This window comes from Exiguobacterium sp. s26 (assembly GCF_018618235.1).
Lineage (GTDB): Bacteria > Bacillota > Bacilli > Exiguobacteriales > Exiguobacteriaceae > Exiguobacterium > Exiguobacterium chiriqhucha.
This window is the reverse complement of the sequence record NZ_JACSLS010000002.1, coordinates 288,358-403,700: the sequence shown is the minus strand read 5'-3', so window position 1 is coordinate 403,700 and position 115,343 is coordinate 288,358. Positions and strand designations below refer to the sequence as shown.

Sequence of the window (115,343 nt, the reverse complement as noted above, 5' to 3'; positions counted from 1 at the left end):
TCACACGGACGAAGATATCGACTTGACGCTCGCAGCGGTCGACGCGACGTTCAAAGAGCTGCAACAAGAGTTTTCATTGTAATCTTGACGGAACCATCTTCTGTCGCTACAATTATTTAACAGATACGATTAAAAGCTACGATGAGGAATAGTACGCCAATAACATCCTTTTTCAGAGACGCGGCCGCTTGGTGCGAGGCCGCGAAGGATGGTGCGGAAGTCGCCTCGGAGCTGACCTTTTGAACGAAGTAGGAAGGTCCGGTCCATCGACCGTTATTCGATTTTGAGGGCGCCACATGTTGGCGAACTAAGGTGGTACCGCGGAAGATACGGCTTCTTTCGTCCTTAGCGTTAAGGACGAGAGTAGCCGTTTTTTTGTCCACATTATTAGAGGAGGTTGGGCATATGGCCAACGAGACAAACGAAATCACCATGCCGACGAAGTACGATCCAAGTGCGACGGAAGCGAAATGGTATGACTACTGGTTAGAGAACGACGTATTCAAAGCAGACGAGGACGATTCAAAACAGCCGTACACGATTGTCATCCCGCCACCGAACGTAACAGGGAAACTTCACCTCGGACACGCGTGGGACACGACGCTCCAAGACTTATTGACGCGCCTCAAGCGCATGCAAGGCTATGACGTCCTCTGGCTCCCAGGGATGGACCACGCCGGGATCGCGACACAAGCGAAAGTCGAACAGAAGCTCCGTGAGGACGGCATTATGCGCTATGACCTCGGACGCGAGAAGTTCCTCGAGAAGACGTGGGAATGGAAAGACGAGTACGCCGATACGATCCGTGCCCAATGGTCAAAACTTGGCCTCGGTCTCGACTACTCACGTGAGCGCTTCACGCTCGACGAAGGACTCTCGAAAGCGGTCCAGGAAGTGTTCGTCCGCCTCTATGAGAAAGGCTTGATTTACCGCGGCGAATATATCGTCAACTGGGACCCGGCGCAAAAGACGGCCGTTTCGGATATCGAAGTAATCTATCAAGAAGTCGAAGGCGCGTTCTATCACATGAAATACCCGCTCGCTGATGGCTCAGGCCACATCGAGATCGCGACGACGCGTCCGGAGACGATGCTCGGCGATACGGCCGTTGCCGTTAACCCGAAAGATGAGCGTTACGCGCACCTCGTCGGCAAGACGATCATGCTTCCGGTCATGAACCGCGAGATTCCGATCGTCGCTGACGACTACGTCGACATGGAGTTCGGTACAGGTTGCGTCAAGATCACACCGGCGCACGACCCGAACGACTTCGAGATCGGGAACCGCCACGAGCTCCCGCGCATCCTCGTCATGGACGAAGGCGGCAAGATGAACGAGAATGCTGGCAAGTACGAAGGGCTCGACCGTTTCGAATGCCGCAAGCAACTCGTCAAAGACCTAGAAGCAGACGGCACGCTCGTCAAGATTGAGCCACACACGCACTCGGTCGGTCACTCGGAACGTTCAGGCGCAGTCATCGAGCCTTATCTTTCGAAACAGTGGTTCGTCGACATGGAGCCGCTCGCGAAAGCAGCGCTCGAAGCGCAAGGACATGACGATACGAAAGTCAACTTCGTCCCAGAGCGGTTCGAAGGCACATACCTCCGTTGGATGGAGAACATCCGTGATTGGTGTATCAGCCGCCAACTCTGGTGGGGTCACCGCATCCCGGCTTGGTACCACAATGAGACAGGTGAGATTTATGTAGGTAAAGAAGCACCGGCGGACAGTGAGAACTGGCATCAAGATGAAGACGTGCTCGACACATGGTTCTCGTCAGCGCTTTGGCCGTTCTCGACGATGGGCTGGCCGGATACGGACTCGGCAGACTTCAAACGTTACTTCCCGACGAGCGCGCTCGTCACGGGTTACGACATCATCTTCTTCTGGGTATCTCGCATGATTTTCCAATCGCTTGAGTTCACTGGGAAGCAGCCGTTCAACGACGTGCTCATCCACGGTCTCATCCGCGACTCGGAAGGCCGCAAGATGTCGAAGTCGCTCGGTAACGGCGTCGACCCGATGGAAGTCATCGACCAATACGGCGCGGACTCGCTCCGCTGGTTCCTCCTTACGGGATCGACACCAGGGAACGACCTTCGTTTCTATTGGGAGAAAATCGAATCGACATGGAACTTCGCGAACAAGATTTGGAACGCGAGCCGTTTCGCCCTTATGAACATGGACGGCATGAAGTATGAGGAGATCGATTTGTCAGGTGAGAAGACGCTCGCTGACAAGTGGATTCTCACTCGCTTGAACGACACAATCGACCAAGTGACACGTCTCGTCGACAAGTATGAGTTCGGCGAAGCCGGCCGTTACTTGTACAACTTCATCTGGGAAGAGTTCTGTAACTGGTACATCGAGATGGCGAAACTCACGCTCTACGGTGAGGACGAGGCTGCGAAAGCGACGACGCGTTCAGTGCTCGCGTACACGCTCGACTCAATCATGCGTCTCATGCATCCGTTCATGCCGTTCCTCACAGAGGAAATCTGGCAGCACTTGCCGCACGAAGGCGACTCGATTGTCCGTGCGAGCTACCCGACACGCCGCGACGAGCTCCACTTCGCGGACTCGGTACCAGCGTTCGAAGCGGTCATGAACGTCATCCGTTCGGTCCGTAACATCCGTTCGGAAGTGAACGCCCCAATGTCGAAACCGATTCAGCTCTTCATCTCGACGTCGGATGAGGCGACACAAGATTACTTGAGCGCGAACGAAACGACAATCGGCAAGTTCACGAACGCGACCGAGCTCGAAATCGGACGTGGCTTGACGGCTCCTGATAAGTCGATGTCAGCCATCATGACGGGTGCGGAACTGTTCATCCCACTCGCTGACCTCATCAACTTTGAGGAAGAAATCGCCCGTCTTGAAAAAGAAGTGGCGAAGTACGAGAAGGAAGTCGAGCGCGTTCAGAAGAAACTCGGCAACCCAGGCTTCACTGGCAAGGCACCGGCTCACGTCATCGACGAAGAGAAGGCGAAAGAGAAAGACTACCTCGACAAACGTGACGCAGTCCGCGCCCGTTTGGAAGAGTTGCGTAAATAATGAATCAACCTTCTTTGGAGACTTGTTCTCCGAAGAAGGTTTTTTTGTCGTTTGGTGGAATTTAGGAGAGGAGACGATATAAAGGTGGTGTGACATGAGACGAATCGGAATGATGTTAAGTTTGGCAGTTATGGGACTGAGTGGGTGTGTGGCGGAACGAGCTGAACCGATCGAACCGACGGAATCAGGAGTGACAATTAATGAAAGTGCAGAAGAGACGTCTTCCAAGGATATTCCCGTAACGACGGACAAAGAAGTGTTCGGCTCGATGATTGAGGACGTGCCAAAAGGGACCGTTCGACTAGTTGATGCGGTCACGGCCCAATACACACTTCAATATACAGATGGTACGTCCGAGCGACCAGCGAGAGACGGTGTAATCTATGAAACCGTCATCGATGATCTCGGGCTCATTGCCATTAAGTTACCAAACCGCGACGATTCGTTCGGCGTATTCAACTATTCACGGGACGAGGAGTGGGGGTTGCACGGGATTCAAAACTTTACGATTCCCGAGGCGGCCGAAAAAGTCCGACACGGGTTGGACTTGCCTGAAGAAGAGCTGTTTGTCGACAACTTCGAGATGAGTCAGCTCGAGCGGCCGGTGGAGATGTGGACGTTGTATGATGAGACGCAATGCATCACGATTTTAGTGACCGATGCTTTCAGTGTGGCTGACGGAGAATTGATTGAACGGCGTGACGTTTCGAATGAGCGGTATCGCTTGAATCAACCGGAAGGGAACGGCTTGTTTTACGTAGACCAGGGCAAGCTCATCGTCGTGACGGGCAATGTGTCGGAAGAGGTGTTGCTCGACCTTTCGGACTCGCTACCGGAGGCGTGGTCGGTGGATTTTCCAATTAAAGAATAAATTGAAGCAGGCGAAAGGATGAGTTCTAATTTGCCAGTGCACGAATTTGATTTATGGGAACGAACATTGAAAGCACCTACACGTAATCCAGATTATAATGGCTACACTGAGGTTGATGATGATTTTATCCAAGAGCTTATGGAAGCGTGCTCGATTATGCGGACCTATTTTCATTCGTATCATCGTCCTGATCTCGGGCTGGATTATTACGGAATTACCCTCATCCCAAACGAATCGTTATCGATGTTTTATGACATCGTCACGCAGTCACGTGTATTCCATCGTTCAGAAGAGTTGAGCGATTTGGCGAGTCTCATCATTCAAGCCGAACGCGAAGGCAAAGACTTGGTTCATTTTGGGATTTAACGGACTAAGAAAATAATTATACATTGCCATTCGTTACATAGACTCTCATTGAGAATGCGTGTTAGGAACGTAGGTCGAAACTTGGTTAAGTCGATGAAGGTATTTAAAGTGTACATATTTTTACAGGGAGGGATGGCCATGCCATACACGCACGAATTCGGTGTATTGGATTCAACAAATCGTCAATCATCATATGATACGTATACACCTGAACACTTCGATTGTGTCTCGGTGGATGGGGAGTGGGTGGATGAGTTTATCGAGGAGCTGAACGAGATGCGCACGTATTTCCACTCCTATGACCGTCCTGGATTCGGATTAGACGAATGCGGGATCACGCTCATTCCATATGAGTCACTGGCGCTGTTCTATCAAGTCGTCAAAGCGATGATGTACACGCATGAGTCGGAACAACTGAATCGACTTATTTCCAAAATCACACAAGCCCAAGTAGACAAGAAGGACATGATTCATTTCGGACTATGAGTCTATAGAAAAGAACAACCCCGAGCATCGTCATCGATGTTCGGGGTTTCGTTTGCGTTCGATGTAGATTATGCCAAATACAGTGGCGGCAAACAAAACATGCAAGAGGAGCGGTTGAGGATAACCAATGCGGAATAGGTGCATGGCATAGACGACATAAAGGATGCTTCCGAATCCTACCAAGACGGAATAAAGAACCTTCATACGTCTTCTTCCTCCGGTTCTGTCCAAAACGGAAGACGACCGGTTGTCACGAAATACGAGGACGTGAGCAGGACGCCGATTGCGAGTCCAGTTACTTGCGGCTGAATCGGCTGACCCGTAAATGACAGATAAAAACTGTAGACGAGATAGGACGTGGATAAGACGATGATTGCCATGAGCAAGATAGTCATCTTCATTTCGATTCATTCCATTCAAGGTTATTCAAATGTCTCATCAAGGTGGAAAAGGAAACAGCAAAGAAAAAGGCAGGCATTAGCCAGGCCCAGTCATCTATGAATGGTCCTTGCAATAGCTCGATTGACATCAAGCAGGCAAACCCTAACGCAATGAGTGAAGTGAGTAGAAGCATGTTGAACCTCCTAAAAGTGATGTTATCCACTTTACGCTCGAAAATGAAAAAGGTTCCAAAAAAACCATCCTGCCGAAGCAGAATGGTTCACGTGCCACAAAACGTCTGATACGGATACGTCCGTGGTGGTCCTGGTGAGACATAGCGTCCATAGTCGGCTTCATAATCGTAAGGCTTCCGCAATACGTCGAGCAGTACTTGCGTCGGACCGAAGTCGCCGCGCTCGGCTGCTGTGAGGGCGGCCTCGACGTGATGGTTGCGAGGAATGACGGCCGGGTTATGCTGACGCATGAGCCGGATGACGTCCTCATCCGGGAGACCTTGCTCTCCGAGGCGTTTTTGCCAAGCGGACAGCCACGCCTTTCCATCATCTTGCTTAGCAAAGGCAAGCGAATTTGTGTCGCCGAGTGTGAGCGCGCGGAACGTGTTCGTGAAGTCAGCCTCAGACTCCATCATGAGTCGGAGCAACTCGTCCGTCAGTTCATCGTCGCCATCTTTTCGGACGTAGAGCCCGATTTTATGGGCAAGTCCGGTGAAGTATGCCTCTTTGTACGTTTCCGTGTAGTCGTTCAACAATTTGTTTGCGATATCGACGGCGGCTTCTTGCGTGTCAGCGAGGAGCGGCAACAGCGTCTCGGCGAGGCGGGCCAAGTTCCACGACCCGATATACGGCTGATTCGCATAGGCGTAGCGTCCCTCGCGGTCGATGGAACTGAAGACGGTGTTCGGGTGATACGTATCCATGAATGCACACGGGCCATAATCGATCCCTTCACCGCTGATGAACGTGTTGTCCGTGTTCATGACGCCGTGGATGAATCCGACGAGTTGCCAATCCGCAATGAGCTTCGCTTGGCGGGTGATGACGCGGCCGAGGAACTGTTCATAGCGATTCGGCTGTCCTTCAAGATCAGGGTCGTGGCGCTGAATCGCATAGTCGGCGAGAGCGATGACGTCATCAATCGAGCCGGCCGCAGCGGCATATTGGAACGTACCGACGCGCAAATGGCTTGCCGCGACGCGCGTCAAGATGGCACCATGCTTCGGTCCTTGGCGCATGATCGGCTCACCGGTCGTGACGACGGCGAGCGCCCGGTTCGTCGGGATGCCGAGGGCGTGCATCGCCTCACTGATGAGGAACTCGCGCACCATCGGTCCAACGGCGGCCCGTCCATCGCCTCCACGCGAATACTCGGTCGGACCTGAGCCTTTCAATTGAACATCGACACGCTTTCCGTTCGGGGCGACATGTTCCCCGAGCACGAGTGCTCGTCCGTCACCGAGCATTGTGAAATGGCCGAACTGGTGGCCGGCATACGCTTGTGAGAACGACGTCTCCGTCTGGCGATTACCGGCAAAGAGTGCGACGTCTTGACGTGCTTCGGCGTCGAGTCCGAGTGTCTCGGCGAGCGCTTCGTTCCAAAGGACGAGCTCGGGCTTATCGACCGGATGGACCGGTCCCCGGTCGTAAAAGATGTCACGGAGATCGAGGTAGGTCGCCTCGAAGTTCCAATTAGTTGTCATGGTGATTCCCCCTTCTTCGACTCGAGTATAGCACAGCCGATTCCTTGCATAGCGCTTCGCGAATTTTGGTAAGATGAGAGGGAAGTGTGAAAACAGGAGTGATGGAAGATGGAGACGAGACTAGACGTATTGGAATGGCTGAACGGGCAGCTGCGGTTCGGGATTAAGCCGGGCCTGAAACGAATCGAGTGGATGCTGAACGCGCTACAAATCAAGGAATTGCCGTCGATTCACGTGGCGGGGACGAACGGGAAAGGGTCGACGGTCGCTTTCTTGCGGGCCATGGCGACGAAACAGGGCTTGAACGTCGGGACGTTCATCTCGCCATACATCATCCAGTTCGAGGAACGGATCATGTTGAACGGGGAACCGATTCGAGAAGAGGACCTCATCCGCATCGCCAATAGAGTCCGTGACTGTGCGAACTCGTCACCAGAGACGTTGACGGAGTTCGAACTGCTGACGGTCATGGCGTGGCTCTATTTCCATGAGCAACAGCCTGACCTCGTCATTTGGGAAGTCGGGCTCGGAGGACGTCTCGACTCGACGAACGTGTTACAGAAGCCGCTCGCGACAATCGTGACGTCGATCGGGCATGACCATCAAGGCATCCTCGGTGACACGCTTGAAGAAATCGCGCTCGAGAAGTTCGGTATCATGAAGTCGGGTGTCCCGATGTTCCATAGCTTGACGGAGAAGCGATTGATTGAGTTGCTCGAACAACAAGGTGAGACGATGGACGCGTCGATTCACGACGTCACGCCGCTCGTCTCATCCGTAGAGGATGGGGCCGACACGGTCGTCACGTATGATGGGATGCCTCCGGTGACACTCGGATTGACCGGACACCATCAAGCGTATAACGGAGCGTGTGCTGTCGCCGTCGCGCGCCATCTCGGCTGGAGAACAGAGACGATTCAAGCGGGACTCGAATCGGCGCAACATCCGGGACGCTATGAGCTCGTCTCAAGACAGCCTCGTATCGTACTCGATGGGGCGCATAATGCCGAAGGCGTCGCCGCACTCGTCGAACAGCTGAAACTTGAGCGTGACGTGACCGTCCTTGCCGCCATTCTTGCCGATAAGGACCGGGAAGCGATGGTCGCGTCGCTCCAGAAAGTGGCGGGCGTCTATGAGACGACGTTCGATTTTCCGCGTGCCCGGACGAAAGACAGTCTGATTGCGGATGGTGCTCGTTACGTGGACTGGCAGGATTGGTTGGCTGCGTGGTTCGAAGCACCGAAATCCGAGACGCTCGTCGTGACCGGGTCTCTCTACTTTATCAGTGAAGTCAGAACCTATTTCCAAAGTTTGAAAAAAACCGCTTGTGAACAGGAAGAAAAAGGGGTATGAATTAACTGAAGAAGTGTGATGACAAACCGACTGGAGGCACAACGATGAAGAGGCAGCTAAGATCCAAGTACGGGTTCCTCATAGTAATAGGGATGGTCTTATTGTTGTTCGCGTATACATCAACGTTTGCGAATAACGGGAACGGAAGAGGAAATGGGAACAATAACGGCAATAATGGTAACGGTAATGGAAACAAACAGGGCATTGTTTTTCAAACGGATATTAAAGATGAGACAATTCGAACAGTTACACCAGAAGCTGTGCTCATAGGAGACAGTTTTGATTTGACATATGACTTGTCATTGAATAACATTCTTGATTTTACAAACGGTCCGAACATCAATTCTTACAAGTATGTAGAATGGGCTGTGACAATTGAAGAGACAATTCCAGAAGGATTATCTGCAGTCGTAACTCCTTCAACAGCTCACAATTTAAATTTTGATCCTAAAACACGTCTCTTAACGGGAACAATCAATGTACTCTGTGGAAAGAAAAACTCCGGACTTGAATCTTGTAATGATTATAAGAATGCAGCATTCTCTGACCTCATCACCGTCAAATTGATTGCAGAAAAACCGGGTAGTTATACGTTCGAAAACGGACGGTATGCCTATTCGTTGGAAGCTGACCATTCTGGGAATGGGAGCGGTGCGCAAAAACATAATCGTTCGTTCACTGATGCTGGGAGTGGCTTCACAAAAACGACGGTGACGGTAGAAGAACTGAAAATCAACGTTCCAAGTGAAACGACGATTTATTTGGGGAATTCAAAAACGGTAGAAGCTAACTTATCGACTGTGAAAGCGGCGATTCCACCAAATGCGAAACTCACATGGGAAATTGATAAGTCCAGTTTCGTAAATCAAACGAATTCAACGAATCAAAGCGTTACGTTAAAAGCGTTGGATGCCGGTGAGGCGACTGTGAAAGCCGTTTATGAATACGCGAACGGTCAAAAAGTTAAATCAAATGATATGAAGGTTGTCGTAAAACTACCGGATTTATCATTAACTACAAATGATCAAGAACTTTGGGTGTACAAAAATGAAGCAGGAACATTGGTTAAGCAACAGACTTTATTGACATTGGAACAATTGGTGGAAGATAAACAAGCTCTTGCCAATCCGCTTGCTGTAAAATGGAACGCTGATTCGTCCGCCTTGAAAATTCTCTCAAGTCAAAACACGTCTGCTACCGTACAAGCCGAGCATGGGAGTACGAGCAACGTTTCGGTCGTTGCGAAATTAAAGGATTATATCGGACAGACGATGCCTGTCTTGATTAACGTGAAAGAGTATCCACAAAAAGTCTCGACACCGAACGTCATTCTCTACATGACAGACAGCCCATATAGCTATCCGGTCAAATTCTGGCCGGAGACGGCAAACGTGACGGGTTACGGTTTGACTGTCCTCGAAGGAACGGATGTCATGACCGCAAAAGATGGCGTATTGACACTCTTGAAGCCGGGTATCGCGAAAATCGGTCTGGTCACAGAGGACGTCAGTGCATCATTTAAAGCAGGAGAAGGTCCGAAAATCATCAGCCAAACGTTCTACGTCCGCGTCAAAGCAGGTACGGATCCGAACCCAGGAACCGAAGATCCGTCTGGCGATTTCTATTAATCTCAATCATAGAAAAGAGGCTACTCGTGAGAGCAGCCTCTTTTTCATTTCTTCAATTGTTGACCGACGAACAGTTGGAGCTGGTTTGTGACCGGGAGCGTGTCGATTTGGCGGAATACACCCTCATTATATTCCATGACGAGACGTGAATCGTCGACGTCTGGAGAGGCAATCACATTCCCAGGAGCGAAATAAGCTTGTTTATTCGCCTGTTGCGGTAATGATTTAAACGAACCGCGGAATGTGTTTACTTCGAGCGGCCCTTTACTATACAGACCGCCTTTCATGTTGACAATGGAGCCGACAGAATAGAGTCGAGTCGGTTCAGTCGAAGCGCTGTACATAAATGCTTGGAGCGTCGAAGAACTGTCCTGGAATTCATTGATTCGATTCAATAAAATTTTTCCTTCGGCGAGCAGGACGAGTGAACTGTCATTCGCACCAGAAGCGACCGGCAATAAATCCGCGCGATCAATGAACGCGTCTCCTAATGTATAAACGGTCGTATTGAACGCGACTTTCCCACGAATCGTCAAATCCCCATTAATGATTAGTGGGCGGCTAATGGTGATGGTGTCTAATGCGTCGATGGTGACATCTCCGTTTAAGAGAAGCGGGACGGTGCTGTTCGTAATCGACTTGGTGATGACCATCGGACCTGTCACACCTACTGGAAGATTGACGAGTTGTAACGTTTGGACCGAATTGAGCTGGCTGGAATCGATAAACTCGGTCGGCCGTTCACGTGGCGTTGTCTCTCCATCGACGACGTAAGTTTGCTTGAGAAAGGGTGAAATCGTCGATGTCGGGATTAACGTTGATTGAAACAGCGTTTGCTTCGGTGAATTGGTATAAGGCAATTTACCGGCAGTGGCACGGTGTCGGTTCGCGAACTGGATGACCGAGTAATTCAAGTTAAAGCGAGAAAAGGTACTCTCAACCGGACCAATCTCAGGTTCATAGTTCACACCAGGCGTGGTCGAATTCGTAAAGTAGTTCGGCGTCTCGCAGCCGTCGCACGTCGCCCCGTTTCCGAGGTCAATACGGCCATCGAGATAAAACCGACTCGAGGCGCTATTGTTCAGCGTGTTGATTTGGTCTTTCAGTTGGTACTTCGCGTCGCGTTCGAGTGCGAGCTTTGTCCCCGCAAACAAGTTCCCTTCAATCTTCGGTGGACCGTTGACCTTCAACGTGTCGTCCGACCCGAGCACGTAATAGAGGAATGACGGCAGCGCCGTCACATACACTTCTTGGCTATACGAGCTCGTTTGCATCGGCTGTTCCGGCTTCGCTTTCGTCGTCCCGGTCGCGGTCAACGTGAGCACCGTCGTGAACGGGGCGTTCGCCTGGTCCGCTGTCGAGCGGGTGATTGAGTAGCGGATATCGTTATCGCCCGATTGGCGCGTCCCTGCATACAACGTATCCTGTTTAAGTACAGTCTCGACTTTCGCCTGGAACAATTGCTCGTTCTCCATATACGGTTGAACGACATTCGCATCGTGAAGCGGGAACGTCGCTCGGAGGTCGGCGACAAGCACATCGAGCACGCCTTTGACGTCGGTATCGAGTTGCGTCTCATCGACACGGAGATTCGTCTGCTTGTTCGTGGCCAAGTTGACTTGAATCGCTGCGAGCGAGAGGACGGCTAGTGCCGCCATCGTCACGAGGACGAGGATGAGGACGTAGCCTCGTTCATCTTGTTTCATTTGACTCCCTCTTTTCATAACGGGATGGTGCTCGTGAACGTTTTGACGAGCGTCGTATCTTCACGAGAGGCGAGTGTCACTTGAATTTCAATCAATCCAGAAGTGATATATGCCTCACGTCCGCGCCTTAGATCGGTCACTTCGTCACGGAGGTCGATGTCGACGGACTGAACGATGACGTCAGGATTGTTCGTCACAAAGCTCGACGGGTCGAGCTCGAGCACGGCGTCCTCCATATAATCGCCTTGACGATACAGGATCCCTTCCGTCGAGATGCGCGGAGTATGGAGACGGTGGAACGAATATGTATCCCCGTTGACGGTCAAGGCGTCGAACTCGGTCCGGTTGATGTCTTGGAGGACACTCGTGATCAAATAGTCGGCCTCGCTTCGAAGCGAGCTCGTATCGTTCGTCAGACGGAAACCGAGCGAGCCGGACAAGAAGACGGTGATCACGATGCCAGCGAAGATGGCAGAGATGACGAGCGCGAGCAACAACTCGACGAGCGTGACGCCGTCCTCACGGTCACGGAAGCTCCGGAACGTCCGTCTCAGGGAATTTATCTTGAAGCGTCGCATTCGTCACCACTCCTTTCAACGTAATCGGTTGGAGCAACGTCTCCGAGGCGACGGTAATCTCGACGTTGACGAGGTCAGCGGCCGGCTCATTGCCCGGAGAGAGGATGGTCACATCGAAGGCGCGTCCGTTGATGGTGACGTCACACAAATCACAGACATTGGCCGGTGTTTGTTGGAGCGCCGCGATATCAATCGGGTCCCGGGTCTCGGCTGCACGGCGCTTCAATGTATTGAGCGTGTTTTGGGCGACTTGGTTCGCCACGGTCCGGTCAAGATCCGAGGAGGTGATTCGCAAGCTTTGGGAGAAGATATTCATGAGCGATAATGCCAGGATCGAGACGACGACGATCGAGACGAGTACTTCGACGAGCGTGAAACCTTGTTCGGAACGGTCCAACGCATTGACCTCCTTTTCAATATTCATTTAAAGATAGGAAAAAAGATACTTTTCACCTGAAATAATTGTTATTTTCTGTACAATGCATATTATACTAAAGTTACAGTGGGAACGGATAGTAATTCAAAAGTCTCATTTGACTTGAAATAGAGGGGGAAATGGAATGAAGCGATATGGGATGCATTTGTTCATCCTGGCGGGACTTGTCCTGCTCGTGTCATTGCCGACAATCGGGCTCGTGAACTATCTCGACGCCTCGGCGAAGACGAGTGCTACATATAAAGAGACGACCGTGGCCGGCATCGATGTGTCGGGGATGACGAAGGAAGAGGCGGTCGTCCGGCTCGATAACGCCATCAAAGACTTCAACAACACGCCGTTCACGGTGACGCTCGTCGATGGGACGGCACTCGAAGTCGGCAAGGACGTCGTCTCATTCAACGTCGATGCGACGCTCAAGACGGCTTCTGAACCGGGTACATATCCGCTCGTCACGACGGTCGACGAAGAGCGGTTGACGCCTTACTTAGAGAATCAACCGGTGACGCTATCGATGGTGACACCACCGCTCGTCGAAGCGGCATCGAACTTGAACTCAGATGTGGTCCTCGAGATGACGGCGACGGAGAGCGAAGTCGTCGCCTCAATCACCGTCAGTCCGACACCAGCGATGCGCTCGGCACTCGAACGGATGAACGGCTTCGAGATGGAAGCCGGGGACATCTTCAGCTTGAAAGCGTTCGGGGAAGATTTTGACGCGCTCAGCACGCTCGGGTCATCGATGTATCAGTTGTTTGCGGCGACACCGTTCCAAATCCTTGAACGCGTGCAACATGAGACGCTCCCGACCGGCATCGAGCTCGGCTATGATGTCAAAGTCGACGAGCGCTCGAACTTCGCTGTCCAGAACACGGAACAGACACCGTACGCACTCATCGTCTTAGAAGAAGGGAACGCGATGACGGTCCAATTGCTCGGTAAAGTATTCGTTGGAGCGTACGAGTCGCGCGTCGAAGACGTGACGAGCGTCCCTTACCAAAACATCGTTCGCTTCTCGCCATCGCTTACAGCTGGTAGTTCGTCTGTGACCCAGTCCGGACAGACCGGCGAGTCAGGCAAGCTGTACCGTGTCCGCATCACGGATACGGGTGAGTCGCTCGAACTGCTCGGGTTTGATTTTTATGAGCCGATCCCGGAGATCGTGACGAAAAGTTCCGTCCCGCTCCCACCTCCAGAGCCTGTCGAACCGGTCATCCCAACTTTCCCGGATGAAACACTGGAAGATGACCCGTTCGATGACGATGTAGAAGATGACGGATTGAATCAGTTTGAAGAACAGCCACCGGTTCATGACACGGATCCGGTACCAAGTGAGGGGGCAGTCGGATGATCGGATATTTAATTTTAATCGCCTTTTGGGTACTCGCCACATTGACCGTGTTCGCCTTGTCGATTCCGTACATTCGGAAACGCGAGACGAAAGGGGTCATCGTATTGCTCGTCGCCGTGCTATCGCTCGGCGTCTATAGCCTGTACGTCGAAGGGCTCGAGCGGACGTGGTGGGCGTGGGTCCTCCTCGCCCTCGGTTTGGCCGGCGGTGCGGCACTCAGTGCGTTCATCGAACAGCGAGACGTCGCACAGGAGGTACCTCAGAGGATGGTGAAGTAAGTTGAGAAGAATGAAAAAACGGCTCGGCGAGATGCTCGTCGAGGCGGGTATCATCACGCAAGGCCAGCTCGACGAAGCGCTCGCACAAAAGCGGACTGGGGAAAAGCTCGGGGACGCGCTCATGCGATTAAACTATTTGACCGAGACGCAATTGATTCAAGTGTTGCACGAACAGTTGAACGTGCCGGTCATTTCATTATATTCAGAAGATATCAACGTGACCGTGACGAAACTCGTCCCGAAAGTCATCGCCCAAAAACATGACATCATGCCGATTTCGTTACAAGGGAACACGTTGTTCATCGCGACGGCGGACCCGCTTGATTTGATCGCCATCGATGACGTCCGGCTTCAGACCGGGATGAACATCGAGGTCGGGATTGCTACGCGCGAACAGATTCGCAAGACGATTGGCCGCTATTACGAGATGGACGCGTCACTCATCGAGATTTTAAAAGAAGAAGCGCCGGAACTCGATCGCGAAGAGACGGCGTCGCGAGATGACGCACCGGTCATCCGTCTCGTCAATCAGCTCTTCTTGAGCGCCATCGACCAACGAGCCTCAGATATCCACTTCGACCCGCACGAGAAACAGTTGCACGTGCGCCTTCGGGTCGACGGTGATTTACGAACCGAAGCGACTTATCCGAAGAAGATTCAAAGTGTCATGCTGACGCGCCTCAAGGTCATGAGTAACCTAGACATCACCGAGAGCCGCTTGCCACAGGATGGGCGCATTAAATATACGCTTCGGGGCCGCCCGTACGACTTCCGCGTCTCGACGCTCCCGACGATGTATGGCGAGAAAATCGTCATCCGGGTGCTCGATTCCTCGGAAGGGTTGACCGATTTGACGAAACTCGACTTCGGCGACGAGAACGAGGCGGTGTACCGCGACATGTTGAAACGGCCGAACGGGATTATCCTCATCACCGGGCCGACCGGATCAGGGAAATCGTCGACGCTCTATGCGTCGCTGCGCGAATTGAACGATGAATCGAAGAACATCATCACGGTCGAGGACCCGGTCGAGTATCAGCTCGACGGCATCAACCAAGTCCAAGTCAACGCCAAGGTCGGCTTGACGTTCGCGTCGGGTCTGCGCTCGATTTTGCGACAAGATCCGAACATCGTCATGGTCGGGGAAATCCGGGACACCGAGACGGCCGAGATTGCCATCCGGGCATCATTGACCGGTCACTTGGTGTTATCGACACTACATACGAACTCGGCCATCAGCTCGATCACTCGCTTGATTGACATGGGGGTCGAACCGTTCCTTGTCGCCGCCTCGACATCAGGACTGGTCGCCCAGCGGCTCGTCCGTCGCGTCTGTCGGGACTGCGGGCACGAACAGCCGGTGTCGAAACGGGAACAGGAACTGTTTGCCGCTGAAGGTGTCCCGGTCGACCGAATCATGCGCGGCAACGGCTGTGCCTCGTGTAATTTCACGGGATACCGTGGACGGCTCGCCATCCATGAGGTTGTGCCGATTGATGAGGGATTGCGCCGGTTGATTATGAACCAAGCGACGGAGGCCGAGATGGTCGCCTATGCGAAAGCACAAGGCGTCCGCTTCCTCCTCGCCGATGGACTTGAGAAAGTCGCACTCGGACTGACGAACACCGAAGAGATATTGAGAACAGTGATAACGGAGTGAGCCTATGATCCATCAGTCGATTGAAGTGATTTTAACGAAAGCGGTCGAACAACGCGCCTCGGACATCCATTTGACCGCCGGCTCGCCGCCGATCATCCGGGTCGACGGCAGCCTCATCACGATGGGTGACGAGAAAGTGTTGCCGCTCCATATCGAGAGCTATTTGAAAGAGATTATGACCGAAGAGATGCGGGGCCGTCTCGAGATGCAGCGCGACCTCGACTTCTCGTTCGGGGTTCCGCGCGTATCGCGGTTCCGCGTCAACGCCTATTATCAACGGGGCACGGTCGCCATCGCGTTCCGGTCCATTTCCGGGGAAATCCCGACGATGAACGAGCTCGATTTGCCGCAAGTGTTAAAACGGTTGATTGAGAAACCATACGGGCTCATCCTTGTCACGGGTCCGACCGGGTCAGGGAAGTCGACGACACTCGCCGCGATGATTCATGAGATTAACCGCACGCAGCGCAAGCGCATCATCACGCTCGAAGATCCGATTGAGTATTTGCACTCGCACGACCAGAGCATCGTCGACCAGCGTGAGATTGGCTCGGACGTCATGAAGTTTGTCGACGGGCTTCGGGCCGCGCTCCGGCAAGACCCGGACGTCATCTTGCTCGGGGAGATGCGTGACCTCGAAACGATTTCGACGGCGATGACGGCTGCCGAGACGGGCCACCTCGTCATGGCGACACTCCACACGTCGAGCGCGATGTCGACCGTCAGCCGTGTCATCGACGCGTTCCCGGCCGAGCAACAGGACCAGATTCGGACCCAGCTCGCCAACGTCCTGCTCGGTGTCGTCAGTCAGCGCTTGTTCCCGCGCGTCGACGTGCCGAAAGGTCGTGTCGCCGCGATGGAGATTATGATTGGCAATCCGGCCGTCGCCAACTTGATTCGGAACGAGAAGGAGTTCCAACTCCCGACCGTCATCCAGACGAACCGGCAGAACGGGATGCAGACGATGGACATGGCGATCGAACAGCTCGTCCGTCAAGGCGTCATCAACCCGAACGCCGTACCAAATGAAGAGAGGTGACTGAATGGCCATCTTCCAATACGAAGGTAAACTGCTGAACGGGAAGCGTAAGAAAGGGCGGGTCACCGCCGTCTCGCTCCGGGAGGCGAAAGAAAAGCTGCGCCAAGAATCGATTCTCGTCACCGAGCTCGCTGAACTCGAGTCGACCGGACTGAATAAAGAAGTGAACTTGCTCCCCGAGCGAGTCAAGATTGAACATTTGATTATGTACGTGCGTCAGTTCGCGACGCTCATCCGGGCCGGCGTGCCAATTGTTCGGGCGACGTCCATCTTGCGCGTCCAGACCGAGTCGAAAGTGTTGAAGAAGACGCTCAGCCAAGTCGAGGACGATTTACGCGAAGGGATTGCCTTCTCGGAGGCGATCAAGAAACATCCGCGCGTATTCTCGAACTTCTTTAGCTCGATGGCACTCGCGGGTGAGGCGAGCGGGAACTTGGAGGAGGCGCTCGATCAAATCGGGCTCCAGCTCCAAAAACAGTATGACGTTAAACGGAAAGTCATCTCGGCGTTGACGTATCCGCTCGTCGTCTCAATTGTCGCCATTGGTGTCGTCGCCTTCCTTATGGTGAACGTCGTCCCGACGTTCGCGAGCATCTTCGGACAGCTCGGCGGGGAACTCCCGCTCATCACGCGTATCGTCGTCGCCGTCTCCGATTTTGTCGCCGCCTATTGGTGGCTCATCTTCGGTGGTGCCCTCATCGCCTTGCTCATCTTCACTTGGATGTTGAAGCGCGATAAGGAACGGTATGTGATTGATGGATTGTTGTTGAAGATGCCGATTTTTGGTCCAATTGTCCTAAAATCGCAAATCGCGTTATTGACGCGAAGTTTGGCCGTCTTGCTGCAAGCGGCGGTCCCGATTTTATCGGCAATTGAGATCACCGAGAAGATCGTCTCGAACCGTGTCATCCGTAAAGGTCTTGCTCAAGCACGCAAGATGATGGCACAAGGAATTCCACTCCATGAACCGCTCGAACGGAACGATAGCTTTCCACCGCTCATGACGCAAATGATTGCGGTCGGCGAGGAGAGCGGGGATTTGGACTCGATGTTGAACGAGGTCGCGGAGTTTTATGAGACCGAGGTCGAGACGACGACAGACCGCCTGAAATCGATTATCGAGCCACTGTTGATTGTCGTCTTGGCGAGCATCGTTGGCGTCATCGTCATCGCGATTGTCGTCCCGATGTTCCAAATTTATGGCGATATCCAAAATCAGTAGAAACTTTTTATTTATTTGCAGATTTGTATCTTTTCAATCCTAAATTTTGAATGTATAGTAAAATTGTTCTACTAGTATTAGGTCAAAGGTAATGAATCTAGCTTACATCACAGCAAAACACACAAAAGGGGAGAATGAATCATGTTAGAAAAAATGAAAATGATTTGGCAAGATGCCAAACAATTGAAAGATGAGCGCGGACTCACACTCGTCGAGTTGCTCGTCGTCGTCGTTATCTTGGGGATTATCGCAGCCATCGCTGTTGTCGCGATTGGTGGAATTATCGAGAACTCGAAGAAGGATGCGATGGTTGCCGATGCGAAGCAGATGGTAAGTGCAGCGAAATTATATACAGCTTCGAACCCAAAAGCAGGAACACTTGATTTTGCAGCAGGTAAGAATGGCGAACAGTACCTTTCTCAATTAAAAGATCCATTTGGAGATGCAGCATATAAAGCATCTAATGTTGTAATCACTGAGGATGCTACTACAAAAGGGAAATTTAATTACGCTGTTAACTTAGAGGGCACAAAGTACAAATTCACTGGAGTTTCTGAAGGGTCATTAAACAAAGAAGATGCAAATCTTGTTGCAGTAAAATAATATTTCCTCCGGCTGGCGCTGGGCACTCGCTCAGCCTAGCCGGTTTTCTTTTTTTGGCATATACTTACAAGTAAGGAAGTGACCTTGATTGGTTGAATTCATCGGACTTATTTACAGCCTCGTCCTTGGGGCCGTCATCACGTCATTCACGAACGTCGTCGGGCTCCGCGTGCCACGCAAACAGTCCATCGTCACGCCGCGCTCGCACTGTCCGTCATGCGGACACGTCTTATCCGCTTGGGAACTGATTCCGGTCTTCGGTTACGTGTTCCTGCGCGGGAAATGCCGCGGCTGTGGCGGGCGGATCGCGCCGACGTACCCGCTCTTTGAACTGCTCGGAGCGGTCGGTTACGCTTATAGCTTCTGGCTGTATGGCTTTAGCCTCACGACGCTTCTCGCCTTCGTCTTCTTATCGACGCTCCTCGCACTAGCGATGTCGGATTTGTCGACGATGCTCGTCCCGAACGTCATTTTGCTGTTCACGGCACCGGTCCTCATGTTGCTCGCCTATAGCGCGGGTGTGGCATGGTGGAGCCCGATTGCCGGGGCGGCACTCGGTTTCTCTGTCCTCGCCACCGTTTTTTTCGTCTCCAAGGGGGGACTTGGGGCCGGCGATGTCAAACTATTTACAGTAATCGGGCTCGTTCTCGGGCCGCGCGACGTCCTCGTCGCACTCTTTTTATCGAGCTTGATTGGCGCGATCGTCGGATTGACGCTCATCGGCTTGAAACGGATGGATCGCAAACAGCCGATTCCGTTCGTGCCGTCGATCGCACTCGGCACGATGCTGACGTTTTGGTTCAGCGAACGCTTCTTTGATTGGTATTTTGATTTGATGTAGGGGGAAACCAGCATGAGCCGGTCTATAGAGAAAGGAACGGTCGCGTATTTCTCGTTCGATGCGCTCAGCATCCACGGGGCCGTGATTAAACAAGGCGTGTTCAAACGCAGCGCGTCCGTCCAATTGGCGAAAGGCGCGTACGTGGGGGGACGGATTGAAGACGAGAACGCATTCGGTCTCGCATTCGATGAACTGTGCCGTAAACTGAAAGTACGAAAAGGGATGGTCTGTGCCGTCGATATGGCCGAGACCGAGGTATTGTCCCGTAAAGTCGAGATTCCATCGACGATCCCGAAAGATGAGATTCGAGGCTATCTGTTCATGGAAATCGGCAGCTCGATCATCTTGCCGTTCGACGACGTCGCCTTCGACTACGAGGTGCTCGGCGAGACGGAGACGAAGACCGAGGTCATGCTCCACGCCGTCTCGGTCGATTTGACGAAAGCCATCCGCGCCTACATGAAGAAACGTGGGTTCCAATTGAAGAAAATCGTCCCACGCCCGGTCGCGATCGCGAACGGCGTGAGCCGAATCGAGACGCTCGACCCGCTCAAATCGACACTCCTCTGGCACGTGACACCGTTCGCGCACCAGTTGCTCGTCCTCGAGGAAGGGCAAGTCCGGTTCATCCGGGCCATCGAGACCGACCTCCCGTATCGCGCCGAGACGACGGACGGAATCATCACGTATACATATAGCGGCTCGAAGGAGACGCTCGCGACGCAGACGGACGAGTGGTTGAACGAACTCGCACGCTTCCTCGACTTCTATCGCTACTCGCTCCGGACGGACGGTCGTCCGATTGACGAGTTGCTCGTCTCGGGGACGGTCCCGAACCTCGACGACCTCGTCCGGACGATTGAAAGCGAGGCGATGGTGCCGGTCAAACGGATCGACGACCCGCTCCCGCTCTCTCACGCTACACCGTTGTCGCACCAGATGTTGCCGCTCCTCGGAATGGCGACGCTCGACAAAGAGCACGACGCCAACTTCATCAACTCGACCGATGTGACACTCCGGTGGCCGATTATCGCGAGCCTGCTCGCGCTTTTGATTGGCGGCGGGGCGACCGGTTACTTGTTCTATGAAGTGAACGAATTGAAGCAGAACGAGGCACAGCTCGAAGAACAGTTGCAGCTCGTTCGCATCTATCAGACCGAGCAAGTGAACTCGAAGGGGCAGCAAGTCCTATCGCTCGACCAGACGGTGACGGCGCTCACGGCCGAAGAGAAGTTGGCCGTGCCAGCACTACGGGCCTTGACGGAACAACTGCCACCGACGGGCTACGTGTTGACGTATAACTACGCCGACGGTTCGCTCATGAGCGTGCGCACCCAGTTCGAGACGCTCGCCGATTTAAACGTGTTCCAACGCTCGCTCTTGAACGACGTGCGGTTTGAGAACGTCAAACTGCTCGGCGTGACGACCGAGACGAAAGCGGAGACGGAACAAGAAGAGACGGATACCGAAACGGATTCGACGCTGTCGCCGAGCGTGCTCGATTCGACAGACGAACCGCTCCCACGCTACATCGGCGAGTTCACCTTCACGTTCATCGATGCCGAACCGGAGACGCCGGAAGGGGAGACCCCAGATGGTGAGACACCGGACGGCGAGACGGAAGAGACGACCGATGAGGAGGTGGTGAGCGAATGAAACGCTCGACGATTTATTTAATTTTCACAATCTGTTTGTTCGCGGCCATCGCCGTACCATCTTATTTCGGTTACCAGTATTTCATCCAGCAAGGCAACGTCAAGTCGCTCGAACGGGAACTGTCGCTCGAACAGACGAAGCTCGAACTGTTGCGCCAAGAAGGCGAAGTCGTCGACGTCGCCGATTCGCAGCGCCTACAGACGCGTGTCCCGACCGAAGCAGCCCTCGACACGGTCGTCGAGACGCTGTCCCAGGCGAGCCAACTGTCTGACGTTCGCGTGACGAGCATCGCTTTCGCCGACGGCATCATCGCTGAATCGGAAGTACCAGAAGACATCGACGAGCCAGAACCGAACGATGTGAGTGCGACGGCTGAACCGGCCGAACCGGTTGAAATCACGCCGGTCAACGCCTCATCGGTCCGCTCGACGGTGTCGCTCCAAGCGGACACGTACGAGTCGCTCGTCCTGTTCCTTGAGTCGGTCGAGTCGATGAACCGGATTCACATCTTGCGCACGGTCCAATTCACTGGACCTACGGAGACGGGACCGAACACGACCGAGACGGCTGAGCCGCTCGACTTCACGGTCGAACTCGACGCGTTCTATCGCCCAGACCTCGATCAACTCGTCGAAGACCGCTACGTACCGGCCCAGACGTTCACACCGAAAGACATCCCGGTGTACGATTATACGACACCGTGACCGCACGTCCCTTCGAAAAGAAGGGGCGTTTTTTTGAGAGGTCTCTGATTGTATTCACGTGCCCGTTTGCCTACAATCGACAGTGAAGTGTGATACGGAAAAGAAGCCCGTTACGCACATATGGAAGGAGTCGTTACAATGAAACCAACACAGAAACGTGTCATCCTTGCCTCGATGTCGCCGCGGCGGACCGAGCTGTTGACCCAGGCCGGCATCACGCATGAAGTCATCCCCTCGAACGTCATCGAAGGGACGAACGGACGGGAACATCCGGACGAGTACGTCGGACGCCTCGCCCGCGAGAAAGCGATGGACGTCGCCCGCGACAACCGTGGCGCCATCGTCATCGGATCGGATACGGTCGTCGTCTTAAACGGGACGATTTTAGAGAAGCCGAAAGACCGGGACGATGGGCGAGCCATGCTGCAACGGCTTTCGGGAGCGACGCATGAAGTGCTCACCGGCGTCAGCATCATCGGGTCCGAGCGGCAGGACTTGTTCGTCACGACGACGCACGTCACGTTCATCGACATCCCGGACGCGTGGCTCGACGGCTACCTCGATTCGACGGAGCCGTACGATAAAGCCGGCGCTTACGGCATCCAAGGATCGGGCGGTCTGTTCGTCGAACGGCTCGAAGGAGACTTTTATAACGTCGTCGGTCTGCCGATTCGTCCACTCGTCGAGACGCTCGAACGACACGGGGTATCGCCGCGCTTTCTGTGAATGAAGCGAAAGTTGGTGAAGGAATGACCATGGTGCTCGACCGAAGTGTTGAATCCGCGATCGCCCGGCTGCTCCAAATCGGGGGCAGGGGTGGCGACCCGCACGAGACGGCCCGACGGCTGTCCGACGTATATCCGACGCTCCGGGCGCTGTCGCAGGCGTCTGTGAGCGACCTCTGTCAAATCGAGGGCATGACGAAGAAGAAAGCCGAGCAGTTGCTCGCGGCGTTTGCGATCGGTCTCCGTTACGTCGAGGAACCGAAAGTGGAGACGCCGACAATCCGTTCGCCGCAGGACGCCTATGAACTGCTCCGTGATGAACTCCGGCTGTTGAATCAGGAACATTTCATTTGCCTGTATTTGAACACGAAGAACCAGCTCATCGCCCGGAAGACGCTGTTCGTCGGTGGGCTCAATTCGTCGATTGTCCATCCGCGCGACGTGTTCCGCGAGGCGCTCAAGCTGTCGGCTGCTTGTTTCATCGCCGTCCATAACCATCCGAGCGGGGACGCGACCCCGAGCCGGGAAGACATCGAAGTGTCGGAGCGTCTTGTTGAGGCTGGTCATATCGTCGGCATCGCTTGTCTTGACCACGTCATCATCGGGGAGGACCATTACGTCAGTATGAAGCAACGTGGATATATGAACGGGTGAACAGTGGGCAGGCGCATATGCGTCTGCTTTTTTGTTCAGACTTCATACTTCCTGACGCTCAGTCGCCGTCTTCATCGTAGCCATATTTTAGATGTTGTTGGTCCGTAACAGGAATCGTTCAACCGGTCGTCGAACACCGAGAGTAGACGTTTACATGCGACCTACGAAGAGGGAATGTGATCAGACATGAATGAAGAGACTATTTATAGCGAGCTTGATTTGAAAGTGATTTTGACAGATATCAAGGACGGGACGGTTCGTTTACAGGAATTAGATGAGGAGCGGGTCATCCAATCCATGCTCCATCACATCGGCTCGACGGATGCAGAGCTTCGGGACCAGTTGATTTACACGCTGTTTTATCGCTTCATCATCGAAGACGATCACCTGACGAACGAACAATTGACGGATATGCTCCACACGACGCTCAAATATCATTTGTTCCACGGAATCGGGGAGACGGCATCGGACACCGTCTTCACGCGGGCGTTCTCGACGCTGTTGATCGCCTTGATCGTGTATCAGGACCGGCAACGAGGATTTTTATCGGAAGCGGATCTCGACATGTTGAAGGCGAAGCTCCTGGCCTATCTCGATTGTGAAATCGACACGAGAGGCTATGTGCCTGGGAAAGGCTGGGCCCATTCGATCGCCCACGTGGCCGATGCCTTCGATGAGCTCGTCCTGCATCCGCACCTCGATGAGACGGAATTCGGTGAGATGCTCGAGGCGCTATGGAACAAGGTGATGATGCCGACCGTATATATGCATGACGAGGATGAACGGTTGTTGAATCCTATCTTTGCCTTATTGCAGCGCGGGATGGACGAACACGAGCTCATCGTTCTGTTAGAAGACTTGCCTGCCCGATTGAGCGCACAAAAACAGCAACTCGAGCCCGAACACTATTGGCACGTCGTGCATAACGTGAAAACGTTTTTGAAAAGCTTTTTTGTCAAACTGCATGAGACGGAGCGACCTGTGCTTCAAACGGCAGTGCTGCTCACCTTGAAAAATATGTGACGATTGCGAGAGAGAATCCAAGCAGGCGCTTTCACGCGCTTGCTTTTTGATTTGCCTTTTTGTCGAAAAGAAGGCACACTAATATACGGTGAGACAGGACTGAGATGAACGTTATTGTAAATAACCTGTAATCGAATGAACGTTTTCAAACATGATTTTTCCGTTATAATAAAAAATAGTGTAACCAAGAGAGGAGCAGCACGTATGTTTCGTAGTTTTAACCGAGAAATCGGAATCGACCTTGGAACGGCAAATACGCTCGTTTATGTAAAAGGTCAAGGCATCGTTGTTCGTGAACCGTCGGTAGTGGCGTTCCGTACAGATACAGGTAGAATTGAGGCCGTGGGTAACCAGGCCAAGGATATGATTGGACGTACGCCGGGTAACGTCACGGCACGCCGTCCGATGAAAGATGGGGTTATCGCCGATTTCGAAACGACAGCGACGATGATCAAATACTTCATGGAGCAAGCGCAGAAGTCGAAGAGCGGTTTGTTCTCATCGAAGACGAACGTCATGATTTGTGTGCCAAGCGGCATCACGTCAGTTGAAAAACGTGCCGTGGAAGACGCAGCCAAGCAAGCAGGCGCGCGTGAAGCGTACACAATCGAAGAACCGTTCGCGGCAGCAATCGGTGCCGGTCTCCCAGTTTGGGAACCGACAGGCTCGATGGTCGTGGATATCGGTGGCGGTACGACCGAAGTCGCAGTGATTTCACTCGGCGGCATCGTGACGAGCCAATCGATTCGTGTCGGCGGTGACGAAATGGATGACGCCATTATTCGTTACATCAAAAACAAATACAACCTCATGATCGGGGAGCGGACGTCAGAGACGCTCAAGATGGAAGTCGGTTCGGCTCGCATCGACGCTTCGAACGAAAATGAGAAAATGGAAATCCGTGGTCGCGATCTCGTGACAGGTCTTCCGAAACAAATCGAAGTCTCGGCTGCTGAAGTGTGTGAAGCACTCTCGGATACGGTCGAAGCGATCCTCGCTGGCGTGAAACAAACACTCGAGCAGACGCCACCGGAACTTGCGGCTGACGTCATGGACCGCGGCATCGTCCTCACAGGCGGTGGAGCACTCCTTAAAAACTTGGATGACGTGATCTCAGATGAGACACACATCCCGACACTCGTCGCGGATGAGCCGCTCGATTGCGTCGCCATCGGGACAGGAAAATCTCTTGAAATGATGGACGTCCTCCGTTCAAAATCAGGCATCTCGTCGCGTCGATGAGTGGTGACACACGATGAGCCGGTTCGTACGGAATAAAAAGCTCATCATCACGCTGATCGGTATCATCTTATTCGTAGTGATTTTAGGGGTTTCGATTCGAGGACGGTCGGAATCCGCTTGGTACCAAGACGTCACGCGTGATGTGGTCGGAACGTTCCAACGGGTGTTCACGGTGCCGATCGGCTGGATGGACAGTACCGTGTCCTCGATTTCGAACGTACGCGATATTTATGAAGAGAACCGTCAATTGAAACAACATTTGACGAAATACGCGGAAGTGTCGGTCGAAGCCGATGACCTGCGCCGTGAGAACGAAGAATTGCGGCAAATGGTCGAGGCGGCCGATACATCGCTCCGTGACTTCGATTTGATTCCCGCCGAAGTGATCGGGCGCACGCCGAACGACTGGCAGCGCTATGTGACGATCAACGTCGGGGAAGAGCGCGGTGTCGAGAAAGGCATGGCCGTCACGGCCGCCGGCGGTATGGTCGGTCGCGTCATTCAAACGAGCGCCTACACGTCGCAAGTGCAACTCCTCTCGGACAACAACCGGACGAACAATGTCTCGGCCGTCGTCAAGGACGAGGACGGCAAAGCGACGTACGGGACGATTGACGGCTTCGACAGCGAGACGAACGAGCTCTTCTTCACGAAGGTCTCGAACAGCGTCAAGTTGAAAGAAGGCGAGATCGTGTCGACGTCAGGTCTCGGTGGCCGTTATCCGGCCGGTCTTGTCATCGGAACGGTCGAGTCGATCGAGACGGATGAATATGGCGTATCTCAAGTCGCCCGCATCAAACCAGAAGCGGACTTCAATGAGTTCTCGCAAATGTTCGTCATCAATCGAACGCTCGACGAACCGTTCTTGACGGGTCCCGAGGAAGGAGGAGCAGCGGGTGAGTAACATGAAAGTGTTCATCGCCCTGTTCCTCCTCTTTCTTATTGAAGGGACATGGGCCGCCATCTTCTCATGGCACTATGTGACGCCGTTCTTGTATTTGACATTGATCGGCTTGATGTACGTCGGTTTGTATGGTCGCTTCGAGGCGGCGTTCGGATTCGGACTCGTCTTTGGACTGTTGTATGACATCGTCTATACCGACTTGCTCGGAATTTACTTATTTACTTTTTCACTCATTCCTCTCTTAGTCAGCTTCGTGTTAAAATATATAGGTGAGAACTTCTTCTCGGTCGTCATCACGTTCACGTTCATGATTCTCGTGTTTTCCTTCGGGATCTTTAGCGTCATGACGGCGGTCGGTGGGACAACCATGACCATTCAAACACTATTAGTTGAACAGATTCCAGGGACGCTCGTCGCCAACGCTGTCGCCATCGCATTGTTATACGTGCCGATGACACGATACGTGGCGCCGCGACCTGTAGCGAAAAGAGGGTAGCCATGATGGAGCGTAAACGACATATTACGATAAAAGGACATCGCAACGGTATTGCAATCCACTTCAATCCACGGAGTGGCATCGATGAGGTGCTCGGAGAGCTTGAGGCCACGTTACAAGAAATGGAGCCGCCCTCTGGGAAGATTGCACTCAAATTGCACGCGGGTACTCGTTATTTAGACGAGGAGCTGTCACGTCAAATTCGTGAAGTCGTCGCTCGTCATGGCGTTTTTTATATCGAGGAGCTATCGAGCGAGGTCATGTTGACCGAAGAAGCGAAAGCGACCTACGGCAAAAAGACGTTCCACTACCATAGCGGGACGATTCGAAGCGGACAAGTGCTCGATTTCGATGGCTCGGTGCTCATTATCGGAGACATCAACCCTGGGTCCGAGGTTCGGGCGACGGGAAGTATCTATTGTTTAGGGACGATACGAGGAAATGTGCGTGCCGGTGTCGAAGGATGGGAGGAAGCGGTCATCACCGCCAGTCTTCTCCATCCGAAGTTTTTAGCGATCGGTGAACACGTGCTCGCGTCGGACGACGGCGAAGAGCTTCCGGAGATCGAGATGGGATGCGCATATCAGACGAATCAAGGTATTGAAATGACGCGTCTCCGTCAAGTCATGACTGGGCTGAAAGACGCATATGCAATGGAATTACAGAGAGGGTGAGTTTGATGGAGCAAGTAGTAGAGCCTGTACATACAGCGAAAGAAGTGAAGAAAGGTCGGTCCATCGTCGTGACGTCGGGGAAAGGTGGCGTCGGGAAGACGACCACGACCGCGAACCTCGGGACCGGCCTCGCATTGTCTGGTCACTCGGTCTGTCTCGTCGATACGGATATCGGTCTTCGTAACCTCGACATCATCTTAGGACTCGACAACCGCAGCATCTATAACCTCGTCGACGTCATCAACGGCCAATGCAAATTGCATCAGGCGCTCGTCCGTGACAAGCGGTTCGAAGAGATGTATCTCTTGCCTGCGGCCCAGTCGAAAGACAAGACATCGGTCCAACCGGAGCAAGTGAAAGAAATCATCGACCAGTTGAAGACAGAATATGATTTCGTGTTGATCGATTGCCCGGCCGGCATCGAGCAAGGCTTCATGAACGCTATCGCCGGCGCCGATGAGGCCGTCGTCGTGACGACGCCTGAGAAGGCCGCCGTTCAGGACGCGGACCGCATCATCGGGATGCTCGAGCAAGCGGAACATGTCGCTGCGCCGAAATTGATCGTCAACCGCGTCAAGAACCACCTTGTGGAATCAGGGGACATGCTCGACATCGATGACATCATGCGCATCTTGTCGATCGACCTGCTTGGCGTCGTCGTTGACGATGAAGAAGTCATCGCCGCCGCGAACCGCGGGGTACCTGTCACGATGAACCCGGATAACAATGCCGGACAGGCGTACCGCAACATCACGCGCCGGATTCTTGGGGAGTCGGTGCCGCTCATGTCGATTCAGACCGAACAAAAACCGGTCGGCTTCTGGACACGACTCATGATGAAATTTGGAATGAAAAAAGCCTAAGGCAACGAAAGTTGCCTTTTTGTGTCGAAAGGAGAGACGCATATGCGATTGATCTATGAACGGACCCCGTCCATCGAACGGGCCATGCTCGTCGACGGGGAGCGTCTGCTCGAAGTCGAGGAACGCTTCATCGACCAACTGTCGATCGGGACGATTCTCGAGGCCGCGATCGAACGGATTCATCCGTCGCTCGGCGCCGCGTTTTTGACGACCGGCGAGACGACGCTCTTCTTGCCAATTGCCGAGACGCTGAAAGCGCTCGAGGCGTATCCGGACGTGCCAGCCATCGGTCAGGCGGCCGTCGTCGGTGAGAAGCGACTCGTCCAAGTGACGAAAGAAGGCATCAACGGCAAACACCATAAAGTGACGGAGAACATCCGCTTCGGCGGACGACATATCGTCTACTTCCCTTATGGTCGGCGCCAGTTGTATAGCCGCAAGCTCGATTTCGTCACCCAGGACCGGTTATCGAAAGTATTCGACCTCGAAGAGGCAGAAGGGGTGTTGTTCCGGACCGAGTCGGGGCAGGCAAGCCCTGAAGACCTTCAAGAAGAGCTCGACTTGCTCCGGACGCGTGCCAAGGACGTCATCACGGCACGCGGGGGACAGGATGAGCTGTTGTGCGAACAGTTCGTGCGACGCCATGCGGTCGAATCGGTCGTGTTGAATGACAAGGAAGCGCAGGACCGGTTGACGCGGCTCGAGGTCAACGTCGAACGTCACATCGGCAAAGGCCGGATGAAAGAAGCGGTCCGGCTCGACGGGGCAATCGAGAAGCTCGGCCAGCGTGTCGTCTGGCTCGAAGGCGGTTCGTACGTCTTGATTGAACAAGTCGAGACGATGACCGTCATCGATGTCAACAGCGGCAAGAACGTCGCCGTCAAAGACAAGGGTCGCGCCGCCGACACGATTAACGAGGCCGCGCTCTACGCCGTCATGGAACAGCTCCGGTTACGCAATATTGGCGGTATGGTCGTCATCGACTTCTTGAGGGGGTCAAAGGATGGACAGGCCCGGCTCTTGAAGAAGATGAAAGAGCTCGGTGCCCGCGATCCTCGCCGTGTCGAAGTGTACGGCTTCACGCGCATGGGCTTGTTCGAACTGTCGCGAGAACGAACCGGACGTTCGATGCAAGACCGGATGACCTATAACGGTAACCCGTCGAAGCTTGCCGTCTTCTCGCAGCTGGAGCGGACGCTGATGGAGCTCGCGCCTCAAGCCGAGGGTGTCGTCGTGACACTCCCGAGCAAGTGGCATGACGCGTCGTGGGACGGTTTTGACTGCACGGTCTTGCTCGTCGACGGAGAACCGAATGTGGCGTTCTATGGGACACTCGAGGAATGTCAGAATTTCGTATCTCGTCATTGACAACGATTGAACGAGAGTGGTATTATCTATAACGTTAGTTCGTTTGGAAGCACCCAAATGGCTACAACCGCACAGAACGGGTTGAAATGGTTTCGCCCTGCCCTGGATGGCGAGTCTGAGTTTAATAAGGAGGTGCACGTATATGTACGCAATCATCAAAACTGGTGGTAAGCAAATCAAAGTTGAAGCAGGTCAAGAGATCTACATCGAAAAACTCGATGCTGATGTCGAGGGTACTGTAGAATTCGGTGAAGTTCTTTTCGTTGGTGGTGACGATGTTAAAGTCGGAGCTCCACTCGTAGAGGGCGCTAAAGTCGTAGCAACTGTCGTTAAACACGGTCGCGCGAAGAAGATCACTGTCTTCAAAATGAAAGCTAAGAAAAACTACCGTCGTAAGCAAGGTCACCGTCAGCCTTACACGAAAGTTCGCATCGAGAAAATCGAAGCGTAAGCTATGATTCGAGTAATGGTCAGACGAGACGAGACGAAGTCGATTCGTTCCGTTGAAGTGACAGGTCACGCCAACTTTGCTGAACCCGGTTCTGATTTGGTCTGTGCCGGCGTTTCTGCCATCATCTTTGGGGCATACAACGCTGTTGAGGTACTTGCCGGTCAATCGCTTCTTGTAGAAATGGCAGACAAAACAGAGGGTGGCTACTTTTATGTCGAGACATATCCTGACGTATCACCGGAGGACATGACTCGCACCCAACTGTTATTAGAAGGGATGCTCGTGCAACTAGACACGATCGCCCATAGTTACGGTGATTATATCCAAATTGAACAATAGGAGGTGGACCTCATGTTACAATTGAACCTTCAGTTCTTCGCATCGAAAAAGGGAGTAGGATCGACTAAAAACGGTCGTGACTCGATTTCGAAACGCCTCGGCGCTAAACGCGCTGACGGACAGACTGTTTCAGCTGGATCGATTCTCTACCGTCAACGCGGTACGAAAATTCACCCAGGTGAAAACGTCGGCCGTGGTGGCGACGACACATTGTTTGCAAAAGTTGACGGCGTAGTACGCTTCGAGCGTCTTGGTCGCGACAAGAAACAAGTGAGCGTTTACCCAGTTGCGTAAGTAGAACCACGCAGAAGACTCTAGCCACTTATTTGGTTAGAGTCTTTTTTACTAGTTTTACTAGGAGAGGATTTCATGAACTCACAAGCAGCACTGAAACTATTATCGACCGTCCGTCACGAATGGATGAATCGGCTTCAGATGATCTCCTTGTACGCGGCGCTCGAGCCTGAAAAACTTGAGGAGCTGTACGAGCGATATCGTCAGCACGCCGACGAGGAGAGTGCGCTCATTCGCTTGGACATGCCGACGACGAGTCTCGTCCTCATGCAAGCGAACTGGGAAGGGCGGTTGACCTATAAGGTATCGGCCGACCGCGTGTCGCTAGACGACGCGCGCGTGGCGGACAAGCTTGTCCGTCTTCTGTCAGGAACGGATGGACCGATTCATGTGACGTTCACGGACGGACTGATGGTCCGCGTCTTCGGTCACGTACCGGACGACGTGTTCACGTCAGATGAAGTGTACGAGCAAACAGTAGAATGTTCTACGTTCGTTATAAAGGAGGGGAATTAAATGTTTGTCGATCAGGTTAATATTTTTGTAAAAGCTGGAGACGGCGGTAAAGGGATGGTTGCATTCCGCCGCGAGAAGTATGTTCCAGACGGTGGACCAGCAGGAGGAGACGGAGGTCATGGTGGTGACGTCGTCTTTGAAGTAGAAGAGGGATTACGTACACTCGTTGATTTCCGATTCTCGAAAAAGTTCATCGCCCATGACGGTGAAAAAGGGATGTCGAAAGGCATGCACGGACGAAAAGCGAAGCCGCTCGTCGTCAAAGTCCCACCAGGTACGATCGTGTTCGATGCACAAACAGATACGGTCATCGCCGACCTTACCGAGCACGGCCAACGGGCCACGATCGCCAAAGGTGGACGTGGGGGCCGCGGGAACTGTCGTTTTGCGACGCCATCTAACCCGGCACCAGAGATCGCCGAGAACGGGGAGCCAGGTCAAGAGCGTGAATTGCGCCTTGAGTTGAAATTGCTCGCTGACGTCGGTCTTGTCGGATTCCCGTCAGTCGGGAAATCGACGCTCTTGTCAGTCGTCTCGTCGGCACGCCCGAAAATCGGCGCGTACCACTTCACGACGATCACACCGAACCTCGGTGTCGTCAAGACGGCAGACGACCGTGACTTCGTCATGGCCGACCTTCCTGGACTCATCGAAGGGGCGAGCCAAGGCGTCGGCCTCGGTCACCAATTCTTGCGTCACATCGAGCGGACGAAAGTCATCGTTCACATGATCGATATGAGCGGCATGGAAGGGCGCGACCCGTTCGAAGACTACACGACGATCAACCGCGAGCTCGAGTCGTACAACTTACGTCTCCTCGAGCGTCCGCAAATCGTTGTCGCCAACAAGATGGACATGCCGGATGCGCCGGAATTACTTGAAGAATTCCAGAAGAAAATCGGAGACGACGTCAAAGTCTTCCCGATCTCGGCACTCGCCAAAGAAGGACTTCGCAACCTGCTCATCGAAGTAGCTAATCTTGTAGACTCGACACCTGAGTTCCCACTCGAAGAGCTCGAAGAGAAGACGGCCACACCACGTGTCGTTTATCGTTACGAGAAGGAAGAGAAGGGGTATCAGATTCATATTGATGAATACGAACGCTTCGTGATCACAGGGCCTCGTATCGAGAAGCTCTTCAAGATGACGAACTTCGATCACGACGAATCCATCAAGCGCTTTGCGCGTCAAATGCGTCAAATGGGCGTCGATGACGACCTTCGCAAATTAGGTGCCGAAGACGGTAGCGTCGTCGCCATCTTGGACTTTGAATTCGAATTCGTCGAATAATCTTTTTAATTAGGAAATGGAGTGTGAAGTAAACGTGGACCCTGTGCCCTCGTCTAGTTTAATTCTTTATGTAGTTTTAGTTATGTTGTCAGCTTTCTTCTCTTCTGCCGAGACCGCGCTTTCGAGTGTGAACCGTGTCCGGATGATTCGTATGTCGGAAGATGGGGACAAGGGCGCCAAGCGCGTCCTTCACCTCGTCGACCGCTTCGACGATACGCTCTCGACGATTCTCGTCGGGAACAACATCGTCAACATCGGGGCAGCGACCGTCTCGACAGCCATCGCCACGAGTATTTACTCGGGCGGGACTGGCCTCGTCATCTCGACGTTCGTGACGACCGTCATCATCTTGATCTTCGGTGAGATTTTACCTAAGTCGCTCGCGAAAGAGTTCGCCGAGAAGTATTCGCTTCTCATCAGCGGCATCTTGCTGTTCCTCGTCAAAATCTTGAAACCGATCACGATGATTTTCACTGGCTTGAAAAAGCTCGTGCTTCGTCTGTTCGGTATGAGTACGAAGGAGCCGTCGGTGACGGAAGAAGAGTTGAAAGTGCTCGTTGATATGGGAGAAGAAGAAGGGGTGCTCGGCGAGACCGAAGCGGAACTCGTGCATAGCGCCTTCGCCTTCAACGACATCACTGTCGACGATGTGTTGACGCCGCGGATTGATATTCTCGCCGTCGACATCGACGATACGCTCGAAGAAATCAAAGACACGATCTTTAGCGGTGGGCATTCTCGTCTACCGGTATATAAAGACTCGATTGACAACGTCATCGGGGTGTTGTCAGAACGTGATTTCCTTCGTTCGATGATGCGGGATGAAGTGACGGACGTTCGTTCGCTCATTCGTCCGCTCACATACGTATCACCGCAGACAAAATTAATTGAACTGCTCCCAGTCCTTCAGCAAAAACAATCGCACATGGCGATCGTCCTCGACGAGTTCGGTGGGACGGCCGGCCTCATCACACTCGAAGACATGCTCGAGGAGCTCGTCGGAGACATTTGGGATGAGCACGATGAGTCGATCGTCTATCTCAAACGACTCCGTGACGGCGTCTACGAGTGTATGGCCGACATGGATGTCGATGAGTTTGCGGACGAGATGGGAATTAAAGAACCTGAAGTAGATGCCAACACGATGGGTGGTTGGATCGTCGAACTGTTAGGAGACATTCCAGAGAAAGGTGCGCGTGTCACGTATGAAGACATGACGTTCACCGTTCTCCACGTCGAAAAGCGTCGGATTCGCAAATTGCTCGTCGAAACGGGTCAATCCGAAGCGGCGGAACAAGCGTAAACGAACAAAGGAGGGATCGCCAACCGGCGGTCCCTCCTTTTGTTTATACAGTATGATGGCGCTCGACGCGTTCGAGCAACTCGTAAGGGCGTACTTTATAGATGGCGTGCGGCATATACGTCGGGTCGATCGCATCAAGCAGGCGCATCTGGAAATGATCGCGCTTGATATAGTCGCCGACGTTCGAGGCGTCGACCTTGAAGAAGCCGACTTCTTGCGTCTCGCCTTCTTGCGGTTGCAGGTCGCCCGAGACATAGCGGGCGCGGAACGTGACACAGAGTACGCGTGAGGATACGTTTTGATAGATGCCGGTGATCCCGTCGACCTCGATCTCAATCCCGGTCTCTTCTTTTACTTCGCGATGCACGGCGTCGACGATCGATTCATGTTCCTCGACTTGTCCGCCCGGCATCTCATACGTATCGTTCCGGTGCGTGTTCTGAACGAGGAGCACCTCGCCGTCGGCGTTCGTGACGTAGGCCGTCACGGAGACGATGGTGCGCGGTGGTGTGTAGTGACCGGTCGGCATCATGAACTCCTCGCTCGACTTGATATATAAATCTTTGCCGAGACGGGCCCGCTTCTTCATCGCCTCGCGGCGCAGGCTGCTTGAGCGGTAATCGCGTTCGACTTGTTCGTAATGCTCGCGGTCACGATATTCCCAGAGGGCCATGACCTCGTCCTTGTCTTCGGTCACCCAACGACCGACGAGACGGGCGCCGTGCGATACCTGTATCGGATACAGGTATGTATGGAAAAACTCGGTGAATTCATCTAAGCGTTCAGGACGGATGGTGTACGTTTTTCGACGATGGAACATGGTAATTCCTCCTTTGAAGGTGGTAATCTCTATTCCGAGAAAAAAACGCTTTCCTCACTATTCTTAATTCGGTACCAGATCCGATTTTCCCTCTATTCAAAAAAAGTCAGCTCGAGCGAATTTGCTCAGGCTGACTTTTTGAATAGACGCGGATTCGCGCGGATATAGCGGATGAGGACATATAGTCCGATGGCGGTGCCGACGTACGGCAAGAACCCGTGCGTGACTTCACCGATATGACGCCAATTGCTACCGAGCATCATCCCGAGTTTGACGAACACGAACGACCAGACGGCGAAGACGACGACGGTCACCGTCAAAAATTTCCGGAACGACAAGCGCATGACGCCGGCGCTGACGGCGAACAGCTGGCGCCAAATGACGCTCAGACAGACAATCCAGGCGCCATACGTCTCGAACCACGTCTCGGCGCGCTGTTGCTTCGCTTCACTGATGCGAAATGACTTGTAGAGCCGAAGGGTGACAGGACGACCGCCGTAACGGCCAATCCAATAGAGAACGATTTGACTGAAGACGAACGCCGACCACGCGAGGAGGAAGACGAGCAGGAACGAGACGTCGAGAGACCCGATCAAGTGGCCCCCGTAGGCGAGCACGAGCTCGTTCGGGATGAATTGGATGAAGATGCCGAGCGGGACGCTGAAGACGCCGCAGCCGAGCAACAGTTGTTCAAAGAAATGCCACATGACCGTTCCCTCCTTTCCAAATTATGTACGGTCTTTGTTCCATCCATCAGTATAACGGACATGGACTGAAAGCAAAAGAAAAGATGTCACGTATTTGTGACATCTTAGTCGAGCTCGGAGACGAGGACGCCGAGCCGCTCGAGTTCCGAGACGGCGGCATCGATGGCGTCTTCGCTATCGGCCTCGAGCGTGTGGATATGCAAGCCACCCGTCAAATGCGAAAGTGGGGCGGCCTGGTTCGCCTCGACCCGTTCGAGGAAAGCACGGACGTCGCGACGGCTCTTCACCATCAACTGACCCGTTAACGAACCGTAGACCGGATGATCGATGATGACGTCCCGAATTGTGACGCCTTCGTCGACGATGGCGTTCATTTCGGCCTCCATGGCCTCCGCCTCGTGACGACAGACGATTTTACGGGTGTAGGCGGACGGCGACGACTCGCCCGGTAGATAGACGTATCCACGGGCGGTCGCGACGATTTGATGGCCCTTCGCCTTCAAGAGCGACAAGTCTTGGACGACGACTTGTCGGCTGACGGCGACGCGGCGGGCGAGCTCGGAGCCGGTGATCGGCTCGGAACTCTGTTCAATCATTTCCAATAATGTGCGCCGGCGTTCTTCACCGGCTAAGCGTTTGTTCATAAGATCCAACTCTCCTTGCTAAAGTGACGATGGCTTCGGCGAGCGCCGTCGTGGCTTCAACGGTCGTGGCTTCGCCGAAGGAAATGCGGACGAGGCCGTGGCAGGCGCTCGTCTCATAGCCGAGTGACTCGAGCATCCGGTTCGGTCCGTTTTGGCCGGCCCGACAGGCCGAGCCTGCCGAGACTTGGAAGCCGAGCCCGTCGAGTTCGGTCATCCACCATTGTCCGTCCCGCTGATTCGAGACGAACGAGAAGATGGCGGGACTCTGCTGGTCGAACTCGAGCCAGTCCACGTAAGACGATGTCTTCTCTTTCAAGATAGCACGAAACGCCAAGAAATTTCTTTCATGACGTGTCCGTGCCTCGTGCCGGTCGGTGAACGCTTTAACGAATGCACAGATGCCGGGGACGTCAATCGTGCCGGGACGAATGCCGTACTGGTGGTGTCCCGGATAGTAGGGCGGTGGCAACAGCCGTTCCATATAGAGGCCGCCGACGCCTTTTGGACCGCCGACCTTATGGGCGCTGAACGAATAGGCGTCAATCCCGTCGACCGAGACAGGAATCTTGCCGAGCGCCTGGACGCCGTCGATATGGAGCAACACTTTCTTATATTTCAATTGGCAGAGGATGTTGTGGAGCGGCAGCGTCCATCCGGTATCGGAGTTGACGTGCTGGAACGTCACGAGCCCGATATCACGGTCGAGCAGACGCGTGAACGTCTCTTGGTCGAAGCGACCGTCTTTTAGTTTCAGCCGATGGACGGTCACGCCTTCCGCTTCCCATTCGTCGAGAAGGAGGGCGACCGAGTCGTGCTCTTGCCACGACGTGATGACTTCACTGCCTTTCATGCGCTTACGGAGACTCGTTAGCGCGATATAGTTGCTCTCCGAACCGCTCCCGGTGAAGAGCAGCTTCCCGCGGAGCATGTCGAGCCCGAGAGCCTGCTTCACCAAACGCCTTGCCTCGGTCAAGTAATCTTCGGCCATATATCCGTGCGTGTGGAGGGAAGACGGATTACCGTATACGCTCCGCGCCATGGCGACGTAATGGTCGAGGGCGGATTTTGTCATCGGGTGCGTCGCCGCATAATCAAAGTAACGGTTCATCGTAAAGTTCCCCTTTTCTTATGTTGTCTTCTTCACAAAATTATGCGAAACTAGTTTACAAGTCAACATTACATATGAAAAACAGGTGATATACAGATGTCTTTACAGTTTGAACGGGTCGATGTGTTGATTATCGGGGCCGGTTTGGCCGCTGTGACGGTCGCCCTCCATCTGCCCCGGACGTTGAACGTCCTGCTCGTCGCCAAGCATGAAGTGACGAGTGCGAACTCGGACTTGGCTCAAGGCGGAATCGCTAGCTCGTACTTGGAACCGTCGAGCGTCGACCATGAGCGGGATACGCTCGTCGCCTCGAAACTTGCGGCCGTACCCGACCGTGTTTATACACTCGTCGAGGAAGGGCGGACGGCGATTCAAGAGCTGGAGCGGTTCGGCGTCGTCTTCGATCGCGACGCGACTGGCTACGCGGTCGGTCGGGAAGGTGCCCATGGCATGAATCGAATCTTTCACGTCGGTGGCGATGAGACGGGACGGCACGTGATGGCGACGCTGCGGCGTCAACTGCCTGACAATGTGACCGTCATGGAGCATGTCCTGATCGATACGTTGACGAAAAGCGATGGCCGTGTGAGCGGGGCGACCGGCTTCAACGGTGAGACGCGCCTCCACGTTCAGGCCGGGGCCGTCGTCCTCGCGACCGGTGGCATCGGCGGTCTGATTGACTGGACGTCGAATTGTCGCTCGGTCACAGGAGATGGGCTCGTCTTGGCGGAAGCGGTCGGGGCACGGCTCACGAACTTGTCCCGGATTCAGTTTCATCCGACGCTACTCGCGGTCGATTCACCCCATCTCGTGACGGAAGCGCTACGCGGGGCGGGAGCCACGCTCGTCGATACGTCCGGGAATCATGTGATGGGACAACATCCGCTCGGTAGCCTCGCCCCGAGGGATGAGGTCGCACGAACGCTCACGAACCATGTCGGACCGGTGTACTTGGATACGAGTCGTGTCGAACGGCTCGATGAGCGGTTCCCGAAACTGGTGGCGACATGTGACGCGCACGGCATCGACATCCGGCGCATCCCGGTCCGGCCGGGACTGCATTTCCACATGGGCGGTGTCGACGTCGACGCCTATGGACGAACCAAGGTAGCGGGACTATATGCGGTCGGGGAGGTCGCCGATACGGGCGTCCATGGGAAGAATCGACTCGCGTCAAACTCGTTACTTGAATGCTGGGTGTTCGGAAAGCGGGTGGCGGCGACGATGACTTTGGAGGAGAAGCCGTTCACAGTGAACGAGACGACCGTATTTGAGGTTTCAGATGATCTGTTCGGCCGCTATCGGCAACAGATTGGGGAATGGCTGACAATCTCGCCGCAACTCGGCAAAATCGTAAGTTTCTTAGAAAATACCCAACAACTGCCACGGACGAAACACGTGACAAGACAATTAAGTGAACAGACATTGAGTATAGAAGCGGCACGGCTTTTGGCTCGTGCCATGATAAGGACGGAGGATGGTTATGAACAAGATTGCTTTGCGCGAACAGCTGACGGCATTTCTACATGAGGACATCGGCTTTGGCGATATCTCGAGCGGACTGATTGATCAGCGCGAGACGTCATTCGCCACGGTCACTGCCAAAATGGATGGGGTGTTCTGTGGCATGGACGTCGTCCTGGAGCTGGCCCAGATGCAACGGCTCGTCGTCGAGTCATGCCAACCCGACGGCACGGTCGTCTCGACTGGAGATGAACTGTTCACGTTGCGGGGCAAGACACGGACTCTCCTCGAGACGGAACGGGTGCTGTTGAACCTCATCCAACATTTGAGTGGGATCGCCACGATGACGCGGCGCTGCGTCGAACAGCTCAATGACCCGGCGATTGCTGTCACGGATACGCGCAAGACGACACCTGGACTCCGCATGCTCGAGAAGCATGCCGTCCGTTCGGGTGGTGGGAAGAACCACCGGCTCCGGCTCGACGATGCCGTCATGATTAAAGACAACCACATCACGGCACTCGGTGGGATCACGAACGCGGTCGCCCGGGCCCGGATGCTTGCTGGCCACACGACGCCGATTGAAGTCGAGGTCGAGACGCTCGAACAGTTGCATGAGGCGATTGCGGCGGACGCCGACATCATCATGTTCGACAACCGGACGCCAGAAGAACTGAAGGCGTGGCGTGCGCTCGTCCCAAGTCATATCAAGACGGAAGCGTCAGGCGGCATCACGGTCGAGACGATCGCCTCGTATCGCGGTACGGGCGTCGACGTCATCTCAATCGGGCAGTTGACCCATTCGGTGACGGCGCTCGATTGTAGTTTAAATCTCGTAGGAGGAATCAAACATGCAGTTACTCGGAACGATGCCAGCGCTATACGCTGACTTGACGGTTGAACAGATGGAACAACGGATCGAAGCCATTAAAGCACGGCTCGGCAGCCGCCTGTTTTTACCGGCCCACCATTATCAAAAGGACGAGGTCGTCCAGTTCGCGGACGCGACCGGAGATTCGCTCCAGCTCGCACGGCTCGCCGAACAGATGAACGAGGCCGAATTCATCGTCTTTTGCGGCGTCCACTTCATGGCCGAGACGGCTGACATGTTGACGCGTGACGACCAGCTTGTCATCTTGCCGGATATGCGGGCCGGGTGTTCGATGGCCGACATGGCTGATATCGATCAGACGGAGATTGCGTGGGAAGAGCTGACCGATACGTTCGGCGACAGTATCGTCCCAATCACATACGTCAACTCGACAGCGGCCATCAAGGCGTTCGTCGGCAAACATGGCGGGGCGACGGTCACGTCGTCCAATGCCCATGACATCGTGCGCTGGGCACTCGAAGCGGGCGAACGGATCTTGTTCTTACCGGACCAGCATCTCGGACGCAACACGGCATATGACTTGGGCGTGCCGCTTGAGGCGATGGCCGTCTGGGACCCGCTCCGGGAGCGACTCGTCTATGAAGGCGATATTGAGGATGTCCGCGTTATTCTATGGAAAGGGCACTGCTCGGTCCATGAGAAGTTCAATGTCGCCCAAATCGAGGCGTTACGGAAGAACGACCCGGAACGACGCATCATCGTCCATCCCGAGTGCACGTTCGATGTCGTGCAGGCAGCGGACGAGGCCGGGTCGACGTCATATATCATCGACCAGATCGAGGCGAGCGCGCCGGGGACGAAGTGGGCCGTCGGCACCGAGATGAACTTGGTCAACCGTCTTGCGGCGACGCACCCCGAGCTCGACATCATTTCGCTCAACCCGTACATGTGTCCGTGCTTGACGATGAACCGCATCGACTTGCCGCATCTGCTCTGGGCACTCGAGTCGCTCGAGACGGATCCGGTCAACCTCATCCGCGTCGATTCAGAGACGACAAAATGGGCGACACTCGCCTTGGAACGGATGCTCGCACGCTAAGGACAGGCAATCGCCTGTCCTTTTTTCGTGGCGACGGTTATGGTACAATGAATGCAGTTTTCCCACGAAGAGGAGATATGACCGTGATTGAATTCGTAAAAGGCTCCGTCGCCTATGTGTGCGCGGAATATATAACGTTGGATGTTTCGGGCGTCGGCTACAAAGTACATGTGCCTAACCCGTTTTTTTATCGTGAACAAGACGAACATGTAATCGTGTTTACGCACCATTACGTACGTGAAGACCAACAGACGCTGTACGGTTTCCGCTCACGCCGCGAACGCGAACTGTTCAATAAACTGCTCGGCGTCAACGGCATCGGACCGAAAGGCGCGCTCGCCATCGTCGCCTCGGGCGATATGGATGCGCTCATCGACGCGATCGAGACCGAGAACGAGAAGTACTTGATGAAGTTCCCGGGTGTCGGCAAGAAGACGGCCAAACAGATGGCGCTCGACCTGAAAGGCAAGCTATCCGAGCTCGCCCCGGACTACGTGCCGAACACGGGACTGTTCGCCCAAGGCGCGTCCGAACTCGACGAGGCGTGCGAGGCGCTCGCTGCACTCGGTTATTCGGAACGTGAAATCACACGTGTCCGCAAGGAATTGAACTCAGAAATATTGACGACAGACGCTTACATAAAGCGCGCCCTGCAATTGCTATTGAAATAAGGAGGAGACCATGGACGAACGATTGTTGTCACAATCCCATCAACAATATGAAGACTCAGAAGAGTGGAGCTTGCGTCCGCAAAAGTTCGAGCAGTACATCGGACAGGAGAAGGCGAAAGGTAACTTGTCGATCTTCATCCAAGCCGCGAAGCTACGAAGCGAGACGCTCGACCACGTCCTCCTCTACGGTCCCCCGGGACTTGGAAAGACGACGCTCGCCCAAATCATCGCCAACGAGATGGGCGTCGGCATCAAGACGACGGCCGGCCCGGCCATTGAACGTCCGGGAGACCTGGCCGCGATTCTGTCGACGCTCGAACCGGGCGACGTCCTGTTCATCGATGAGATTCATCGCTTGAGTCGCACAATCGAAGAGATTCTCTATCCGGCGATGGAGGACTACTGTCTCGACATCGTCTACGGACAAGGCGAGATGGCACGTAGCGTCCGCATCGATTTGCCGCCGTTCACGCTCGTCGGCGCGACGACGCGGGCCGGGATGTTATCGGCCCCGCTCCGTGACCGCTTCGGTGTGACGCTCAAGCTCGAATATTATGAGACGCATGAACTCGCCGCCATCGTCAGCCGGACAGCGCAACTGTTCCGCCTGTCGATTTCACCAGAGGCGAGCGGCGCCATCGCGAAACGTTCCCGCGGCACGCCGCGAATCGCCAACCGGCTATTGCGCCGTGTCCGTGACTTCGCCCAAGTGGCCGGGACGAAAGAAATCGATCCGGCCATGGCTTCAAGCGCGCTCGACCGATTGCACGTCGATGCCCTCGGGCTCGATGAAGTCGACCACCGGCTGTTACGGGCGATGGTCGAACGGTTCGGAGGCGGACCGGTCGGACTCGAGACGCTTGCCGCGACGATCGGGGAAGACGCCCAGACGATCGAGGACGTGTATGAGCCGTACTTGTTGCAGCAAGGTTTCCTGCAACGGACGCCGCGCGGCCGCATGATCACCCAGTACGCAAAGACGCATTTTGGCTATGAAGAGGAGTAAACGATATGCAAGACATTCAATTGAACGTAAACGATTATGATTTTGACTTACCGGAAGAACTGATCGCCCAAGTACCGCTCCTCGATCGGACGAGCTCACGACTGCTCGTCCTCGACCGCGACACGGGCGACATCGAGCATCGCCACTTCCGCGACGTGCTCGAATATTTACAGGCAGGCGATGCCCTCGTCGTCAACGACTCGCGCGTGCTCCCGGCTCGACTGTTCGGGGCGAAGCAAGAGACGGGCGGGAAAGTCGAGCTTCTTCTTTTGAAGCAGACGGAAGATGATGTCTGGGAAGCGCTCGTCAAACCGGCGAAAAAAGTCCGCGTCGGCGCCATCGTCGAGTTCGGCAACGGATTGCTCCGGGCCGAATGCGTCGAAGAGCTGCCGGAAGGGGGACGCCGCTTCAAGTTCGATTATGACGGCATCTTCTATGAGATTTTAGATGAGCTCGGCACGATGCCGCTCCCGCCATACATCCGTGAACAGCTCGACGACCAAGACCGTTATCAGACGGTGTACGCCCGTGAACGCGGGAGTGCGGCCGCACCGACGGCAGGTCTTCACTTCACGGAAGAACTGCTCGCAGCGGCAGAAGCGAAAGGCGTCAAGTTGATTCCGCTCACGCTTCACGTCGGGCTCGGCACGTTCCGTCCCGTCACGGCGGATACGATTGAAGAACACACGATGCACAGTGAGTATTTCGAGCTGTCGGCCGCTTCGGCCGAGGCGCTCCGTGACGTCCGTACAAACGGCGGCCGTATCTTCGCAGTTGGGACGACATCGACCCGGACGCTCGAGACGATCGTGCGCGACCATGGGGATTTCGTCGAGTCATCGGGCTGGACGGACATCTTTATCTACCCAGGCGTCGAGTTGAAGGCGATTGATGGACTGATCACGAACTTCCATCTGCCGAAGTCGACACTCGTCATGCTCGTCTCGGCGTTCGCGTCGCGCGACATCATTTTGAACGCGTACCGCACGGCGGTACAAGAACGTTACCGCTTCTTCAGCTTTGGAGACGCGATGCTCATCACGAGGAAGGAAGAGAACAAATGACCAAACACGCAGTCACATACGAACATATCCACACATGTAAACAGACGGGAGCGCGGCACGGAATCGTCCATACGCCGCACGGCTCGTTCGAGACACCTGTCTTCATGCCGGTCGGCACGCAGGCGACCGTCAAGACGATGGCCCCGGAACAAGTCAAGGCGATGGGAGCGAACATCATCCTCTCGAACACGTATCACCTTTGGATTCGTCCAGGACACGAAGTCGTCAAACAAGCCGGAGGCCTTCATAAGTTCATGAACTGGGACGGCGCGATTTTGACAGACTCGGGCGGCTTCCAAGTCTTCTCGCTCGCCGACCTGCGCAACATCCAAGAAGAAGGCGTCCATTTCCGCAACCACTTGAACGGCGACAAGTTGTTCTTGTCACCGGAGAAAGCGATGGAGATTCAAAACGCGCTCGGTTCGGATATTATGATGGCGTTCGACGAGTGCCCGCCGTTCCCGGCGACACATGAGTACATGAAGAAGTCGGTCGAGCGGACGAGCCGTTGGGCTGAGCGTTGCCTCGCGGCACACGAACGTCCGGAAGACCAGGCATTGTTCGGTATCATCCAAGGCGGCGAGTACGAAGATCTCCGTCGTCAAAGTGCGGCCGACCTCGTCTCGCTTGATTTCCCAGGTTATGCTGTCGGTGGATTATCGGTCGGCGAACCGAAAGACGTCATGTACCGCGCGCTCGAGTTCACGACACCGTTCATGCCGGAGAACAAGCCGCGCTACTTGATGGGCGTCGGTTCACCGGATGCGTTGATTGAAGGCTCGATTCGCGGCATCGACATGTTCGACTGCGTCTTGCCGACCCGAATCGCCCGCAACGGGACGCTCATGACATCGAAAGGCCGTGTCACGATCAAACATGCGAAACATAAGACGGACTTCGGCCCAATCGACGAGAAGTGCGACTGCTACACGTGTAAGAACTATTCACGTGCGTACGTCCACCACTTGATTCGTGCCGACGAGATGTTCGGTCTCCACCTCTGTTCGACACACAACCTTCACTTCCTCGTGAACTTGATGAGTCAAGTACGTCAAGCCATCCGCGAAGACCGTCTTTTGGACTTCAAGGAAGAGTTTTTCGAAGAATATGGGTATAACAAACCAAACGCCAAGAATTTCTAATTGTTCTGACAGCGATTATGTGACAACGTTTCAGTTTCACGGTATAATGAACCTGATATTGAAGGAAAGGGTGAATTTTACGCATGGAAACTCTCGTAGCACTATTACCGATGATCCTTATTTTCGTCGTGTTCTACTTCTTGTTGATCCGTCCGCAGACGAAACGTCAGAAGGAAGTACAATCGATGCAAAACGCGCTTGAGCGTGGGGATCACGTCGTAACAATCGGCGGCCTTCACGGCGTCGTCCACCAAATCGAAGACACACAAGTCACATTGAAATGTGACCAGTCACTCCTCAAGTTCAATCGCAGTGCGATTGCTGAAGTGACGAAAAAAGGCAACTCATCATTCGCTGAGTAACCAAACCACGCCTGACCATCCCTGGTCAGGCGTCTTTTTTTTGTCATACTTTGAAAAATGATTTATTTTTGACAAACTTCGTCAATCCGACGAATCATCCACCTTATTTCCAAAAATCAAATTGAATCGTGAAAACGTTTGCATTATCGTCAAGTTGAGAAGAATTGGAAAGAAGGAGAAGAAGACATGGATGTGAAACGATTGCTACGCCCACTCAAAAATTGGAAGGTACGACGTCGCCCTGACCGCGTGAAAGGACGCTCGTCGATGCGCCGTAAGATGGCGATGGCGCTCGTGCCGACACTGATCGCCTTATTGATCGTCGGTGCGCTCGGCTCGTATCAATTACAGAATGCGACGTCAGAGTATGACCGCGTCTTGAACGAGCGGCTCCAAGATATGCTCGTCGCCGAAGATTTGGCGTTGACCGTGACCGATGCCGAGCGTTATTTGAACTACTATCTGCTCGTCTCGAACCCGAAGACACTGATTAGTCTCGAAGCGGCGCAGACAAAACGTGACGAACTGATGGATACGCTCAAGCAGTCGTCGTCAGATTCGAAAGTCATCGCCTGGATCGGTGATCTTGAGAAGTTCAATCAACATCTCGACACGGAAATGGCGCGCGTCATCGACCTCCGTCAACAACAAGACGAGATCGGATACAAGACGGTGCTCAATACGAGCGTGACACCGACGACGGATCGCGTCCGGATGACGGTGACCGACCTCGTCACGTATCAAGGCGAAGCGCTCGCAGCTGAGTCGGAAGCGGTCCAGGCGAGTGCCGGGCAGTCGATCATCTGGATGGTTGTCATCAGCATCATCGGCGTCGCTGTCGGTCTACTTTCATTAGTAGCACTCCAAAAGTTGTTCTTGAAGCCGATCAATCGACTCGTGAACGAAGCGCGCGTCGTCGCCGAAGGTGATTTGACCGGGGGTGATATCGAGGTCGGTTCGAACGATGAGCTCGGTGACCTCGTCACGGCGTTCAACGATATGAAACGCAACCTTGTCGGCTTGATTCGTCAAGTCGGGGCGGCCTCAGACAAAGTGACGGCCTACTCGGAAGAACTGTATGCCAGCACGGACCACGTCGCCACGACGACGCAAGGTGTAGCCGGTCTATTTGAACAGATGAACCTTGCCGCCCAAGTGTCGGCGAAACGGGCCGAAGAAGGGACGTCCGGCGTCAATCAAGCCGTCGTCGGCTTGAACCAAATCGCCGCTGCCTCGCAAGGCGTGAACGAGCAGACGATTCATACACTCGAAGCGGCGAGTGGGGGACTGGAGACAATTCAGTTGGCCGAGCAGCAGATGCGGGAGATTCAACAAGCGAACGACTTGACGCAACAGATGGTCGAGCGCTTATCGAATCAATCGCTCGAGATTGAGAAAATCACTCGTTCCATCACGGCCATCACGGAACAGACGAACCTGCTCGCCTTGAACGCGGCGATTGAAGCGGCTCGGGCCGGGGAACACGGCAAAGGGTTTGCCGTCGTCGCGGCCGAGGTCAGAAAACTGGCCGAAGAATCGAAACAGTCGGCAAAACAGATTCAAGCGGTCGTCGTCGATATTCAGCGCGACACGTCGGAAGTCGAGGCGGCGTTCGATGTCACGAGCCAGCATGTGACAAGCGGTGTGATCCAAATGGGCGAAGTCGCCGGTGCGTTCCGTGAAATCGTCACCGTCATTCAAGAGACGTCCCGTCAAATGAGTGAGATTGCGGCAGCGACAGAAGAAGTAAGTGCGAACACGACCGAGGTCGCCGTCTCGGTCGAAGATATGTCAACGAACGCCGTCTCAACGCAACGAAGCGTCGAAGAGGCGGGCGCGAACGTCGAAGAGCAACTCGCCGCGATTCAAGAAATCAACGGCATCGCCGAGACGATGAGTCATATGTCGGTCGAGTTGAAAGACCTCGTCCACTTATTCAAGGCATAAAAACAGCGTCTCCTCGACAATCGAGGGGACGCTGTTTCGGTTACATTAACAAAATCAGACTGGCTGCCATGACCATCATACCGGCGACCATGCCGTACACCGCATGGTGGGCCCGTCCGTATTCACGGGCGGCTGGGAGCAATTCATCAAGCGAGATGAACACCATGATGCCGCCGACAGCCGCGAAGATGATTCCGAACACCGTGTCGCTCAAGAACGGCATCAACAACAGGAAGCCGACGGCCGCGCCGAGAGGTTCGGCGAGTCCGGATAAGAAGGACAGTTTCAGCGCCTTCTTCCGAGAGCCGGTCGCGTAGTAAATCGGGACCGAGACGGCGATCCCTTCCGGAATGTTGTGCAGTGCGATAGCGATGGCGATCGCTAAACCGACGGCCGGGTCATCGAGAGCCGAGATGAACGTGGCCAAACCTTCCGGGAAGTTATGGATGGTGATGGCGAGTGCCATGAAGATTCCCATCTTATGAAGCCGCTGTTTCGTCTCGTGATTCAATGGGACGCGTTCGGTCGCCGTCGTCGCGAGTTCTTGGGACGACGGGTCGTTTTGCATCGTCTCGACGAATTTGACTTCATGCGGGTTCTCGGGAGACGGGATGAACTTGTCGATCAAGGCGATCAACAGCATGCCGCCGAAGAACGCGAGGACCGTATAAAGTGTCCCGGTCTGCTCACCATGGGCACCGACGAGCTCAACGAGCGCTTTCGGGAAAATCTCGATAAAGGATACGTAAATCATGACCCCGCCTGAGAAGCCAAGGGACACCGACAAGAAGGCTGTGTTGGTCCGTTTGGCGAAGAAGGCGATCATACTTCCGATCCCCGTCGCGAGTCCCGCGAACAACGTCAGTAAAAAGGCATAGATAATCGTGCTATCCATTGAAAAGGACTCCTTTACGTGTAGTGTAAGTTGATAATCACATCATAGCTCAAGTTTTGCCCTAATGCAACTTTTAGTCGCATGCGCAAAAAAAGCGTGGGAAATCAACGCTTCCGTGTTACAATTTTAGGAAAACGATTGATAAATGTTTAGAATATTTGTAATGTTAACGAGAGAAGTTTTTTTACGAGAACATGTGTTTAGAAAGGAATTTGTCGTATGTACAAAAAAGGGAATATCGCGATCTTTGCGGTCATCATGATTGCAACGATCCTACTCGCCGTCTTGACGACACCATGGGTCGTGAAGAACACGAACCTTGGCCTTGACCTCAAAGGCGGATTTGAAGTGCTGTACGAAGTCCAGCCGCTTGAAGACGGCGATGTCATCGATCAATCTGCGATGAATGCAACCGTTCGCGCTATCAACAACCGGGTCAACGTGCTCGGTGTGTCTGAACCGGACATTCGGATTGAGGATGATAACCGGATCCGTGTCCAACTCGCGGGTGTATCGAATCAAAACGATGCCCGAGAAGTGCTCTCGTCGACGGCGCAGCTTACGTTCCGCGACATCGATGACAACGTCCTGCTCGACGGAAAAGATCTCGCGCCGCGCGGTGCCTCAATCAGCTACGATCAGCAAGGCAACCCGGTCGTTGAATTGACACTCCAATCGGCAGAACAGTTCGGTGAAGTGACGTCTGAGATCGCTCAGCGCCCGGCACCGGAAAACCGCCTTGTCATCTGGCTCGATTATGAGGAAGGTGACTCGTACGAAGAAGAGATTCAAAAAGAGAACTCGAAAATCGTCTCGGACGCCTCGGTCAACGGACCGATTCTTTCGGATAAAGCCATCATCTCCGGTGGGGATATCGACGCCGAGAGTGGTCAACGTCTCGCTGACATCTTGAACGCCGGGGCACTCCCGGTCAAACTTGAAGAGAAGTACTCGACGTCGGTCTCGGCCCAATTCGGTCAAGATGCACTTGAGAAGACTGTATTCGCTTCGGTCATCGGTGTCGTCGCTATCTTCTTGTTCATGTTGTTCTTCTATCGTTTACCCGGTCTCGTCTCGATCCTCACACTCATTTTGTATATCAATTTGATTATGTTGTTCTTTAACGGGATTAACGCCGTCTTGACGCTCCCAGGGATTGCCGGTCTCGTCCTCGGTATCGGTATGGCAGTCGATGCCAACATCATCACGGCCGAGCGAATTAAAGACGAACTCCGCTCAGGGAAGTCGGTCCTATCGGCGTTCCGTGCCGGTAACCGTCGCTCGCTCAGTACGATTATCGATGCCAACTTGACGACGCTCATCTCGGCAGCGGTCTTGTTCTATTTCGGAACAAGTTCCGTCAAAGGGTTCGCGCTCATGCTCATGATCTCGATCGCGATGACGTTCATCTCGAACGTCTTCATCTCGCGCTATTTGATGCACCTCCTCGTCGCAAGTCGTCTCTTCGACAAGCGCAAAGGCTGGTTTGGTGTGAAGGAGAGTGAAATCCGTGAACTTTAAGCTCACTGAATTAAACTATATTAAACCGATGCGCACGTTGTTCCTCATCTCATGTGCCGTCGTCATCATCGGGCTCGGGATCTTGTTCTTCCGCGGCTTGAACCTCGGAATCGACTTCGCGTCTGGAACGCGGGTCGAAGTCCAGACCGAGTCGCAAGTGTCGCAAGACGATTTAGCGGCCGCCTTCACCGAGGCAGGCGTGGATGAAGACATCTCTTCTGTCCAATATGCAGAAGGCGGGACGCTCGCGAACGTGACGTTCGTCGGGCAGCTCACTCAAGATGAAGTCGCTTCGGTGAAGACTGTGTTCACGGAGACGTTCGGGAACGACCCGAACATCAGCACCGTCTCAGCCGAGGTTGGCCGAGACATCGCCCGTAATGCGATTTATGCCGTCTCGCTCGCATCGCTCGGGATTATCTTGTATATCACGTTCCGCTTCCAATTCTCTTACGGTGTCGCCACCGTCGTCGCCATGCTCCACGATGCGTTCTTCATGCTTGTGGCGTTCTCGATTTTTGGCATCGAGGTCAACTTGTACTTCGTCGCCGCTATCTTGACGATTATCGGGTATTCGGTCAACGATACGATCGTTACGTTCGACCGGGTGCGCGAGAACATTCAAGCGTATGAGAAAGAACGGAAAATCAAGACGATGGACGAGTACCGTATGCTCGTGAACAAAGCGATTCAAGAGACGATCGTCCGCTCGATCAACACGGTCGTCACTGTATTGTTCACCGTCATCGCCTTGTACATCTTCGGCGCCGAATCGATTCGCGGCTTCTCGCTCGCGCTTCTCGTCGGCCTCATCATGGGAATGTACTCGTCGATCTTCATCGCCTCATACCTTTGGTTGCTCATCAAAGGCATGTCGCTCAACAAAAAGAAATCAGCTGCCCCAGAGGCGTAACCACTGGTCTCCCGAATTAATCGGGGGACCTTTTTGAATGTCAAGACGGCACTTCACTCGCTCGTTCTGATATAATCTACAATTGATTGGAGTGAGGCATTATGTATCATGCGAAGAAACGTTGGGTGTATCCGGAGACGGATACAACGTCTGTTGAACTGTTACAAACAGAACTGAATATATCGGAGCAACTCGCGACGCTCCTCACACAACGGGGGCACCGCTACGTCGAGGCGGCCAAGGCGTTTTTATACGTCGAGGATGAATTGACGTTCCACGACCCGTTTTTATTTGAACAGATGCCAAAAGTCGTCGAACGCTTGAAACGGGCGGCCGACGAAGGCGAGATGGTGCTCATCTATGGCGACTATGACGTCGATGGCGTCAGCGCCTCGGCCGTCATGTGGCACGCCTTGACCGAGATTGGCGTCATGGCGGAATGCTATATCCCGAACCGGTTCACCGAAGGCTACGGACCGAACAAAGAGGCGTTCAGCTGGGCCGCCGGTGAAGGGTTCACCCTCATCATCACGGTCGACTGCGGCATCTCGGGGATTGAAGAAGCAGCGCTCTTAAAAGAGCTCGGTGTCGACTTGATTATCACCGACCACCACGAACCGAAAGAGACGTTACCGGATGCGTTCGCTATCATCCATCCTCATATCGACCCGTCGTATCCGTACGACAAACTCGCCGGGGCAGGCGTCGCCCTCAAAGTGGCGCACGCCGTGCTCGACCGGATGCCGGACGAGCTTCTCGACTTGGCCGTCCTCGGCACGATCGCCGACCTCGTCCCGCTCGATGGGGAGAACCGTCTGCTCGCCAAGCTCGGGCTCAAGGCGCTCGATGATTCGAAACGCCCGGGTATTTTGGCGCTCCGTGAAGTGTGTGCGTTGACGGACGGGACATTGAACGAGGAATCGGTCGGGTTCGCGTTCGGTCCGCGCATCAACGCCGCCGGTCGTCTCGACTCGGCGATGCCGGCGCTCCAGATGTTGCTCGCCGAGAGCGAGGAAGAAGCGCTCGCACTGGCACAACAGCTCGACAAACAGAACAAAGAACGCCAAGACATCGTCAAGACGATCGCCAAAGAAGCGACGGAACTCGTCGAAGCCTCGATGACGGACGACCGCGTCCTCGTCGTCGCCAGTGAACGCTGGAACCCAGGCGTCGTCGGAATCGTCGCCTCACGTCTCGTCGAGGCGTACTATCGTCCGGTCATCCTATTGTGCCATGACCCGAAGACAGGGAAGGCGAAAGGGTCGGGCCGGTCGATTGACGGTTTCGACTTGTTCAAAGAACTATCGAAGAACGAAGACATCTTGCCGCACTTCGGTGGCCACCCGGCCGCAGCCGGGATGACGTTGTTATCGGAAAACGTGGCCGAACTGCGCCGTCGTCTGAACGAACAAGCCGAATCGATTCCGGACGAGACGTTCGTCGCCCGCGTCAACGTCGACTTGAAGCTCGACGTGAACGATGTGTCGCTCGACTTGATTTCAGAGATTGGCAAGCTCGCCCCGTTCGGGATGGGTAATCCGTCACCGCGTGTCGTCGTGGCAGACGCTAGACTTCGCGATATCCGTCAAATCGGGCGCGACAACACCCATTTGAAGGTTCAGCTCGCCGGGGATAAGCGGGAACTTGATGGCATCGGCTTCGGTTTCGGTCACGTCGTCTCTGAAATCTCGAAGATGGCCCACGTCTCGGTCATGGGCAGTCTGCAAGTAAATGAATGGAACGGGATGCGCAAGCCGCAGCTCATGATTCAAGACATCCGTGTCGACGGGTTCCAAGTGTTCGATTATCGGGGCAAGAAAAATTCGCTCGACGAATTGAAACAGCTCCCGGGCGACACGACGTCGTTCATCTCGTTCCAAGGGCGGGACGACTTCCCGCTCCACGACCTTGATACGCCGCTCAAGCCGTTTGTCGTCTTGCTCGATTTGCCGGACGAGGAAGACGTATTGGCGGACTTGTTGACCGAGGACGTCGAACGCATCTACTGTGCGTTCGGACAAGGCGGCTCGTTCTTCGAGAAGTTGCCGACGCGTGAAGATTTCCGAACATACTACGTCCACATGGCGACGTGCGAACGGAAAAACCTGCGCGAAAACTTGATTCGTTTGTCAATCGAGCGAAAATGGTCAAAAAATACGATTCAATTTATGCATCAAGTATTCTCTGAACTCGAATTTCTTGTTACAATGGAAGACGGACTGCCTGGAGTGAATCCAGAAGCGCCGAAACGCGATTTGACCGAAGCGCCGTGTTATAAGCGCCGGGTCGGACGAGTCCAACTCGAGGAGCGTTTCATCTATGCGTCATTGGCAGAACTGAAAGAGCGGTTACAATCATTGCGATCGAACAAGATGCAGGAGGCTTACACATAAAATGGATTTCAAACAGCATATTAAAGAAGTAGCGGATTACCCGAAAGAAGGAATCAGCTTCAAAGACATCACGTCACTCATGCAAGACGGGCCGGCTTACAAAAAAGCGGTCGATGAGCTCATCGCTTACGCTCAGGAGCGCGGTGCTGAACTCATCGCTGGTCCGGAAGCACGCGGATTCGTCGTCGGTTGCCCGGCAGCGTACGCACTTGAACTCGGGTTCGTCCCGGTCCGTAAAGAAGGCAAGTTGCCACGTGAGACGGTTCGCGTCGCATACGGCCTCGAATACGGCACAGACATTTTGACGATGCACAAAGATTCAATCAAACCGGGCCAACAAGTCGTCATCTTGGATGACTTGCTTGCAACAGGCGGCACGATTGAAGCGACCATCAAAATGATTGAACAACTCGGCGGCGTCGTCGCGGGGATTGGATTCTTAATTGAACTTGATGGACTTGGTGGACGTGAGCGTCTCGAAGGATACGACGTGTTCTCACTCATCCGTTACGAAGATTGACCTAGACGGGAAGCGATTAGCTTCCCGTTTTTGAATAGTTTTTGAGGAAAATAACCCACAACCTTTGACAGGTCGTCAGATTTTTTCGATAATAGTAAGTAAAATTACATTACTCATGCACGTTAACTACTACCATGCTGCGACGAGTCCAAGTCGATTGGAGCGGTAAGAAAAAGGGTGTCGAATGTTATGACCAAAAAACAAATCGTAAGTATTGAGGACCTTCTCGACGCGCTCGGGGAGTATATGGGTGAAGACGAGATTGCCGAAGTGAGACGCGCTTACGAATACGCAAAACTACATCATACCGGTCAGTTCCGACGTTCCGGCGAACCCTACATTCTGCATCCGGTCCAAGTGGCCGGTATTCTCGTTGATATCGGGTTAGACGCGACGACGATTATCGGTGCGCTTCTTCATGATGTCGTTGAAGACACGGACATCACGCTCAAACAACTCGCTGACGAGTTTGGGGTCGAGGTGGCCATGCTCGTCGACGGCGTGACGAAGCTCGGTAAAATCAAATATAAATCGAAAAAAGAAGAACTCGCCGAGAATCACCGCAAGATGATTATCGCGATGGCTGAAGACGTACGTGTCATCTTGATCAAACTCGCCGACCGTCTGCATAACATGCGGACGCTTCAACATATGCCGAAAGAGAAGCAAGTTCAAAAAGCGGAAGAAACGCTCGAGATTTTCGCGCCGCTCGCCCACCGGATGGGGATCTCGACGATCAAATGGGAGCTCGAGGATATTTCGTTACGTTATATCAACCCGCAGCAATACTATAAAATCGTCTCGATGATGAAACAGAAGCGGACCGAGCGGGAAGCGCTCGTCACTTCGGTCATCACAGAAGTGAACACCGTCCTCGAGGACGTGAGCATCGAGGCCGACGTCAACGGTCGTCCGAAGCACATCTACTCGATTTACAACAAGATGGTGAAGCATAAGAAAGAGTTCAATGAGATTTATGACTTGATGGCGGTCCGCATCATCGTCGATTCGATTCGCGACTGCTACGCCGTCCTCGGCATCATCCACACGCAATACAAGCCGATGCCGGGCCGGTTCAAGGATTATATCGCCATGCCGAAACCGAACATGTATCAGTCGCTTCACACGACGGTGATCGGACCGAAGGGTGAGCCGCTCGAAGTGCAAATCCGCACGAAGGACATGCACTTCATCGCCGAGTTCGGGATTGCCGCGCACTGGGCCTATAAAGAAGGAAAGAGTGTCGCGACGAACGGGTTCGATGAAAAGATCGCCCATTTGCGCGAGATTTTAGAGCTACAAAAAGATACGACCGACGCCGAGGAGTTCATGGAGTCGCTCAAAGTCGATTTCTTCAGCGATATGCTCTACGTCTTCACACCGAAAGGCGACGTCTTCGAGTTGCCGAAAGGCTCGGTCCCGATCGATTACGCCTACCGCATCCATACCGAGATCGGTCACCGGATGACGGGGGCGAAAGTGAACGGACGGATGGTGCCGCTCGACCATAAACTCGAGACAGGTGACATCATCGAGATCATCACGTCGAAACATAGCTATGGACCGAGCAAGGACTGGCTCAAACTCGCCGTCTCGAGCCAGGCGAAGAACAAGATTCGCCAATGGTTCAAGCGCCAACAGCGTGAAGAGAACGTCGAGAAAGGCAAAGAGCTCGTCGACGTCGAGATTAAGAAGCTCGGCTTCGAGCCGAAAGAAGTAATCGATGACCAGTCGCTCGCCGTCGTCGTCGAGAAGTTCAACTTCGGGAACGAGGAAGAGATGTACGCCGCGGTCGGCTATCATGGCATCACGGCCGCCCAAGTCGCCCACAAGTTGACGGAGAAGCAGCGCAAAGAGCCAAAACTCGAGCTGTCGGACGCGATCAACGAATTGAAAGTCAGTCAGTCGCCGAAGAAGAAGACGGCCGAGGCCGGCGTCTCGGTGAAAGGGATTGACAACATGCTGATCCGCATGAGCCGCTGCTGTAACCCAGTGCCGGGCGATGAAATCGTCGGGTATATCACACGTGGACGCGGCGTGTCGATTCACCGGAAGGACTGCTTGAACATCATCAATGAGCAGCACCCGGAGCGACTCCTCACGGTCGAGTGGGAAGTCGGTCAGGCGAAGGAGAAGAACTATAACGTCGACATCGAGATCACCGGCTACGACCGTTCCGGTTTGTTGAACGACGTGCTCCAAGCCGTCTCGGCGACGAACACGAACATCGTGGCGGTGAGCGGACGCGGGGACCAGAACAAACAGGCCCGTATCTCGATGACGATCTCGATTCCGAACGTGAACCATTTGCAAAAAGTCGTCGACCGGATTAAGCAAATCTCGGACGTGTACTCGGTCAGCCGAGTCATGATGACGTGACGAAAGGAAGATTTCTGTGCGTGTATTGTTGCAACGAGTAAAAGAAGCATCCGTCACCGTCGATGAGGAGACGATCGGTCAAATCGAGGCCGGTTATTTGCTCCTCGTCGGGGTGACCCACGAGGACACTGAGACGGAAGTGAACTGGCTCGCCGACAAGGTGGCCGGACTCCGTGTCTTCGAGGACGCGGACGAGAAGATGAACTTATCGATTCAAGACGTCGCCGGCAAAGTGTTATCCGTGTCGCAGTTCACGCTTTACGGGGACACGCTCAAAGGCCGTCGCCCCGCGTTCACGCAAGCGGCGAAACCGGATATCGCCGAACGCCTTTACGAGAAGTTCAACGAGCGTTTGCGGACGCACGGGCTCGTCGTCGAGACCGGGAAGTTCGGGGCGATGATGGATGTCGCGCTCGTCAATGACGGTCCGGTCACGCTCATGCTCGAAAAAAACGCTTGACAGAAGCAGGCGTGATTCGGCATCATGAACCATATAACCTAAAACCTACGATAAAGAAAAGTACGGTCACCCCACCAGCAAAGAGAGCGATGCCGAGGCTGAAAGCATCGACTGGATGATGACCCGAACGACACTTTGGAGGTGCTTCCTTGAACTCTTAGTAGGGGGAGCCGTTTCATCGGGCGTTAACCGATTTCGAGTGGCAGAGTATCGATTATGGCTCTGCAACGAGGGTGGTACCACGGGAAACTTTAACAGGCTCTCGTCCCTTTGCGGACGAGGGCCTTTTTGTATTCTAAGGAGGGAATTTAGATGAAAGCACCACGCGGCACACAAGACCTGCTTCCGGGCACGGTCGAGACATGGCAGTATGTCGAAGAGAAACTACGCGACATCAGCGCCCGTTACAACTATAAAGAGATTCGTACCCCGATTTTTGAAACGACCGACCTGTTCACACGCAGCGTCGGCGAGACGACGGACATCGTCCAAAAAGAGATGTTCACGCTCGTCAAGAAAGGTAAGGACGAGTATACGCTCCGTCCGGAAGGGACGGCCTCGGTCGTCCGCGCTTTCGTCACGAACAAGCTGTTCGGCAGCCCCGACCAGCCGACGAAACTGTACTACATGGGACCGATGTTCCGCTACGAACGTCCACAAAAAGGCCGGTTCCGCCAACTGCACCAATACGGTGTCGAGGCGATCGGTAGCAGTGACCCTGCCGTCGACGCAGAAGTGATTAGCCTCGCCTACACGATTTACAAATCGTTCGGCCTGAAGCAAATCAAGGTCGTCGTCAACTCGCTCGGTGACGCCGAGAGCCGCAACGCTCACCGCGAAGCGCTCATCCGTCACTTCGAACCGGTCCAGCACGAGCTGTGCCAAGATTGCCAAACGCGATTGCACCAAAACCCGCTTCGCGTCCTCGACTGTAAAGTCGACCGCGACCATCCGTCGATGAAGTCGGCACCGTCGATTCTCGACTTCTTGAACGAAGAATCGAAGACGTACTTCGAGAAAGTACTCGCGCACTTGGATGCGCTCGGTGTCGCCTACGTCGTCGACCCTACGCTCGTCCGCGGTCTTGACTACTATACGCACACAGCGTTCGAGATCATGTCAGAGGCAGAAGGCTTCGGCGCCATCACGACGCTATGCGGCGGTGGACGCTATAACGGTCTCGTCCAAGACATCGGTGGACCGGACATGCCGGGCATCGGTTTCGGGATCGGGCTCGAGCGTCTCATCCTCGCTCTCGAGAATGAAGGGGTGCTCCCGGCACTCGAGACGGGACTTGATGTCTTCGTCGTCGCCCAAGGCGGATCAGAAGTCGAAGTGACGGCGACACGCCTGTTGCAACTGCTTCGCATCGAAGGCTTCAAGGCGGACCGTGACTATCTCGGCCGCAAGTTCAAAGGACAATTCAAACAAGCCGACCGCTTGAACGCGAAGTTCACCGTCATCCTCGGAGACGATGAAGTCGAGCGCGGATCGGCCTCCCTCAAGGTCATGGCGACCGGGGAACAAGTCGACGTGCCGCTATCGGCTGTCGCAGACAAAATTCGTGAACTATCGGAAGGAGCAGGACAATGATCGGACGCACACATATGAACGGCCGCGTGACAGAATCACTGATCGGCCAAGACGTACAATTGAAAGGATGGGTACAAAAACGTCGCGACCTCGGAGGCCTCATCTTCATCGACCTTCGTGACCGCACAGGCATCGTCCAAGTCGTCGTTCGCCCGGAAAATGAAGCGGTGCACAAGCTCGCCGAGTCGATCCGCAGCGAATACGTACTTGATATTAAGGGAACTGTCCTCGAACGTGAGAACAAGAATCCGAATATGCCGACCGGGAACATTGAAGTCATCGCCTCTGAAATCAACATCTTGAACGCGGCGAAGATGACGCCGATTCCAATCGGTGACGAGGCCGAGAACGTATCGGAAGACCTCCGTCTTAAATACCGTTACCTCGACCTCCGTCGTCCGGCGCTCCAAGAGACGTTCCGTCTCCGCTCGAAGGCGTCGAACACGATCCGTAACTTCTTGACGGAAGAGGAGTTCCTTGAAGTCGAGACGCCGATTTTGACGAAGTCGACACCAGAAGGCGCGCGTGACTATCTCGTCCCAAGCCGTGTGCACGGCGGCGAATTCTACGCGCTCCCGCAATCACCGCAGTTGTTCAAGCAGCTCCTCATGGTGGCTGGATTCGACCGTTACTTCCAAATCGCACGCTGCTTCCGTGACGAAGACCTTCGGGCCGACCGTCAACCGGAATTCACGCAAGTCGATATCGAGACGAGCTTCATGGACGTCGAAGACTTGATGGCGATGATGGAATCGATGATGGCGCAAGTCATGGAAGCGACGCTCGGTCGCACCGACACGCCAGCCAAGTTCGAACGGATGACGCACGAAGAAGCGATGCGCCGTTTCGGTTCAGACAAACCGGACACACGTTTCGGTCTTGAACTGATTGACGTCGCGGACGCCGTCACAGGCGCCGGCTTCAAAGTGTTCGACATGGCGCTCGAGTCGAACGGACAAGTCAAAGCGATCAACGTCAAAGGCGAGGCGGACAAGTTCTCGCGTAAAGATATCGACAAGCTTCAAGAGTTCACGGCCGTCTACGGCGCGAAAGGCCTCGCTTGGCTCAAAGTGACGCCAGAAGGCTTGAACGGACCGATCGCCAAGTTCTTCGACGAGACGTACGCTCAGAAGTTGATGGAAGCGACGAACGCGGAAGCGGGCGACTTGCTCCTCTTCGTGGCATCAAAACCGACAGTCGTCGCCGACAGCCTCGGCGCGCTTCGCGTCAAGCTCGGTCATGAGCTCGGGCTCATCGACGAGTCGAAGTTCAACTTCCTTTGGGTGACGGACTTCCCTCTCGTCACGTTCGAAGAAGAAGACGGCCGTTTCTACGCCAACCACCACCCGTTCACGATGCCAAACCGTGAAGACCTCCACTTGCTTGAGACGGATCCAGCGAGCGTACGCGCCCTTGCCTATGACCTCGTCTTGAACGGCTATGAGCTCGGTGGCGGCTCGCAACGGATTTATGAGCGTGACATTCAAGAGCGCATGTTCAAATTGCTCGGCTTCACAGAACAAGAAGCAGTCGACCAGTTCGGCTTCTTGCTCGAAGCGTTCGAATATGGCACACCGCCGCACGCAGGTATCGCGCTCGGTCTCGACCGTCTCGTCATGATCCTCGCGGGTCGTTCGAACCTTCGTGACACGATTGCCTTCCCGAAAACGGCGTCGGCGAGCGACTTGCTCACACAAGCACCAAGCCCGGTCGCGGACGCGCAACTCCAAGAGTTGTCGATTCGTACCGCATTGAAAGAGAAGAAATAAGCCATCAAAAGGAGGTTCGCCGCGGCGAACCTCCTTTTACTTACACGGAAACAGATGTGACCCAGTTTTCTTTGATTTCTTGAACGACACGATCTGGATTTTCCCAATGGAGCATGTGTGAAGCGGATGGGACGGGTTTGACGACGGCACCGGTCAATTCGGCGATTTGATTCGATGCATCGATTTTAAATGGCTCATCTGCTTCTGGAAGCGTCGCCCGCAACAGGATGATCGAGTTCGATTGCACCCGGCTTGAAAAATCGAGCACCTCATCGCGATACATCGATCGAATGATGGCTGCACCAGTTTTTCCGCGAGCGTGCCAATAGTATCGGTTGTCTCTATGTACGGCAAGGTCTTGCGCGGCCAAATCTAGGAGTGGGGAACGTCTCGAGATCCCATCGTAGACCGCCATCGATTCGAATTCGCCCCAAGTCTCACAAAAAACTTCAAAATCTGTTTCGTAATACGCCGCCTCTTTCTCTGAAGAGCGTCCGCGCAGCCGCTTACTTTGATACCCACCATCAATCAAAATTGAACCGTCGACGCGGTCGCCTTGATCGATCAAATAGTAGAGGTGGATGAAAGACCCCCAGGAATGGGAGAGGAAATAAAAACGGTTCACATCAAGCATGTCGAGCACTTGATTCAGCCACTCACAAAAGCGAGGGAAGTCGTATGCATGCTCGTTCTGAAAAGATTGGGACATCCCATGACCTGGTGCATCAATCGCAAGGATGCGGAAGTCGTATTGCAATTTGTCCGCAACTTCGATGAAACTGAGTGCTGTACTGCCTAGGCCGTGCAAACAAAAGATGACTGGCTTGTCGCGTTCGCCCCATTCGGTGACGCGGACATCGATGTCCTGGCAATGAATCATATAGCGTTTCAATTTCAAATTCCTCCAAATCGTATGTATTAAAAAAGAAGGGTCGACCGAATTGTCCGACACCTTCTCTTCATTTCTTTATCTGTTGTTAGTTTTCCTCTTGGTCATTCATCTTTTTCGCCGTTCGCTGAAGCGCGAATCCGAAGGCGAACAGCGAGGCGATCACGGCCGTCATCGTATAGACCGAGTCCGCGAACGCCAGGTAAATGCCGAACAGGCCGAGCCCGAAGCTGAGGATAAACCAAAGCCAGAGGCTCGGATGATCGCGTAACGCCTGCTTCATCGGCTCGGGACGTTCAACTGGCAACCGGTCCCATCGGTCACGAGTAAGTTCGAGTTGAACACTTGGCCGTTACTCTTCAAGACGAGCGTCCGTTTATCGTCACGATAGTCAATGATCATGTCCTCGTCCAAAAAGATTTTCGTCCAGTTCTTAATGAGAATCGGGCCGACGTTCGAATCAATCTCGACATCTTCTGGTGTCGTCTCGGTCACGTAGCGAATCTCGAAGATGCCGCTATTGCCACAGCCGCAACCTTCCGTCTCATAAAACAAGTGCATCTGTCCGTCACGGTCGCCTTTTAAGGCATCAATCCGCGCCTGAGCGCGTTCTGTAATTTGTACGTTCATGGGTATCACTCCTTATGTCTATTATACCTCGCTGGAAAAAAGATTGAAAAAGACGTGCTTCCCGTTTTCCACTTCCTGCAAAAAGGCGTAAACTATTTGTTTAGAAGGGGGAAACGACATGATCTCACGTTTTTTTAGTTATTACCGTCCACATAAGAAGTTATTCATTCTCGATTTCTCGTTCGCCATCCTCGTCGGCCTGCTCGAGCTCGGTTTTCCGCTCGCCGTACAATGGTTCATCGACGACCTGTTGCCGGGTGGGGAATGGAATTGGATTATCATCATCAGCATCGGCCTATTGATTCTTTACATACTCGCCATGATGATGCAGTACGTCGTCAACTATTGGGGGCATAAGCTCGGCATCAATATCGAGACCGATATGCGGGAAGAGCTGTTCACCCACATCCATAAACAGTCGTTCCGGTTCTTCGATAATCATAAGACCGGCCATCTGATGAGTCGGGTGACGAACGACTTGTTCGATATCGGCGAAGTGGCGCACCATGGTCCTGAAGATTTCTTCATCGCCATCATGACGCTCCTCGGTGCATTCGGGATCATGTTCTCGATTGACCCGCAACTCGCGCTCGTGACGGTAGTCGCCGTGCCGTTCCTCGTCATCATGATCACGTACGCCAACAAAAACATGAACAAGGCGTGGCAAAAGATGTATACGAACATCGGCGAAGTGAACGCCCGCGTCGAGGACAGCGTCTCCGGCGCACGTGTCGTCCAATCGTTCACGAACGAGTCGTTCGAAATCAAACGGTTCCAAAAAGACAACAACTTCTATCGCGGCTCGAAAATCGAGGCATACCAAGTCATGAGTAAGTCGCTCGCCGGCATCTACATCACGACGCGGCTCATGACGCTGCTCGTACTCGTCTACGGGGCATACTTGACGTATCAAGGGCAACTGTCTTACGGACAGCTCGTCGGGTTTATCCTCTATATGAACTTGCTCATCAAGCCGATTGAGAAAATCACGGCGCTCCTTGAGATGTATCCGAAAGGAATGGCCGGCTTCAAACGCTTCACGCAACTGTTAGATGAGGCACCGGATATCGAGAACCGTCCGGACGCCGTCGACGTCACGACGCTAAAAGGCGATATCGCTTTCCATAACGTCTCGTTCGGCTACTCGGACTATCGCCAAGTATTGACCGACATCGACCTCGACATCAAGTCGGGTACGACGGTCGCCCTCGTCGGGACGAGCGGGGCCGGGAAGACAACGATTTGTTCACTCATCCCGCGTTTTTATGATGTGACGAACGGTGCCATCACAATTGATGGCATGGACATCCGCGATATGACGAAAGAGAGCCTGCGTCGCCAAATCGGCATCGTGCAACAGGACGTGTTCTTGTTCGCGGGAACGCTCCGTGAGAATATCGCTTACGGGAAGCTGGACGCGACCGATGAAGAAATCATGCATGCAGTCGAGAAAGCGCATTTGAACTCGCTCGTCGACGAGTTGCAGTACGGCCTTGATACACAGATTGGGGAGCGGGGCTTGAAACTGTCGGGCGGACAGAAACAACGGATCGCCATCGCCCGGATGTTCCTCAAAAATCCGCCGATCTTGATTTTAGACGAGGCGACGTCCGCGCTCGACACAGAGACGGAAGCGATCATTCAAGATTCGCTGAATGAGCTCGCAGCCGACCGGACGACGCTCATCATCGCCCACCGTTTGGCGACGGTAAAAAACGCCGACCGCATCCTCGTCGTTAACGTCGACGGCATCGTCGAAGACGGGACGCACGATGAATTAAGCGCAAAAGGCGGCGTGTTCGCAGGACTTTTAAAGCGCCAACAGTTGTAAACTTGACAACTCGCTCATGTTTGTAAACAGCATGCCGTACAGTTAAATAGTCGAACCGAACTATCAGTTTTCATCAACAAAAGAGGGGAAGCTGGACGTTAAGTCCAACTCCCCCTCTTTTTTATACTGGATCCACTTTTGCGCGATCAATGACCGAGACGAGCCGCCGGAACTGTTCAAGCCAAAACTGGAAGAACGGGCCAATCAGGAAAATCGACAGAACCGTTCCGAAAAAGACGGGTCCGCCGAGCACCCAGCCGATGAGGCAGGCCGTCAGTTCCATCCACGTCCGCATCATGCGGACCGACGTGTTGAACCGGTCGGCCAAGGCGAGCGTCAATCCGTCCCGTGGGCCGGCCCCATAACCGATGGCGACGTACAACCCGGCACCCATCCCGATGACGAAGATGCCGAGGATGAGCCAGGCGATGTTGAGCGCGATGCCGTCGAGCTGCGGCAACCAATGCTGGTCGAGAATCAAGTTCATGAACACGCCGACGAAGACGGCGTTGACGAGCGTCCCGAACTGGGGCCGAATCCGGTCCAGTATGTACTTGCAGAAGACGAGCAAGAGACCGACGAGTAAGATGATCGTCCCGACGGAAATCGGGGTGTGCCGGGCGAGCCCGAGATGGAGCACGTCCCATGTCGACACGCCGAGGTCGGCCGTGATCATCATCGACGACCCGAGGGCGAGCAGGAACAGGCCGCCCATGAATAACGCCCATTTCAAACTGATTCGTAAAGATTGTACCCATACCGCGTGCATGATGGTCGCCTCGATTCCCTAAAATGTCCCATCATCATATCATATCTCGTTTACACACAAGAAAAAAACGCCTCGGACGAGGTCCGAAGCGCTTGGCTCACTTTTTAGGTGTCGATGCTTTTTTTGCTTTGTTCTTTTTATAGTAATCGTAGACGAACGGTGCGACCGCCGTCGCGACTTTAATGAGTGTACCAAATTTACCTTTTCTAGCCATGTTGCTGCACCCCTTTCTGTTCTAATGATGTATATTCCACCTGTTTCGGAAATGAAAACATGTTTCCTACAGTTTCGTCTAAGCGAACACCGGTAGCCATGTCTCATAATAGGGAAGGAGGCAAAAAAGATGAAGACGATTATCTGGTATCAAAACGATTTGCGGGTCGACGACCATCGTCCGCTCGAGGAGGCACTCCGTCATGACGATCCGATTGAGGGACATTACGTCATTCCGGAAGAAGAGCTCATTGAAAATCGGTTCGGCCATATTCCGCTCGGGCCGCGGCGACTCCAGTTTTTGAACGAGGCACTCGACGACTTGGCCGGTTCGCTCGCAGCGCTCGGCATCCCGCTGTTCGCCCATGTCGGACATCCACTCGACGTCTTCGAATCGACCGACCGCTTATTGTTCCAACGGTCGATCGGTTATAACGAACGGAGACGTGAACGTGAGGTCATGACCTCGTGGCAAGGCGAATGTCAGGCGTTCGATGGGTTCACCCTCTACCCGCGGGAAGCGATTCCGTTTGAGAAGCTGCCATTCCTCTTCACCGAATTCCGAAAAGCGGTCGAGGCTGATGCGAGACCGGACCGATTGGTCGAACGCTCGCCTGCGATGGAATGGCGTGCCATCGACTTTCCGGTCGCTTATACACAGCCGGGACATGACGCACGGACTGCGTTCCCGTTCAAAGGTGGGGAACGGTCGGGGCGAGCACGTCTCGGTGCCTATTTGGCCGGTCCGGTCCGGACGTATAAAGAAACACGGAACGGCTTCGGGGTCGACGACTCATCGAAACTGTCGGCTTATCTTGCCAACGGCTCGTTGTCACCGCGCCGGGTGCTGCACGAGCTCGAGCAACATGAGCGGTCACACGGGGCGAACGAGTCGACGTATTGGCTCTATTTCGAGCTGCTCTGGCGCGAGTTCTTCCAATGGGTCGCCCTCGAGCAAGGGAAACGACTGTTCCGCGCCCAAGGCATCCGTTCGAAACAGAAGACATGGCGCGTGGACGATGACGTCATCGGGCGTTGGCAAGCGGGAGAGACGGGCGTCGACTTCGTCGATGCGTTCATGCGCGAATTGAACGCGACGGGATGGATGTCAAACCGGGGGCGTCAAATCGTCGCGAGCTATTTTGCGAAAGAGCTCGGGCAGGACTGGCGTATCGGCGCGTCGTATTTCGAATCGATGCTGATCGACTATGATGTTGCCAGCAATACCGGCAATTGGGCGTACCAGGCCGGCGTCGGCAACGACTCGAGAGATCGCCGTTTCAACGTCACGCGGCAACAAGATACGTACGACCCGACCGGTGCGTTTCGTAACAGCTGGTTGTGACGAAACTGTCATAAGAAGTCGTCGTTTCTGATTGACTTCTTTTTACAGACAGTGCTATAGTAAGGGCAACAGATGGGATACCTGAGGTGTACGAGAGCCGCCTTCGTTATTTTGAGCCAACACTTTGAATACGGGAGACCGAACTGCCATCCAGATCAACTGCCTCATCACGTGCAGGAGGACTTGTGAAGGGGACGCTAGGTCACCCACCTGCTTAAGCAGGTTCAAAAGCAGGGCATCGTCACGGCACTCCGGGTCCCATCGATTTTATTGTAAAAACGTCGCTAGACGTCTTTTTTTTGATTATAATTCCGAGTAAAATAGTGTGAGAAAATAGGATTCATTTGGAGGAAGAGTATGTTACACCAGTTTTCACGTAATGAGTTGGCCATCGGTCAAGAAGGTTTAGAAGCATTAAAAGGGAAGACGGTCGCCATCCTCGGTGTCGGCGGTGTCGGGTCGTTCGCGGCCGAGGCACTTGCCCGGAGCGGAGTCGGACGCATCGTCCTCGTCGATAAGGATGACATCGACATCACGAACGTCAACCGCCAAATCCACGCGCTCTTGTCGACGGTCGGGCAACCGAAAGTCGAAGCGATGGGAACACGTCTCCTCGACATCAACCCGGAGCTCGAGCTCGTCAAACTGAAAATGTTCTATACAGAAGAGACGTTCGAAGAATTCTTCGCCCAAGACCTCGATTTCGTCATCGACGCCTCGGATACGATTATCTATAAGATTCATTTGATCGTCGAGTGCAAACGCCGGGGCATCCCGGTCATCTCGAGCATGGGCATGGCCAACAAGATGGACCCGACGCGCATCAAAGTCGTCGACATCAAGGATACGACGTACGACCCGATCGCCAAGATGGTCCGGACACGTCTCCGTAAAGAGCGTATCCATAAAGGCGTCCCGGTCGTCTTCTCGGACGAGTCACCGATCGTGACACGCGAAGACGTGAACGAGGTCGTCGGGAAGAAAGATGCCCCGATCCGTAAAGCGAAGATGCCGCCGAGTTCGAACGCGTTCGTCCCGTCGGTCGCCGGCCTCGTCGCTGCGGGCTATGTCATCAATCAAATGCTCGAGACAGCGGGTGTCGAGATCAACCGCATCCAGAAATGAAAAAACGACGCCGGCTCATCAGAGTCAGCGTCGTTTTTCCCAATAGTCGAGCCGTTTTTGCAGCTGTTGCTCGAAGCCACGGCTCGTCGGCGTATAATATTTAGGACGTTTCCGGGCCAGATTCTCTGGCCAATAGTTTTGCGGGACGTAGCCATCTTTCTCGTCGTGCGGGTATTTGTAGCCGGCACCGTTGCCGAGCTCACGGGCACCCGGGCTATGGGCGTCGCGGAGATGGACCGGGACCGGACCGCCCTCGACGGTACGGACGTGATGAATCGCCTTGTCGATGGCGGTGATGACCGCGTTCGATTTCGGTGCCGTCGCAAGATAAAGGACGGCCTGTGCCATCGGGATGCGCGCTTCCGGGAAACCGACATGTTCGCTCGCGCGGGCGGCCGCATCGACGATGACGAGCGCGTTCGGGTCACTGAGCCCGATATCTTCGGCCGCATGGACGTAGAGCCGGCGCATGATGAAGCGCGGTGATTCACCGGCCTCGATCATGACGGCGAGCCAGTATAGAGCCGCGTCCGGGTCTGAGCCACGAATCGACTTGATGAACGCCGAGATGACGTCATAATGCCGGTCGCCCGTCTTGTCGTACTTGATTGCTTTTTGTTGAATCGACTCTTCGGCGACTTCGAGCGTGATGTCGATTTTGCCGTCAATCTCGGGTGTCGTCAACACGGCCAGTTCGAGTGCGTTCAACAGCACGCGGTAGTCACCGTCCGCCATTTTGATATAATGCTCCACGGCGGCTTCCTCAATCTTGATCGGATAATTGCCAAGTCCCTTTTGATCAGCTAGAGCCCGTTCCAAAACGACACGAAGTTCGTCTGGTCCAGGCGGTTCGAGCCGAAACACGGTCGCGCGCGACAGCAACGCCGCGTTGACCTCGAAACTCGGGTTTTCGGTCGTCGCCCCGATCAAGATGAGCTTTCCGGCCTCGAGTGCCGGGAGCAGGGCGTCTTGCTGCAATTTATTGAAACGATGAATCTCGTCTAAAAATAAAATCGTTCGTTCTTGTTCGAAGTCGAACCGGGACTCGGCCTCACGGATGACACTTCGTAGTTCATCAAGTTTGGCCGTGACGGCGTTCAATTGGACGAACGTCGCTTTCGTATAATTTGAAATGACGCGGGCGAGCGTCGTCTTGCCCGTTCCCGGCGGTCCATACAGGATGATCGTGCCGAGACGGTCGGCCTCGATGGCCCGGCGCAACAATTTGCCTTCGCCGATGATGTGGCGTTGACCGATGACTTCGTCTAACGTTTCCGGCCGCATCCGATTGGCGAGTGGGCCGCTATTCGATTGCTGAAATAAATCACTCATACGTACACATTCCTTTCGACAAACGTTTGTTCGATTAGTATAGCAGAAGGAGACATGAAGATGAAAATATCTACAAAAGGTCGTTATGGATTGACGATCATGATCGCACTGGCTCGGGAAACGGACAACAAACCGCTCAGCTTGAAAAAGATTGCGGCCCGGCATGAACTGCCGGAACATTACTTAGAGCAATTGATCGGTCCACTCCGCAACGGTGGTCTCGTCAAGAGCGTGCGCGGGGCGTATGGCGGCTATCAGCTCGTCAAACCGGCGACGGACATCACGGCGGGAGAAATCATCCGTCTGCTCGAAGGCCCGCTCACGATTGTCGAAGATTCAGAGGCAGATGACGCCGTGAAACGGAAGCTATGGGATAAAATCAAAGCCGCAATCGAGAAAGTGCTCGAAGAGACGACACTTGCCGATCTTGCTGAAGAAGATTCAGACGGCTATATGTTCTATATTTAAAGGTGAGGTGAACGAATATGAACTACTTTGATCATGCCGCAACGACGCCGATGCGTCCGGAGGTGCTCGAGGCGATGACGCCGTATTTGCTCGAACAATACGGTAATCCGTCGAGCATCCACGGCATCGGACGGACGGCCCGCGCCGCGTTAGACGCTTCACGCCGGACACTCGCCACGTGGATCGGGGCGACCTCGAACGAGATCGTCTTCACGTCGGGTGGGACCGAGTCGGACAACTATGCGTTGTTCGGCGCGGCGTACGCGAATCAACATAAAGGCAAACATTTGATTACGACGAAAGTCGAACACCACGCCGTCTTGCACGCGATGGAGCAACTCGAACGGGAAGGCTTTGATGTGACGTATCTCGATGTCGACGCGACGGGTGCGGTGACGCTTGACTCCGTTCGTGCTGCGCTCAGGGACGATACGATTCTCGTCTCGGTCATGTACGGCAACAACGAGGTCGGCACATTGCAACCGATTGCGGAAATCGGGGCGCTCCTCGCCGACCATCAGGCCTATTTCCATACGGACGCGGTCCAAGCGCTCGGCACGGAAACGATTGACGTTAAGGCGCTCGGTGTCGATTTATTGTCGGCCTCGGCCCATAAAATCAACGGCCCGAAAGGTATCGGTTTTCTTTTTATGAAAACAGGTGTAAAATTAGCGACGCGTTCTTTTGGAGGACAACAAGAACGGAAACGTCGAGCCGGCACGGAAAACGTTCCGGGTGCCGTCGGGTTCCAACAAGCGGCCGAACTGGCCAAAATCGAACAGGCCGAACGGGTGAGCACGTATCAGCAAATGGCTGAGGCGCTCTTCGGGCGACTCGATGAACTTGGAGTCGAGTATGACGTGAACGGGGCGAATCGCTTGCCGCACATCGTCAACTTGTATCTCCCGGGCATCGAGCTCGAACCGTTCCTGATCATGATGGACATGCGCGGTTTTGCCATCTCGAGCGGCAGTGCCTGCACGGCCGGGTCGATCGAACCGTCACACGTATTGACGGCGATGTTCGGGACGTCGGAACGGACGAAACAGTCCGTCCGCATCAGCTTTGGACACGGCAACTCGGTCGAAGACGTGGAACGGCTCGCCGAACGACTCTCTGAGGTCGTCTCGACATTCACGAACGGAGTGAGATAACGAATGAACTTACGCACAAAAACCCCTGCTGAGACGACGGTCGTCGTCGGGATGTCAGGCGGCGTCGATTCATCGGTGACGGCCCATCTGCTGAAAGAGCAGGGCTATAACGTCATCGGAATCTTTATGAAAAACTGGGATGATACGGACGAGAACGGTGTCTGTACGGCGACCGAAGACTATGAAGATGTCATCGCGGTCGCGAACCAAATCGGAATCCCTTATTACGCGGTCAACTTTGAGAAAGAATATTGGGACCGCGTATTCGAATACTTCTTGGCCGAGTACCGTCTCGGACGGACGCCGAACCCGGACGTCATGTGTAACAAGGAAATCAAGTTTAAGGCGTTCCTCGATCACGCGCTTCGTCTCGGTGCCGACTTTGTCGCAACCGGGCACTACGCACGGGTCGAGTATGTCGACGGTGAGCATCGACTCCTTCGTGGGAAAGATGACAATAAAGACCAAACGTACTTCTTGAACCAGTTGTCACAAGACCAACTCGCGCGGACGATGTTCCCGATTGGTCATATGGACAAGAAAGACGTCCGTGTCATCGCCGAAGAAGCGGGACTCGCGACAGCGAAGAAAAAAGATTCGACGGGCATCTGCTTTATCGGAGAGCGAAACTTCAAAGAGTTCCTCTCGGAGTATTTGCCATCACAACCAGGCATCATGCAGACGCTCGAGGGGGAACAAAAAGGAAACCATGACGGGCTCATGTATTACACGCTCGGTCAACGCCACGGTCTCGGCATCGGCGGCGACGGGGACCCATGGTTCGTCGTCGGCAAGAACGTCGAAGAAAATATCCTCTACGTCGGCCAAGGGTTCCATCATGACGCGCTCTATTCGGACGCGCTGCTCGCCTCGAAGTTGTCATGGACAGGTGCCGTCCCAACAGGTGAGTTCCGGGCTACGGCGAAATTCCGCTACCGTCAACAAGACGTACCCGTGACGATCGCACCACTTGAAAATGGCGAAGTGCTCGTGAAATTTGATGAGCCGCAACGCGCCATCACACCAGGCCAAGCGGTCGTCTTCTATGATGGCGACATCTGCCTCGGCGGTGCGACGATTGACGAAGCGTATCGAAACGGAAAACGACTCGACTATATCGGATGAGGTGATGATTTTGAACGCAAACGAATTAGGCATCCAAGCGATGCAACAAGGTGAGTTCGAACAGGCGGCCAAGCAGTTCAACGCTGCCATCGAAGCGGACTCAACCGACCCGACTGGTTACGTCAATATGGGTACGCTCCTGCAAGCGATCGGTGACCATGAACGGGCCATCGTCTTTTACGATAAGGCGCTCGAACTCGACAACGCGTTCGGCGCGGCGCATTATGCGAAGGGAGCGCTCGCCTATGAGCTCGAACAGCTCGACTTGGCGGAGGCTTCGCTTCGTCAGGCGCTCCTTGCCGGGATGAACGACGCCGACCTTCATTTCATGCTCGGCTTGACGTACAAGGCGATGGGCGATTTCGTCCGGGCGTTGCCACGTCTTCGCGAGGCGATGAAGCAGGCGCCAGAAGACGTCGAGATTTCGTTCCAGTACGGGCTCGCGCTCGCACAGAACGAACAGCTCGATATGGCCGTGGAAGCGCTCGAGCATACGCTCGACCTCGACGCGAGCCATACGGACGCCCGCTACAACTTGGCGATTGCTTACGCGTTCCTCGGAGAACAAGACAAGACGTACGCCGAGCTTGAACGCGTGCTCGAGTTGCAACCGGACCATGCGCTCGCGTATGACGCGAAAGCGAAAATGGATGAGCTGCTCGGTAACTAAATCAATAAAGCGCTTCTCGCAGTGTTTGCGAGAGGCGCTTTTTGTTAGTCCCAATAATGGAAGATGACGTTACCAATTGTTTCTGGTTCCCAATATTCGATTTCTCCGCGTTCCGCCTTGTTCAGAAACGGCTGTAGCGACAAATCGAACCGCTCATTCAACTCCGCCGCTGATGGGATTTGATATAAATCAGGAAACAAATCGGTCAGTTCGGGCACATCGATATACTCGTACTGAAACGGTTCATATTTTGAGATGCCGATGACGGGATAAACTCTGCTGAGCAGCACATAGATGCTACGTCCACGGATGGTGATGGTCGCTTGGTCATAGTTCGGGGTGACCGAGTCCCCGAGGATGATGCTACACGTCCCACCTTTACGACGGGCGTAATCGAAACAAACCGTTCGGAACGATTGATCATCGAACTCGGGGGCGGGGCAGTCGCCGTATGAAAAGCCGGTGATGCATTCTGGTAAGATGAGCGTCATGACGCCACCTCCCCGATGATCCAAACCGAAACATTAAAAATCGTCACGAACAACGCGCCGGTGAGCGCGATATAGCTCCACACGACGCCCGTTCCTGATTTGGTCCGGCGTACCCCATCCGTTAAGATGAGCAACATGGCGCCGAATGACAAAAACGATAAGGCGGCAAACGAAGTCGGCCGGTCGAGCGTAGGAAACGCATCGAACACGAAATAGAGTCCGAGCGTGAGAACGGTTAACCCAGTCATGATCAGAAGTGGGAAGAAACGCATAAAACACAACCTTTTCCATTTTCTCTCATCGTATCATGTGGGGTTGTCGAGCGTATACGTGAATCAGAGTTGCTTCGTCGTGATTTTTACGGGCTCGCCACCGAACTTCTCGTACGCCTCGTCCATGTTTTTCGTATACAGCTCGATGACGTTCTTGCTCGGGTCTTTAAAGTAGGCCGAGCGCTCTTTGCCGTTGACCGTCTCGTCTTCGTCCCACGTCCGGAGCTTCGTCGGGATGTTTGACGCCTCTAATACCTCGAGCGCTTGGTCGAACGAGTCCATCGGCACATAGAACGCGCAGTGGACGTGGGCGCCGCCCTCATCATAGAGCATATCCCACTCGGTCACCTCTTCTTGCCGATTCGATTCTTCTTCCGATGTGAAATCACGTTTCAGCCAGAGGCCGAGACGGGTGTTCCCCCCGACATAGAGCCACGTCGCCCATGGTTCGTCCGCCTGTTCCTGTGCTTCGCTCGGCTCGGCATCGTCACCGACCCATTGTTCGACGACGGGAAGTCCGAGCTTGCCGTGCCAAAAGTCGACGGCCTCCGCCATATCGGTCACTTCTAACACGAGTTCACACAGGCCACTGATTGGAATACGTTTCGTCATACATAGTCCCTCCTTCATAGGTTCACTCGAACAGTTCCCGCTTTGATTCGACGAAAAACGTGCATAGCCGTCCAATTGTTCGGGAAATGGAATAACAATTGAGAGGGGAGAAGTGTATGCGATTGATCAGTCTGGTCAGTGTCCTTGTTTTTTTTATCATCGAATGGTTTATGCTCGGTCGTCTGTTTGCCGCCATCGACGAACGTTTAGCGACGGGCGAATGGACAAACAATCTGTTGTTCCGGGTCGTCGTCGAGTCGGAGCGGGCGTCGACCGTCCTGTTAGTCTTATTCGCGACGTTCTTCGTGCTCGGTATCATCATGCATTGGGTGTTGTCGACTCATCGCTCTTGGTCCGTAACGCTCGGGACGGTCGGGGTGGCCTGGGTCGTACCAGCCCTGCTCGCGATTGTGGCTTGGTTCATCCCAAATCCATACATCCAGCTCGCCATCATCGTGTTGCAGTTGTCGTTCATCCCGCTCATCCCGTTCGTCGGACAGACGGTGCGGCTCGGTCATGTCGTGCTCAACTGGGGCGTCCATGTCGTTGCCGCAGGTCTCGTGTTGTTGATTCAGCGGCCATCTTTGGAGCAATTGTTCCGCATCGAGCGGACCGAACTGTTCGAGCGGCTCGAAGGGTATGTCAATTCGGGCGAGTTGGAACGGTTCGAACGGTTGCTTGAAACCGTGGACTTAGATCAACTTGAACGGATCTTGAACCGAATCGATCTCGATCAACTCATTCAAATCTTGGAACGGGTCGACCTCGATCAACTTGAGCGCATCTTGAACCTGTTCAGTTAGGCGATTTGTCCTATCGTTTCAACTCGGGCTATAATGGGGGATGGAAAACTAGCTGGAGGTGGCTCGAATGATGGCAGCACCTTACGAGTTGACAGGAAAAGTCATCCGCGTCCTGTTTCAATCGGAAGAAGAAGCGCACACGATCGCGCTCGTACGTATAAAAGAAAAGAACTTTGAGACAGACGAGACCGAGATGGTCATCGCCGGTGTCGGCGTCGGCATTGAAAAAGGTGAGACATACAAAGCGCACGGGCGTCTCGTCGACCATCCCCGGTTCGGGAAACAGATGAAGGCCGAGTGGATTCGTCGTGTCGTCCCGATGACGAAGCGCGCGGCCGTCCGCTTTTTAACGAACGGTTCGTTCCCTGGAATCGGACAAAAGACGGCCCAGAAGATTGCTGACGCACTCGGAGACGACTGCATCGACAAAATCGTCAAGCATCCGAGCCTTTTGTCAAACGTCGACGGCTTGAAAGAGAAACAAGCCCGTGTCATCACCGAACGGTTGAACATCTTGTATGGGGTCGATCAGTTGCTGTTGTTTTTGGCGCCGTTCGACGTCACACCACGACTCGCCTCGAAGATTCATAAAGAGTATGAAGGTCGGGCGATGGAGACGATCGAGAAAAATCCATACGCCCTCATGTATGATGTCCCTGGTATCGGCTTCAAGACGGCCGACGCCATCGCCGCTCACTTCGGGATTCAAGGGATTCACCCGGAACGGATCGCGGCGGCCGTGTTGTACGTGCTCGAGCTCGAGCAAGGGAACGGGCACTTGTTCGTCACGGCCGACCAGCTCGCGAATGAGATGCCGCGCATCATCGGCGGCGACCCGGGCGAGGCGCTCGTCTCGGCGCTCGAGACGCTCGCGAACGATGAACGTGTCATTGTCGAAGACGGGGTCGTCTATCATCCACGCGTGTACCGGGCCGAACAAAAAGCGGCCGAAGAACTCGCGCGCATCATGTCGACCTCGACGACAGAAGACGTCGATATGACGACGATTTTCGATGCGGTCGGACGCGTCGAAGAGATGTTCTCGATTGAGTATGCGAAACAACAACGAGAAGCGATTGAACTCGCTTTGAAGTCGCCGCTCATGGTACTCACCGGTGGACCGGGTACCGGGAAGACGACCGTCGTCCGCGGCATCATCCACGCGCTTAGCGACGTGTTCGATTGGAAGCTCGAACCGGTACAGAATCAACCGTTCCCGTTCGTGCTCGCCGCACCGACCGGACGAGCTGCGAAACGGCTCAGTGAGTCGACGGGCTTACCGGCCTCGACGATTCACCGCCTCTTAAAGTTCGATGGCAGCTCGTTCCAAGTCGATGACACGAATCCGCTCGTCGGAAAAGTGCTCATCGTCGATGAGGCGTCGATGATCGATATCTTCTTGTTCCGAAGTCTGCTCCGGGCCGTGCCGAACGGGATGAAGATTCTCTTCGTCGGGGACCGTGATCAATTGCCTTCGGTCGGACCGGGCCAAGTGCTCGCCGATTTGATGGCGACCGACGGCATCCCGGTCGTCCGCCTTGATGTCGTCCATCGGCAGGCGTCCGAGTCGAGCATCCTGCGCCTGGCGCACGCGCTCAACGCGAAACAGATGCCGGACGATTTGCTCGCGGCGCTGCCGGACCGCCGTTTCTATACGGCCAACCAAGAGACGGCACTTCAAGCCATCTGCCAAATGGCAGGGGCCGCGCTACGAAAAGGCTATTCACCGTTCGATATCCAAGTGCTCGCGCCGACGTACCGCGGGGTATGCGGCATCGACGGCTTGAACGAGGCACTTCAAAACGTGTTCAATCCGAAATCGGCGGCCCGGGAAGTGAAGCACGGCAACCGGACGTATCGAAACGGGGACAAAGTGCTCCAACTCGTCAATAACGCCGAGGAGAACGTCTACAACGGCGACATCGGCGAAATCACGAATATCTTTTACGCCAAAGAGAACGTCGACAAGGTCGATAAAATCTATATCCGTTTCGATCAAACCGAGGTCGAGTATAACCGGAGCGAATGGGACCAGTTCACCCACGCCTATGCCATCACCATCCATAAGTCGCAAGGGTCCGAGTTCCCGATCGTGCTCATGCCCGTCTTCTTCAACGGCGGCTTCCGCTCGTCGCGCAACTTGATTTATACGGCCGTCACGCGGGCGAAGAAGAGCCTGCTCTTGTTCGGGGACGTGCGTGCGCTCGAGGCGGCGACACGGGAAGAGGAACCGGTGCGGCGGACGAAACTCGTCGAGCGGCTAGGCGGCAAGTCTTGACGTCTCCCGATTGACGTGTGATAATGACCAATAGAAAACTGAAACGATTAAAGACGATGAAGGAAATGAGTACGTCGTAACCGCCTCACCAGAGACATCTTCCTAGGCTGAGAGAAGATGGGGGTCCGGTCGACCGAAGCTAGTCTGGAGTCCCCACTCACCCTGGGCGCCTCATCCGCGTTATCGGATGTTCGAGGCACGGCTTTGCCGTGCGAACGAGGGTGGTACCACGAAGCGATGCTTTCGTCCCTTTCCACAGGGATGAGCATCGCTTTTTTTCGTTTCGTTTAAACTGAAGGAGGAATTGTTGATGAAACCGCTCAAACCATTAACTGGCGCACAGATTCGCCAAATGTATTTAGATTTCTTCAAATCAAAAGGACACAGTGTCGAGCCGAGTGCCTCGCTCGTACCGGTCGAGGATCCGACGCTTCTTTGGATCAACTCAGGTGTCGCGACGCTTAAAAAATACTTCGATGGCCGCGTCATTCCTGCCAACCCCCGCATCGTCAATGCGCAGAAGTCGATTCGGACGAACGACATCGAGAACGTCGGGAAGACGGCTCGTCACCATACGTTCTTCGAGATGCTCGGAAACTTCTCGGTCGGGGACTACTTCCGCGAAGATGCGATTAAATGGGGCTGGGAACTCCTCACGAGCGATGAGTGGTACGGACTCGATCCGGACCGCCTGTCGGTGACGATTCACCCGGAAGATGAAGAAGCGAAACAAATCTGGCTCGCACTAGGCGTTCCGGCTGACCGCATCATCCCACTTGAAGAGAACTTCTGGGAAATCGGGGAAGGCCCGTCTGGCCCGAACACGGAAATCTTCTTCGACCGCGGACCGGCGTTCGGCGACGACCCGACGGATCCGGAACTATACCCAGGCGGCGAGAACGAACGCTACCTTGAAATCTGGAACATCGTCTTCAGTCAGTTCAACCATGACGGGCACGGGAACTACACCGAGCTCCCACGGAAAAACATTGATACAGGGATGGGTCTCGAGCGGATGGCGAGCGTCATGCAAGACGTGCCGACGAACTTCGATACCGATCTGTTCATGCCGATTATCCGTGAGACAGAAAAAATCAGCGGCGAGGCGTATCGCGCCGACAACAGCAAAGATGTGGCGTTCAAAGTCATCGCTGACCACATCCGCACCGTCTCGTTCGCGATCGGCGACGGGGCGCTCCCATCGAACGAAGGCCGTGGCTACGTGCTTCGTCGTTTGCTCCGCCGGGCCGTCCGCTATGCGAAGATGCTAGGCATCGAGCGTCCGTTCATGTATGAGCTCGTCGACGTCGTCGGCGACATCATGGTCGACTTCTATCCGGAAGTCCGTGAGAAGAAAGACTTCATCAAGAAGGTCGTCAAGAACGAAGAAGAGCGTTTCCACGAGACGCTTCATGACGGTCTTGCCATTTTGAACGAAGTCGCGAAAGCACAGAAAGCAGCCGGTTCGAACGTCATCAGCGGAGAAGATGCATTCCGTCTTTACGATACGTACGGTTTCCCGCTCGAGTTGACGATTGAGTATGCTGAAGACCATAACCTCTCAGTCGACGAGGACGGCTTCAAACAAGCGATGAACGCCCAGCGCGAACGTGCCCGGACAGCCCGCGCCGACGTCGAGTCGATGCAAATCCAGTCAGGCGTACTCGCAGACATCACGCTCGCGTCATCATTCGTCGGTTACACGAACCTCGGCACGGAAGCAAAAATTATCAGCTTGATTCACGATGGTGAGCTCGTCGACGTCGTCGCAGCAGGCGAAGAAGCGCAAGTCATCCTCGACCAGACGCCATTCTATGCAGAGAGCGGCGGACAAATCGGTGACAAAGGCCAAATCGTCGGGTCGGACTTCGTCCTTCACGTGAAAGACGTCTCGAAAGCACCGAACGGCCAAAACTTGCATACGGTCACGGTCACATCGGGTGTCGCCAAGGCAGAGGTCGCGGTGACGGCGACAGTCGACTTCGACTCACGTCAAGCGATTATCAAAAACCACACGGCGACGCATTTGTTGCATCGCGCGTTGAAAGACACGCTCGGTGAGCACGTCAACCAAGCGGGTTCACTCGTGACACCGGATCGCCTCCGCTTCGACTTCTCGCACTTCGGTCAAGTGACAGCTGAAGAGCTTCAGTCGATCGAGCGTCAAGTGAACGAACGCATCTGGGCGTCAATCGCTGTTGATATCGAAGAGATGAACATCGCCGACGCGAAAGCGAAAGGTGCGATGGCGCTCTTCGGTGAGAAGTATGGGGACGTCGTCCGCGTCGTCGCGGCCGGTGACTCGGTCGAGCTTTGCGGTGGTTGTCACGTCGGCAACACGGCTGAAATCGGACTCTTCAAAATCTTGTCGGAGTCAGGAATCGGGGCCGGTACACGTCGCATCGAGGCAGTCACAGGCGCTGGGGCTTACGAAGTGATGAACCAGCATATTGAGACGCTCGAGACGGCAGCGAAACTGCTCAAGACAAAACCGCTCGAAGTGCCGACACGTGTCCAAGCGCTTCAAGCTGAAATGAAAGAACTCGAACGCGCGAGCGAATCGCTCAAAGCGAAGCTTGCGAACATCGAAGCGTCGTCCCTCACTGACGCCATCGAAACGTTCGGCGATGTCCAATTGATTGCCAAACGCGTCGACGGACAAGACATGGACGCGCTCCGTGGCATGGTCGACGAATTGAAAGGCAAGCTCGGTTCAGCCGTCATCTTGCTCGGTTCGGCGAACGGCGACAAGGTTAACCTCGTCGCAGGGGTGACGAAAGACTTGAACGACCGTGGCTTCCATGCCGGGAAATTGATTAAAGAAGTGGCAACACGTTGCGGCGGTGGCGGTGGAGGCCGTCCTGACATGGCACAAGCCGGAGGCCGTGACGCGACAAAACTGGACGAAGCATTGAAGTTTGCTTCACATTACGTTCAATCACTGGCATAATAGAATGTGAAGTGCAAACGGAAAGAGGTGGATTCTTGTGAGCCAAATGGATCGCACGATGCAATTCAATTTTCCAGAAGATGATAATCGAGCCAACACTCGGGAAACGCTGATCACGGTGTATCAAGCACTCGAGGAGAAAGGCTACCAACCGATCAATCAAATCGTCGGATACTTGTTGTCAGGTGACCCTGCCTACATCCCGCGTCATAACGATGCGCGAAACTTAATTCGCAAAATCGAACGAGATGAGCTGCTCGAAGAGCTGGTCAAATCGTATTTGAACGATCGTAGAGAGGATTAATATGAAGCGAGTCATGGGGCTCGATGTCGGTTCGAAGACGATTGGGGTCGCTGTGAGCGATCTCATGGGATGGACGGCGCAAGGTGTGGAGACGGTCTACTGGACCGAGCCGGATTTTGAAGAAGCTGTCCGTCTGCTTCAACCGATTATTGAGCAGTACGATGTGAAAGAAGTCGTCGTTGGTCTACCGAAGAACATGAACGCGACGATCGGACCTCGGGGCGAGGCGTCACAGGCGTTTGCCGCAGCCCTCACCGAGGCGACCGGTTTGCCGACGATTCTCGTCGACGAGCGTTTGACGACGATGCAAGCGGAGCGGATGCTGATTTCAGCAGACGTCAGCCGAAAAAAGAGAAAGGCCGTCATCGATAAGATGGCAGCCGTCATGATTTTACAAAACTACCTGGATCGCGCAGGCAAATAAGGAGGAATTACGTATGGCAGAACTTAGCCGTAACGAAGAAGAAATGTACCGTATTCCAGATGAAAATGGAGACGAGCATTTATTCGCAGAAATTTTCCGTATGACGAGTGACCGCACGAACAAGACGTTTGTCGTTCTTGAGCCGGTCGGTAACCCGGAAACGGAAGATGAAGACACAATCGAAGTATACGCGTTCGAAATCGAAGAACTTGAAGACGAAGAGTTCGTCTTGAAGATCGTCGAAGACGACGCTGACTTCGAGGAAGTCATGGAAGCGTTCGATATCGTCAATGACGAAGTAGGATTAGACTAATACGTGGGCGGGCGGCTAGGGGAAACCCTCGTCGCCCATCTTCATAACAGAAGAACAGGGGAGAAATGCGCATGAACCATCCATCGATGTTTGATGAGAAGCGTGCACGTAACCGGATCGTTCGGCGAATTACGGTCATCATCCTTGCTGTCTTTCTTCTAGTTATCGCCACAGGTGCCGCGGTGTCGTATGCGTTCGTGAAACGATCGCTCGAACCCGTCGACCCGTCTTCGACCGAATCGGTCGAGGTCGAGGTCCCGCTCGGTGCAGGTTCAGGGTACATTGGCGAACTACTCGAAGAGAATGGGCTCGTGAGGAATAGCACGATTTTCCGTTTTTATACACGATTTAAAAATGAATCATCGTTCCAAGCGGGGACGTATACATTGTCTCCGTCACAGTCGCTTGACGAGTTGATTGCTACGCTGAAGACCGGGAAAGTCATCGTCGTCCCGGATATCAAATTGGTGATTCCGGAAGGCTTTACAATCGATCAGGTCATCTCACGTCTCGCTAAAGTTGCAGAAATCCCGAAAGAAGAGATTTCGGCCCAACTGAGCGACGAAGAGTATATCCGCTCGCTCGTCAATGAGCATGAGATGTTGACCGACGAAGTACTCGCTGATGGGATTTACCATCCGCTCGAAGGTTACTTGTTCCCGGCCACGTATGAGTTCGACAAAGGTGTCACACTCACACAGATCATCGATGAGATGTTGAAGCCGACCGAACAGCTCTATCTCGAGTATGGGGATGCGGTTAAAGCGTCGGGACGTACGTTCCATGAGACGCTTGCGCTCGCCTCGGTCGTTGAGAAAGAGGCCGTGTCGACAGAAGACCGGCAAGAGATTGCCGGCGTGTTCGAAAACCGTTTGGCCGATGGCATGAAGTTGCAGTCTGACCCGACCGTCTGGTACGGTACCGGGGAGACTTCGATTTTCACATCGTTCAACGATCTCCAAAACGATTCACTTTATAACACATACCGCTACGAAGGGATCCCAATCGGACCAATCGCTGCGGTCAGTCGTGACGCGTTCGTCGCCACGCTCAATCCGAACGATACGGATAACGTTTATTTCTACGCCCGACCACCGCGTGAAGGATTCCCGAACGGGGAAGTCTTGTTCGAAGTGGAGTACGAGGCGCACCAACAGAACGTCAACAAGTATCGTCCAGAATGGGAAGCGTTCGAAGAAGCAAACAACAATTGACGGATATGCGACCGGAAGCCTTGGCTTCCGGTCGTTTGAATGAATAGAGAGGTTGAGGTGTACGACGTGGAACATTCATCCTATGAAGGTTACGTGGAAAACTTGGTCACGCCGCGGTCCCCGCTCTTGGCGGAGATGGAGGCGTTCGCGAAAGAACACCACGTGCCAATCATGGACTTGACCGGTTCAGAAGTGTTGCTGTCGCTTCTGGCGTTGCAGCGCCCGGCCCGCATCCTCGAGGTCGGGACAGCCATCGGCTATAGCGCGATTCGGATGGCCGAGCTGTTACCGGACGCTGAAATCGTCACAATCGAGCGGAATGCGCGACGTCACGAAGAGGCGCTCGGCTTTATCGGACGCTCGGACGTGTCGGACCGAATCACCGTCATCCATGGAGATGCGGTCGAATTGATTGGGACGATTGAAGGAGAATTCGATGCGGTCTTTATCGATGCGGCCAAAGGCCAGTATCAAAAATTCTTTGATGGGTATGGCGCTTTAGTACCAATTGGTGGTACGATTTACAGCGATAATTTATTTTTACGAGGGGACGTCCTGCTCGAAGACGTGTCAGTGCTTGACCGCCGTCGCCGCCGGCTCGTCCGTCTCGTAAAAGAGTTTACTGAGCAATTGATGGCACGGACCGATTATCATACTGCAATTTTGCCCCTTGGTGATGGCCTAGCAATCAGTCGTAAATTACGATGAGGAGGATTTAACTTTGATGCAACATAAACCCGTCATTATCGGCGTGGCCGGGGGCACCGGATCAGGCAAGACGACCGTGGCCCGCGCGCTCGTGGATGCGTTCAAAGGACAATCGGTCGTCATGATCGAGCAAGACGCGTATTATAAAGACCAGTCAGAGATGACGATGGAAGAACGGTATAAGACGAACTATGATCATCCGTTCGCATTCGATAACGATTTATTGATTGAACATATCAAACAGTTACAAGAACATAAGGCGGTTGAGAAGCCGGTATATGATTATGCCGCACACACACGTTCGGATCAGACGATTTTGATTGAACCGGTCGATGTCGTCATCGTCGAAGGTATTTTGGCGCTCGAGGACGACCGTCTCCGTGATTTGATGGATATTAAAGTATTCGTCGACACGGACGCGGACGTGCGGATTTTACGCCGGATGCAACGTGATTTGAATGAGCGGGGCCGGTCAATCGACTCGGTTGTCGCCCAGTATACGAACGTCGTCCGGCCGATGCATCTTCAATTTTGTGAGCCGACGAAACGCTACGCGGATATCATCGTCCCTGAAGGCGGAGAGAACTTTGTCGCCATCGATTTGCTCGTGACGAAGATTCGCTGGGTGCTGACAGAACGTAACCGCGCGTAAGGGAAATAAATCGTTTTCAATGTGAACTACTCACCACTTGCTTGTTTCGCAACTTGAAGTGGGAGTTTCTTGGGAAGACCGTGCTTTTACTAGCCGCGGTTATGGACCAAGCTCGTCGGGCAGTCCCTGCCCTGGGATGTTTCGGTCAGCGAGGCGCAACAGGTTGAGGCTCGCGTTGACGTCGCGGTCGTGGTGCGCGCCGCACGTGCCGCATGTCCACTCCCGGATGTCTAGTCCCTTCCTGCCGTCGTTCTCGCCACAGTTCGAACAGACTTGGGTCGAGGCGAACCATGGGTCGGCCTTGATGAGCGTCCGACCACGGAACCTACATTTGTAGGCGAGCTGGCGGACGAACTCGCCCCACCCGGCGTCCCCGATCGATTTCGCCAGGCGGCGGTTTTGCATCATCTCCCTCGGTTTCAGCGTCTCGACCACGACGACTTGGTTCTCGTCGACGATGCGTCGCGACAGCTTGTGGAGGAAGTCGTTGCGCCGGTTCCTGACCTGCTCATGCTTCCTCGCGAGGAGGAGCCGGGCCTTCTCGCGGTTCTTGCTGCCCGGCTTCTTGTGGGAGAGCGCGCGTTGCGCCCGTTTCAGCCGCGCCTCGGCCTTTCGCAGGTTGCGCGGGTTCGCAATCTTCTCCGTGACGAGCGCGTCGTTCGTCGTGACGGCGAAGTGCCCGAGGCCGAGGTCGATCCCGACCTTGTGCTCGGCGGGGACCCACGGCTCGTCGTCCTGTTCGACGAGGAGCGACACGAAGAACGTGCCCGTCTTCGTCATCGACACGGTCGCCGATCGGATCTTCCCGTTGAAACTGCGGTGCTGTGTGAACCGGATGAACCCGATCTTCGGGAGCCGTACCCGGTCTCCCTCGATGCGGATTGTTCCGTGCTGGTTGTTCGTCGTGTAGGACGCGTGCGCCTTCCGTCTCGACTTGAACACCGGGAAGCCGGCCGTCCCGGCGAAGAACTTCGCGAACGCCGCATCGAGGTGCAGCTTCGCGTTCGCGAGCGCGAGGCTGTCCGCCTCGCACAGGAACGGGAACAGTGGCTTGTAGGAGGCGGGTGTCGGCGGTTTCCGTCTCGGCCCACCGCCCGCCTTCGCCTCCTCGTGGATGGTGATACGGTCCTCGAGCAGCTTGTTGTAGATGAACCGGGCGCAGCCGATCGTCCGGATCAGGAACTCGGCCTGTGCCGCCGTCGGGTGGAGCCGGTATTTGTAGCCCTTCAGCATGTCCGTCCCTCCTTTGGGCGGTGTCAGGATGAGTCTCGTCCCATTCCGATACCCGCGGTGGGGGCGAGAGAATCTGACAGAATCACGAACCTTCGTTCGTTATATCTGTCACAGGGATATCCAAAGGATTTGCAAGCAGGCGGTTCATCTTCCACCTACGCTGGGCCTTCCCTATTCGACGTTTAGAGGTGGGAGAATTCTCGCCAAATTTAGTTAAAAGAGCTTTGACACTCTCACCATTGAAACCGTGGGATTCTGAAGTGCTTGTGCGAACGCAGTTCATTTTTGTTTTGTTCAAGCCTTCAAATGAGAGTGTGCCATCACCTCTACCGAGATAGACTCTATAGGTCCCCAGGTTGGTGGACTGTGACCATCTACCACAGGTCGTTACAGGTGTGCCTACTTGATGTTTTAGCGTCTTTAGCATGACGACAAGCATCGTATCATCGGTCTGCTGCCGGACTCGATTTTCAAAGGTCGGTGGACAAAGGTGTTTTAGAGACTTGTATGTGTCTATGCGATAGATTTAACCGAATGTCGGATATGGAGAACGTCCGAACTCACGTTTATCCCATGTTTAAAAACGGGATGTGTCGGATATGGGCTTTCCCGTTCGTAAATTCTGTAATATACTAGGAGACAATGAAGGAGTGACAGAAATGGCTGAAAAACAACATTACATGACGTTAGACGGAAAAGCGAAAATCGAAAATGAATTGAACGAACTGAAGACGGTGCGCCGTAAAGAAGTCGTTGAGAATATTAAGATTGCCCGCGATTTCGGAGACTTGTCTGAGAACGCTGAATACGATGCAGCGAAAGAAGAGCAGGCAATGGTCGAAGGACGGATCGCTCAACTCGAAGAGATGCTTCGTAACGCAGTCATCATCCAAGACGATGTGGCTGATAACTCGATGGTCGCAATCGGAAAGACCGTGACGTTCTTCATTCAAGAAGATAACGAGAACGAGACGTACACAATCGTCGGTGGCGCTGAGGCTGACCCGTTCACAGGGAAAATCTCGAACGAATCACCGATTGCAAAAGCACTTCTCGGCCGTACGGTCGGAGATGTCGTCAACGTGCAAACGCCAGGCGGCGACATGGTCGTCGAAATCAAGGAAATCAAGTAACACAAATGAGCGACTTCCACATGGATGTCGCTCTCTTTCTGAGGAGGCACTTATAATGAAAATTGGAATCATTGGAGCAATGGAAGAAGAAGTGAACTTGCTCCGCAACGAATTGACAGAACGGACGGACACGGAAATCGCTAACTATCACTTCTACGAAGGGTACCTCGGCAACGTCGAAGTCGTCATTTTGAAGTCAGGGATCGGAAAAGTGAACGCGGCCATCGGCACGACGCTTCTTATTGATAAGTTCAAACCAGATGTCGTCATCAATACCGGTTCGGCGGGTGGCTTCAAAAAAGGAATGAAAGTCGGAGATGTCGTCGTCTCGACCGAAGTCCGTCATCACGATGTTGACGTGACCGCGTTCGGCTACGAGTATGGCCAAGTGCCAGGCATGCCGGCAGCGTACAAAGCTGATGCTCATCTGATGGATGTCTGTAAAGAAGTGATTGAGAGCCTCCATGATGTGAACGTGCATACGGGTCTCATCGTGACTGGTGACTCGTTCATCAACGACTCGAAACGTGTCGCCGACATCCTCGGGCATTTCGAAGGCGTCGCGGCCGTCGAGATGGAAGCCGCACCGATTGCGCAGACGTGCTATCAGTTCGGGATTCCGTTCGTCGTGACCCGTTCAATCTCGGACAGTGCCGACGAAGAAGCAAACTTGTCGTTCGACGAATTTTTAGAGACGGCATCAATCAACTCGGCAAAAATGGTCATGGCCGTCACGAAACGACTCGGTCAAAGTGAATAATCGAGAGGGATGCGTTGACATCCCTTTTTTATTCCCTTATATTAGTACCAGATACTAAGAATAGGGGTCATCAATATGAACATTGGAATCATTGGAATCGGTTCGTTCCTTCCGGAGCATCGGGTCACGAACATCGATTTGGAAAAACGAATGGATACGAGCGATGAATGGATTCGGACCCGCACCGGGATCGAGGCGCGACATTTGGCCGACGCTGATCTCTCGGTCGCCGATATGGCCACACATGCTGCCGAGCGGGCGCTCCAAAGCGCAGGCGTCTCAATTGAAGATATCGACGCGATTATTTGTGCGACGGCGACGGCGCCCTCGTTCCCGGCGACAGCGTGTCTCGTTCAGGCCAACCTCGGAGCCAAGCGAGCGGTCGCTTTCGACGTCAGTGCCGCCTGTAGCGGCTTCATCTTCGCAATGGATACGGCGAAGAGCATGATGCAGGCGAAAGGCTTGAAACGGACGCTCGTCATCGGGGCCGAGAAGATGGGGAACCTCATCGACTGGGACGATCGCTCGACGGCCGTCTTGTTCGGTGATGGGGCAGGTGCCGTCGTCCTCGGTGAAGACGACGTCGCCGCCATCGATTCCATCGTACTCGGCAGCGACGGGACCGGCGGAAAGTTCTTATATGAGAACGAAGAAGGTAAAATCGTCATGAACGGACGCGAAGTCTTCAAGTTCGCTGTTCGTAAAATGCCGGATATCGTGCTCGAGGCATTAGAAGGAGCCGGGAAATCGATTGATGACCTGGACGTCCTTGTGCCGCACCAAGCCAACCGTCGCATCATCGACGCTGCGATTGAACGGTTAGGGCTTCAAGAAGAAAAAGTTGTCGTCACGATTCAAGACCATGCGAACACGTCAGCCGCTTCGATTCCGCTCGCTTTGGCTGAAGCGGTCAAGCACGGGAAGATTTCAAACGGTCAGACGGTCGTCGTCGCCGGATTCGGCGCCGGGCTCACATGGGGAGCGAGTTGTCTAACATGGAATAACGCTAACATCACGGAGGAGATTAACGCATGAAACGAGTAGTCATCACAGGATTAGGAGTCGTATCCCCGCTCGGGAACGATGTTACGGTAATGTGGGAGCGACTGTTGAACGGGGACAATGCAGTCGATACGTTAACGAAGATTGATATTAGCCAATATCCGGCCAAAGTCGGGGCAGAAGTCAAGGAATGGAACATCGATCACTTGGTCGAGCCGAAAGAGGCGCGCAAGATGGATTCGTTCATCCAATACTCGATTTTAGCCGCTGACGCCGCGCATCGAGATAGCGGTCTAGATGTGAAAGCAATCGCGGACGAAGTCGGGATTTGGATCGGAAGTGGAATCGGTGGGGTCGAGACGATCGACAAACAAGCGAGCATCTTGCATGAGCGGGGACCACGCCGCATCAGCCCGTTCTTCATCCCGATGATGATTCCGAACATGGCGAGCGGTCAAGTCTCGATTTATCTCGGGGCGAAAGGGCCAAGCAACTGTTCGGTCACAGCTTGTGCCTCTGGGACGAACTCAATCGGGGAAGCGTTCAAAGTCATTCAACGCGGCGATGCGCTCGCCATGTTCGCGGGTGGGGCCGAGGCGCCAATCACACCGCTCTCGTTCTCAGGATTCTGTGCCAACAAGGCGCTATCGACGAATCCGGATCCGAACACGGCATGCCGACCGTTCGATGCGAACCGTGACGGCTTCATCATGGGTGAAGGTGCGGGCGTGCTCGTTCTCGAGGAATACGAGCATGCGAAAGCGCGCGGTGCCAAAATGTATGCGGAAGTTGTCGGTTACGGCATGAGTTCGGACGCCTACCATATCACGGCGCCGTCACCAGAAGCGGAAGGCGGATCGAAAGCGATGAACGAGGCGCTTCGGGACGCGGGGATTCGTCCGGAAGATGTGCAATACATCAACGCTCACGGGACGAGCACACCGCTCAACGATATGTTGGAGACGAAAGCCATCCACAACGTCTTCGGTGACCATGCTCATAACTTGGCCGTCAACTCATCAAAATCGATGATCGGGCACTTGCTTGGTGCCGCCGGCGGAGTCGAGGCCGTCATTACAGCGCTATCGATTCATGAGGGACGGATTCACCCAACGATCAACTGTGAGACACCGGCAGACGATTGTGATTTAGATTATGTCCGTGACGGAAATCGGGAACTTGATATCCAGTACGCACTCAGCAACTCGCTTGGCTTCGGAGGCCATAACGCGACGCTTGCATTCGCGAAAGTAAACGACTAATAGTAGAAATAAGTGGCAAAAACGGGTAGGGTATAAGGGTTGAGCTAACAGAAAGGAGAATGCCAGATGAAACGATTTTTCATCGGTGCCGCCTTGTTGGGTTCAGTCCTTATCCTTTTTTTCGTTATATGGTACGGACAACGAGAGCAGGCACGAGAATTAGTACCACCTGAAGAACAAATCGTGACGATTCATGGGGAGACATTACCCGAGCAACCGAACACGCTGCTCGCCATCGACCCGAGTTCACAAACTGTGTTATCGCATATTTATGAAGGCTTGTATCGCTTCGGTGCGGACGGGGAAATCGAACCGGGACTCGTCGAGACGATGACGCGATCAGAAGACGGCGCGACATACACGTTCAAGTTGAAAGAAAGTCAAACCGTGAACGGCAATGCGGTCACGGCCGAGACGTTCGTCGATCATTTCCAGATACTCGCCGATGACGACACGAACTCTCCGTTCAGTTTCCTCCTGGAGGACGTGTTGAACGGAAAAGCAATCAGTCTCGGGACGAAAGAACCAGAGACGCTCGGCGTGAAGGCCGTTGATGACCAGACGCTCGAGTTGACACTCGAACGACCGATGGAAGGGTTCGAACAGATTTTGGCGATGCCGGCCTTTTTACCACAGACGATGATCGGGGAATGGCAAGAGCTTGATGCGAACGGTCCGTTTCAAATCGAATCATTGGATGCGGCCCAAGTCACGTTGACGAAAAACGAGGCGTATTACGATGCCGATCGCGTCACGCTCGAAAAGATTATGATGTTGGCGGATGAAGGGCTGGATTCAGAACCGGATGGCATCCATCCGATTCCATACGGCACGGATGAGGCGACCATCGACTTGCTCGAAGGCAAGCTCGTCGACGTCCCACGCAGCGGCGTCTTCTATTTGAAGCCGAACGTCGACGAATATCCGTTCGATGATGTTGATTTCCGGCGAGCGCTCGCCCTCGCCTTGAATCGGGAAGCCGTGGAAGATTCACTCGCTCGGGCCGAAGTCACGACCGAACGATTGCTCGTCACCGATGAAGCGGAACTCGATACGTCCCTCGACGGGGAAGCGGCAGCGCTGTTCGCGGACGTGCTCGAACGGCTCGACGAAGACGAGATTGAAATCGAGTTGCTCAGTTTTGTCGATGACGAGGCACGACAAATCGCCCTAGCGATTGAAACAGAGCTTGAAAAACTTCCGGGTCTTCAAGTGAACGTCGTCGAACTCCCACTCGGAGACAAAGTTAGGAAAGAAGTCGCAGGCGAATATGCGCTATCTCTTTCCGGTTGGCAGCCGGACTATCCCGCATTCAGTGCCTATTTGACCCAATTCGAGACAGATAATTATTTGAATTCGAGCGGATTTGCCGACAAATCGTTCGATCGTTTGATGGAACAAGCTAGAGCGACCGAGGCGCTGGAAGAGCGGAACGAGACGTATCGACAAGCCGAAAAACGATTGTTGGAAGAAGCTGTCGTTATCCCAATCTATCAAGCTGGAAGATCTTACACGGTCGATTTCAAATATGCGGAAATCGGCTTTCCAGTCATCGGTCCTTCGTACGTCCTAACATTTTCTAAAGTTTATGAAAAATGAGCTAAAAGCCCGTCTCTGGAGGCGGGCTTTTAGCCTATACTAAAAATTTTTTAGAAAAATCAAAATAAACACTTTGCAAAATTATCAGAATATTGTATTATTGCTTCAACGGGATTGTGGTAACAAATTTTGTAAAGTGAACTATCAGAATTTTCTACCATCGTTCATTTCGTTAAAACGAAAAAAATCAGGGGGTCATCGCAATGAATAAGAAAAAAGGTTTTGCTTTAGCAACGTCGGTAACACTTCTATCTAGCGCATTCCTAGCGGCATGTTCGACAGGGGAAGAAGAGGGAGCAACAACTGACAATAACGCATCAGAAAATGCTGATGAAGCGCAAGTCCTCAACTTGCTCGATAGCTCAGACATCCCTTCACTTAACCCAACGCTTGCAACAGACGCAGTTTCATTCAACGTGTTGAACAACGTTAACGAAGGTCTTTACCGTATGGATAAAGATGACAACCCGAAACCGGGAATCGCGGAAGATCATGACGTCTCTGAAGACGGGAAAACGTACACGTTCAAAATCCGTGAAGGCGCAACTTGGTCTAACGGTGAGCCTGTAACAGCGAACGACTTCGAATACGCTTGGAAAGAAGTCCTTAACCCGGACAACGCTTCACAATATGCTTACGTCATGTCAATCATCGAAGGTGCTGAAGCCTACAACACTGGCGAAGGCGAGCGCGACGCTGTCGGCGTCAAGGCACTTGATGATCAGACACTTGAAGTTAAATTGACTGCACCAGCAGATTACTTCCTCGGCCTCACAAGCTTCGGCGTATTCATGCCTAAACTTGAGTCGTTCGACAAAGAGCAAGGCGAGAACTTCGGTACGTCTGCAGAGACAACTCTCTACAACGGACCGTTCAAACTCGAAAGCTGGGAGCGCGAGCAAGGCTGGAAAATGGTCAAAAACGACGACTATTGGGATGCTGAAGCCGTCAAACTTGAAGAAATCAACGTTAAAGTCGTTAAAGAAGTTTCAACAGGTGTTAACTTGTACGAAAACGGCGACGTTGACCGCACTGGTTTGACTTCTGAACTCGTTGCTCAATACCAAGACAACGAAGACTTCTCAACTGTCGTTGAGCCAACACTCTTCTACCTTCAGTTCAACACTGAGGTTGAAGCGCTCGACAACCAAAACATCCGTAACGCGATTGACGCGGCATACGATAAAGCAGCGATCTCTGAAACGCTCCTTGCGAACGGTTCAGTCCCTGCCAACTACCTCGTACCTAAAGACTTCGTCACTGGACCAGACGGCGCGGACTTCCGTGAAGCGAACGGCGACATCGGAGGCTACGACGTGGACAAAGCGAAAGAGCTTTGGGAAAAAGGACTTGAAGAACTCGGTCAAGACTCTGTCGAAATCGAGCTCCTCAACTATGACTCAGAATCTGCGAAGCAAATCGGTGAGTTCATCAAAGGTGAACTTGAGAAGAACCTTCCAGGGATCACGCTTACAATCAAGCAACAACCGTTCAACAACAAACTTGACCTTGAGAACAAAGGTGAGTTCGAGTTGACATTCGCTGGCTGGGGCCCTGACTACCAGGATCCAATGACATTCGTTGACCTCTTCGTCACTGACGGACCATACAACCGTGGTAAGTGGTCGAACGAAGAATTCGACAAGCTCATCGAATCTGCGAAATCAAGCACAGATGCTGAACAGCGTTGGGCTGACCTTCAAGCTGCAGAGAAAATCGTTCTTGAAGAGAACGCGATCTCACCAGTTTACCAACGTGGATCGGCTCGCCTCACGAAGCCATACGTTAAAGGAATCGTTGAGCACGCGTTCGGCGCTGACTACTCGTACAAGTGGGCTTACATCGAAGGCAAAGAGCAATAAGAAACAACAAGCATACAAAAAAAGAGACGGGGACGCCTGTCTCTTTTTTTGTGCCTTCAATTTGAGCCACTTTGCACAAAAAAGCCGCCCTTTGATTATAAAAGGCGGCTTCATGTTATTTCTTCACTTTGGCCCGTTTCCGGGTGAGCCCCATCGCTTTCTCGATTTTGGCGAGGTTTTTGTTGGCGACGGCTTCTGCTTTCTCACGTCCCGCATCGAGGATGGCGTCGAGCTCAGCTGAGTCAACGAGTTCGTGATAGCGATTCTGAATCGGCTCGAGCATGGCGACGACCGCTTCGGCGACGTCTTGCTTGAACGTTCCATAATTCGAATCTTTGTAACGCTCGACGAGTTCATCAATTGGGGTATCAGTCGAAAGCGAGTAAATCTCAAGCAAGTTCGAGATGCCCGGTTTATTCTCGCGGTCGAAGCTGATGACACCGCTCGAGTCCGTGACCGCGCTCTTGATTTTCTTACGGATGACGTTCGGCTCATCGAGCATCGAGATGAATCCTTTCACATTCGCATCTGACTTCGACATCTTTTTGACGGGGTTCGTCAAACTCATGATGCGTGCGCCTTCTTTTTGAATGAGCGGCTCAGGAATCGTGAACGTCTCATAGTATCGCTTGTTGAAGCGTTCGGCTAAATCACGCGTCAATTCGACGTGTTGTTTTTGGTCATCGCCGACCGGGACGAGTTCCGTGCCGTACAAGAGAATGTCGGCCGCCATCAATGTTGGGTAGACGAACAGGCCAGCGCCGATGTTTTCACTGTTCTGTGATTTGTCTTTATACTGTGTCATCCGGCTCAGTTCACCCATGCCGGCGATACATGTCAACATCCATCCGAGTTGGGCGTGGGCCTTCACTTCCGATTGGACGAAAATCGTCGACTTCTCCGGGTCGAGTCCGCAAGCAAGATAGAGTGCCGCAAGCTTGCGCGTGTTATCCATTAACTCGACGCGGTCGAGTTGAACCGTGATGGAATGGAGATCGACGACACAGTAAAACGCTTCATGTTCTTCTTGTAACTCGACGAACTGTTTCATCGCGCCTAAGTAGTTACCAAGCGTCACGACGCCGGTCGGTTTAATGCCAGAAAAGATTTTTGCCATGATTGCACCTCCAGAGAATATAAAAAACCACGGTTCCCCGCCCGATAAATCGGGACGAATAACCGCGGTGCCACCCAAATTTGCATGAAACTCATGCCACTTGATCGCGTTAACGGGCGTGACCGTCTCGCCGTACTCTCTTTCAGGCGAGCCACTCCGAAGTCCATTCGCTCGACGCTTTCCATCTACTCGCAGCAACGTAGACTCTCTGGGGGAAAGGGGATTCGAGGTACTTGTCTTCTTCCTTGTGTTTCCTATTGTTCTAGCCATAGTGTAGCATATCGACCGCGAAATCGGAAGGTCAAACGAGCGTGATCACGTAGGAAAGAATGACGCTCGCGACACCGACGTACACCCAACGCCACGCCGATCGTCTTTGGTCGGCTCGTTCTTCCGGTGACGCTTCTTCGTCTTCTTCGTAGTCAGGGTCGATTTCTTTCAACTTGGCCCGACGATTGCGTTTGAACCCGTACATGAACCCGTCAAATAATCCGGTGGCACCCATATGAGAGAACATCCCGACCGCGAAGACGAATATACCGGCCACGAACAAGCCGCCACTCAAATGGAACCCGATCGTCTCGTCTTGGTAGTATGACAAGTTCGACCAAACGGTGTAGGCAATTGTGACAATTCCCCAAACGATTAATATACTTCTAAAATTTTTCAATGTGACAAACTCCTTTCAGCGTGGATGCGCTCCATCGAGTCATCCGCCCTATGGCTCTATGATACCTGTTGTGCCACATATATGGCGAGAAGTTCGTGTTAAAAATGACAGCGGTTTATTGGGGAGTTGACAGTTTGATTAAAAATTTTTTACAATAGCCCTAACGTTCTTTCGTCGGATACAAAATGAAATATTCAGAAAATTAAAGAAAAAGTAAGATGTTACGGTCCGACGAAACGCCATGCTTCACGATTCAGAAAGGGGACATCGCAATGAAGAAAAAATCGATTCTGCTCATGATGACACTCATCTTGGCACTCGGTTCAGTGCTCGCCGCTTGCTCGACTGGCGGAGACTCTGACGGCGGTTCGTCTTCGAACGGAGAAAAGATTCTCCGCTTGACGGACACGTCTGACATTACAACAGCTGACCCGGCGCTCGCGACGGACGCTGTGGCGTTCAACTTGATCGCCAACACGATGGAAGGTCTCTATCGTCTTGACCAGGAAGGAAATGCCGTTCCAGCCATCGCTGAAGGAGAACCAGAAGTGAGTGAAGACGAAACGGTCTACACGTTCACACTTCGTGACGCGGAATGGTCAAACGGAGAACCTGTCACTGCGAACGACTTCGTCTATGCTTGGCAACGCGCCGTGGATCCTGAAACAGGTTCACAATACGCGTACATCATGAACACAGTTAAAAATGCCGAAGCCATCAACACGGGTAAACTTCCTAAAGAAGAACTCGGTGTGAAGGCAATCGATGAGAAGACACTTGAAGTTACACTCGAGCGTCCTGACCCATCGTTCATCTCACTCACATCGTTCGGTACGTTCACACCGATCAACGAAGCGTTCGCCACTGAAAAAGGCGCAGACTTCTCAACGTCACCAGAAAACCACATTTACAACGGTCCATTCACATGGTCGGAGTGGGATCGCGAGCAAGGATACGTCTTGACGAAAAACGAATCGTATTGGGATGCTGAAAATGTAGCCCTAGAAAAAGTCGACGTTCGCGTCGTCAAAGACACATCGACAGTCGTCAACTTGTATGAAGCAGGAGAAGTCGACTACGCCGGCCTCTCATCTGAACAAGTTGCCGCATTCCAAGAGAACGATGACTACAGCACAGGCCTTCGCTCAACTGTCGGTTACTTCAAGTTCAACCACGAAGATGAACTCTTTGCTGACGTCAACGCCCGTAAAGCCGTCGCTCGTGCGGTCGACCCAACCGGGATTATCGATCAGTTGTTGAACAACGGTTCAATCGCAACGACTTCGTTTGTCCCGAAAGAATTCATCAAGTATGAAGACGGAACGGATTACGCAGAAGGCGTGAAGCATTTCGAAACGAACGCTGACGAAGCGGCATCGCTTTGGGAAGAGGCGACTGGCGGCGAAGCTGTCACAATCGAACTTCTCTCATTCGATAGCGAAGTCGCGAAACAAATCTCAGAGTACATGAAAGGCCAACTCGAGTCGAACTTGCCGAACGTGACCGTGAACATCTCACAACAACCGTTCAACAACAAGCTCGAACTCGAAGCGAACGGAGAGTATCAGATGTCATTCGCCCTTTGGGGACCTGACTATCAAGACCCACTCACGAACCTTGGCATCTTCACATCTGACAACGGTCAGAACGACATCAACTACAAGTCGGCAGCATACGACAAGTTGATTGATGAAGCATCAGCTGAAACAGCGATCGATGCACGTTATGACAAGTTCAAAGAAGCAGAGACGCTCTTGATTGAACAAGACCAAGCCATCATGCCGCTTTACCAAGCGGGTGTCGCTTACTTGCTCCGTCCGAACGTCGAAAACTTCAACCGTCAACTATTCGGTGCTGACTACCAGTACAAATACGTCGATATCAACTAAAGAAGAAAGGGGGCATGCAACACGCATGTCCCCCCTTTTCTAAAAAAAAATTAGAAATCAGAGAAAAAACTATTCAAAAGTTTTGTTGGTAAAGTATAATGTAGTAACAGTGAAAATTCAGAATACTTTACAAACTAAGGATTCTTCGATTTTCATGTGCTGTGCTAAGAGCCTTGAGATGACGTTTGACCTATTCTTTCAGAAAATTCCTTTCATTTTGTGAATTCAAGAAAAGAGCAATATGTCATAGTGACGCTGTTGGTGCAAGCATAGACACATTAGAAAAACAGGGGGTATTTATTTATGGGACGTTATATTCTTCAGCGGCTGACTTACGGCCTCATCACGTTCTTCTTGATTGCGACGTTCACGTTTTTCCTGATGGACCTGCTTCCAGGTTCGCCGTACCAAAACCAGGAGAAACTGACGGAGACACAAATTCAACTCTTGAACGACCGTTACGGACTCAATGATCCGCTTCCAGTTCGTTATGCGACTTACTTAGGAAACCTTGTGCAAGGGGACCTCGGTGTATCGTTCCGTACGGCCAACCGGCCAGTGACGGAATTGATTATGGAACGAATCGGACCGTCAGCCCAATTAGGGATTCAAGCACTTGTGCTTGGGACGTTTGTTGGATTGTTGCTCGGAATCGTGGCAGCCATTCGTCATAACACGGCCATCGACTATGGTTCGATGTTCATCTCGGTAATCGGGATTTCTGTCCCATCGTTCGTCTTTGCAGCCCTTCTTCAGTACTATGTTGGGGTTAAATTGCAAATACTCCCTGTTGCGTTCTGGGATTCCCCGGCGCATACGATTTTACCGACGATTTCGCTCTCGCTCGGGGTTACGGCGTCCATCGCCCGTTTCGTCCGGACTGAGATGCTAGAAGTAACCGGACAAGATTATGTCACGCTCGCGAAAGCGAAAGGGTTGACCGGGAATGCCATCGTCTGGAAACACATGGTGCGTAATGCGATGATTCCTGCCATCACCATTCTCGGACCGATGACGGCTGGCCTGTTGACAGGTACGTTCGTTATCGAAAAAATCTTTGCGGTACCTGGGCTTGGTGAATTGTTCGTTACGTCCATCACGTTGAATGACTATTCGGTCATCATGGGCACGACACTGTTCTTCTCAGCTTTGTTCATTATTATCATTTTGCTTGTCGACTTGCTCTACGGAGTCGTTGACCCACGTATTCGTTTGGGGGGGGAATAACTGATGATTGAAAATAAAAAGAATTTCGAGCAGTTCGACCAAGACATGTTCCAACGTGTCGAGATGAACGAACAGCTCGCTGAACGAATTGGTGGTAAAAGTTTAAGCTTCTGGCAAGACGCTTGGATGCGGCTGAAAAAGAATAAAGCTGCTATAATTTCACTTACTGTTATTTTAATTGTGATTTTTCTTGCGTTGTTTGGTCCGATGCTGTCTGGACGCGACGCCTATACTCAAAACATCTCACAAGCAAAACTCCCGCCTAAAGTCACTGGACTCGAATGGGCAGGATTTGATGGCATGGCCAACCTCGGTGGCCGTGATATTGATTTCTACGAACAGAAAAATGTCGAAGAGAACTTCTGGTTCGGTACAGACTATCTCGGCCGTGATCTTTGGTCACGTGTTTGGGAAGGGACACGCATCTCGCTCTTCATCGGTTTTGTGGCTGCGTTGATTGATACGGTCATCGGTGTCGCCTACGGTGGAATCTCGGCTTACTTCGGCGGACGTGTTGATAACTTTATGCAACGGATTGTTGAGATTTTGACAGGTGTTCCGAACTTGATTTTGATTATCTTATTAATTTTAATTTTCGACCCTGGCGTATTTTCCATTATCCTCGCGATGACAATCACCGGCTGGATTGGGATGAGTCGACTTGTCCGCGGTCAAATTTTGAAATTGAAAAACCAAGAGTTTGTGTTGGCTGCCCGTACACTCGGTGCTTCAAGCAATCGATTAGTGTTTAAACACTTAATTCCGAATACGCTTGGCGCCATTATCATCACGCTCATGTTCACGATCCCGTCGGCTATCTTTTTCGAAGCGTTTCTCAGCTTTATAGGTCTAGGTTTGCAAGCACCTCAAGCATCGCTTGGAACGTTGATTAACGATGGATATAAAGAGCTACGGACGTTCCCGTACTTGCTCGTCATCCCGTCAGTCATCATCGTCTTGCTCATGGTAAGCTTCAACTTGCTCGCCGATGGCTTGCGTGATGCGTTCGACCCGAAAATGCGTAAATAATTATAGAAACAGGGGGACTCGTGAATGGAAACGATTTTATCTGTCCGAGACTTAGCGGTCTCGTTCCATACGTATGCTGGAACGGTACAAGCCGTTCGCAACGTATCGTTTGATTTGAAAAAAGGCGAGACGCTCGCCATCGTTGGTGAATCGGGTTCTGGTAAATCCGTCACATCGAAAGCGATTATGCGTCTCATTCCAAACCCGCCAGGTGAAATCACGAACGGAGAAATCTTGTTCGAAGGAAAAGACTTGGCGAAGTTGTCGGAAAAAGAAATGCTTAAAATTCGTGGGCGCGATATCGCGATGATCTTCCAAGATCCGATGACATCGCTCAACCCGACGATGACGATTTACAAACAGATCGCCGAAGGTTTGAAGCAACACCAAGGACTCACAGGCGAAGATGCGAAAAAGCGTACGCTTGAATTGCTCACACTCGTTGGGATTCCAAACCCAGAGGCACGTCTGAAGCAATATCCGCACCAATTGTCAGGTGGTATGCGTCAACGGATCGTTATCGCGATCGCACTCGCATGTAACCCGAAAGTGTTGATTGCCGATGAGCCGACGACGGCCCTCGACGTAACAATTCAAGCTCAAATTTTGGAGCTCTTGAAAGATATTCAACAAAAGACGGGCACAGCGATCATTTTCATTACGCACGACCTTGGTGTCGTGGCGAACATGGCAGACCGTGTTGCCGTCATGTACGCCGGAAAGATTGTTGAGAAAGGGACGGTCGATGAGATCTTCTACGAGCCACGTCACCCATACGCATGGGGCTTGCTCGGATCGATGCCACGTCCGACCGACGACCCGAATGAGGCGCTTCCGGCGATCCCGGGAACACCGCCAAACTTGCTCAACCCGCCGAAAGGCGATGCTTTCGCACCACGTAATCCGTATGCGATGAAAATCGACTTTGAAAAAGAACCACCGATGTTCCAAATTAGTGACACGCACTATGCGGCGAGCTGGTTACTGCACCCACAAGCACCGCAAGTGACGCCGCCACGAGCCATCCGTGACCTTGCTCTCAAGTACCGTCCGGACAGCGCGTTCGCCAAATCGATTTTGAAAGGTGGTGCTGAATAATGGAACGCGAGAAATTACTCGAAGTAAAAGACCTGAAGCAGCACTTTAAAATTGGCCGAGGTCGCGTCGTCAAAGCGGTCGACGGTATCTCGTTCGATATTTATAAAGGCGAAGTACTCGGTCTCGTTGGCGAGTCAGGTTGTGGGAAATCGACGACAGGTCGTACCATCATCGGACTGTATGACGCGACCGATGGAGACGTCATCTTCAAAGGCGAGAACGTCCACGGGAAAAAGAATAAAGCTGAAAAGCTGAAGTTCAACCGGGCTATGCAAATGATTTTCCAAGATCCATACGCATCGCTCAACCCACGGATGACAGTCGCTGATATCATTGCTGAAGGTATTGATATCCACGGCCTCGCTAAGACGAAAGAAGACCGGATGAATCGTGTCTATGACCTCCTTGAAACAGTTGGTCTTACGAAAGAGCACGCGAGCCGTTACCCGCACGAATTCTCGGGCGGTCAGCGTCAGCGGATCGGGATTGCCCGTGCACTCGCTGTTGAGCCGGACTTTATCATCGCTGATGAGCCGATCTCGGCGCTCGATGTGTCGATTCAAGCACAAGTAGTCAATTTGATGAAAGAGTTGCAACGTGATCGTGAGCTGACATACTTGTTCATCGCCCACGATTTGTCGATGGTCAAATATATCTCGGACCGGATTGGCGTGATGTATCAAGGTCATCTCGTTGAGCTTGCTCCCGCAGAACGCTTGTACGAGAACCCAATGCACGCTTACACGAAATCGCTCTTGTCTGCGATCCCACTTCCAGATCCGGAGCATGAGCGGACACGTAAACGGATCGTCTACGAGTCAGGATCACTCGGCGCTGTCGGGCGTTCGGATGAAGATTCGAGTATCCCACCTCTTCGTGAAGTTGAGCCAGGGCACTTTGTTTCTATGTCAGATGAGGAATATAATGCGATTACAAACTAATAAAAAAATCCATTGATACTTTTTTTGGTATTAATGGATTTTTTATTGATTACATCACCCATGTATGGTAATAATTAGTTGTAACATATTTTTTTCAAAAGGGGATTAGGATATGAAGAAGCATTTAGTATTATCTGCATTATTGGTCGGTTCTTTAGCATTAAATACTCAAGAAGCTCAAGCAGCAACGTATGAAGCACATGTAAAAGAATATCAAGTATCCAAAAGTACATCAGGGACATCATATTTAACTCACCGTGTAGATTTTGGGACTTCATCTTCATTAGGTAGAGGAAGTCTTACAAAAAGATTCACATTCGACCTTTCTACAAAAAAACTAACTGAAGTTCGTTTAAACAACTCAGTATCAAAAGGAAGTCCGTACTATACTCACATGTATGCAGTTACCAGTTCTGGAAGCACGGTTCGTTATTCGTTTCCCTATAAAGAGTTTACTTCACAACCTTTAACAATTTGGAAGCCGAATCTAACAAAACCAAAAGAAGTAACTGTATATTTCAATGATCACGTTTCGGGTACTGGTTCAATTCAACATCGAGTACATTCATTCTTTAAATATTAAGAGTAAATGTTTTGAATAAAAAACAATTAACATATTTTATTTTAATTTCAATCTTAGTAGTAATCATGGTTTTTATAAAGAATGGTATTGCAGATAATTTTATTGAAAAGCAAAATCCAGACTCAGCATTCTCGAACAGTAATTCTACTGAAGAAGGGCTTAATTTTAATTATTTTCCTGTAGGTTCTTCAACAACTAGAGTGACTCCAAATGCTTTGCAATCGCTTTATAAAACTGAATTTAATAGGCAAATTGAAGGTTTAAACAATGAAACAGAATATTTATTTAAAATTAATGATAATAATAATTTTGAGTATAAATTAACATTCAAGTATTATGATACTTCGTTATATTTCATAGCCTATAATTTTGAAATTAATTTAGATAACAGAGAATTTGAGGATGTTATAAAAAAATCTAATGACATTAGTATCTATACTTCGAAAAATGGTAAGGTTTTTGAATACCGTGACAGAAAACATAACTTTACCTTTCACTTAGTAGATCAAAATAACCAATTAGATTTTTCATCTGGTCAAAACTTATTATTAAACTTGTTAAATCTTAATTAGAAATTTTTATAGAATTAAGAAACATGTAAAGTAACTATATAATTAATTAAAAATGCACACCGGCTGTTTATTTACAGTCAGTGTGCATTTTTAATGTTTTAAAGGAAATTAAAGATTGAATATCAGGCATTCGAAATGCGTGGCAAATTCGAAAGACGTTCAACGACGGCGTCAATCAAACGGACGCGAGCGAGTGCGTCTTCAATTTCCATCGTCTCATAGTGGTGCAAGCCGCCCGGTTGTTCGACGAACGTATCGGCGTCATGGACGAGCTGTTGCAGAGGGGTCCGTTGGATACGGTTAGGCGGAAGGTATGAATCGGTATGCAACAAAATCATGACCGAGATCTCTTTCGCGCGCGCCGGGTCTTCCCCGAGACGAATCAACAGCTTATGGGCACGTTCGGCGCCTTTAATGGCATGGATATCGTTTTGACGATACAAATCATAATTCCATTTTCCTTCGGTGTACCATTCATAATGACCGATGTCATGGAGCAGGGCGGCTTTCGTCGCTAAATCCGTATCGAGGCCTCGTCGCGTCGCCAATTCGAGAGCGCGTTCACACACATCGACGGCGTGTTTCAAGCCAGAACGGGTCAAGTATTTCTGGGTGACCGGGTGTTGCATAATCGTCTCTAACGTAATTCTCATCATCGCTCTCCTCCTTGGTGATTTCAAAGGTTATTTCTATTAACTATACGGGAATGAGATAGGAAAAGCAAATTTGGAACGTGTGAAATGATGAAAAACTTGGAGATTGTTCAACTATTTTCATAAGAATGTGCTATAATTTAAATGTAGATTAGTGCAAGTTCAAGATTTTCAGATTCAGTAACGGTCGGTCCGGTCCTTTTGGCGTTGGGGGTGAGAGACCATGAAAGAACGTAATAAAGTTTTGCAACAGAAAAAGAAACTTCTAAAAGAAGTCCTCAAGAAGAAATTGAAAGACTTGCAAGTGAAGCCAGGCAAAGAGACGGTATCACAACCGGTTTCTCAAATGCCGGCGTCCTAGAACGGTCGATCAAGGGTCGCATTCTCGAGAATGCGTCCTCTTTTCTTACCCGAGTGAGAAAAGTTATCATTGAAGTTTCAATTGATAAGAATTATTATAATTAAGTGAACGATTTTTTGGGTATACAAATAGAGTCACTTGAAAAAGATGAACGAACATTTGATCAGGGAGGAACGAAAATGGTCACACTTTACACGTCTCCGAGCTGCACATCGTGCCGAAAAGCACGGGCTTGGCTTGAAGAGCATGATATCCCATTTACGGAACGAAATATATTTTCAGAACCACTCTCACTTAATGAGATCAAACAAATCCTACGTATGACAGAGGACGGGACGGATGAAATCATCTCGACCCGGTCTAAAGTTTTCTCTAAAATCGACGTATCGGTCGATGCGCTCTCGCTTCAACAACTATACGATTTGATTCAAGAGTATCCTGGATTGCTTCGCCGTCCAATCTTGATTGATGAAAAACGTCTTCAAGTCGGGTATAACGAAGATGAGATTCGTCGATTCTTGCCGCGCAAGGTCCGGACGTTCCAACTTCAAGAAGCGCAACGACTCGTCAACGAGTGAGGAAGCATACTGTCTAAGCAGTGTGCTTTTTATTATTCCGTTTTTCCGATAAAATAATAGTAACAACCCCATCATCAATAGATTGACACGTTAAAAAAAGGGTACTATGATAACAAGACAATTTCCCCTCTCCTCCTTAATTGTTGAAGTAGGAGTGAGGTGAGAAGGGAGTGGACAATCGTGAAAATTGAGCGCATCAATGACAATACCGTCAAATTTTTCATTACGTATGTCGATATCGAAAAACGCGGTTTCGCTCGTGATGAAATCTGGTATAACCGAGAACGTGGTGAGCAGCTGTTCTGGCAGATGATGGACGAAGCGCACGAACGAGAAGATATCTCGTTTGATGGTCCACTATGGATACAAGTACAAGCTTTTGAAAAAGGACTCGAAGTGACCGTGACGATCGCGAAAAACGTGATTGGCGCCGAAGACGATTCTGAGCTCGGATCACTCCTACGCTCGGCAATTGATGAGGCACGCGATCAACAATCGGTGCTCGACCAGTTGAGTGAACTCGATGAAGAAACCGAGCAGGAGGCGTGGGCTCCGCTCGCTATGGAAACGGATGACTTTGAGGCGATCATCTCGCTCAGCAAACGGGCGGGAGAGACGTTAAGCAACGTCGACCTCAAACTGTTCCACTACGATCAGAAGTATTACTTGTGGATCGATTTCCCGGAAGAGATGGAACCAGAGGAAGAAGAGAACGTATTGAGTCTCTTGGCCGAGTATTTGACGTTCAGCACGCAGACGTTAGCGATGCTCGAAGAATACGGTAAGCTTATCCTCGATGGGGATGTCTTCGCTAAAGTCCGTCACTATTTCTAAACCCCAATCGCCTGTTCATATGGACAGGCGATTTTTTTCTAACTAATACATAAACGAGGTGTCGTGATGTTCAAGCGTTTGCAGTTGATGTTGGCCGATAGTGCCTGGTTTGTCCCGTTTTTATATGGGGTCGGGGGGATTGCCTTGACGTTCCTGACCCAATACTTCGGAAACTTCTTTCGGGAACTGTTGCCCGAAATCGTCTATTTAGATAAGGATTCGGCAGCAACCGTGCTGTCCTCGTCCTTTACGAGTCTGATGACGATGATGACGTTTAGTTTCTCAACGATTCTCGTCGTCTTGACGACGTACTCGTCACAGTTCTCACCACGAACAATCAATAACTTTTTGACGAACTCGGCATCGAAACATACGCTCGGCTTGTTCATCATGACGACGGTGTACGGGATCACGAACTTATTTTTAATTCGGACGTCGGATGAGGATGTCGTACTCGCCTCGGGCGTCAGCGTGTTGCTCGTCGTCAGTTCCATCTGGGCGTTCGTCAAGTTCATACAAACGATAAGCGTCTCAATTCAAGCCGAACGTCTCTTGTCAGCCCTGCATCGCGAGGCGTTGTCCGTCATCGAGACGCAACAGCAAGCGGTGGAGGACGGAAAGATGCACATCGTTCCCGAACGTTCGGTCCACACGTTCGAGGGCCAGGCCATCTATGCGCCGCGCACCGGCTATATCCAATTGTTCGCAAGCGAGAAACAAGAAAGCCATGATGTCGATTTCGAGTCGGTCGTGGCCGTCGGGGATTTCGTGGCGAAAGGAGACTTGCTCGGCTATTGGCTCGGAGAAGAAGCGCTCGATGTCGACGTGTTCCAAATTGGGGAGATTCGCTCCTCGATTCAAGACCCGGCCTTCGTCATCGAGAAATTGAGTGAAATCGCGTTGAAAGGCATCTCACCCGGGATTAACGATCCGAATACGGCGATTCACGCCATTCATTACATCGGCGACATTTTGCGAGAACTGAGCCGATTACCTGAAGGGGATTTCTTATTTTCCAATGACAAGAGCGACTGGCACGCCAAACGTAAACCGATGGAGGCGACGTTGTTCGAGGCGCTCACCCCAATCAAGACGTATGCGAGCCATGACATCTTTGTGATGGCATCCGTGTTCGAGGCGATCCGAATCGCCCGACTGGAAGCACATGCCTCACACGAAGAGACGTTCGAGGGGTTCATCGACTATTTCGAGGAGTCGCTCGATTTTGAAGAGTTGCATCCGAGAGAACGCGCGTTTCTGACGAATCAGATGATGCGTGCCCGAAAAGTACAGACGTAAAAGGGAGGGGTCACTCGAGACCCCTCCCTTTTGGTACTTATGAGAGTGTATATCCACCGTCCACCGTGATGGCTTGACCGTTAATATAGCTTGACGCTTCGCTCAATAGGAATGTGACGACCGGTGCGACTTCCTCCGGTTTGGCGGCATGTCCCCGGAAATGATGGGTCATCGCCTCTTGGAATTTGGCCTCACCGCCATACAGTTTATGACTGAGTGGCGTATCGACCGGACCGAAACAGACCGCATTGAAACGTATTTTGCCTTTCATCCGATGGGCGAACGTCTTCGTCAAGGCGATGACGGCCGCTTTCGAGGCGGCGTATGGACCGAGCATCGGCGGAAATTTGACGTGGCCGACGATTGCAGCGTTATTGACGACGCTCCCTCCCGTCGCCAACAGCGGGATGGCGCGTTGGATAAGCCGGTTCACAGCCAACACGTTCAGTTCGAATACGTCGTCAAACGCGGTCGCCGGCAACCGCTCCGGTGTCCCGGGACGACCGAACGTCGCGGCGTTGTTGAATAATCCGTTGAGGACGACCTTGTCCTCGCTCAAGCGGTCCATCAATGCTTCAACTTGCTCGGATTCGGCTAAATCACATGTAAGGAAAGTGATGCGTGGTGAGGCGTCTTCGAGTGCGGCACCTCGTGTCTCGTCGCGGCCGATGCCGATGACGTCATGTCCGTCCTCAGCCAAACGAAGGGCGACGGCCCGTCCAATCCCGCTCGTCGCTCCTGTAACCAAAAATGTGCCCATATTTTGTTCGCTCCCCTCAAAAGATGGTGTTAAGTTGTATAATTATGATAATACAAGACAGAAACGAGGTCAGTTTATAATATGTTGCGACGCATACAAGTACTTTTATCCCTGATTTTGCTCGCAGGTCTCATTGCCGTATTATCGTATTACTGGAGCTCGCAAGTGATCGGGTTGTTCTCGGTGCTCGTCTTTTTGACGACGTTCAGCATCCTGCTCGTCATCCTGCTCGAGAATCGAAATCCGCAGCGGACGCTCATTTGGGCCATCGTCATGCTCGGCTTCCCGGTCGTCGGGCTGTTCGCCTATTTTGTGTTCGGACAGAACTATCGCCGGAAGCGCATGTTCAAAGAGAAGGCCATGTTGGACGAAGAGACGTACCTCGCTTATCGACAGAAGGCGATGACGTTGTCGCCGTCGCTCATGTTCTCCCATGACGATTATGAGAAGTTGCTCCATTTGACGTCGTCTCTGAATCAATTACCCGTTTCGTCAAACACGTATACGCAAGTGCTGACGAACGGACAACAGAAGTTCTCGAAGTTGTTGCCCGCTTTGAAAGGGGCGACCCGCCACATCCATCTCGAATATTATATTTTCCGGGAAGATCGTATTTCTCGGGAAATTCAACGGATTTTGATTCAGAAGGCGAAGGCCGGGGTCGAGGTGCGCTTTCTATATGACGCGGTCGGCTCGATTCATACGAGCGGGACGTTCTTTGACGAGATGCGCCAAGCAGGCGTCCATGTCAAAGCGTTCTTCCCGGTCGTCCTGCCGCTCGTTTCGAGTAAGACGAACTATCGGAACCATCGGAAAATCGTCGTCATCGATGGAACAGAGGCGTTCACAGGCGGGTTGAATGTCGGAGATGAATATTTGGGCGAGCATTCGAAGTTCGGTTTTTGGCGTGACACGCATCTATACGTCAGAGGGGAAGGGGTGTCGGAACTCCAGCTCATCTTCTTGCAGGACTGGTACTACATGACGGGTGAGCGTCTATTCACGCCGTTCTATCTAGAGCCGCTCGAGACGGTGCGAAGTGCGAGCGGCGGCGTACAGATTGTGGCGAGCGGACCGGATGAGCCGTACGAGACGATGAAATCGATTTATTTCGCGCTGATCAATGCGGCGAAGAAGTCGGTATACATCTCGTCCCCGTACTTGATTCCAGACGAGGACATCATGAGCGCGCTCAAGACCGCTTCGTTATCAGGCATCGATGTCCGTATCGTGCTTCCGAGCTATCCGGACCATAAAATCGTCTTTTATGCGAGCCGCTCATATTTTGAGGAGCTACTCAGTGCCGGCGTCAAGATTTACTTGTATGAGGAAGGGTTCATGCACTCGAAAGTCATCGTCGTCGACGATGGGTTGGCGACAATCGGAACGGCGAATATGGACTTCAGAAGTTTCCACCTCAATTTCGAGGTGAACGCGCTCTTGTATAACACGAACTCCGTCCATCAGCTCAAACAAGATTTGTATAAAGACTTTGAAGGGTCACACGAGTTGGAGATTCGGGCGTTCTCGGAACGATCCTACTTCATCAAACTCGTCGAATCATTGGCCCGAATGTTTTCACCACTATTATGAGGGGGAAGCGGAATGCGATTTGCCATCGGTCGAACTGGAGGGTATGTGGATGCCCTTACGCTCAGTCGGGGGCGGATTGAACCGTTTGCCCCTTTTTCGTGCCCAGAATGCGGGGAACGGGTCATCGTCAGGCAAGGTGTGAAACGGCGTCTCCATTTCGCCCACGTCAATCCTTGCGGATGCGGCGAGTCGACCGGACACCATGAAGACAAATGGGGAGTGCGGCAATGGCTTCAAGGGCAAGGGTATGAAGTCGAACAAGAAGTCGTCATCGGCGCACGTCGTGCCGATTTAGTGGCAGTACGCGACGATACACGGCTCGTCGTCGAAATCCAGGCGTCCACGCTCTCAATCGAGTCTTACGTCGACCGGACGAAACATTATCGCGACAATGGACTTGACGTCGTCTGGCTGGCGAGCGGGCTGCAGCCCGGGGGTGTGACAACGTTCAAACCGTGGATGCGGGCCGAACTGGCGCGACGACATAGCCTGGTCGTCCCGACCGGACAGGCGTTATACCGCTTCGTCGGCTTTCCGGTCTCCATCCGAGCGGGCGTCGGGCAATGGCAGGTCGCGACCTCGTTCGATGTCTCGCCGTTCGCGGCATATTATGGCTTCGATGCCCATCGTTGGACCCAAGTCATTCGGCGGAGGCGGATGACGCCACCTTATCCGACGCCACAGTATCGCCGCCTCATCTTGAACCGACTGTATCCGCTCGGGATGTTGCCCTCGTTGTTACCGAGCTACTGTTATTTGCCTTTGCCGTCACTGTGGGGGATCCATGTCCATCCGTTCATGTTCCAGACGGTGCTCTACTTGAATCGACGGGATTGCCCCGGAGACTCCATCAATTGGAGCATCGAGAAGACGTGCCGCCAGTTCGACATGACCCCGACAAGCGACTTTCTGCAAGCGTTTGAAGTACAATGGAGACAGCTGTTGAACGTATTCGACGTGACGGAGGCGGTGCGCGATTGGCGAGTGCCTAAGACGTTAGACACGGCGTTGCTTCACGATTTTCGATACTTTCAAGGGTTTCAGCGATTCATGGCGAAATCGTATACAAACTAAGAAAAGGAAGTGGACATATGTCAGAAGTACTTACACGACAACAAGTACCCGTCGAGGAGACGTGGAACTTAGAGACGATTTATGCAGACGATCAAGCTTGGGAACAAGATTTTGAGGCGCTAAAAGCAAGCGTACCGGCCTTGGTCGAGTTCAAAGGGAAACTCGGAGAATCCGCGGCTTCTTTATTCGCAGGTCTGCAACTACGCGACGACATTTCGCGTCAATTGCATAAACTGTATACATACGCCCATATGCGCTACGACGAGGATACGTCGAACAGCCATTATCAGGCACTGAACGACCGTGCCGGTTCGCTCGCTGCCCAAATCTCGGCTCAGCTCGCGTTCATGACGCCAGAGCTGCTCGCCATCGACGAAAGCCAAATCGAGGCGTTCATGAGTGAGCACGAGTCACTCAACGTCTATCGCCACGCGTTCGACGAGTTGGCACAAGAACGTCCGCACGTGTTGACGGAAGCGGAAGAGGCGATTCTCGCCCAAGCCGGTGACGTCCTCGGGCAGTCGAGCTCGACGTTCGGCATGCTCAACAACGCCGACTTGAAGTTCCCGAAAGTGAAGAACGAGAAAGGCGAAGACGTCGAATTGACGCATGGCCGCTATATCACGTTCCTCGAATCAAGTGACCGCAGCGTCCGCGAAGGCGCATTCAAGGCGATGTACGGGACGTACGAGCAATATTTGAACACGTTCGCCTCGACGTTGTCAGGTAGCGTGAAAAAAGACAACTTCTATGCGACGGTCCGCAAGTTCGAGAGCGCCCGCCAAGCGGCGCTTCATCATAATGCCATCCCAGAATCCGTATACGACGGGCTCGTGGAGGCGGTGAACGAACGTCTCGACTTGTTGCACCGTTATGTCGCGCTCCGGAAACGGGCACTTGGTGTGGACGAGTTGCATATGTACGACTTGTATACGCCGCTCGTCAAAGACGTGGACATGAAAATTCCGTATGCCGAAGCGAAAGACTTGATGGTCGAGGGGCTCGCGCCGCTCGGAGACGAGTACGTCCAAATCGTCAAAGACGGACTTGCTTCACGTTGGGTCGACGTTCGTGAGACACGTGGTAAGCGTAGTGGCGCCTATTCATCAGGCGCGTACGACACGCAACCGTTCATCTTGATGAACTGGCAGGACAACGTCAACAACTTGTTCACGCTCGCCCATGAGTTCGGCCATTCGGTCCATAGCCATTATACGCGTGCGACGCAGCCGTATCCGTACGGGGACTACTCGATTTTCGTGGCTGAAGTGGCTTCGACGACGAACGAGGCGCTCTTGAACGATTATTTGTTGAAGACGCGCACGGACCGCCAGGAGCGGCTCTATCTGTTGAACAATCAGCTCGAAACGTTCCGGGGCACACTGTTCCGTCAGACGATGTTCGCCGAGTTCGAGCACATGATTCATAAAGCGGCCCAAGAAGGCGTCTCGCTCACACCTGAGTATTTGAATGAGACGTATCTCGAGCTCAACAAGCGATACTTCGGAGACGAACTCGTTATCGATGGTGAGATTGCGTTTGAATGGGCCCGTATCCCGCACTTCTATTACAATTACTACGTCTATCAGTACGCGACAGGGATCTCAGCATCGGCCGCGTTGTCGCAACAGATCATGGAAGAAGGCGAACCAGCTGTCCGTCGTTACATCGACAAGTTCTTGAAGGCCGGTTCGAGCGACTATCCGATTGAAGTATTGAAGGCGGCCGGCGTCGATATGACGACGAAAGCGCCGGTGCTCGCAGCACTCGATCAGTTCGAGGCCGTCCTCGACGAGATGGAGACGCTATTGTTCCAATGAGTGGATGCGTGAACATTATGTGACAATATGAACAAATTGCTTGTCACGGCGCGCCTGTCTCGGTATATTATAAGTGTGAAATCAATCACAAACCCCTTTATTGACCGTAAACTTTCTCCCAACCTGTGATCTGTATAGATACTCGGGTCGTGATGTTTTCCGTCCCCGCGGAGAACATCGCAAAAAACCCACGGCTCCCCGGCCGTGGGTTTTGTTGTGTCATTTATTCGTCGCCCAAGCTTGTCCGCTGCAACCTGGGACAGGTCGGCACCGTTGCTGGAGTGACAGTTTTTTCAGTTCTCTCTCGATGACCGGCTTCTCGAGCTCCAAGATGAAGGCGAGCTCGGTGATGGTCGAGGCATCGTAGCGCCCCAATACTTTCTCGACGTTCCACTCGGACTCCCGGGTTGGGACGTAACCGAGCAGTTCGGCCATGACGGCCTGGTAGACGTCGTACGGGTACAATCCTTCGATTTTGAGTGCTTCGTCACGCGTGACGAACGTCAAAGCAGGAAGTGACTCAATTTCCCAATCTTTTAAGATCTCATGGTCAACAGCTAGAGCGCTGAGCAGTTGATTGGATTGGATATCGGCCGCCAACTCCTCGATGTCGAGCCCGTAATCGACGAACGAGCGGGCAATTTCCCACAAATCGCTGTCGCTAGAGCCATCCTTCAAAAAGATATCGTTTATATGCAGATGGCGTAAGAAGCGCATCGCATGACGTTTCCCTTGTAACTCCATAGCCTTAATCATCGTGAGAAGGCGAACCTCTTCTTGACATCCGCCAACACAACTAGGAACCGTCGAAACCATACGGAAACGAATCAAATGCCCGTATTCAAGTTCGAGCTTTTTAATGAGCGTCATCACATGAAGTCCATCTGGATCAGAAATGTCCATGAAATAGAATAACTCTAATGGTTTATAGGTTGCTTGGATAGGAGATTCTTCCAGTGAACAGGATGACTCATTACATTGTTCTAGTTCCATTGTGTCGCCTCCTCTCGTAAACAAAAATCAAATATATCGTATGCTCATTGTAGCAACGAAAAAAAAAGGTTGGCAACGTATCTGCTCAACCTTGATTTCGACGCACCTTTTCTTCCATGAATCGAACGATTTTATTTTTAGCGGGACGAAGGGGAATGCCATGCTCGCGAAGGAGCTGTTCGAAAGCGATTTTCCCTCTCGCCTCGTCGGTCACTTCAAATTCTATTTCGTAGTCGTGAATTTCCAAATAATGACTTTCATCAAGGACGATTAGGCCGTCCGGTGTCGCGATTTCGGCCCGTTTCGTCTCGAGACGGCCGAGGTGTTCGAGCGGTCCAGACAAGTTGAATGGAGCGAGCGCGGCCGTCATTTGATCATCGTGGATGATGCCGTATTTGAACAAGTTCTCGGCTTCCTCTTCGTTGATGGCGGCGTGCGTCTCGAGCAAGCCGACTTCATGCGGCTGCTTCAGTGTCAGCACTTGGCCGTTCTTTTTCTCACGGATGCGAAGGGCGGCACCATGGTTCTTCAGTTCGAACGTCGGCGTGTCAAAGTAGTCGTTGGCTTGCCATTTCACTTCGTCTGTCAAATCGTAGGCGGCGAGCAACATTTCGTACTCGTCTTTTGTCAACATCGATTTAAATTCAATTTCCACTTCTTGGGTCATAAATCATCGCTCCATTCTATGAACAATTGTTGGTTTATGATACCATACAATCGGATACATACGGAAAAAGCAGGGCTTTCCGATACGAACGAAAGTGGTGACAGCATATGCAATCCATGGATTGGGATCAATATTTAGTGCCGTATCAAATCGCGGTCGATGAACTGAAAGTGAAATTCAAGGCGATTCGAAAGCAATATAAATCTCAAAATGACCATTCTCCCATCGAGTTTGTCACCGGAAGAGTGAAGCCGGTCGGCAGCATCCTCGAGAAGGCGAAGCGAAAGCAAATTCCTTATGACAAATTGTCGACGGAGATGCAAGATATCGCCGGACTCCGCATCATGTGCCAATTCGTGGACGATATCGTCCACGTCCTCGAACTGCTCCATCATCGGACCGACTTTAAAATCGTCGAGGAACGCAACTATATCACGAACCAAAAGGAATCGGGCTATCGCTCGTACCATTTGATTCTCGAGTACCCGGTGCAAACGATTCATGGCGAGTTCCCGACACTCGTCGAGGTCCAAGTACGGACGCTCGCGATGAACTTCTGGGCAACAATCGAGCATTCGCTTAACTATAAATACGACGGGGATATGCCGCTCGAAGTTCAAGAGCGTCTGCGGCGAGCGGCCGAGGCGGCGTTCTTGCTGGATGCCGAGATGAGCCAGCTTCGCGTCGAGATTCAAGATGCACAGCAAGTGTTCCGGGATAAAGAAATGAACGTCCAGACGGACCAAGACTAGGGGGCCACGGCATGCAGTTTGCGATTGTAGCACGGGGAGACGCGCGGTCGGCTGACATCGCGCAAGAGTTGACGAATAAATTGACCGAAGCGGGGCATTCGGTTTCGAAAGAGCCACGCATCGTCGTCTCAGTCGGAGGCGACGGGACGATGCTGCAGGCGTTCCACGAGTATATCGACCGGCTCGATCAGACGTTGCTCGTCGGCATCCACACAGGCCATCTCGGATTTTACGCCGACTGGCAACCGGATGAACTCGATGAGTTGACGGAGATGATTACAAGCGAGTCGTTCGAACCGGTGTCATACCCGCTCGTCGAGGTACTCATCGATTACGAGGATGGGACGACCGATCGACAGCTCGCCATGAACGAATGTACGATTAAAAACTATAAGCGCACACTCGTCTGTGACTTGTCGATTCGCGATGATTACTTCGAGACGTTCCGGGGCGACGGGTTGTGCATCTCGACGCCGTCCGGGTCGACGGCCTATAACAAAGCGCTCGGCGGGGCCATCGTCCATCCGTCCATCGAGGCAATTCAAGTGACGGAGATGGCGTCGATTAACAACTTGGTGTACCGCACGATCGGGTCACCGCTCTTATTGCCGAAACATCATCAAGTGAAGATTGCTCCGCACACGAAAACCGAGTTTGAACTCGCGTTCGATCATCAAGAAGCGTTGTCGTGGTCGAACGTGCGCTCCATCCGCTGTGCGGTCGCGAAAGAAAAAGTGACGTTTGCCCGGTTCCGGCCGTTCCCATTTTGGCGACGGGTCCGCGAATCGTTCATTGAAGAAGGGAAGTAACCGATGTACGGATTTACATTGCGTCGCGTCGCGGAGACAACCGTCCCGTTGCGCGACTTTTTAATGACAGACTGTGGCATCTCACGAAAGATGTTGACCCAAATCAAACAAGGTGGCCTCATCCTCGTCGATGGCAAGCCTCGCACCGTCCGCTATGACATCCGAGCAGAGGAGGCAGTGACCGTCCACTTCCCGGTCGAACAGCCCGCAGAGACGATGGTCCGTTCCAAGCGGCCGCTCACGATCCTATTTGAGGATGACTATTTGCTCGCGGTCGATAAACCGGCGGGCATCGCGACAATCCCGTCCCGGCTCCATCCGAACGATACACTCGCCAACGCCGTGCTCGGCTATTATGAACAGATTGGATTGCAGTCGGCGATTCACGTCATCAACCGGCTCGACCGTGACACGAGCGGGGTCGTCCTGTTCGCAAAATATGCATACGTGCATCATCGCTTTAGCGAATTGCAACAGACTGGCGGCTTGTCGCGGACGTATCTCGCGTTAGTCGAAGGGCCGCTTGAACCACAGACGATCGATGCCCCAATCGGCCGCGCCCCCGATTCGATTATGGAGCGAATCGTGACAGCGGACGGACAGCATGCCGTCACACATATTCTCGAAGCGGATGCGCATGGTGCGTATACGGCACTATCGATTGCCCTTGAGACCGGTCGGACGCATCAAATCCGGGTCCATCTGCGCCATATCGGCCATCCGTTGCTCGGGGATACGATGTACGGCGGTAAGACCGCCCTCGACCGTCACGCGCTCCATAGCGCTTCGGCGGCGTTTCATCATCCATTGACCGGCGAGAAGCTGATCATCCAAGCCCCTGACCCGGCTGATTTCCAATTCATCCTGTAACAACAATAGTCCCGCACTCGGATGAGTGCGGGACTATTGTTTAGTCGTCGTCGAACATATACGTTTTTGATTTAGAGGCGACGTTCATGACGAGCCCGATGGCGATCATGTTCATGATGATCCCGGTCCCACCATAACTGATGAACGGTAACGTCAGACCGGTGATCGGGAGGACGCCGATCGTCATCCCGATGTTTTGGAAAATTTGGAACGTGAACATGGCGATGACGGCCGTGACGATGTAGCTTCCGAACGGACTGCTCGCTTCGAGGGCGATATGAATCATTCGGTACAAGAACAAGAAGAAAACGATAATCACAATCGCTGCTCCGATAAAGCCATAATGCTCGGCGATGACGGCGAAGATGAAGTCGGTTTGCGACTCAGGAAGATAGACGAGCCCTTGTCCATAGCCGGCCCCGAACATTTGACCAGATCCAATCGCTTGAAGCGATTTAATTAACTGGAACGCCAGGTCATCGGAATACTCATACGGGTAAATCCAAGCTTGGAATCGATTCAAGGCGTGGCCTGGCACGAAACTTTGTAACAACTCGAAATGCGAGAAGAACAAATACATGAAGCCACCAATCGTTAAGGCAGCGGCGCTGAACAATCCGAGCAACCACTTCCACCCGATACCAGACACGATGATAATCGCTCCGAGCATCGTGATCAACACGAGCCCTGTGCCTAAGTCTGGTTGCGTCACAATCAGCGCGAGAGGCGGAATGGCGAGGAGCACCAATTTCATTAATAGCCATGTGTCCTGTTGGGACGAACCGTAGCGTTTATTATGGTCATAGACGATTGTCGCCATGGAAATAAGTAAGAACAGCTTCATGAATTCGGCTGGCTGGAAACTGAAGCCCGGTACGTTATACCAGCCGTACGCCCCGTTAATGTTCGGAACGAGGGTCGTATCTCGTAGCGGAATCAAACCGGCTAGTAGCAATAACCCGAAGCCATACAAATACCAGTGTATTTTTCGCAACTGTTCATATTCGATGGTCATGATGGCGAACATGGCGAAGAACCCAATGATGTAGCGGATTCCTTGGTCAAATGCGAAATTAATATGTTGCAATCGCGTCGGCAACATCGGTTGGGCCGTATAGATGGCACCTAAACTGATGATCATCAAGAAAAAGACGATTGTCAAAAGTGTTGTGTCTAAACTTTTAAAATAAGATTGAATGCGGTTCATGATGAAGTCGTCTCACCCTTTCTCTACGTATTTTATCTTACCGTAAGTTAAAAAAATCGCAATACGTTACGCGCTAGTTGACAAAACAGACACCATTCTGTAATCTGATAACAGATATTATCACCAGGTACTAAAAAAAGGGGAGTTTACGATGTCAATCTATCCAACGTTAACGAATAAGACGTATGTCGTCATGGGAATCGCCAATAAACGCTCGATCGCTTGGGGAATCGCGAAGACGCTCGACGCAGCAGGCGCAAAGCTCGTACTCACATATGCGGGCGAACGCTTCAAGTCAGGACTCGAGTCGCTTGCAGCCGACTTGAACGGAGAAGCCTTGCTCTTAGAGTGTGACGTCACGAACGACGAAGCCATCGACACGACGTTCCGGGCGATTCATGAACAAGCAGGCCCGATTCAAGGGATTGCGCACTCGATCGCATTCGCAGACAAAGAAGCGCTCCGCGGTGAATTCTCAGAGATGACACGCGGGCAGTTCGCGCAAGCGCTCGATATTTCGGCATACAGCTTAACGGCTGTCGTCAAAGCGGCCAAACCGTACTTCACAGAAGATGCATCGGTCATCACGCTCACATATCTCGGCGGCGAACGCGTCGTCCCGAACTATAACTTGATGGGTGTCGCCAAGGCGGCGCTCGACTCGAGCGTCAAATATTTGGCGAACGAGTACGGCCCACACGGCGTCCGCGTCAATGCGATCTCGGCTGGCCCGATTCGGACGTTGTCGGCTAAAGGAGTCGGCGACTTTAACAGCATCTTGTCTGAACTCGAGCAAAAAGCGCCATTGCGTCGCAACGTCTCGGTAGAAGAAGTGGCCTCGACCGGCCTGTTCCTCTTGTCGAGCATGGGCAGCGGCGTGACAGGGGAAGTCATCCACGTCGATAGCGGTTATCACATTTTATAAAGATGGGAAAGGGCGTAGCGATACGCTCTTTTTTGTATTATCGGGGAAGAATTTCGGGTAAGGACTTGTGAAGGAGGTTGGATCATGGGTCCTTATCAGATTGATTTCACAGTCGTCCAATATGGAAATCGCCAAGTTCAACCAACAGAACGGGCGAATATCGAGCCGGTCACACGCATTCAACGTGTCCAACGAATCCGGCCCCGTCAAGAAGA

114 protein-coding genes, 1 other RNA gene, 1 pseudogene and 4 other annotated features (2 of these 120 only partly in view) are annotated in these 115,343 nt (G+C 53.0%); of the genes and pseudogenes, 89 read left to right on the top strand and 27 right to left on the bottom strand.

Annotation, left to right across the window (positions count from 1 at the left end; genetic code table 11):
- From hemL to KNP82_RS04495, 5 genes are all read left to right on the top strand, one after another.
- A protein-coding gene (hemL, locus tag KNP82_RS04515; RefSeq protein WP_058763202.1) for a glutamate-1-semialdehyde 2,1-aminomutase crosses the window boundary here: on the top strand, positions 1–82 show its final stretch. The gene continues 1,223 nt to the left of window position 1, outside the view; only the last 82 of its 1,305 coding nucleotides appear in the window; its start codon lies off the left edge, out of view; its stop codon occupies positions 80–82.
- A 47-nt stretch (positions 83–129) separates the two neighbouring features.
- Positions 130–350 (top strand) — a binding site (T-box leader).
- 55 nt (positions 351–405) lie between these two features.
- Complete coding sequence (locus tag KNP82_RS04510) at positions 406–3,057, top strand: valine--tRNA ligase (protein WP_029595851.1); 2,652 nt, start codon at positions 406–408, stop codon at positions 3,055–3,057.
- A gap of 94 nt (positions 3,058–3,151) precedes the next feature.
- On the top strand, positions 3,152–3,928 hold the full coding sequence (locus KNP82_RS04505; protein WP_214755729.1) for a hypothetical protein: 777 nt from the start codon (positions 3,152–3,154) through the stop codon (positions 3,926–3,928).
- Positions 3,929–3,946: 18 nt separating this feature from the next.
- Positions 3,947–4,294, top strand: coding sequence for a hypothetical protein (locus KNP82_RS04500; protein ID WP_029595849.1), 348 nt, complete (start codon positions 3,947–3,949; stop codon positions 4,292–4,294).
- A 138-nt stretch (positions 4,295–4,432) separates the two neighbouring features.
- Positions 4,433–4,780, top strand: coding sequence for a hypothetical protein (locus KNP82_RS04495; RefSeq protein ID WP_029595848.1), 348 nt, complete (start codon positions 4,433–4,435; stop codon positions 4,778–4,780).
- Between the two features lie 200 nt (positions 4,781–4,980).
- On the opposite strand, the gene KNP82_RS04490 is transcribed toward KNP82_RS04495, so the two are convergent.
- The 3 genes from KNP82_RS04490 to KNP82_RS04480 form a co-directional block, all read right to left on the bottom strand.
- A complete protein-coding gene (locus tag KNP82_RS04490) occupies positions 4,981–5,181 on the bottom strand; it encodes a hypothetical protein (protein WP_029595847.1) in 201 nt (66 codons plus the stop codon).
- Positions 5,178–5,354 carry a hypothetical protein gene (locus tag KNP82_RS04485; protein ID WP_158001045.1) on the bottom strand — a complete coding sequence of 59 codons (177 nt, stop codon included), beginning with the start codon at positions 5,352–5,354 and terminating at the stop codon, positions 5,178–5,180. The genes KNP82_RS04490 and KNP82_RS04485 overlap by 4 nt, the downstream gene beginning before the upstream one ends.
- Positions 5,355–5,441: 87 nt before the next feature.
- Positions 5,442–6,878, bottom strand: a complete 1,437-nt coding sequence (locus KNP82_RS04480) for a protein adenylyltransferase SelO (RefSeq protein WP_214827175.1) — start codon at positions 6,876–6,878, stop codon at positions 5,442–5,444.
- A gap of 108 nt (positions 6,879–6,986) precedes the next feature.
- On the opposite strand from KNP82_RS04480, the gene KNP82_RS04475 reads away from it, so the two are divergent.
- Together KNP82_RS04475 and KNP82_RS04470 are read left to right on the top strand one after the other, a co-directional pair.
- A complete protein-coding gene (locus KNP82_RS04475) occupies positions 6,987–8,231 on the top strand; it encodes a bifunctional folylpolyglutamate synthase/dihydrofolate synthase (protein ID WP_058763209.1) in 1,245 nt (414 codons plus the stop codon).
- 44 nt (positions 8,232–8,275) lie between these two features.
- Complete coding sequence (locus tag KNP82_RS04470) at positions 8,276–9,859, top strand: hypothetical protein (protein ID WP_214827163.1); 1,584 nt, start codon at positions 8,276–8,278, stop codon at positions 9,857–9,859.
- Positions 9,860–9,903: 44 nt separating this feature from the next.
- On the opposite strand, the gene KNP82_RS04465 is transcribed toward KNP82_RS04470, so the two are convergent.
- The 3 genes from KNP82_RS04465 to KNP82_RS04455 are packed head-to-tail and all read right to left on the bottom strand — an operon-like array spanning position 9,904 to position 12,540.
- Positions 9,904–11,565 (bottom strand): hypothetical protein, encoded by a 1,662-nt coding sequence (locus KNP82_RS04465; protein WP_214827160.1) that lies wholly within the window; start codon positions 11,563–11,565, stop codon positions 9,904–9,906.
- A gap of 14 nt (positions 11,566–11,579) precedes the next feature.
- Positions 11,580–12,143, bottom strand: a complete 564-nt coding sequence (locus tag KNP82_RS04460; protein ID WP_214827157.1) for a PilW family protein — start codon at positions 12,141–12,143, stop codon at positions 11,580–11,582.
- Positions 12,091–12,540 carry a prepilin-type N-terminal cleavage/methylation domain-containing protein gene (locus tag KNP82_RS04455; protein ID WP_029595841.1) on the bottom strand — a complete coding sequence of 150 codons (450 nt, stop codon included), beginning with the start codon at positions 12,538–12,540 and terminating at the stop codon, positions 12,091–12,093. Before KNP82_RS04455 ends, KNP82_RS04460 begins: the two co-directional genes overlap by 53 nt.
- Before the next feature lie 163 nt (positions 12,541–12,703).
- Here KNP82_RS04455 and KNP82_RS04450 point away from each other — a divergent pair, with 163 nt between their 5' ends.
- The 24 genes from KNP82_RS04450 to KNP82_RS04335 all read left to right on the top strand — a co-directional run bounded on the left by KNP82_RS04450 (position 12,704) and on the right by KNP82_RS04335 (position 34,075).
- The gene (locus tag KNP82_RS04450; RefSeq protein ID WP_029595840.1) at positions 12,704–13,930 is read left to right on the top strand and encodes a G5 domain-containing protein; all 1,227 of its coding nucleotides are present in this window, start codon (positions 12,704–12,706) and stop codon (positions 13,928–13,930) included.
- The gene (locus KNP82_RS04445) at positions 13,927–14,208 is read left to right on the top strand and encodes a hypothetical protein (protein WP_021066864.1); all 282 of its coding nucleotides are present in this window, start codon (positions 13,927–13,929) and stop codon (positions 14,206–14,208) included. Before KNP82_RS04450 ends, KNP82_RS04445 begins: the two co-directional genes overlap by 4 nt.
- Before the next feature lie 10 nt (positions 14,209–14,218).
- Positions 14,219–15,868 (top strand): GspE/PulE family protein, encoded by a 1,650-nt coding sequence (locus tag KNP82_RS04440; protein ID WP_251128644.1) that lies wholly within the window; start codon positions 14,219–14,221, stop codon positions 15,866–15,868.
- A gap of 4 nt (positions 15,869–15,872) precedes the next feature.
- Positions 15,873–16,907, top strand: a complete 1,035-nt coding sequence (locus KNP82_RS04435; RefSeq protein WP_021066866.1) for a type IV pilus twitching motility protein PilT — start codon at positions 15,873–15,875, stop codon at positions 16,905–16,907.
- Positions 16,908–16,911: 4 nt separating this feature from the next.
- Positions 16,912–18,129, top strand: a complete 1,218-nt coding sequence (locus KNP82_RS04430; protein ID WP_058763217.1) for a type II secretion system F family protein — start codon at positions 16,912–16,914, stop codon at positions 18,127–18,129.
- A gap of 141 nt (positions 18,130–18,270) precedes the next feature.
- Positions 18,271–18,732: a prepilin-type N-terminal cleavage/methylation domain-containing protein gene (locus tag KNP82_RS04425; RefSeq protein ID WP_052090090.1), complete on the top strand. Its 462-nt coding sequence runs from the start codon at positions 18,271–18,273 to the stop codon at positions 18,730–18,732.
- Between the two features lie 88 nt (positions 18,733–18,820).
- Positions 18,821–19,573, top strand: coding sequence for a prepilin peptidase (locus tag KNP82_RS04420; protein WP_214827152.1), 753 nt, complete (start codon positions 18,821–18,823; stop codon positions 19,571–19,573).
- A 12-nt stretch (positions 19,574–19,585) separates the two neighbouring features.
- The gene (gene pilM, locus KNP82_RS04415) at positions 19,586–21,229 is read left to right on the top strand and encodes a pilus assembly protein PilM (protein WP_214713923.1); all 1,644 of its coding nucleotides are present in this window, start codon (positions 19,586–19,588) and stop codon (positions 21,227–21,229) included.
- Entirely contained in the window at positions 21,226–21,933 is a 708-nt protein-coding gene (locus tag KNP82_RS04410) for a hypothetical protein (RefSeq protein WP_214827150.1), read from the top strand. The genes pilM and KNP82_RS04410 overlap by 4 nt, the downstream gene beginning before the upstream one ends.
- A gap of 138 nt (positions 21,934–22,071) precedes the next feature.
- Complete coding sequence (locus tag KNP82_RS04405; RefSeq protein WP_251128629.1) at positions 22,072–22,659, top strand: Maf family protein; 588 nt, start codon at positions 22,072–22,074, stop codon at positions 22,657–22,659.
- Positions 22,660–22,688: 29 nt separating this feature from the next.
- Positions 22,689–23,312: a RadC family protein gene (gene radC, locus KNP82_RS04400; RefSeq protein WP_235420135.1), complete on the top strand. Its 624-nt coding sequence runs from the start codon at positions 22,689–22,691 to the stop codon at positions 23,310–23,312.
- Between the two features lie 186 nt (positions 23,313–23,498).
- A complete protein-coding gene (locus KNP82_RS04395) occupies positions 23,499–24,335 on the top strand; it encodes a DUF2785 domain-containing protein (RefSeq protein WP_214798972.1) in 837 nt (278 codons plus the stop codon).
- Positions 24,336–24,539: 204 nt separating this feature from the next.
- A complete protein-coding gene (locus KNP82_RS04390) occupies positions 24,540–25,577 on the top strand; it encodes a rod shape-determining protein (protein WP_021066877.1) in 1,038 nt (345 codons plus the stop codon).
- 13 nt (positions 25,578–25,590) lie between these two features.
- Entirely contained in the window at positions 25,591–26,481 is an 891-nt protein-coding gene (gene mreC, locus KNP82_RS04385; RefSeq protein WP_021066878.1) for a rod shape-determining protein MreC, read from the top strand.
- Between the two features lies 1 nt (position 26,482).
- Positions 26,483–26,977: a rod shape-determining protein MreD gene (gene mreD, locus KNP82_RS04380; RefSeq protein WP_052013683.1), complete on the top strand. Its 495-nt coding sequence runs from the start codon at positions 26,483–26,485 to the stop codon at positions 26,975–26,977.
- A 5-nt stretch (positions 26,978–26,982) separates the two neighbouring features.
- The gene (locus tag KNP82_RS04375; protein WP_021066880.1) at positions 26,983–27,651 is read left to right on the top strand and encodes a septum site-determining protein MinC; all 669 of its coding nucleotides are present in this window, start codon (positions 26,983–26,985) and stop codon (positions 27,649–27,651) included.
- Positions 27,652–27,656: 5 nt separating this feature from the next.
- Entirely contained in the window at positions 27,657–28,514 is an 858-nt protein-coding gene (minD, locus tag KNP82_RS04370; protein ID WP_021066881.1) for a septum site-determining protein MinD, read from the top strand.
- Between the two features lie 42 nt (positions 28,515–28,556).
- A complete protein-coding gene (locus KNP82_RS04365) occupies positions 28,557–29,882 on the top strand; it encodes a ribonuclease E/G (protein ID WP_214827147.1) in 1,326 nt (441 codons plus the stop codon).
- A gap of 55 nt (positions 29,883–29,937) precedes the next feature.
- Positions 29,938–30,009 (top strand) — a sequence feature (ribosomal protein L21 leader region).
- A gap of 15 nt (positions 30,010–30,024) precedes the next feature.
- Entirely contained in the window at positions 30,025–30,333 is a 309-nt protein-coding gene (rplU, locus tag KNP82_RS04360) for a 50S ribosomal protein L21 (RefSeq protein WP_016508528.1), read from the top strand.
- 3 nt (positions 30,334–30,336) lie between these two features.
- A complete protein-coding gene (locus KNP82_RS04355; protein WP_031200131.1) occupies positions 30,337–30,672 on the top strand; it encodes a ribosomal-processing cysteine protease Prp in 336 nt (111 codons plus the stop codon).
- A 12-nt stretch (positions 30,673–30,684) separates the two neighbouring features.
- Positions 30,685–30,966, top strand: a complete 282-nt coding sequence (gene rpmA / locus KNP82_RS04350; RefSeq protein WP_016508537.1) for a 50S ribosomal protein L27 — start codon at positions 30,685–30,687, stop codon at positions 30,964–30,966.
- Positions 30,967–31,041: 75 nt separating this feature from the next.
- Positions 31,042–31,482, top strand: coding sequence for a Spo0B domain-containing protein (locus KNP82_RS04345; protein WP_021066884.1), 441 nt, complete (start codon positions 31,042–31,044; stop codon positions 31,480–31,482).
- Positions 31,483–32,772: a GTPase ObgE gene (gene obgE / locus KNP82_RS04340; protein ID WP_021066885.1), complete on the top strand. Its 1,290-nt coding sequence runs from the start codon at positions 31,483–31,485 to the stop codon at positions 32,770–32,772.
- 16 nt (positions 32,773–32,788) lie between these two features.
- Entirely contained in the window at positions 32,789–34,075 is a 1,287-nt protein-coding gene (locus KNP82_RS04335) for a hemolysin family protein (protein ID WP_285800916.1), read from the top strand.
- Between the two features lie 43 nt (positions 34,076–34,118).
- Here KNP82_RS04335 and KNP82_RS04330 read toward each other — a convergent pair whose 3' ends face one another.
- The 4 genes from KNP82_RS04330 to KNP82_RS04315 form a co-directional block, all read right to left on the bottom strand.
- Positions 34,119–34,895: an NUDIX domain-containing protein gene (locus KNP82_RS04330; RefSeq protein ID WP_058763233.1), complete on the bottom strand. Its 777-nt coding sequence runs from the start codon at positions 34,893–34,895 to the stop codon at positions 34,119–34,121.
- 125 nt (positions 34,896–35,020) lie between these two features.
- On the bottom strand, positions 35,021–35,602 hold the full coding sequence (locus tag KNP82_RS04325) for a DedA family protein (RefSeq protein WP_214798968.1): 582 nt from the start codon (positions 35,600–35,602) through the stop codon (positions 35,021–35,023).
- 104 nt (positions 35,603–35,706) lie between these two features.
- Positions 35,707–36,246 (bottom strand): transcription repressor NadR, encoded by a 540-nt coding sequence (locus tag KNP82_RS04320; protein WP_021066889.1) that lies wholly within the window; start codon positions 36,244–36,246, stop codon positions 35,707–35,709.
- Positions 36,224–37,354 (bottom strand): cysteine desulfurase family protein, encoded by a 1,131-nt coding sequence (locus KNP82_RS04315; RefSeq protein WP_131471098.1) that lies wholly within the window; start codon positions 37,352–37,354, stop codon positions 36,224–36,226. The genes KNP82_RS04320 and KNP82_RS04315 overlap by 23 nt, the downstream gene beginning before the upstream one ends.
- 96 nt (positions 37,355–37,450) lie before the next feature.
- On the opposite strand from KNP82_RS04315, the gene KNP82_RS04310 reads away from it, so the two are divergent.
- The 9 genes from KNP82_RS04310 to KNP82_RS04270 all read left to right on the top strand — a co-directional run bounded on the left by KNP82_RS04310 (position 37,451) and on the right by KNP82_RS04270 (position 46,941).
- Positions 37,451–38,884 carry an L-aspartate oxidase gene (locus KNP82_RS04310; protein WP_214827145.1) on the top strand — a complete coding sequence of 478 codons (1,434 nt, stop codon included), beginning with the start codon at positions 37,451–37,453 and terminating at the stop codon, positions 38,882–38,884.
- Positions 38,838–39,707 carry a carboxylating nicotinate-nucleotide diphosphorylase gene (gene nadC / locus KNP82_RS04305; RefSeq protein ID WP_214827143.1) on the top strand — a complete coding sequence of 290 codons (870 nt, stop codon included), beginning with the start codon at positions 38,838–38,840 and terminating at the stop codon, positions 39,705–39,707. Before KNP82_RS04310 ends, nadC begins: the two co-directional genes overlap by 47 nt.
- Positions 39,670–40,749 carry a quinolinate synthase NadA gene (gene nadA, locus KNP82_RS04300; RefSeq protein WP_214827141.1) on the top strand — a complete coding sequence of 360 codons (1,080 nt, stop codon included), beginning with the start codon at positions 39,670–39,672 and terminating at the stop codon, positions 40,747–40,749. Before nadC ends, nadA begins: the two co-directional genes overlap by 38 nt.
- Before the next feature lie 83 nt (positions 40,750–40,832).
- Positions 40,833–41,420, top strand: a complete 588-nt coding sequence (ruvA, locus tag KNP82_RS04295; RefSeq protein WP_214719558.1) for a Holliday junction branch migration protein RuvA — start codon at positions 40,833–40,835, stop codon at positions 41,418–41,420.
- Positions 41,421–41,430: 10 nt separating this feature from the next.
- A complete protein-coding gene (gene ruvB / locus KNP82_RS04290; protein ID WP_214719557.1) occupies positions 41,431–42,426 on the top strand; it encodes a Holliday junction branch migration DNA helicase RuvB in 996 nt (331 codons plus the stop codon).
- Positions 42,427–42,446: 20 nt separating this feature from the next.
- Complete coding sequence (queA, locus tag KNP82_RS04285) at positions 42,447–43,490, top strand: tRNA preQ1(34) S-adenosylmethionine ribosyltransferase-isomerase QueA (RefSeq protein WP_214827233.1); 1,044 nt, start codon at positions 42,447–42,449, stop codon at positions 43,488–43,490.
- A complete protein-coding gene (gene tgt / locus KNP82_RS04280) occupies positions 43,487–44,632 on the top strand; it encodes a tRNA guanosine(34) transglycosylase Tgt (RefSeq protein WP_021066897.1) in 1,146 nt (381 codons plus the stop codon). Before queA ends, tgt begins: the two co-directional genes overlap by 4 nt.
- An 83-nt stretch (positions 44,633–44,715) precedes the next feature.
- A complete protein-coding gene (gene yajC / locus KNP82_RS04275; protein ID WP_021066898.1) occupies positions 44,716–44,994 on the top strand; it encodes a preprotein translocase subunit YajC in 279 nt (92 codons plus the stop codon).
- Positions 44,995–45,180: 186 nt separating this feature from the next.
- Entirely contained in the window at positions 45,181–46,941 is a 1,761-nt protein-coding gene (locus tag KNP82_RS04270; protein ID WP_021066899.1) for a methyl-accepting chemotaxis protein, read from the top strand.
- A 40-nt stretch (positions 46,942–46,981) separates the two neighbouring features.
- Here the strand turns inward: KNP82_RS04270 and zupT are convergent, their stop codons facing one another.
- A complete protein-coding gene (gene zupT, locus KNP82_RS04265) occupies positions 46,982–47,836 on the bottom strand; it encodes a zinc transporter ZupT (protein WP_214713899.1) in 855 nt (284 codons plus the stop codon).
- A 219-nt stretch (positions 47,837–48,055) separates the two neighbouring features.
- On the opposite strand from zupT, the pseudogene secD reads away from it, so the two are divergent.
- The 7 genes and pseudogenes from secD to aspS all read left to right on the top strand — a co-directional run bounded on the left by secD (position 48,056) and on the right by aspS (position 59,384).
- Positions 48,056–50,270, top strand: a pseudogene (gene secD, locus KNP82_RS15660) (protein translocase subunit SecD).
- Between the two features lie 101 nt (positions 50,271–50,371).
- Positions 50,372–52,663, top strand: coding sequence for a single-stranded-DNA-specific exonuclease RecJ (recJ, locus tag KNP82_RS04250; protein ID WP_214827138.1), 2,292 nt, complete (start codon positions 50,372–50,374; stop codon positions 52,661–52,663).
- Between the two features lies 1 nt (position 52,664).
- Positions 52,665–53,183 (top strand): adenine phosphoribosyltransferase, encoded by a 519-nt coding sequence (locus KNP82_RS04245; RefSeq protein WP_021066904.1) that lies wholly within the window; start codon positions 52,665–52,667, stop codon positions 53,181–53,183.
- Positions 53,184–53,372: 189 nt separating this feature from the next.
- On the top strand, positions 53,373–55,562 hold the full coding sequence (locus KNP82_RS04240; RefSeq protein ID WP_021066905.1) for a RelA/SpoT family protein: 2,190 nt from the start codon (positions 53,373–53,375) through the stop codon (positions 55,560–55,562).
- 16 nt (positions 55,563–55,578) lie between these two features.
- Entirely contained in the window at positions 55,579–56,022 is a 444-nt protein-coding gene (dtd, locus tag KNP82_RS04235) for a D-aminoacyl-tRNA deacylase (protein ID WP_021066906.1), read from the top strand.
- Positions 56,023–56,060: 38 nt separating this feature from the next.
- Positions 56,061–56,295 (top strand) — a binding site (T-box leader).
- A 39-nt stretch (positions 56,296–56,334) separates the two neighbouring features.
- Positions 56,335–57,615 carry a histidine--tRNA ligase gene (gene hisS, locus KNP82_RS04230; RefSeq protein ID WP_021066907.1) on the top strand — a complete coding sequence of 427 codons (1,281 nt, stop codon included), beginning with the start codon at positions 56,335–56,337 and terminating at the stop codon, positions 57,613–57,615.
- The gene (gene aspS / locus KNP82_RS04225; RefSeq protein ID WP_021066908.1) at positions 57,612–59,384 is read left to right on the top strand and encodes an aspartate--tRNA ligase; all 1,773 of its coding nucleotides are present in this window, start codon (positions 57,612–57,614) and stop codon (positions 59,382–59,384) included. The genes hisS and aspS overlap by 4 nt, the downstream gene beginning before the upstream one ends.
- A gap of 40 nt (positions 59,385–59,424) precedes the next feature.
- Here the strand turns inward: aspS and KNP82_RS04220 are convergent, their stop codons facing one another.
- The 3 genes from KNP82_RS04220 to KNP82_RS04210 form a co-directional block, all read right to left on the bottom strand.
- Entirely contained in the window at positions 59,425–60,276 is an 852-nt protein-coding gene (locus KNP82_RS04220) for an alpha/beta fold hydrolase (RefSeq protein WP_021066909.1), read from the bottom strand.
- Between the two features lie 85 nt (positions 60,277–60,361).
- Entirely contained in the window at positions 60,362–60,580 is a 219-nt protein-coding gene (locus tag KNP82_RS04215; protein ID WP_125318019.1) for a hypothetical protein, read from the bottom strand.
- Complete coding sequence (locus tag KNP82_RS04210) at positions 60,553–60,903, bottom strand: iron-sulfur cluster biosynthesis family protein (protein WP_021066911.1); 351 nt, start codon at positions 60,901–60,903, stop codon at positions 60,553–60,555. The genes KNP82_RS04215 and KNP82_RS04210 overlap by 28 nt, the downstream gene beginning before the upstream one ends.
- Before the next feature lie 118 nt (positions 60,904–61,021).
- Here KNP82_RS04210 and KNP82_RS04205 point away from each other — a divergent pair, with 118 nt between their 5' ends.
- Positions 61,022–62,734, top strand: coding sequence for an ABC transporter ATP-binding protein (locus KNP82_RS04205; RefSeq protein ID WP_214713896.1), 1,713 nt, complete (start codon positions 61,022–61,024; stop codon positions 62,732–62,734).
- A gap of 121 nt (positions 62,735–62,855) precedes the next feature.
- Here the strand turns inward: KNP82_RS04205 and KNP82_RS04200 are convergent, their stop codons facing one another.
- The gene (locus KNP82_RS04200; RefSeq protein WP_214713894.1) at positions 62,856–63,503 is read right to left on the bottom strand and encodes a YczE/YyaS/YitT family protein; all 648 of its coding nucleotides are present in this window, start codon (positions 63,501–63,503) and stop codon (positions 62,856–62,858) included.
- A 343-nt stretch (positions 63,504–63,846) separates the two neighbouring features.
- Here KNP82_RS04200 and KNP82_RS04195 point away from each other — a divergent pair, with 343 nt between their 5' ends.
- The 3 genes from KNP82_RS04195 to KNP82_RS04185 all read left to right on the top strand — a co-directional run bounded on the left by KNP82_RS04195 (position 63,847) and on the right by KNP82_RS04185 (position 66,186).
- Positions 63,847–65,061 (top strand): DASH family cryptochrome, encoded by a 1,215-nt coding sequence (locus KNP82_RS04195; protein WP_214713892.1) that lies wholly within the window; start codon positions 63,847–63,849, stop codon positions 65,059–65,061.
- Positions 65,062–65,136: 75 nt separating this feature from the next.
- Positions 65,137–65,323: non-coding RNA, 6S RNA (ssrS, locus tag KNP82_RS04190), on the top strand.
- 95 nt (positions 65,324–65,418) lie between these two features.
- Complete coding sequence (locus KNP82_RS04185; RefSeq protein WP_021066918.1) at positions 65,419–66,186, top strand: tRNA threonylcarbamoyladenosine dehydratase; 768 nt, start codon at positions 65,419–65,421, stop codon at positions 66,184–66,186.
- Between the two features lie 24 nt (positions 66,187–66,210).
- Here KNP82_RS04185 and KNP82_RS04180 read toward each other — a convergent pair whose 3' ends face one another.
- The gene (locus tag KNP82_RS04180) at positions 66,211–67,518 is read right to left on the bottom strand and encodes a replication-associated recombination protein A (RefSeq protein ID WP_214827135.1); all 1,308 of its coding nucleotides are present in this window, start codon (positions 67,516–67,518) and stop codon (positions 66,211–66,213) included.
- Between the two features lie 60 nt (positions 67,519–67,578).
- Here KNP82_RS04180 and cymR point away from each other — a divergent pair, with 60 nt between their 5' ends.
- Genes cymR through KNP82_RS04160 form a run of 4 tightly spaced genes read left to right on the top strand, consistent with a single transcriptional unit; the run spans position 67,579 to position 70,935 of the window.
- Positions 67,579–67,986: a cysteine metabolism transcriptional regulator CymR gene (gene cymR / locus KNP82_RS04175; protein ID WP_058763254.1), complete on the top strand. Its 408-nt coding sequence runs from the start codon at positions 67,579–67,581 to the stop codon at positions 67,984–67,986.
- Positions 67,987–68,003: 17 nt separating this feature from the next.
- Positions 68,004–69,140 carry a cysteine desulfurase family protein gene (locus tag KNP82_RS04170; protein WP_058763255.1) on the top strand — a complete coding sequence of 379 codons (1,137 nt, stop codon included), beginning with the start codon at positions 68,004–68,006 and terminating at the stop codon, positions 69,138–69,140.
- A 3-nt stretch (positions 69,141–69,143) separates the two neighbouring features.
- Positions 69,144–70,265: a tRNA 2-thiouridine(34) synthase MnmA gene (gene mnmA, locus KNP82_RS04165; protein ID WP_214713888.1), complete on the top strand. Its 1,122-nt coding sequence runs from the start codon at positions 69,144–69,146 to the stop codon at positions 70,263–70,265.
- A 4-nt stretch (positions 70,266–70,269) separates the two neighbouring features.
- Positions 70,270–70,935 (top strand): tetratricopeptide repeat protein, encoded by a 666-nt coding sequence (locus KNP82_RS04160; RefSeq protein WP_214713886.1) that lies wholly within the window; start codon positions 70,270–70,272, stop codon positions 70,933–70,935.
- Between the two features lie 44 nt (positions 70,936–70,979).
- Here KNP82_RS04160 and KNP82_RS04155 read toward each other — a convergent pair whose 3' ends face one another.
- From KNP82_RS04155 to KNP82_RS04145, 3 genes are all read right to left on the bottom strand, one after another.
- Positions 70,980–71,426 (bottom strand): hypothetical protein, encoded by a 447-nt coding sequence (locus tag KNP82_RS04155; protein ID WP_021066924.1) that lies wholly within the window; start codon positions 71,424–71,426, stop codon positions 70,980–70,982.
- Positions 71,423–71,698 carry a hypothetical protein gene (locus tag KNP82_RS04150; RefSeq protein WP_021066925.1) on the bottom strand — a complete coding sequence of 92 codons (276 nt, stop codon included), beginning with the start codon at positions 71,696–71,698 and terminating at the stop codon, positions 71,423–71,425. The genes KNP82_RS04155 and KNP82_RS04150 overlap by 4 nt, the downstream gene beginning before the upstream one ends.
- A 63-nt stretch (positions 71,699–71,761) precedes the next feature.
- Positions 71,762–72,310 carry a VOC family protein gene (locus KNP82_RS04145; protein ID WP_251128626.1) on the bottom strand — a complete coding sequence of 183 codons (549 nt, stop codon included), beginning with the start codon at positions 72,308–72,310 and terminating at the stop codon, positions 71,762–71,764.
- A 116-nt stretch (positions 72,311–72,426) separates the two neighbouring features.
- On the opposite strand from KNP82_RS04145, the gene KNP82_RS04140 reads away from it, so the two are divergent.
- The 9 genes from KNP82_RS04140 to udk all read left to right on the top strand — a co-directional run bounded on the left by KNP82_RS04140 (position 72,427) and on the right by udk (position 81,956).
- Complete coding sequence (locus KNP82_RS04140; protein WP_021066927.1) at positions 72,427–73,113, top strand: magnesium and cobalt transport protein CorA; 687 nt, start codon at positions 72,427–72,429, stop codon at positions 73,111–73,113.
- A gap of 70 nt (positions 73,114–73,183) precedes the next feature.
- Positions 73,184–75,391 (top strand): SF1B family DNA helicase RecD2, encoded by a 2,208-nt coding sequence (recD2, locus tag KNP82_RS04135; protein ID WP_251128625.1) that lies wholly within the window; start codon positions 73,184–73,186, stop codon positions 75,389–75,391.
- Positions 75,392–75,701: 310 nt separating this feature from the next.
- Entirely contained in the window at positions 75,702–78,341 is a 2,640-nt protein-coding gene (alaS, locus tag KNP82_RS04130) for an alanine--tRNA ligase (RefSeq protein WP_029595798.1), read from the top strand.
- A gap of 37 nt (positions 78,342–78,378) precedes the next feature.
- Positions 78,379–78,645, top strand: coding sequence for an IreB family regulatory phosphoprotein (locus KNP82_RS04125; RefSeq protein ID WP_029595797.1), 267 nt, complete (start codon positions 78,379–78,381; stop codon positions 78,643–78,645).
- 1 nt (position 78,646) lies between these two features.
- A complete protein-coding gene (ruvX, locus tag KNP82_RS04120; RefSeq protein ID WP_214752772.1) occupies positions 78,647–79,069 on the top strand; it encodes a Holliday junction resolvase RuvX in 423 nt (140 codons plus the stop codon).
- A gap of 13 nt (positions 79,070–79,082) precedes the next feature.
- On the top strand, positions 79,083–79,382 hold the full coding sequence (locus tag KNP82_RS04115) for a DUF1292 domain-containing protein (protein ID WP_021066932.1): 300 nt from the start codon (positions 79,083–79,085) through the stop codon (positions 79,380–79,382).
- Between the two features lie 71 nt (positions 79,383–79,453).
- A complete protein-coding gene (gene mltG / locus KNP82_RS04110; protein ID WP_029595795.1) occupies positions 79,454–80,596 on the top strand; it encodes an endolytic transglycosylase MltG in 1,143 nt (380 codons plus the stop codon).
- A 66-nt stretch (positions 80,597–80,662) separates the two neighbouring features.
- Positions 80,663–81,304 carry an O-methyltransferase gene (locus KNP82_RS04105; RefSeq protein WP_214719531.1) on the top strand — a complete coding sequence of 214 codons (642 nt, stop codon included), beginning with the start codon at positions 80,663–80,665 and terminating at the stop codon, positions 81,302–81,304.
- Positions 81,305–81,320: 16 nt separating this feature from the next.
- Positions 81,321–81,956 (top strand): uridine kinase, encoded by a 636-nt coding sequence (gene udk / locus KNP82_RS04100; protein ID WP_214719530.1) that lies wholly within the window; start codon positions 81,321–81,323, stop codon positions 81,954–81,956.
- Positions 81,957–82,055: 99 nt separating this feature from the next.
- Here udk and KNP82_RS04095 read toward each other — a convergent pair whose 3' ends face one another.
- Complete coding sequence (locus KNP82_RS04095; protein WP_214827129.1) at positions 82,056–83,189, bottom strand: RNA-guided endonuclease TnpB family protein; 1,134 nt, start codon at positions 83,187–83,189, stop codon at positions 82,056–82,058.
- Positions 83,190–83,848: 659 nt separating this feature from the next.
- Here KNP82_RS04095 and greA point away from each other — a divergent pair.
- The 6 genes from greA (at position 83,849) to KNP82_RS04065 (ending at position 90,807) form a co-directional block, all read left to right on the top strand.
- Complete coding sequence (greA, locus tag KNP82_RS04090; protein WP_138859707.1) at positions 83,849–84,322, top strand: transcription elongation factor GreA; 474 nt, start codon at positions 83,849–83,851, stop codon at positions 84,320–84,322.
- Between the two features lie 55 nt (positions 84,323–84,377).
- Positions 84,378–85,082 (top strand): 5'-methylthioadenosine/S-adenosylhomocysteine nucleosidase, encoded by a 705-nt coding sequence (gene mtnN, locus KNP82_RS04085; RefSeq protein WP_214752776.1) that lies wholly within the window; start codon positions 84,378–84,380, stop codon positions 85,080–85,082.
- A gap of 75 nt (positions 85,083–85,157) precedes the next feature.
- Positions 85,158–86,117, top strand: a complete 960-nt coding sequence (locus KNP82_RS04080; protein ID WP_214752778.1) for a beta-ketoacyl-ACP synthase III — start codon at positions 85,158–85,160, stop codon at positions 86,115–86,117.
- Positions 86,114–87,346, top strand: coding sequence for a beta-ketoacyl-ACP synthase II (fabF, locus tag KNP82_RS04075; RefSeq protein WP_214798945.1), 1,233 nt, complete (start codon positions 86,114–86,116; stop codon positions 87,344–87,346). Before KNP82_RS04080 ends, fabF begins: the two co-directional genes overlap by 4 nt.
- 66 nt (positions 87,347–87,412) lie before the next feature.
- Positions 87,413–88,945, top strand: coding sequence for a peptide ABC transporter substrate-binding protein (locus KNP82_RS04070; RefSeq protein WP_214827127.1), 1,533 nt, complete (start codon positions 87,413–87,415; stop codon positions 88,943–88,945).
- A gap of 203 nt (positions 88,946–89,148) precedes the next feature.
- Positions 89,149–90,807 carry a peptide ABC transporter substrate-binding protein gene (locus KNP82_RS04065; protein ID WP_214827125.1) on the top strand — a complete coding sequence of 553 codons (1,659 nt, stop codon included), beginning with the start codon at positions 89,149–89,151 and terminating at the stop codon, positions 90,805–90,807.
- Positions 90,808–90,922: 115 nt separating this feature from the next.
- On the opposite strand, the gene trpS is transcribed toward KNP82_RS04065, so the two are convergent.
- Positions 90,923–91,924 (bottom strand): tryptophan--tRNA ligase, encoded by a 1,002-nt coding sequence (gene trpS, locus KNP82_RS04060; RefSeq protein WP_214827122.1) that lies wholly within the window; start codon positions 91,922–91,924, stop codon positions 90,923–90,925.
- A gap of 47 nt (positions 91,925–91,971) precedes the next feature.
- Positions 91,972–92,179, bottom strand: a binding site (T-box leader).
- Between the two features lie 46 nt (positions 92,180–92,225).
- Positions 92,226–92,594 carry a DUF3899 domain-containing protein gene (locus KNP82_RS04055; protein WP_214827119.1) on the bottom strand — a complete coding sequence of 123 codons (369 nt, stop codon included), beginning with the start codon at positions 92,592–92,594 and terminating at the stop codon, positions 92,226–92,228.
- A gap of 272 nt (positions 92,595–92,866) precedes the next feature.
- Between KNP82_RS04055 and KNP82_RS04050 the strand changes: the two genes are divergently transcribed.
- From KNP82_RS04050 to KNP82_RS04020, 7 genes are all read left to right on the top strand, one after another.
- Positions 92,867–94,483, top strand: coding sequence for a peptide ABC transporter substrate-binding protein (locus tag KNP82_RS04050; protein WP_214827116.1), 1,617 nt, complete (start codon positions 92,867–92,869; stop codon positions 94,481–94,483).
- A 303-nt stretch (positions 94,484–94,786) separates the two neighbouring features.
- Positions 94,787–95,710: an oligopeptide ABC transporter permease gene (opp3b, locus tag KNP82_RS04045; RefSeq protein WP_214827114.1), complete on the top strand. Its 924-nt coding sequence runs from the start codon at positions 94,787–94,789 to the stop codon at positions 95,708–95,710.
- A 3-nt stretch (positions 95,711–95,713) separates the two neighbouring features.
- The gene (gene opp3C, locus KNP82_RS04040) at positions 95,714–96,739 is read left to right on the top strand and encodes an oligopeptide ABC transporter permease (RefSeq protein ID WP_285801267.1); all 1,026 of its coding nucleotides are present in this window, start codon (positions 95,714–95,716) and stop codon (positions 96,737–96,739) included.
- 24 nt (positions 96,740–96,763) lie between these two features.
- Entirely contained in the window at positions 96,764–97,837 is a 1,074-nt protein-coding gene (locus tag KNP82_RS04035; protein ID WP_214827111.1) for an ABC transporter ATP-binding protein, read from the top strand.
- Complete coding sequence (locus tag KNP82_RS04030; RefSeq protein WP_214827110.1) at positions 97,837–98,778, top strand: ABC transporter ATP-binding protein; 942 nt, start codon at positions 97,837–97,839, stop codon at positions 98,776–98,778. The genes KNP82_RS04035 and KNP82_RS04030 overlap by 1 nt, the downstream gene beginning before the upstream one ends.
- A gap of 112 nt (positions 98,779–98,890) precedes the next feature.
- Positions 98,891–99,361: a hypothetical protein gene (locus KNP82_RS04025; RefSeq protein WP_214827108.1), complete on the top strand. Its 471-nt coding sequence runs from the start codon at positions 98,891–98,893 to the stop codon at positions 99,359–99,361.
- 11 nt (positions 99,362–99,372) lie between these two features.
- Positions 99,373–99,933, top strand: a complete 561-nt coding sequence (locus KNP82_RS04020; RefSeq protein WP_214827106.1) for a hypothetical protein — start codon at positions 99,373–99,375, stop codon at positions 99,931–99,933.
- Positions 99,934–100,055: 122 nt separating this feature from the next.
- Here KNP82_RS04020 and KNP82_RS04015 read toward each other — a convergent pair whose 3' ends face one another.
- The gene (locus tag KNP82_RS04015) at positions 100,056–100,589 is read right to left on the bottom strand and encodes an HD domain-containing protein (RefSeq protein WP_214827104.1); all 534 of its coding nucleotides are present in this window, start codon (positions 100,587–100,589) and stop codon (positions 100,056–100,058) included.
- Positions 100,590–100,809: 220 nt separating this feature from the next.
- Here KNP82_RS04015 and KNP82_RS04010 point away from each other — a divergent pair, with 220 nt between their 5' ends.
- The 4 genes from KNP82_RS04010 to KNP82_RS03995 all read left to right on the top strand — a co-directional run bounded on the left by KNP82_RS04010 (position 100,810) and on the right by KNP82_RS03995 (position 103,658).
- Complete coding sequence (locus KNP82_RS04010) at positions 100,810–100,947, top strand: hypothetical protein (RefSeq protein WP_214827102.1); 138 nt, start codon at positions 100,810–100,812, stop codon at positions 100,945–100,947.
- 179 nt (positions 100,948–101,126) lie between these two features.
- Positions 101,127–101,525 (top strand): transcriptional regulator SpxA, encoded by a 399-nt coding sequence (gene spxA / locus KNP82_RS04005; RefSeq protein WP_015881217.1) that lies wholly within the window; start codon positions 101,127–101,129, stop codon positions 101,523–101,525.
- Between the two features lie 180 nt (positions 101,526–101,705).
- The gene (gene mecA, locus KNP82_RS04000; RefSeq protein ID WP_021066951.1) at positions 101,706–102,359 is read left to right on the top strand and encodes an adaptor protein MecA; all 654 of its coding nucleotides are present in this window, start codon (positions 101,706–101,708) and stop codon (positions 102,357–102,359) included.
- A gap of 66 nt (positions 102,360–102,425) precedes the next feature.
- Positions 102,426–103,658: a DUF2254 domain-containing protein gene (locus KNP82_RS03995; RefSeq protein ID WP_214827099.1), complete on the top strand. Its 1,233-nt coding sequence runs from the start codon at positions 102,426–102,428 to the stop codon at positions 103,656–103,658.
- 37 nt (positions 103,659–103,695) lie between these two features.
- Here KNP82_RS03995 and KNP82_RS03990 read toward each other — a convergent pair whose 3' ends face one another.
- A complete protein-coding gene (locus tag KNP82_RS03990; RefSeq protein WP_214827096.1) occupies positions 103,696–104,418 on the bottom strand; it encodes an SDR family NAD(P)-dependent oxidoreductase in 723 nt (240 codons plus the stop codon).
- A gap of 81 nt (positions 104,419–104,499) precedes the next feature.
- Between KNP82_RS03990 and cls the strand changes: the two genes are divergently transcribed.
- From cls to pepF, 3 genes are read left to right on the top strand one after another with little or no spacing between them, the layout of a single operon-like run.
- A complete protein-coding gene (gene cls, locus KNP82_RS03985) occupies positions 104,500–106,011 on the top strand; it encodes a cardiolipin synthase (protein WP_029595781.1) in 1,512 nt (503 codons plus the stop codon).
- A 12-nt stretch (positions 106,012–106,023) separates the two neighbouring features.
- Positions 106,024–107,085: a competence protein CoiA gene (locus tag KNP82_RS03980; RefSeq protein ID WP_214755761.1), complete on the top strand. Its 1,062-nt coding sequence runs from the start codon at positions 106,024–106,026 to the stop codon at positions 107,083–107,085.
- Positions 107,086–107,102: 17 nt separating this feature from the next.
- On the top strand, positions 107,103–108,905 hold the full coding sequence (gene pepF, locus KNP82_RS03975) for an oligoendopeptidase F (protein WP_131471117.1): 1,803 nt from the start codon (positions 107,103–107,105) through the stop codon (positions 108,903–108,905).
- 219 nt (positions 108,906–109,124) lie between these two features.
- On the opposite strand, the gene KNP82_RS03970 is transcribed toward pepF, so the two are convergent.
- Positions 109,125–109,661 carry a DsbA family protein gene (locus KNP82_RS03970; RefSeq protein ID WP_236355671.1) on the bottom strand — a complete coding sequence of 179 codons (537 nt, stop codon included), beginning with the start codon at positions 109,659–109,661 and terminating at the stop codon, positions 109,125–109,127.
- A gap of 322 nt (positions 109,662–109,983) precedes the next feature.
- Entirely contained in the window at positions 109,984–110,565 is a 582-nt protein-coding gene (locus KNP82_RS03965; protein WP_207391684.1) for a CYTH domain-containing protein, read from the bottom strand.
- Positions 110,566–110,672: 107 nt separating this feature from the next.
- Here KNP82_RS03965 and yjbM point away from each other — a divergent pair, with 107 nt between their 5' ends.
- The 3 genes from yjbM to KNP82_RS03950 are packed head-to-tail and all read left to right on the top strand — an operon-like array spanning position 110,673 to position 112,996.
- The gene (yjbM, locus tag KNP82_RS03960) at positions 110,673–111,317 is read left to right on the top strand and encodes a GTP diphosphokinase (protein ID WP_021066959.1); all 645 of its coding nucleotides are present in this window, start codon (positions 110,673–110,675) and stop codon (positions 111,315–111,317) included.
- Positions 111,318–111,328: 11 nt separating this feature from the next.
- Positions 111,329–112,126, top strand: a complete 798-nt coding sequence (locus tag KNP82_RS03955) for an NAD kinase (protein WP_021066960.1) — start codon at positions 111,329–111,331, stop codon at positions 112,124–112,126.
- A 3-nt stretch (positions 112,127–112,129) separates the two neighbouring features.
- Positions 112,130–112,996, top strand: coding sequence for an RluA family pseudouridine synthase (locus tag KNP82_RS03950; RefSeq protein ID WP_214827093.1), 867 nt, complete (start codon positions 112,130–112,132; stop codon positions 112,994–112,996).
- Between the two features lie 40 nt (positions 112,997–113,036).
- Here the strand turns inward: KNP82_RS03950 and KNP82_RS03945 are convergent, their stop codons facing one another.
- Entirely contained in the window at positions 113,037–114,203 is a 1,167-nt protein-coding gene (locus KNP82_RS03945; protein ID WP_021066962.1) for an FtsW/RodA/SpoVE family cell cycle protein, read from the bottom strand.
- Between the two features lie 151 nt (positions 114,204–114,354).
- Here KNP82_RS03945 and fabI point away from each other — a divergent pair, with 151 nt between their 5' ends.
- Both fabI and KNP82_RS03935 read left to right on the top strand, forming a co-directional pair.
- Positions 114,355–115,128, top strand: coding sequence for an enoyl-ACP reductase FabI (gene fabI / locus KNP82_RS03940; protein ID WP_214827090.1), 774 nt, complete (start codon positions 114,355–114,357; stop codon positions 115,126–115,128).
- Between the two features lie 84 nt (positions 115,129–115,212).
- Positions 115,213–115,343, top strand: the 5' portion of a protein-coding gene (locus tag KNP82_RS03935) for a hypothetical protein (protein WP_021066964.1). It continues 58 nt past the right edge of the window; the window shows 131 of its 189 coding nt (coding positions 1–131); its start codon is at positions 115,213–115,215; the stop codon falls past the right edge of the window.

Excerpts from the sequence above, each read along its gene's own strand:
- KNP82_RS04510 (WP_029595851.1), top strand. The coding sequence starts at position 406 with ATGGCCAACGAGACAAACGAAATCACCATGCCGACGAAGTACGATCCA.
- KNP82_RS04505 (WP_214755729.1), top strand. The coding sequence starts at position 3,152 with ATGAGACGAATCGGAATGATGTTAAGTTTGGCAGTTATGGGACTGAGT.
- KNP82_RS04500 (WP_029595849.1), top strand. The coding sequence starts at position 3,947 with ATGAGTTCTAATTTGCCAGTGCACGAATTTGATTTATGGGAACGAACA.
- KNP82_RS04495 (WP_029595848.1), top strand. The coding sequence starts at position 4,433 with ATGCCATACACGCACGAATTCGGTGTATTGGATTCAACAAATCGTCAA.
- KNP82_RS04490 (WP_029595847.1), bottom strand. The coding sequence starts at position 5,181 with ATGAAGATGACTATCTTGCTCATGGCAATCATCGTCTTATCCACGTCC.
- KNP82_RS04485 (WP_158001045.1), bottom strand. The coding sequence starts at position 5,354 with ATGCTTCTACTCACTTCACTCATTGCGTTAGGGTTTGCCTGCTTGATG.
- KNP82_RS04480 (WP_214827175.1), bottom strand. The coding sequence starts at position 6,878 with ATGACAACTAATTGGAACTTCGAGGCGACCTACCTCGATCTCCGTGAC.
- KNP82_RS04475 (WP_058763209.1), top strand. The coding sequence starts at position 6,987 with ATGGAGACGAGACTAGACGTATTGGAATGGCTGAACGGGCAGCTGCGG.
- KNP82_RS04470 (WP_214827163.1), top strand. The coding sequence starts at position 8,276 with ATGAAGAGGCAGCTAAGATCCAAGTACGGGTTCCTCATAGTAATAGGG.
- KNP82_RS04465 (WP_214827160.1), bottom strand. The coding sequence starts at position 11,565 with ATGAAACAAGATGAACGAGGCTACGTCCTCATCCTCGTCCTCGTGACG.
- KNP82_RS04460 (WP_214827157.1), bottom strand. The coding sequence starts at position 12,143 with ATGCGACGCTTCAAGATAAATTCCCTGAGACGGACGTTCCGGAGCTTC.
- KNP82_RS04450 (WP_029595840.1), top strand. The coding sequence starts at position 12,704 with ATGAAGCGATATGGGATGCATTTGTTCATCCTGGCGGGACTTGTCCTG.
- KNP82_RS04445 (WP_021066864.1), top strand. The coding sequence starts at position 13,927 with ATGATCGGATATTTAATTTTAATCGCCTTTTGGGTACTCGCCACATTG.
- KNP82_RS04440 (WP_251128644.1), top strand. The coding sequence starts at position 14,219 with ATGAAAAAACGGCTCGGCGAGATGCTCGTCGAGGCGGGTATCATCACG.
- KNP82_RS04435 (WP_021066866.1), top strand. The coding sequence starts at position 15,873 with ATGATCCATCAGTCGATTGAAGTGATTTTAACGAAAGCGGTCGAACAA.
- KNP82_RS04430 (WP_058763217.1), top strand. The coding sequence starts at position 16,912 with ATGGCCATCTTCCAATACGAAGGTAAACTGCTGAACGGGAAGCGTAAG.
- KNP82_RS04425 (WP_052090090.1), top strand. The coding sequence starts at position 18,271 with ATGTTAGAAAAAATGAAAATGATTTGGCAAGATGCCAAACAATTGAAA.
- pilM (WP_214713923.1), top strand. The coding sequence starts at position 19,586 with ATGAGCCGGTCTATAGAGAAAGGAACGGTCGCGTATTTCTCGTTCGAT.
- KNP82_RS04410 (WP_214827150.1), top strand. The coding sequence starts at position 21,226 with ATGAAACGCTCGACGATTTATTTAATTTTCACAATCTGTTTGTTCGCG.
- KNP82_RS04405 (WP_251128629.1), top strand. The coding sequence starts at position 22,072 with ATGAAACCAACACAGAAACGTGTCATCCTTGCCTCGATGTCGCCGCGG.
- radC (WP_235420135.1), top strand. The coding sequence starts at position 22,689 with ATGGTGCTCGACCGAAGTGTTGAATCCGCGATCGCCCGGCTGCTCCAA.
- KNP82_RS04395 (WP_214798972.1), top strand. The coding sequence starts at position 23,499 with ATGAATGAAGAGACTATTTATAGCGAGCTTGATTTGAAAGTGATTTTG.
- KNP82_RS04390 (WP_021066877.1), top strand. The coding sequence starts at position 24,540 with ATGTTTCGTAGTTTTAACCGAGAAATCGGAATCGACCTTGGAACGGCA.
- mreC (WP_021066878.1), top strand. The coding sequence starts at position 25,591 with ATGAGCCGGTTCGTACGGAATAAAAAGCTCATCATCACGCTGATCGGT.
- mreD (WP_052013683.1), top strand. The coding sequence starts at position 26,483 with ATGAAAGTGTTCATCGCCCTGTTCCTCCTCTTTCTTATTGAAGGGACA.
- KNP82_RS04375 (WP_021066880.1), top strand. The coding sequence starts at position 26,983 with ATGGAGCGTAAACGACATATTACGATAAAAGGACATCGCAACGGTATT.
- minD (WP_021066881.1), top strand. The coding sequence starts at position 27,657 with ATGGAGCAAGTAGTAGAGCCTGTACATACAGCGAAAGAAGTGAAGAAA.
- KNP82_RS04365 (WP_214827147.1), top strand. The coding sequence starts at position 28,557 with ATGCGATTGATCTATGAACGGACCCCGTCCATCGAACGGGCCATGCTC.
- rplU (WP_016508528.1), top strand. The coding sequence starts at position 30,025 with ATGTACGCAATCATCAAAACTGGTGGTAAGCAAATCAAAGTTGAAGCA.
- KNP82_RS04355 (WP_031200131.1), top strand. The coding sequence starts at position 30,337 with ATGATTCGAGTAATGGTCAGACGAGACGAGACGAAGTCGATTCGTTCC.
- rpmA (WP_016508537.1), top strand. The coding sequence starts at position 30,685 with ATGTTACAATTGAACCTTCAGTTCTTCGCATCGAAAAAGGGAGTAGGA.
- KNP82_RS04345 (WP_021066884.1), top strand. The coding sequence starts at position 31,042 with ATGAACTCACAAGCAGCACTGAAACTATTATCGACCGTCCGTCACGAA.
- obgE (WP_021066885.1), top strand. The coding sequence starts at position 31,483 with ATGTTTGTCGATCAGGTTAATATTTTTGTAAAAGCTGGAGACGGCGGT.
- KNP82_RS04335 (WP_285800916.1), top strand. The coding sequence starts at position 32,789 with ATGGAGTGTGAAGTAAACGTGGACCCTGTGCCCTCGTCTAGTTTAATT.
- KNP82_RS04330 (WP_058763233.1), bottom strand. The coding sequence starts at position 34,895 with ATGTTCCATCGTCGAAAAACGTACACCATCCGTCCTGAACGCTTAGAT.
- KNP82_RS04325 (WP_214798968.1), bottom strand. The coding sequence starts at position 35,602 with ATGTGGCATTTCTTTGAACAACTGTTGCTCGGCTGCGGCGTCTTCAGC.
- KNP82_RS04320 (WP_021066889.1), bottom strand. The coding sequence starts at position 36,246 with ATGAACAAACGCTTAGCCGGTGAAGAACGCCGGCGCACATTATTGGAA.
- KNP82_RS04315 (WP_131471098.1), bottom strand. The coding sequence starts at position 37,354 with ATGAACCGTTACTTTGATTATGCGGCGACGCACCCGATGACAAAATCC.
- KNP82_RS04310 (WP_214827145.1), top strand. The coding sequence starts at position 37,451 with ATGTCTTTACAGTTTGAACGGGTCGATGTGTTGATTATCGGGGCCGGT.
- nadC (WP_214827143.1), top strand. The coding sequence starts at position 38,838 with ATGAACAAGATTGCTTTGCGCGAACAGCTGACGGCATTTCTACATGAG.
- nadA (WP_214827141.1), top strand. The coding sequence starts at position 39,670 with ATGCAGTTACTCGGAACGATGCCAGCGCTATACGCTGACTTGACGGTT.
- ruvB (WP_214719557.1), top strand. The coding sequence starts at position 41,431 with ATGGACGAACGATTGTTGTCACAATCCCATCAACAATATGAAGACTCA.
- tgt (WP_021066897.1), top strand. The coding sequence starts at position 43,487 with ATGACCAAACACGCAGTCACATACGAACATATCCACACATGTAAACAG.
- yajC (WP_021066898.1), top strand. The coding sequence starts at position 44,716 with ATGGAAACTCTCGTAGCACTATTACCGATGATCCTTATTTTCGTCGTG.
- KNP82_RS04270 (WP_021066899.1), top strand. The coding sequence starts at position 45,181 with ATGGATGTGAAACGATTGCTACGCCCACTCAAAAATTGGAAGGTACGA.
- zupT (WP_214713899.1), bottom strand. The coding sequence starts at position 47,836 with ATGGATAGCACGATTATCTATGCCTTTTTACTGACGTTGTTCGCGGGA.
- recJ (WP_214827138.1), top strand. The coding sequence starts at position 50,372 with ATGTATCATGCGAAGAAACGTTGGGTGTATCCGGAGACGGATACAACG.
- KNP82_RS04245 (WP_021066904.1), top strand. The coding sequence starts at position 52,665 with ATGGATTTCAAACAGCATATTAAAGAAGTAGCGGATTACCCGAAAGAA.
- KNP82_RS04240 (WP_021066905.1), top strand. The coding sequence starts at position 53,373 with ATGACCAAAAAACAAATCGTAAGTATTGAGGACCTTCTCGACGCGCTC.
- hisS (WP_021066907.1), top strand. The coding sequence starts at position 56,335 with ATGAAAGCACCACGCGGCACACAAGACCTGCTTCCGGGCACGGTCGAG.
- aspS (WP_021066908.1), top strand. The coding sequence starts at position 57,612 with ATGATCGGACGCACACATATGAACGGCCGCGTGACAGAATCACTGATC.
- KNP82_RS04210 (WP_021066911.1), bottom strand. The coding sequence starts at position 60,903 with ATGAACGTACAAATTACAGAACGCGCTCAGGCGCGGATTGATGCCTTA.
- KNP82_RS04205 (WP_214713896.1), top strand. The coding sequence starts at position 61,022 with ATGATCTCACGTTTTTTTAGTTATTACCGTCCACATAAGAAGTTATTC.
- KNP82_RS04200 (WP_214713894.1), bottom strand. The coding sequence starts at position 63,503 with ATGCACGCGGTATGGGTACAATCTTTACGAATCAGTTTGAAATGGGCG.
- KNP82_RS04195 (WP_214713892.1), top strand. The coding sequence starts at position 63,847 with ATGAAGACGATTATCTGGTATCAAAACGATTTGCGGGTCGACGACCAT.
- KNP82_RS04185 (WP_021066918.1), top strand. The coding sequence starts at position 65,419 with ATGTTACACCAGTTTTCACGTAATGAGTTGGCCATCGGTCAAGAAGGT.
- KNP82_RS04180 (WP_214827135.1), bottom strand. The coding sequence starts at position 67,518 with ATGAGTGATTTATTTCAGCAATCGAATAGCGGCCCACTCGCCAATCGG.
- cymR (WP_058763254.1), top strand. The coding sequence starts at position 67,579 with ATGAAAATATCTACAAAAGGTCGTTATGGATTGACGATCATGATCGCA.
- KNP82_RS04170 (WP_058763255.1), top strand. The coding sequence starts at position 68,004 with ATGAACTACTTTGATCATGCCGCAACGACGCCGATGCGTCCGGAGGTG.
- mnmA (WP_214713888.1), top strand. The coding sequence starts at position 69,144 with ATGAACTTACGCACAAAAACCCCTGCTGAGACGACGGTCGTCGTCGGG.
- KNP82_RS04160 (WP_214713886.1), top strand. The coding sequence starts at position 70,270 with ATGATTTTGAACGCAAACGAATTAGGCATCCAAGCGATGCAACAAGGT.
- KNP82_RS04155 (WP_021066924.1), bottom strand. The coding sequence starts at position 71,426 with ATGACGCTCATCTTACCAGAATGCATCACCGGCTTTTCATACGGCGAC.
- KNP82_RS04150 (WP_021066925.1), bottom strand. The coding sequence starts at position 71,698 with ATGCGTTTCTTCCCACTTCTGATCATGACTGGGTTAACCGTTCTCACG.
- KNP82_RS04145 (WP_251128626.1), bottom strand. The coding sequence starts at position 72,310 with ATGACGAAACGTATTCCAATCAGTGGCCTGTGTGAACTCGTGTTAGAA.
- KNP82_RS04140 (WP_021066927.1), top strand. The coding sequence starts at position 72,427 with ATGCGATTGATCAGTCTGGTCAGTGTCCTTGTTTTTTTTATCATCGAA.
- recD2 (WP_251128625.1), top strand. The coding sequence starts at position 73,184 with ATGGCAGCACCTTACGAGTTGACAGGAAAAGTCATCCGCGTCCTGTTT.
- alaS (WP_029595798.1), top strand. The coding sequence starts at position 75,702 with ATGAAACCGCTCAAACCATTAACTGGCGCACAGATTCGCCAAATGTAT.
- ruvX (WP_214752772.1), top strand. The coding sequence starts at position 78,647 with ATGAAGCGAGTCATGGGGCTCGATGTCGGTTCGAAGACGATTGGGGTC.
- KNP82_RS04115 (WP_021066932.1), top strand. The coding sequence starts at position 79,083 with ATGGCAGAACTTAGCCGTAACGAAGAAGAAATGTACCGTATTCCAGAT.
- mltG (WP_029595795.1), top strand. The coding sequence starts at position 79,454 with ATGAACCATCCATCGATGTTTGATGAGAAGCGTGCACGTAACCGGATC.
- udk (WP_214719530.1), top strand. The coding sequence starts at position 81,321 with ATGCAACATAAACCCGTCATTATCGGCGTGGCCGGGGGCACCGGATCA.
- KNP82_RS04095 (WP_214827129.1), bottom strand. The coding sequence starts at position 83,189 with ATGCTGAAGGGCTACAAATACCGGCTCCACCCGACGGCGGCACAGGCC.
- greA (WP_138859707.1), top strand. The coding sequence starts at position 83,849 with ATGGCTGAAAAACAACATTACATGACGTTAGACGGAAAAGCGAAAATC.
- mtnN (WP_214752776.1), top strand. The coding sequence starts at position 84,378 with ATGAAAATTGGAATCATTGGAGCAATGGAAGAAGAAGTGAACTTGCTC.
- KNP82_RS04080 (WP_214752778.1), top strand. The coding sequence starts at position 85,158 with ATGAACATTGGAATCATTGGAATCGGTTCGTTCCTTCCGGAGCATCGG.
- fabF (WP_214798945.1), top strand. The coding sequence starts at position 86,114 with ATGAAACGAGTAGTCATCACAGGATTAGGAGTCGTATCCCCGCTCGGG.
- KNP82_RS04070 (WP_214827127.1), top strand. The coding sequence starts at position 87,413 with ATGAAACGATTTTTCATCGGTGCCGCCTTGTTGGGTTCAGTCCTTATC.
- KNP82_RS04065 (WP_214827125.1), top strand. The coding sequence starts at position 89,149 with ATGAATAAGAAAAAAGGTTTTGCTTTAGCAACGTCGGTAACACTTCTA.
- trpS (WP_214827122.1), bottom strand. The coding sequence starts at position 91,924 with ATGGCAAAAATCTTTTCTGGCATTAAACCGACCGGCGTCGTGACGCTT.
- KNP82_RS04050 (WP_214827116.1), top strand. The coding sequence starts at position 92,867 with ATGAAGAAAAAATCGATTCTGCTCATGATGACACTCATCTTGGCACTC.
- opp3b (WP_214827114.1), top strand. The coding sequence starts at position 94,787 with ATGGGACGTTATATTCTTCAGCGGCTGACTTACGGCCTCATCACGTTC.
- opp3C (WP_285801267.1), top strand. The coding sequence starts at position 95,714 with ATGATTGAAAATAAAAAGAATTTCGAGCAGTTCGACCAAGACATGTTC.
- KNP82_RS04035 (WP_214827111.1), top strand. The coding sequence starts at position 96,764 with ATGGAAACGATTTTATCTGTCCGAGACTTAGCGGTCTCGTTCCATACG.
- KNP82_RS04030 (WP_214827110.1), top strand. The coding sequence starts at position 97,837 with ATGGAACGCGAGAAATTACTCGAAGTAAAAGACCTGAAGCAGCACTTT.
- KNP82_RS04025 (WP_214827108.1), top strand. The coding sequence starts at position 98,891 with ATGAAGAAGCATTTAGTATTATCTGCATTATTGGTCGGTTCTTTAGCA.
- KNP82_RS04015 (WP_214827104.1), bottom strand. The coding sequence starts at position 100,589 with ATGATGAGAATTACGTTAGAGACGATTATGCAACACCCGGTCACCCAG.
- KNP82_RS04010 (WP_214827102.1), top strand. The coding sequence starts at position 100,810 with ATGAAAGAACGTAATAAAGTTTTGCAACAGAAAAAGAAACTTCTAAAA.
- spxA (WP_015881217.1), top strand. The coding sequence starts at position 101,127 with ATGGTCACACTTTACACGTCTCCGAGCTGCACATCGTGCCGAAAAGCA.
- KNP82_RS03995 (WP_214827099.1), top strand. The coding sequence starts at position 102,426 with ATGTTCAAGCGTTTGCAGTTGATGTTGGCCGATAGTGCCTGGTTTGTC.
- KNP82_RS03990 (WP_214827096.1), bottom strand. The coding sequence starts at position 104,418 with ATGGGCACATTTTTGGTTACAGGAGCGACGAGCGGGATTGGACGGGCC.
- cls (WP_029595781.1), top strand. The coding sequence starts at position 104,500 with ATGTTGCGACGCATACAAGTACTTTTATCCCTGATTTTGCTCGCAGGT.
- KNP82_RS03980 (WP_214755761.1), top strand. The coding sequence starts at position 106,024 with ATGCGATTTGCCATCGGTCGAACTGGAGGGTATGTGGATGCCCTTACG.
- pepF (WP_131471117.1), top strand. The coding sequence starts at position 107,103 with ATGTCAGAAGTACTTACACGACAACAAGTACCCGTCGAGGAGACGTGG.
- KNP82_RS03970 (WP_236355671.1), bottom strand. The coding sequence starts at position 109,661 with ATGATTAAGGCTATGGAGTTACAAGGGAAACGTCATGCGATGCGCTTC.
- KNP82_RS03965 (WP_207391684.1), bottom strand. The coding sequence starts at position 110,565 with ATGACCCAAGAAGTGGAAATTGAATTTAAATCGATGTTGACAAAAGAC.
- yjbM (WP_021066959.1), top strand. The coding sequence starts at position 110,673 with ATGCAATCCATGGATTGGGATCAATATTTAGTGCCGTATCAAATCGCG.
- KNP82_RS03955 (WP_021066960.1), top strand. The coding sequence starts at position 111,329 with ATGCAGTTTGCGATTGTAGCACGGGGAGACGCGCGGTCGGCTGACATC.
- KNP82_RS03950 (WP_214827093.1), top strand. The coding sequence starts at position 112,130 with ATGTACGGATTTACATTGCGTCGCGTCGCGGAGACAACCGTCCCGTTG.
- KNP82_RS03945 (WP_021066962.1), bottom strand. The coding sequence starts at position 114,203 with ATGAACCGCATTCAATCTTATTTTAAAAGTTTAGACACAACACTTTTG.
- fabI (WP_214827090.1), top strand. The coding sequence starts at position 114,355 with ATGTCAATCTATCCAACGTTAACGAATAAGACGTATGTCGTCATGGGA.